This is a genomic window from Corallococcus macrosporus (genome assembly GCF_017302985.1).
GTDB lineage: Bacteria > Myxococcota > Myxococcia > Myxococcales > Myxococcaceae > Corallococcus > Corallococcus macrosporus_A.
The window spans coordinates 457,447-572,337 of record NZ_JAFIMU010000017.1 but is presented as its reverse complement, the minus strand read 5'-3'; the positions used below and the strand labels follow the sequence as shown (position 1 = coordinate 572,337).

The 114,891-nt window shown below is 70.8% G+C and carries 90 protein-coding genes (2 of these 90 cut by a window edge); 41 read left to right on the top strand and 49 right to left on the bottom strand.

Annotation, left to right across the window (positions count from 1 at the left end; genetic code table 11):
- Both ileS and JYK02_RS38625 read left to right on the top strand, forming a co-directional pair.
- On the top strand, nt 1-512 hold the 3' end of the coding sequence (ileS, locus tag JYK02_RS38630) for an isoleucine--tRNA ligase (protein ID WP_207057974.1). The gene continues 3,232 nt to the left of window position 1, outside the view; the window shows 512 of its 3,744 coding nt (coding positions 3,233-3,744); the start codon falls outside the window, past its left edge; it ends in the stop codon at nt 510-512.
- A gap of 129 nt (nt 513-641) precedes the next feature.
- Nucleotides 642-2,828 (top strand): TonB-dependent siderophore receptor, encoded by a 2,187-nt coding sequence (locus tag JYK02_RS38625; protein WP_207057973.1) that lies wholly within the window; start codon nt 642-644, stop codon nt 2,826-2,828.
- Nucleotides 2,829-3,132: 304 nt separating this feature from the next.
- Here the strand turns inward: JYK02_RS38625 and JYK02_RS38620 are convergent, their stop codons facing one another.
- From JYK02_RS38620 to JYK02_RS38610, 3 genes are read right to left on the bottom strand one after another with little or no spacing between them, the layout of a single operon-like run.
- The gene (locus tag JYK02_RS38620) at nt 3,133-4,689 is read right to left on the bottom strand and encodes a PepSY-associated TM helix domain-containing protein (protein ID WP_207057972.1); all 1,557 of its coding nucleotides are present in this window, start codon (nt 4,687-4,689) and stop codon (nt 3,133-3,135) included.
- Complete coding sequence (locus tag JYK02_RS38615) at nt 4,686-4,973, bottom strand: hypothetical protein (RefSeq protein ID WP_207057971.1); 288 nt, start codon at nt 4,971-4,973, stop codon at nt 4,686-4,688. Before JYK02_RS38615 ends, JYK02_RS38620 begins: the two co-directional genes overlap by 4 nt.
- Entirely contained in the window at nt 4,970-5,257 is a 288-nt protein-coding gene (locus tag JYK02_RS38610; RefSeq protein WP_207058353.1) for a hypothetical protein, read from the bottom strand. The genes JYK02_RS38615 and JYK02_RS38610 overlap by 4 nt, the downstream gene beginning before the upstream one ends.
- Nucleotides 5,258-5,415: 158 nt before the next feature.
- Between JYK02_RS38610 and JYK02_RS38605 the strand changes: the two genes are divergently transcribed.
- Nucleotides 5,416-5,790 (top strand): GFA family protein, encoded by a 375-nt coding sequence (locus JYK02_RS38605; protein WP_207057970.1) that lies wholly within the window; start codon nt 5,416-5,418, stop codon nt 5,788-5,790.
- 3 nt (nt 5,791-5,793) lie between these two features.
- On the opposite strand, the gene JYK02_RS38600 is transcribed toward JYK02_RS38605, so the two are convergent.
- Nucleotides 5,794-6,666, bottom strand: coding sequence for an oxidoreductase (locus tag JYK02_RS38600; RefSeq protein ID WP_207057969.1), 873 nt, complete (start codon nt 6,664-6,666; stop codon nt 5,794-5,796).
- 97 nt (nt 6,667-6,763) lie between these two features.
- On the opposite strand from JYK02_RS38600, the gene JYK02_RS38595 reads away from it, so the two are divergent.
- Both JYK02_RS38595 and JYK02_RS38590 read left to right on the top strand, forming a co-directional pair.
- On the top strand, nt 6,764-7,351 hold the full coding sequence (locus JYK02_RS38595) for a TetR family transcriptional regulator (protein ID WP_207057968.1): 588 nt from the start codon (nt 6,764-6,766) through the stop codon (nt 7,349-7,351).
- A gap of 25 nt (nt 7,352-7,376) precedes the next feature.
- Nucleotides 7,377-7,841, top strand: coding sequence for a hypothetical protein (locus JYK02_RS38590; RefSeq protein WP_207057967.1), 465 nt, complete (start codon nt 7,377-7,379; stop codon nt 7,839-7,841).
- Between the two features lie 13 nt (nt 7,842-7,854).
- Here the strand turns inward: JYK02_RS38590 and JYK02_RS38585 are convergent, their stop codons facing one another.
- Together JYK02_RS38585 and JYK02_RS38580 are read right to left on the bottom strand one after the other, a co-directional pair.
- Entirely contained in the window at nt 7,855-9,222 is a 1,368-nt protein-coding gene (locus tag JYK02_RS38585; RefSeq protein WP_207057966.1) for a glycoside hydrolase family 26 protein, read from the bottom strand.
- Between the two features lie 56 nt (nt 9,223-9,278).
- Complete coding sequence (locus JYK02_RS38580; protein ID WP_207057965.1) at nt 9,279-10,244, bottom strand: AraC family transcriptional regulator; 966 nt, start codon at nt 10,242-10,244, stop codon at nt 9,279-9,281.
- Between the two features lie 95 nt (nt 10,245-10,339).
- On the opposite strand from JYK02_RS38580, the gene JYK02_RS38575 reads away from it, so the two are divergent.
- Together JYK02_RS38575 and JYK02_RS38570 are read left to right on the top strand one after the other, a co-directional pair.
- Nucleotides 10,340-10,771, top strand: a complete 432-nt coding sequence (locus JYK02_RS38575) for a nuclear transport factor 2 family protein (protein ID WP_207057964.1) — start codon at nt 10,340-10,342, stop codon at nt 10,769-10,771.
- Nucleotides 10,768-11,619 (top strand): NmrA family NAD(P)-binding protein, encoded by an 852-nt coding sequence (locus tag JYK02_RS38570; protein ID WP_207057963.1) that lies wholly within the window; start codon nt 10,768-10,770, stop codon nt 11,617-11,619. Before JYK02_RS38575 ends, JYK02_RS38570 begins: the two co-directional genes overlap by 4 nt.
- A gap of 65 nt (nt 11,620-11,684) precedes the next feature.
- Here the strand turns inward: JYK02_RS38570 and JYK02_RS38565 are convergent, their stop codons facing one another.
- Entirely contained in the window at nt 11,685-12,038 is a 354-nt protein-coding gene (locus tag JYK02_RS38565; RefSeq protein ID WP_207057962.1) for a hypothetical protein, read from the bottom strand.
- Nucleotides 12,039-12,732: 694 nt separating this feature from the next.
- Here JYK02_RS38565 and JYK02_RS38560 point away from each other — a divergent pair.
- The 4 genes from JYK02_RS38560 (at nt 12,733) to JYK02_RS38545 (ending at nt 21,325) form a co-directional block, all read left to right on the top strand.
- Complete coding sequence (locus tag JYK02_RS38560) at nt 12,733-14,616, top strand: methylmalonyl-CoA mutase family protein (RefSeq protein WP_207057961.1); 1,884 nt, start codon at nt 12,733-12,735, stop codon at nt 14,614-14,616.
- Entirely contained in the window at nt 14,616-16,802 is a 2,187-nt protein-coding gene (gene scpA, locus JYK02_RS38555; RefSeq protein WP_207057960.1) for a methylmalonyl-CoA mutase, read from the top strand. Before JYK02_RS38560 ends, scpA begins: the two co-directional genes overlap by 1 nt.
- On the top strand, nt 16,799-17,782 hold the full coding sequence (gene meaB / locus JYK02_RS38550; RefSeq protein WP_207057959.1) for a methylmalonyl Co-A mutase-associated GTPase MeaB: 984 nt from the start codon (nt 16,799-16,801) through the stop codon (nt 17,780-17,782). Before scpA ends, meaB begins: the two co-directional genes overlap by 4 nt.
- 75 nt (nt 17,783-17,857) lie before the next feature.
- Nucleotides 17,858-21,325 (top strand): methylmalonyl-CoA mutase family protein, encoded by a 3,468-nt coding sequence (locus tag JYK02_RS38545; RefSeq protein ID WP_207057958.1) that lies wholly within the window; start codon nt 17,858-17,860, stop codon nt 21,323-21,325.
- Between the two features lie 51 nt (nt 21,326-21,376).
- On the opposite strand, the gene JYK02_RS38540 is transcribed toward JYK02_RS38545, so the two are convergent.
- Together JYK02_RS38540 and JYK02_RS38535 are read right to left on the bottom strand one after the other, a co-directional pair.
- Nucleotides 21,377-22,930 carry a hypothetical protein gene (locus tag JYK02_RS38540; RefSeq protein ID WP_207057957.1) on the bottom strand — a complete coding sequence of 518 codons (1,554 nt, stop codon included), beginning with the start codon at nt 22,928-22,930 and terminating at the stop codon, nt 21,377-21,379.
- Between the two features lie 65 nt (nt 22,931-22,995).
- On the bottom strand, nt 22,996-23,736 hold the full coding sequence (locus tag JYK02_RS38535; protein WP_207057956.1) for an SDR family oxidoreductase: 741 nt from the start codon (nt 23,734-23,736) through the stop codon (nt 22,996-22,998).
- 156 nt (nt 23,737-23,892) lie between these two features.
- Here JYK02_RS38535 and JYK02_RS38530 point away from each other — a divergent pair, with 156 nt between their 5' ends.
- Together JYK02_RS38530 and JYK02_RS38525 are read left to right on the top strand one after the other, a co-directional pair.
- The gene (locus JYK02_RS38530) at nt 23,893-24,831 is read left to right on the top strand and encodes an AraC family transcriptional regulator (RefSeq protein WP_207057955.1); all 939 of its coding nucleotides are present in this window, start codon (nt 23,893-23,895) and stop codon (nt 24,829-24,831) included.
- Nucleotides 24,832-24,924: 93 nt separating this feature from the next.
- Nucleotides 24,925-25,680 carry a ferritin-like domain-containing protein gene (locus JYK02_RS38525; RefSeq protein ID WP_207057954.1) on the top strand — a complete coding sequence of 252 codons (756 nt, stop codon included), beginning with the start codon at nt 24,925-24,927 and terminating at the stop codon, nt 25,678-25,680.
- 15 nt (nt 25,681-25,695) lie between these two features.
- Here JYK02_RS38525 and JYK02_RS38520 read toward each other — a convergent pair whose 3' ends face one another.
- From JYK02_RS38520 to JYK02_RS38500, 5 genes are all read right to left on the bottom strand, one after another.
- Nucleotides 25,696-25,986 (bottom strand): hypothetical protein, encoded by a 291-nt coding sequence (locus JYK02_RS38520; protein WP_207057953.1) that lies wholly within the window; start codon nt 25,984-25,986, stop codon nt 25,696-25,698.
- Nucleotides 25,987-26,043: 57 nt separating this feature from the next.
- The gene (locus JYK02_RS38515; protein ID WP_207057952.1) at nt 26,044-26,454 is read right to left on the bottom strand and encodes a hypothetical protein; all 411 of its coding nucleotides are present in this window, start codon (nt 26,452-26,454) and stop codon (nt 26,044-26,046) included.
- A 116-nt stretch (nt 26,455-26,570) separates the two neighbouring features.
- On the bottom strand, nt 26,571-27,149 hold the full coding sequence (locus JYK02_RS38510) for a hypothetical protein (RefSeq protein ID WP_207057951.1): 579 nt from the start codon (nt 27,147-27,149) through the stop codon (nt 26,571-26,573).
- A 32-nt stretch (nt 27,150-27,181) separates the two neighbouring features.
- Nucleotides 27,182-27,778: a hypothetical protein gene (locus JYK02_RS38505; protein ID WP_207057950.1), complete on the bottom strand. Its 597-nt coding sequence runs from the start codon at nt 27,776-27,778 to the stop codon at nt 27,182-27,184.
- 48 nt (nt 27,779-27,826) lie between these two features.
- Nucleotides 27,827-28,360 carry a hypothetical protein gene (locus tag JYK02_RS38500; RefSeq protein ID WP_207057949.1) on the bottom strand — a complete coding sequence of 178 codons (534 nt, stop codon included), beginning with the start codon at nt 28,358-28,360 and terminating at the stop codon, nt 27,827-27,829.
- A gap of 275 nt (nt 28,361-28,635) precedes the next feature.
- Between JYK02_RS38500 and JYK02_RS38495 the strand changes: the two genes are divergently transcribed.
- On the top strand, nt 28,636-31,389 hold the full coding sequence (locus JYK02_RS38495) for a M16 family metallopeptidase (RefSeq protein WP_207057948.1): 2,754 nt from the start codon (nt 28,636-28,638) through the stop codon (nt 31,387-31,389).
- Between the two features lie 150 nt (nt 31,390-31,539).
- Nucleotides 31,540-33,096: a hypothetical protein gene (locus JYK02_RS38490; RefSeq protein WP_207057947.1), complete on the top strand. Its 1,557-nt coding sequence runs from the start codon at nt 31,540-31,542 to the stop codon at nt 33,094-33,096.
- A gap of 150 nt (nt 33,097-33,246) precedes the next feature.
- Here JYK02_RS38490 and JYK02_RS38485 read toward each other — a convergent pair whose 3' ends face one another.
- Together JYK02_RS38485 and JYK02_RS38480 are read right to left on the bottom strand one after the other, a co-directional pair.
- Complete coding sequence (locus JYK02_RS38485; protein ID WP_207057946.1) at nt 33,247-33,816, bottom strand: hypothetical protein; 570 nt, start codon at nt 33,814-33,816, stop codon at nt 33,247-33,249.
- Nucleotides 33,817-33,955: 139 nt separating this feature from the next.
- Nucleotides 33,956-35,665 (bottom strand): RCC1 domain-containing protein, encoded by a 1,710-nt coding sequence (locus JYK02_RS38480; protein ID WP_207057945.1) that lies wholly within the window; start codon nt 35,663-35,665, stop codon nt 33,956-33,958.
- A 182-nt stretch (nt 35,666-35,847) separates the two neighbouring features.
- Here JYK02_RS38480 and JYK02_RS38475 point away from each other — a divergent pair, with 182 nt between their 5' ends.
- Entirely contained in the window at nt 35,848-36,606 is a 759-nt protein-coding gene (locus JYK02_RS38475) for a DUF1338 domain-containing protein (RefSeq protein WP_207057944.1), read from the top strand.
- Nucleotides 36,607-36,674: 68 nt separating this feature from the next.
- Here the strand turns inward: JYK02_RS38475 and JYK02_RS38470 are convergent, their stop codons facing one another.
- Nucleotides 36,675-37,697 (bottom strand): hypothetical protein, encoded by a 1,023-nt coding sequence (locus JYK02_RS38470; RefSeq protein ID WP_207057943.1) that lies wholly within the window; start codon nt 37,695-37,697, stop codon nt 36,675-36,677.
- A 143-nt stretch (nt 37,698-37,840) separates the two neighbouring features.
- On the opposite strand from JYK02_RS38470, the gene JYK02_RS38465 reads away from it, so the two are divergent.
- From JYK02_RS38465 to JYK02_RS38445, 5 genes are all read left to right on the top strand, one after another.
- Nucleotides 37,841-38,476, top strand: coding sequence for a sigma-70 family RNA polymerase sigma factor (locus JYK02_RS38465; protein WP_207057942.1), 636 nt, complete (start codon nt 37,841-37,843; stop codon nt 38,474-38,476).
- Nucleotides 38,473-39,072 (top strand): hypothetical protein, encoded by a 600-nt coding sequence (locus JYK02_RS38460; RefSeq protein ID WP_207057941.1) that lies wholly within the window; start codon nt 38,473-38,475, stop codon nt 39,070-39,072. Before JYK02_RS38465 ends, JYK02_RS38460 begins: the two co-directional genes overlap by 4 nt.
- Complete coding sequence (locus JYK02_RS38455) at nt 39,069-39,515, top strand: hypothetical protein (RefSeq protein ID WP_207057940.1); 447 nt, start codon at nt 39,069-39,071, stop codon at nt 39,513-39,515. Before JYK02_RS38460 ends, JYK02_RS38455 begins: the two co-directional genes overlap by 4 nt.
- A gap of 1,107 nt (nt 39,516-40,622) precedes the next feature.
- Entirely contained in the window at nt 40,623-42,410 is a 1,788-nt protein-coding gene (locus JYK02_RS38450) for a tetratricopeptide repeat protein (protein ID WP_207057939.1), read from the top strand.
- 132 nt (nt 42,411-42,542) lie between these two features.
- Complete coding sequence (locus JYK02_RS38445; RefSeq protein WP_207057938.1) at nt 42,543-43,121, top strand: hypothetical protein; 579 nt, start codon at nt 42,543-42,545, stop codon at nt 43,119-43,121.
- Nucleotides 43,122-43,170: 49 nt separating this feature from the next.
- Here JYK02_RS38445 and JYK02_RS38440 read toward each other — a convergent pair whose 3' ends face one another.
- Nucleotides 43,171-43,761, bottom strand: coding sequence for a DUF938 domain-containing protein (locus JYK02_RS38440; protein ID WP_207057937.1), 591 nt, complete (start codon nt 43,759-43,761; stop codon nt 43,171-43,173).
- A 162-nt stretch (nt 43,762-43,923) separates the two neighbouring features.
- On the opposite strand from JYK02_RS38440, the gene JYK02_RS38435 reads away from it, so the two are divergent.
- The gene (locus JYK02_RS38435) at nt 43,924-45,555 is read left to right on the top strand and encodes a cell wall anchor protein (RefSeq protein ID WP_207057936.1); all 1,632 of its coding nucleotides are present in this window, start codon (nt 43,924-43,926) and stop codon (nt 45,553-45,555) included.
- 141 nt (nt 45,556-45,696) lie between these two features.
- A complete protein-coding gene (locus JYK02_RS38430) occupies nt 45,697-47,637 on the top strand; it encodes an endonuclease/exonuclease/phosphatase family protein (RefSeq protein ID WP_207057935.1) in 1,941 nt (646 codons plus the stop codon).
- 38 nt (nt 47,638-47,675) lie between these two features.
- Here JYK02_RS38430 and JYK02_RS38425 read toward each other — a convergent pair whose 3' ends face one another.
- Nucleotides 47,676-48,992: a hypothetical protein gene (locus JYK02_RS38425; RefSeq protein ID WP_207057934.1), complete on the bottom strand. Its 1,317-nt coding sequence runs from the start codon at nt 48,990-48,992 to the stop codon at nt 47,676-47,678.
- Nucleotides 48,993-49,148: 156 nt separating this feature from the next.
- Between JYK02_RS38425 and JYK02_RS38420 the strand changes: the two genes are divergently transcribed.
- A complete protein-coding gene (locus tag JYK02_RS38420) occupies nt 49,149-50,429 on the top strand; it encodes a metal-dependent hydrolase family protein (RefSeq protein ID WP_207057933.1) in 1,281 nt (426 codons plus the stop codon).
- Between the two features lie 3 nt (nt 50,430-50,432).
- Here the strand turns inward: JYK02_RS38420 and JYK02_RS38415 are convergent, their stop codons facing one another.
- Together JYK02_RS38415 and JYK02_RS38410 are read right to left on the bottom strand one after the other, a co-directional pair.
- A complete protein-coding gene (locus tag JYK02_RS38415) occupies nt 50,433-50,678 on the bottom strand; it encodes a hypothetical protein (protein WP_207057932.1) in 246 nt (81 codons plus the stop codon).
- Nucleotides 50,675-51,820: a hypothetical protein gene (locus tag JYK02_RS38410; RefSeq protein ID WP_207057931.1), complete on the bottom strand. Its 1,146-nt coding sequence runs from the start codon at nt 51,818-51,820 to the stop codon at nt 50,675-50,677. Before JYK02_RS38410 ends, JYK02_RS38415 begins: the two co-directional genes overlap by 4 nt.
- Nucleotides 51,821-52,006: 186 nt before the next feature.
- On the opposite strand from JYK02_RS38410, the gene JYK02_RS38405 reads away from it, so the two are divergent.
- Genes JYK02_RS38405 through JYK02_RS38395 form a run of 3 tightly spaced genes read left to right on the top strand, consistent with a single transcriptional unit; the run spans nt 52,007 to nt 54,978 of the window.
- Nucleotides 52,007-52,990: a hypothetical protein gene (locus JYK02_RS38405; RefSeq protein ID WP_207057930.1), complete on the top strand. Its 984-nt coding sequence runs from the start codon at nt 52,007-52,009 to the stop codon at nt 52,988-52,990.
- Nucleotides 52,987-53,955: a hypothetical protein gene (locus JYK02_RS38400; protein ID WP_207057929.1), complete on the top strand. Its 969-nt coding sequence runs from the start codon at nt 52,987-52,989 to the stop codon at nt 53,953-53,955. The genes JYK02_RS38405 and JYK02_RS38400 overlap by 4 nt, the downstream gene beginning before the upstream one ends.
- Nucleotides 53,956-53,997: 42 nt before the next feature.
- Nucleotides 53,998-54,978 (top strand): hypothetical protein, encoded by a 981-nt coding sequence (locus tag JYK02_RS38395; RefSeq protein ID WP_207057928.1) that lies wholly within the window; start codon nt 53,998-54,000, stop codon nt 54,976-54,978.
- A gap of 25 nt (nt 54,979-55,003) precedes the next feature.
- Here JYK02_RS38395 and JYK02_RS38390 read toward each other — a convergent pair whose 3' ends face one another.
- The 7 genes from JYK02_RS38390 to JYK02_RS38360 form a co-directional block, all read right to left on the bottom strand.
- Nucleotides 55,004-55,342 (bottom strand): putative quinol monooxygenase, encoded by a 339-nt coding sequence (locus JYK02_RS38390; protein WP_207057927.1) that lies wholly within the window; start codon nt 55,340-55,342, stop codon nt 55,004-55,006.
- A 25-nt stretch (nt 55,343-55,367) separates the two neighbouring features.
- Nucleotides 55,368-56,675 (bottom strand): cytochrome P450, encoded by a 1,308-nt coding sequence (locus tag JYK02_RS38385; protein WP_207057926.1) that lies wholly within the window; start codon nt 56,673-56,675, stop codon nt 55,368-55,370.
- Nucleotides 56,676-56,702: 27 nt separating this feature from the next.
- On the bottom strand, nt 56,703-57,401 hold the full coding sequence (locus JYK02_RS38380) for a carbonic anhydrase (protein WP_207057925.1): 699 nt from the start codon (nt 57,399-57,401) through the stop codon (nt 56,703-56,705).
- The gene (locus tag JYK02_RS38375; RefSeq protein WP_207057924.1) at nt 57,398-58,972 is read right to left on the bottom strand and encodes a SulP family inorganic anion transporter; all 1,575 of its coding nucleotides are present in this window, start codon (nt 58,970-58,972) and stop codon (nt 57,398-57,400) included. Before JYK02_RS38375 ends, JYK02_RS38380 begins: the two co-directional genes overlap by 4 nt.
- A gap of 181 nt (nt 58,973-59,153) precedes the next feature.
- A complete protein-coding gene (locus tag JYK02_RS38370) occupies nt 59,154-60,506 on the bottom strand; it encodes a sigma-54-dependent transcriptional regulator (protein ID WP_207057923.1) in 1,353 nt (450 codons plus the stop codon).
- Nucleotides 60,503-62,170 carry a sensor histidine kinase gene (locus tag JYK02_RS38365; protein ID WP_207057922.1) on the bottom strand — a complete coding sequence of 556 codons (1,668 nt, stop codon included), beginning with the start codon at nt 62,168-62,170 and terminating at the stop codon, nt 60,503-60,505. Before JYK02_RS38365 ends, JYK02_RS38370 begins: the two co-directional genes overlap by 4 nt.
- A 7-nt stretch (nt 62,171-62,177) precedes the next feature.
- Nucleotides 62,178-62,639, bottom strand: coding sequence for an LIC_13387 family protein (locus tag JYK02_RS38360; RefSeq protein WP_207057921.1), 462 nt, complete (start codon nt 62,637-62,639; stop codon nt 62,178-62,180).
- A 201-nt stretch (nt 62,640-62,840) separates the two neighbouring features.
- On the opposite strand from JYK02_RS38360, the gene JYK02_RS38355 reads away from it, so the two are divergent.
- Entirely contained in the window at nt 62,841-64,151 is a 1,311-nt protein-coding gene (locus JYK02_RS38355) for a hypothetical protein (RefSeq protein WP_207057920.1), read from the top strand.
- A gap of 15 nt (nt 64,152-64,166) precedes the next feature.
- On the opposite strand, the gene JYK02_RS38350 is transcribed toward JYK02_RS38355, so the two are convergent.
- Both JYK02_RS38350 and JYK02_RS38345 read right to left on the bottom strand, forming a co-directional pair.
- Entirely contained in the window at nt 64,167-65,423 is a 1,257-nt protein-coding gene (locus JYK02_RS38350; protein WP_207057919.1) for a hypothetical protein, read from the bottom strand.
- Between the two features lie 37 nt (nt 65,424-65,460).
- Entirely contained in the window at nt 65,461-66,201 is a 741-nt protein-coding gene (locus tag JYK02_RS38345; protein ID WP_242589630.1) for an SGNH/GDSL hydrolase family protein, read from the bottom strand.
- 343 nt (nt 66,202-66,544) lie between these two features.
- Between JYK02_RS38345 and JYK02_RS38340 the strand changes: the two genes are divergently transcribed.
- Nucleotides 66,545-66,835 carry a hypothetical protein gene (locus JYK02_RS38340; RefSeq protein WP_207057918.1) on the top strand — a complete coding sequence of 97 codons (291 nt, stop codon included), beginning with the start codon at nt 66,545-66,547 and terminating at the stop codon, nt 66,833-66,835.
- A gap of 30 nt (nt 66,836-66,865) precedes the next feature.
- Nucleotides 66,866-70,480: a serine/threonine-protein kinase gene (locus tag JYK02_RS38335; protein WP_207057917.1), complete on the top strand. Its 3,615-nt coding sequence runs from the start codon at nt 66,866-66,868 to the stop codon at nt 70,478-70,480.
- On the opposite strand, the gene JYK02_RS38330 is transcribed toward JYK02_RS38335, so the two are convergent.
- Both JYK02_RS38330 and JYK02_RS38325 read right to left on the bottom strand, forming a co-directional pair.
- Nucleotides 70,446-70,847 carry a hypothetical protein gene (locus JYK02_RS38330; RefSeq protein WP_207057916.1) on the bottom strand — a complete coding sequence of 134 codons (402 nt, stop codon included), beginning with the start codon at nt 70,845-70,847 and terminating at the stop codon, nt 70,446-70,448. The two genes, JYK02_RS38335 and JYK02_RS38330, sit on opposite strands and share 35 nt — an antisense overlap.
- Before the next feature lie 132 nt (nt 70,848-70,979).
- Complete coding sequence (locus JYK02_RS38325) at nt 70,980-72,614, bottom strand: sigma 54-interacting transcriptional regulator (RefSeq protein ID WP_207057915.1); 1,635 nt, start codon at nt 72,612-72,614, stop codon at nt 70,980-70,982.
- 94 nt (nt 72,615-72,708) lie between these two features.
- On the opposite strand from JYK02_RS38325, the gene JYK02_RS38320 reads away from it, so the two are divergent.
- The gene (locus JYK02_RS38320) at nt 72,709-74,061 is read left to right on the top strand and encodes a hypothetical protein (RefSeq protein WP_207057914.1); all 1,353 of its coding nucleotides are present in this window, start codon (nt 72,709-72,711) and stop codon (nt 74,059-74,061) included.
- A gap of 59 nt (nt 74,062-74,120) precedes the next feature.
- Here the strand turns inward: JYK02_RS38320 and JYK02_RS40685 are convergent, their stop codons facing one another.
- On the bottom strand, nt 74,121-75,599 hold the full coding sequence (locus JYK02_RS40685; RefSeq protein WP_207057913.1) for a collagen-like protein: 1,479 nt from the start codon (nt 75,597-75,599) through the stop codon (nt 74,121-74,123).
- Between the two features lie 340 nt (nt 75,600-75,939).
- Here JYK02_RS40685 and JYK02_RS40865 point away from each other — a divergent pair, with 340 nt between their 5' ends.
- The 7 genes from JYK02_RS40865 (at nt 75,940) to JYK02_RS38280 (ending at nt 87,813) form a co-directional block, all read left to right on the top strand.
- Complete coding sequence (locus JYK02_RS40865; protein ID WP_207057912.1) at nt 75,940-78,783, top strand: kelch repeat-containing protein; 2,844 nt, start codon at nt 75,940-75,942, stop codon at nt 78,781-78,783.
- Between the two features lie 99 nt (nt 78,784-78,882).
- Nucleotides 78,883-80,253 (top strand): oxygen-independent coproporphyrinogen III oxidase, encoded by a 1,371-nt coding sequence (gene hemN, locus JYK02_RS38305; protein WP_207057911.1) that lies wholly within the window; start codon nt 78,883-78,885, stop codon nt 80,251-80,253.
- 150 nt (nt 80,254-80,403) lie between these two features.
- Nucleotides 80,404-81,855, top strand: coding sequence for a cytochrome ubiquinol oxidase subunit I (locus tag JYK02_RS38300; RefSeq protein ID WP_207057910.1), 1,452 nt, complete (start codon nt 80,404-80,406; stop codon nt 81,853-81,855).
- Between the two features lie 36 nt (nt 81,856-81,891).
- Nucleotides 81,892-82,899 (top strand): cytochrome d ubiquinol oxidase subunit II, encoded by a 1,008-nt coding sequence (gene cydB / locus JYK02_RS38295; protein ID WP_207057909.1) that lies wholly within the window; start codon nt 81,892-81,894, stop codon nt 82,897-82,899.
- A gap of 7 nt (nt 82,900-82,906) precedes the next feature.
- A complete protein-coding gene (gene cydD / locus JYK02_RS38290; protein WP_207057908.1) occupies nt 82,907-84,589 on the top strand; it encodes a thiol reductant ABC exporter subunit CydD in 1,683 nt (560 codons plus the stop codon).
- Nucleotides 84,586-86,232 (top strand): thiol reductant ABC exporter subunit CydC, encoded by a 1,647-nt coding sequence (cydC, locus tag JYK02_RS38285; RefSeq protein WP_207057907.1) that lies wholly within the window; start codon nt 84,586-84,588, stop codon nt 86,230-86,232. The genes cydD and cydC overlap by 4 nt, the downstream gene beginning before the upstream one ends.
- Nucleotides 86,233-86,313: 81 nt before the next feature.
- Complete coding sequence (locus tag JYK02_RS38280) at nt 86,314-87,813, top strand: ArnT family glycosyltransferase (RefSeq protein ID WP_207057906.1); 1,500 nt, start codon at nt 86,314-86,316, stop codon at nt 87,811-87,813.
- An 11-nt stretch (nt 87,814-87,824) separates the two neighbouring features.
- On the opposite strand, the gene JYK02_RS38275 is transcribed toward JYK02_RS38280, so the two are convergent.
- The 11 genes from JYK02_RS38275 to JYK02_RS38225 all read right to left on the bottom strand — a co-directional run bounded on the left by JYK02_RS38275 (nt 87,825) and on the right by JYK02_RS38225 (nt 98,856).
- On the bottom strand, nt 87,825-88,640 hold the full coding sequence (locus JYK02_RS38275) for an FkbM family methyltransferase (protein WP_207057905.1): 816 nt from the start codon (nt 88,638-88,640) through the stop codon (nt 87,825-87,827).
- Nucleotides 88,637-89,848 (bottom strand): cupin domain-containing protein, encoded by a 1,212-nt coding sequence (locus JYK02_RS38270; protein ID WP_207057904.1) that lies wholly within the window; start codon nt 89,846-89,848, stop codon nt 88,637-88,639. The genes JYK02_RS38275 and JYK02_RS38270 overlap by 4 nt, the downstream gene beginning before the upstream one ends.
- A gap of 28 nt (nt 89,849-89,876) precedes the next feature.
- Complete coding sequence (locus JYK02_RS38265) at nt 89,877-91,070, bottom strand: cupin domain-containing protein (protein WP_207057903.1); 1,194 nt, start codon at nt 91,068-91,070, stop codon at nt 89,877-89,879.
- A 102-nt stretch (nt 91,071-91,172) separates the two neighbouring features.
- The gene (locus tag JYK02_RS38260; RefSeq protein ID WP_207057902.1) at nt 91,173-91,388 is read right to left on the bottom strand and encodes a hypothetical protein; all 216 of its coding nucleotides are present in this window, start codon (nt 91,386-91,388) and stop codon (nt 91,173-91,175) included.
- 98 nt (nt 91,389-91,486) lie between these two features.
- Nucleotides 91,487-92,383, bottom strand: coding sequence for a phytanoyl-CoA dioxygenase family protein (locus JYK02_RS38255; RefSeq protein WP_207057901.1), 897 nt, complete (start codon nt 92,381-92,383; stop codon nt 91,487-91,489).
- Between the two features lie 149 nt (nt 92,384-92,532).
- Complete coding sequence (locus tag JYK02_RS38250; protein WP_207057900.1) at nt 92,533-94,773, bottom strand: peptidase domain-containing ABC transporter; 2,241 nt, start codon at nt 94,771-94,773, stop codon at nt 92,533-92,535.
- Nucleotides 94,763-95,707 carry an HlyD family efflux transporter periplasmic adaptor subunit gene (locus tag JYK02_RS38245; RefSeq protein WP_207057899.1) on the bottom strand — a complete coding sequence of 315 codons (945 nt, stop codon included), beginning with the start codon at nt 95,705-95,707 and terminating at the stop codon, nt 94,763-94,765. Before JYK02_RS38245 ends, JYK02_RS38250 begins: the two co-directional genes overlap by 11 nt.
- Nucleotides 95,708-95,768: 61 nt before the next feature.
- Nucleotides 95,769-96,728, bottom strand: coding sequence for an efflux RND transporter periplasmic adaptor subunit (locus tag JYK02_RS38240; protein ID WP_207057898.1), 960 nt, complete (start codon nt 96,726-96,728; stop codon nt 95,769-95,771).
- Nucleotides 96,729-96,956: 228 nt separating this feature from the next.
- Nucleotides 96,957-97,136: a hypothetical protein gene (locus JYK02_RS38235; RefSeq protein ID WP_207057897.1), complete on the bottom strand. Its 180-nt coding sequence runs from the start codon at nt 97,134-97,136 to the stop codon at nt 96,957-96,959.
- A 185-nt stretch (nt 97,137-97,321) separates the two neighbouring features.
- Nucleotides 97,322-97,567 (bottom strand): hypothetical protein, encoded by a 246-nt coding sequence (locus JYK02_RS38230; RefSeq protein WP_207057896.1) that lies wholly within the window; start codon nt 97,565-97,567, stop codon nt 97,322-97,324.
- Entirely contained in the window at nt 97,564-98,856 is a 1,293-nt protein-coding gene (locus JYK02_RS38225) for an APC family permease (RefSeq protein WP_207057895.1), read from the bottom strand. The genes JYK02_RS38230 and JYK02_RS38225 overlap by 4 nt, the downstream gene beginning before the upstream one ends.
- Before the next feature lie 120 nt (nt 98,857-98,976).
- Here JYK02_RS38225 and JYK02_RS38220 point away from each other — a divergent pair, with 120 nt between their 5' ends.
- Nucleotides 98,977-99,210, top strand: coding sequence for a hypothetical protein (locus JYK02_RS38220; RefSeq protein ID WP_207057894.1), 234 nt, complete (start codon nt 98,977-98,979; stop codon nt 99,208-99,210).
- Here JYK02_RS38220 and JYK02_RS38215 read toward each other — a convergent pair whose 3' ends face one another.
- From JYK02_RS38215 to JYK02_RS38205, 3 genes are all read right to left on the bottom strand, one after another.
- A complete protein-coding gene (locus JYK02_RS38215; protein WP_207057893.1) occupies nt 99,211-99,828 on the bottom strand; it encodes a DUF6714 family protein in 618 nt (205 codons plus the stop codon).
- The gene (locus JYK02_RS38210; RefSeq protein WP_207057892.1) at nt 99,825-103,001 is read right to left on the bottom strand and encodes a transglutaminase domain-containing protein; all 3,177 of its coding nucleotides are present in this window, start codon (nt 102,999-103,001) and stop codon (nt 99,825-99,827) included. The genes JYK02_RS38215 and JYK02_RS38210 overlap by 4 nt, the downstream gene beginning before the upstream one ends.
- 102 nt (nt 103,002-103,103) lie before the next feature.
- Nucleotides 103,104-110,390: a carboxypeptidase regulatory-like domain-containing protein gene (locus tag JYK02_RS38205; RefSeq protein ID WP_207057891.1), complete on the bottom strand. Its 7,287-nt coding sequence runs from the start codon at nt 110,388-110,390 to the stop codon at nt 103,104-103,106.
- A 141-nt stretch (nt 110,391-110,531) separates the two neighbouring features.
- Here JYK02_RS38205 and JYK02_RS38200 point away from each other — a divergent pair, with 141 nt between their 5' ends.
- Together JYK02_RS38200 and JYK02_RS38195 are read left to right on the top strand one after the other, a co-directional pair.
- The gene (locus JYK02_RS38200; protein WP_207057890.1) at nt 110,532-111,401 is read left to right on the top strand and encodes an EamA family transporter; all 870 of its coding nucleotides are present in this window, start codon (nt 110,532-110,534) and stop codon (nt 111,399-111,401) included.
- Nucleotides 111,402-111,549: 148 nt separating this feature from the next.
- Nucleotides 111,550-111,813, top strand: coding sequence for a hypothetical protein (locus JYK02_RS38195; RefSeq protein WP_207057889.1), 264 nt, complete (start codon nt 111,550-111,552; stop codon nt 111,811-111,813).
- A gap of 55 nt (nt 111,814-111,868) precedes the next feature.
- On the opposite strand, the gene JYK02_RS38190 is transcribed toward JYK02_RS38195, so the two are convergent.
- Together JYK02_RS38190 and JYK02_RS38185 are read right to left on the bottom strand one after the other, a co-directional pair.
- Nucleotides 111,869-113,806 carry a glycoside hydrolase family 15 protein gene (locus tag JYK02_RS38190; RefSeq protein ID WP_207057888.1) on the bottom strand — a complete coding sequence of 646 codons (1,938 nt, stop codon included), beginning with the start codon at nt 113,804-113,806 and terminating at the stop codon, nt 111,869-111,871.
- A 132-nt stretch (nt 113,807-113,938) separates the two neighbouring features.
- On the bottom strand, nt 113,939-114,891 hold the 3' portion of the coding sequence (locus JYK02_RS38185; protein WP_207057887.1) for a S8 family peptidase. The gene runs 328 nt beyond the window's last position; 953 of the gene's 1,281 nt are visible here — the last part of the coding sequence; its start codon lies beyond the right edge, outside the window; its stop codon occupies nt 113,939-113,941.

Genomic DNA, 114,891 nt, shown 5'->3' with positions numbered 1-114,891 from the left:
ACCTGCGCGCCATGGGCAGCCGGCTGGGCCCCAAGCTCGCGCCGGTGCGCAAGGCGTTCGATTCAGGCGACGGCCGCGCGCTGCACCACGAGCTGCTCACCACGGGCAAGGTGGCCCTGAACGTGGGCGGCGAGGACATGGTCTTCCCCGCCGAGGAGCTGGAGACGCTGGTGGAGGCGCAGCCGGGCTACGCCGCCGCGGGCGGAGCCGTGGGCGTGGTGGTGATGCACACGCAGCTCACCGAGGCCCTGGTGGACGAAGGCCTGGTGCGCGAACTGCTGGCGCGCGTGCAGGGCAGCCGCAAGGACATGAACCTGGGCTACACCGACCGCATCCGCCTGTGGGTGGACGGCGATGACCGGGTGAAGCGCGTCGTCGACGCGGCCCGCGAGGAGATTGCCCGCGAGACGCTGGCCTCGGAGATCCACGTGGGCCCCCAGGGCCTCACCGGCTCCGAGGAAGAGGCCAGCCTCAACGGCCTGCCCGCGAAGCTCCGCGTCGAGCGCGCCTGAGCCGCTGAAGTCCGGAGCCGGGAGGACCGGGAGGGTGTGGGCACCTCCCGGCTGACTCCCGGCTTGCCGCGTCAGGGGGCGCGTGTTACGCGATGCGCGTTCCCTCTGATTTCGCAAATCATTCTCAACATGCCCATCCAGAACCGAAGCCGTCCGCGCCGCCTCGTCCCGGGGGTGCTGCTTGGCGCCTCGCTCACCCTCCTCGCCACCTCTGCCCTGGCGCAGGAGCCCGCGGCTCCGGAGTCCGCGGCACCCACGGAAGAGCCTGGAAGCGACGGCGCCTACGTCCTGCCCACGGTGACGGTGGACAGTGAACGCGCCAACGGCCCGGTGCAGGGCTACACGGCGCGCCGCAGCGGCAGCGGCACGAAGACGGACACGGCGCTGGGAGAGACGCCGCAGTCGGTGTCGGTGGTGGGCCGGGCACAGATGGACGCGCAGCAGGCGCAGTCGGTGACGGAGGCCACGCGCTACACGCCGGGCGTGCGCTCGGACACGTTCGGCGCGGATCCTCGCAACGACTGGTTCCTGATTCGCGGCTTCACGTCACAGGAGGGCGGCTACTTCCTGGACGGGCTGCAGCTCTACTCCAGCAGCTTCGCCACCTGGCGCATCGAGCCCTTCGGCCTGGAGCGCGTGGAGGCCGTGCGCGGCCCCGCCTCCGTGCTGTACGGCGGCACGTCTCCGGGCGGCCTGCTCAACATGGCGGGAAAGCGCCCGCCGGTGGAGGGCCCGGTGCGGCACGTGGAGGTGGGCGCCAACGCGTTCGGCAACGGTTACGCGGGCGTGGACTTCGGCGGCGCCATCGACGCGGGCAACCACTGGCGCTACCGGGTGACGGCGCTGGCGCGCGGCGGCGGCACGCAGGTGGAGGACACGGACAACAACCGCCTCTTCATCGCACCGGCGCTCACGTGGGCGCCGTCGGAGCGCACGTCGCTGACGCTGCACGGCAGCTTCCTGGCGGACCGCACGCAGGGGCAGAACTTCCTGCCCTACGTGGGCACGGTGGTGGACGCGCCCTATGGCCGCATCCCCACGGACCTCTTCACCAGCGACAAGAGCCTGGACCACTTCCAGCGCAACCAGTCCTGGGCGGGCTACGAGCTCTCCCACCGCTTCAACGACACCTTCACGCTGCGGCAGAACCTGCGCTTCGCGCACCTGGACCTGGACTTCCAGACGCTCTACGGCGTGGGCTACGCGGGAGAGCCAGCGGACGCGCAGTTGTCGCGAGGCAACTTCGTCACCCGCCCGCGCGCGAACCTCTTCACGGTGGACACGCAGGGCGAGGCGCGCTTCAGCACCGGCCCCGTGCGCCACACGGTGCTGGCGGGCGTGGACTTCAAGAACTACCGCCTGGACGACGAGCAGGGCTACGAGGCGGGAGCACCGCTGGACCTGCTCAACCCGGTGCGCGGCGACTACACGCCCACGGAGTCGCGCTACACGCTGAACCGGTCCACGCAGGACCAGCTGGGCGTCTACCTCCAGGACCAGCTGCGCTTCGCGGACCGGCTGAGCCTGACGCTGAGCGGGCGTCATGACTGGGTGGGCATGGACGTGGACAACGAGCTGGCGCCCACGTCCAGCTACGACGGCAGCGAGAGCGCCTTCAGCGGCCGTGCGGGCCTGCTCTACCGGTTCGACTTCGGCCTCGCGCCGTACGTCAGCTATTCGAAGTCGTTCAACCCGGTGGCGGGGACGAAGTCGGACGGCTCGGTGTTCGAGCCGGAGAAGGGCCAGCAGGTGGAGGCGGGCGTGAAGTACCAGCCGGAAGCGTTCCCGGTGCTGGTGGGCCTGTCGCTGTTCGAGCTGAAGCGCCAGAACTTCGTGACGACGGACGGAGCCTTCAACCAGCTCCAGATTGGCGAGGTCCGCTCGCGAGGCTTCGAGGTGGAGGCCAACGCCACGCTGATTCACGGGCTGAGCCTGATTGGCTCCGCGTCGTTGTACTCACTGGAGATCACGGAAGGCGCGGACCTGGAGCTGGGCAAGCGTCCGGTGGGAGTGCCGGAGGTGTTGGCGTCGCTGTGGCTGGACTACACGTTCCAGGACGGAGCGCTGCGAGGCTTCGGAGCGGCGGCGGGAGTGCGCGGCGTGGGCAGCTCCTACGCGGACCGCGAGAACACGCTGGAAGTCCCAGGCTTCACGCTGGTGGACGCAAGCGTGCACTACGAGCGAGGCCCCTGGCGCGCGGCCATCAACGCCTCCAACCTGGCGGACAAGACCTACGTGTCCTCCTGCAGCTCCGCATCCGCCTGCTTCTACGGAGAGCGCCGCCGAGCATCCGCCACCGTCGGCTACACCTGGTAGCCGTCACGAGAGGTTGAAGGGCCCTTGTCTGGCAGGCCACCGCCAGCAAGGGCCCAAGTCGTTCCCGGCTACCGAGAGGACCCACGGCCAAGCGCCGAAGTCGGCTCTTTCGGGTGCATCTCCCCTGCCATGAAGCCTCCTCCACGGATGAGAAGCCAAGAATCCTCCTGGGCCCCACAGCCCGCGGCGCACCGTAAAAACCTGTCCGACAGTCGGACAGGTTTGGAGGACCGCGACGGCTGGGAGGCGGACAGCATGGACGGCAGGGGCTCAGCGCATCTCGCGCGCATGTCAGCCCCCAGGATTACACTTTGATGAGGGGCCCTTCGGGCGCATCACCAGTACGTGCGGGCGCTGTTGTTTTGCGCCTGCGCAGTCCCCATGCGAGCCCGCCGCAGCCCAGTGCCATCGCCAGCAGGAACGCTTCCGCCACGAACACCGGGGGCAGCCCGCGCGACAGCGCTGTGAACAGGTTCGCGTCCTGAGTTACCACGTCGCCCACCACCACCGCGCCGAACAGCACCGCGGCTGCCGCGCACAGCATGCTGCCCACTCGCCGCGACGAACCTCTGGGCACGAGCGCGATGACGACCGCGAGCGCCCATGCCCCCAGGAACAGGCCGAACTCCCAATCGCCTCGCCGCGCGAGCGTCCACGGCAGCAGGCGGTTCGCGGCGCAGTACACCGCCGAGCCAAACGCGAGCCCGGCGGATACGCCCACCGTCAGCCGCTCCAGCACTCGATTGCCCCTGCGCGTACGCAGCGGGTCGCGACGCTCCAACCAGATGAGGTTGCCCGTGATGATCACCGCGCACATCGCCAACCCCAGCAACGCGTAAAGCGGCTTCATCAGCGCCTCCGCGAACCGGCCGGCGTGCAGGTCGAAGAGGAGCCGCTCGAAGCTGAAGTTCGGCGTGCGGGACTCCACGCTCGTCCCGAAGGTTTCCCCCTTCACGGTGTCCACATGCGCGAAGTGGTCCGGTCCCAGCGGTGACAACTGGAAGTACACGCCGGCCCAGCCGTTCGCATCGCCGTAGTCGTGAAGCTCCACGTAGCGGGGCGTTCCCTCCGCTCCCGGCACCGACCCACGCGCTCGCCCCACCACCGCATCCAGTGACAGCATGGGCGCGTCCTTCCCCGACGCCTCCCGCACCGGCACGCTGTAGCCACGCAGCTGCGTCACCCGGTCCGCCTGCCCCCGGTACACCGTGCTCCCGAAGCCCTGTGCCGCCAGCCCAGCAAGGCACAGCACCGCCCCCGTCCACGCCAGCATCGCGGTGAATGGCAGCCCGAAGACTCCCAGCACCTTGTGCGCGTCCGATGCGGAGAAGCGCGGCTTCGCCGTGAGCCGGAAGCGCCACCACTGCGCCCTCAAGTCCTTCAGGTGGATCCACAGGCCGCTGACCAGCGCCACCAGCAGCGCCACCGACACCAGGCCCGCGAACTCCATCCCCCACGGCACCCGGTAGAAGAAGTGCATCCAGTACAGCTCGCTGGCCAGCCGGCTGCGCTCCGGCAGCGCGGTGCCCGTGAGCGGATCCAGCCACACCACGCGCAGCCCCGTGGGCTCGAAGAGATACGCGGTGATGAAGCGCGTCTCCTCGTGCGTGAGCAATCCCACGTGCGCGCCTCGCGGCAGCGGCCCCTGCTCCTTCACCCTCGCGAGCATCGCGTCGAACGACGGCGCTGACTCCGAGGGCGGCGCGACGTGGAGCGCGGGCTCCTGCCACACCTCCAGCTCCTCGCGGAACATCGAGAAGACACCGAAGAAGAAGATGACGAACAGGAACAGGCTGGCGACGACGCCCGCCCACGCATGCAGGTCGAACTGGATGCGGAACGTCCGGGGCGACAGCTTCATCGCGGGCCTCGCAGGACCAGCGCGACCGCCACCGGCACCACCACCGCCAGGCACACGCCCCACGCCACCCGGCCATTGCGCGCCAGCGGCAACGTGCACGCGAGCCCCACCCACACCGGCAGCACCACGTGGAAGCCCAGCGCGAAGGCCCACGGCCCCGACACCGGCAGGAACGCCATCACCGCCGCGCCCACCGCGAACGCAACGAGCGGCGCGCCCACCACCACCGCCAGCGTCCTCGCCACGGAGTGGTTCGCTGCCTTGTCTCCTTGTCCCGCGCTCATCGCCCCATGCCCATCAGCACCACCGGCACCAGCCCCGCCACGCCACTCACCCACGCGAAGGCCCGCGCCCGCCCAGGCCGGGGAGCGAGCACCAGCACCAGCACCGAGGCCGCCGTCATCGCCAGCACCAGCAGCACCAGCAGCCCCGCCACCAGCCCGAAGCCGGCCACACAGCATCCCAGGCACGCGAGCCCCGGCACCCCGGCGAGCCACCGCGCCCGGCCACCACCGCCCAGCCACGACACCGCCGACACGCAGAAACACAGCGCGGCCAGGCTCAGCATCGCGGCCACCGCCGGGCCCCGTCTCTTGGCTCAAAGTTGATAATGATTTGCACTTTCACGAATGACCCCGGACCTGTCAAGGCAGCCGGAGCGTCCGCGCACGAACACCGTCCGCGCGCCGCGCTTCCAGGAGCGGCCGTGCTCCGGATGATGGCGGCATGAGCGAAGCCACGCCCCTGAAGGGAAGCTGTCACTGCGGCGCGACGCGGTTCGAGGTCACCGCGCCGCCCAAGGACGTCACCCGCTGCAACTGCACCTTCTGCTCCAAGCGCGGCGTGCTCTGGGCCTACTACCCGCCGGAGCAGGTGAAGTTCACGAGCCGCGAACAGGTGGCCACCTACGACCGCAACGCGCCCGTCGAGCACCACCATTGCCAGAAGTGCGGCTGCGGTACGTGGACGGACACGCCCGTCTGGGAGAACAACGCGCCCGTGCCCGGCCAGTTCAAGGTCGGCCTCAACGCGCGCCTGTTCGACGACTTCAACCTGGACGCGGTGCACGTGAAGTTCGTGGACGGCCGCAACCTCTGGTAGCCGCTACAAGCGCGGGGCCGGCCCCCGGGCCTCCGGGAAGTCGGTGGACAGCGACAGGTCCTTCCACTTCTGGTCCTGCGCCTTGAGCGCGTCCAGCTTCTCCTGCGACAGCTCGAACGCGTCGCTGCCCAGCACCAGGTGCAGCGGCGGCGACGCCATCGCGGCCACCTGGAGCAGCACCCGAGCCGCGCGGTCCGGGTCCCCCGGCTCCTTGCCCGTGCGCGCACGCATGTGCTGAGCGACCACGCCCACCGTGGGCGCGTACTCCGGCAGGAAGTCCGGGATGGTCATGGACGCCCCCGCCCAGTCCGTGCGGAAGCCACCCGGCTCCAGCACCGTCACCTTCACGCCGAAGGGCGCCGTCTCCTTGGCCAGCACCTCGGAGAAGCCCCCCACCGCCCACTTCGCGGCCTGGTACGCGCCCAGCCCCGGCGTCGACAGCCGGCCTCCAATGGAGGACACCTGGATGACGTGCCCGGAGCGCTGCTCGCGCAAGACAGGCAGCGCCGCGCGCGTCACGTTCATCACCCCGAAGAGGTTCGTGTCCAACTGCGAGCGGAAGTCCTCGTCCGTCACCTGCTCGATGGGCGCCAGGCTGCCGTAGCCCGCGTTGTTCACCACCACGTCCAGCCGGCCGAACGCCTCCACCGCCACGCGCACCGCCGCCCTCGCCTGCTCGGGGTTCGTCACGTCCAGGGCCACCGCGCGGACCCGGTCCCCGTAGCGCTCCACCAGCGAGGCCAGCTGCTCCGGCTTGCGCGCCGTGGCCACCAGCCGGTGCCCGGCCGCCAGCACGGCCTCCGCGAAGCCGCGCCCCAGCCCTCGCGAGGAGCCGGTGATGAGCCAGACACGGGACGTCTCAGGGGATGCACTCATGGCGGGGAATCCTTTCAACTAACCAGTTGGTTACATGGATATAAAGGGGGACCTCCCAGGGTGCAACCCGGAATGGGCTGGGGCATGGTGGGACGGCATGGCTGGAGACGCGCAGAAGACCCGGCAGCGCCTGCTGGAGGCGGCCGCGGCGGAGTTCTCGGAGAAGGGCATCGCGGGCGCGCGTGTGGACCGCATCGCGGCGGCGGCCGGCTGCAACAAGGCGCTCATCTATTCGTACTTCGGCAGCAAGGAGCAGCTCTTCGACGCCGTCTTCGACGTGCACGTGGCGGAGGTGGCGCGTGAGACGCCCATCGACGCGGCGGACCTCCCCGCCTACGCGGGGCGGCTGTTCGACGGCTTCCAGGTCCGGCCGCAGGTGCTGCGCCTGGCCACCTGGTACGAGCTGGAGCACGGCCCCGCCGTGGAGATTCCGGAGGCGGTCGCTCGCAGCAACCAGCACAAGGCGGCCGCCATCGCGAAGGCCCAGAAGGAGGGGCTGGTGTCCCGGCACTTCGCGGCGGACGAGCTGCTGGCGCTGGTGCTGGCGCTGTCCAAGACGTGGGCGTTCCCGCTGTCCTACTGCGCCTCGGACAGCCCGCCCTCGCCCGCGGAGATCCGACGGCGGCGCCGTTCCGTAGTGGAGGCGGTCCGGCTCCTGGTGACGCCTGTCGGTTCTCCTGCTTGAGGCGCGTCAGGGCGCGGGCCCACCCATGACCTTCCGCCTTCCTTCGAACGCTGGCTACAACACGCTGGAAGGGGACGTCCGCAAGGCCATGTCCCTGGACGGCGAGCCCTGTCTCCTGATGCGGCTGCGAAGCACCGGGACCCACTTCCGCAGGGACACCCATGACTTCAACGAGGTCGTGGAGGACTTCGACCTCCGGCTGCCGCAGGTCGTGGTGCTGCGCACCCACTTCGACGCCCTGCTGCGGGCGCTCCGGCAATGGCAGGTCACCCAGGAGGCGTTCAGCCTGGACCTGGACACCGGGCTGGACGTCACCTGCACCGTGGAGGTCCGCGCCCGCTCCGACGCGGCCAGCGACCGGTGGAAGCCGGACTTCACCCTCGTCTACGCCGGCGCGAAGGCGCGCATTGAAGTCACCTTCGGGGTGGATGCGTCGTGCCTGCTGGAGTGGACGGAGGGACTGGAGCAGTCGGTCGCGGTCCCCCACTGAGGGCCCGCCCGCTTCAGTTCGCGGTGAAGGCCGTGTCGTTGCGGTACAGCAGCGTCTGGGACCAGTCCGCCGTGTAGACCAGCGTGTCCACGCGGTAGGTGCCCGCGCCCAGCGACGTGGGGAGGGTGAACGCGGACGTGTAGCCGCGCGTCTGGCCCGCCGTGAAGGCCTGCGCCGTGTACGAGCGCTCCGCCACCAGCGCCGAGTTGCCCGCGTTGCGGATCTCATACTTCACCACCAGCGTCCGCGCCGTGGATGACGTCACGGTGCCCGTCACGTTGAAGGACTGGCCGCGCGTCACCGTCGCCGGGCTCACCGTGGCCTTCGTGGTGGACAGCTGCGCGGGCTGCGGGTTCCGGCCCGCGTAGAAGTTCTTGAACACCGCCGCGGCGTTGGGGAACTCGGTGACGAAGGTGTTGCCGCCATTGGCATCCGCGCTGGACAGCTGGTGGTGGCCGTCCGGCGCCTGGATGTCGAAGTACGAGTGGTAGCCCACGTTGTTCGCCGGGTCGAAGATGAACGCCAGCATCTGCTGCACGTAGTACGTGTCATCCCCGCCACCCTGGGTGGCCGCGTCGTTGACGCCCCACTCGGGCACGGACAGCCGCTTGTTGTGGGACTGCGCGAAGCTCTTGAACTTCGTCAGCGCCGGACCGAACTGCGCGTTCCACACCGACTGCCACCGCGTGAGCGCGCAGGAGCCCGTGCAGCCCGACGGAATGGGATAGGCGCCGTTCCAGCCCTGGTCGTACATGTCCAGGCCGATGTAGTCGACGTACGCGTCGCCCGGGTACGTGGCGCTCAGGTCCGCGGCGGAGATGTCGTAGTTCGGGTTCCAGTCGAACTCGAAGCCCGCGTTCGGCTGCTGCGTGCGCATGGCCGTCACGATGCGGCGGAAGCACGCGGCGAAGTTCGCCTGCTGGCCGTTGCCGGAGTACCAGGGCATCCAGTTGCCGCTGAACTCCCAGCCCAGCCGGATGATGGTGCCCTGAAGCTCGTAGGCCACCAGGTTGGTCGCCAGGTTCTTGAAGCGCGCGTCGTACGCCCCCGCCGCGCACGACGCGAGCGAGCCCTGCCCGGAGGGGAACATCGCCACCGAGTAGTTGAAGCGCCGCCCCGGCTTCGCCTTCACCCAGGTGCGCCACGCGCCCAGCTGCCAGCCCGGGTTCTCGATGTTGCCCCAGGAGTCCTTCGCCTGGTGCCCCTGGCCCATCTTCACGTCGAAGCCCAGCCAGGTGGAGTACGCGTTCACCGCGTTCGGCTGCGAGTACACCTCACCCCGGTACACCCCCGTCAGCGGATCCGCTGACGCGCTCAGCCCGGCACACAGCGTGGACACCACGGAGACAGAGACGAACCAGCGCTTGAGGCGCGAATGCATGGGGAGGGCTCCTGGAGGGGGAAAGAAGCTATTTCTGAATCTCCAGGACTTACCGCTTACGTGTCAACGAGGGCCGGGCGGACTTCACTGCCGGTGGGAGCCCGCCGGTACGCGCCGGGCCCCACGCCCCAGCGGCGCTTGAAGGCCTTGCTGAAGGCGGGCGCGCTCTCGTAGCCGGCGCGCTCGGCGATGGTGTCCAGGCTGTCGGTGGACTCCCGCAGCCAGCGCGCGGCGCGGATCATCCGCCAGTTGGCCAGGTAGTGCAGGGGCGTCTCGCCCACCAGCGCGTGGAAGCGCGCGGCGAACCCGGAGCGGGACACGCCCACGGCCTGCGCCAGCCGCTCCACCGTCCAGGGCGTGCCGGGCTGTTCGTGCATCAGCGAGAGCGCGTTCCCGATGGCCGGATCCGCCAGCGCCTTCCATCCCGCCTGCCGAGCCTCCGCCAGCGCCGTCTGGGCCCGCAGCGCGTGGACGAGCAGCACGTCCGCCAGCCGGCCCAGCACCAGCGCGCTCCCCGGCCCCGGCATGGCGGTCTCCGCGGTGATGAGTTGCACGGTGGCGGCGAGCGACGGCGTTCCCTGCCCCTCCTGCGTGGAAAGGCGGATGAGGGAGGGAAAGGTCCGCAGCAGCGGATGCGTGGGGTCCACGCCCAACTGGAAGCAGCCGGTGATCAGCGTGGTGAGCGGCCCCGCTCCGCCCAGCCGCGTGTTGGGCGGACGGAGCAACCGAGACGGGACGAAGTCGCTCGCGGCGGGGGCGCGGCGGCTTCCGTCATCCAGCACGTGCGCGGGCGCTCGGGGCAGCAGCACCACGTCTCCGGCGGACAGGAACACCGGCTTCGCCGTGCCCTCCACCTGGAGGCGCAGGCTCCCGCGCGCCACCACGTAGAAGGACGCGTTGGCCTTGCGGGGCAGGCGCAGCGCCCAGGGCGCGCCCAGCTCGAAGCGGCCGAAGAGCAGCGTCTTGAACCGCAGCGTCTCCAGCACGTCGGAGACCACGTCGGTCTTTTCGTCCGGAGGCATTGGACTCGGAGACAGTTCTTTTGGACGCAGTGACATGGAGCGTCCATAACGGACGGCCTATTTAGGGTCCATCACCTCTTCGCTGGAGGCAGCACGTGGACCACACTTCCGCAGACCTGACCCGGCTGATGGACGCGCACCTCGCGCTCATCGCCACGTACGTCGAGCGCTGGCTCGCCCTGTTCGCGGACGACGCCGTCGTCGAGTTCCCCTACGCCCCCTCGCTCGGCACGCCGTCCCGGCTGGAGGGCATTGGCGCCATCCGCGCGTACTTCGCGCCCATCACCCAGCACTTCCAGGGCCTCACCTTCACGAACGTCCGGCGCTACCCGGGCGCGGATGGCCAGACGGGCTGGCTGGAGGTGCACGGCACCGCGACGCTTCAGCCCGGGAACATCCCCTACGCACAGGACTACGTGATGCGGATGCAGGTGCGCGACGGCCGCATCGCTCACTACCGCGAGTACTGGAACCCGCTGGCCGCGCCCCGGGGCACGTTCGAGAGCTTCGACAAGGAGCGCGCATGACTCGCATCCTCGTCATCGGAGCGGCTGGCAACACGGGACGTCCCATCGCGGAAGGGCTCACGGCGGAGGGCTTCACGGTGCGCACCGCCACGCGCGACACGCGGCCGCCCGTCGCCGCCGCCGCTGAACACGTTCGCTTCGACTGGGCGGACCCTTCCACGCATGCGGCGGCGCTGGAGGGCGTGGACCGGATGTACGTCCTGGCGCCCGGGCTGGTGGAGGACCCGTCCACCCTCATGATTCCCGTCCTGGAGCGCGCGCTGGCCGGCGGCGTGCGGCGGGTCGTCCTGCTCTCTGCGTCCGCCGTTGCGGAGGGAGGCCCGGGGCTGGGACAGGTGCACCACTTCCTGCGCACGCACGCGCCGGAGTGGAGCGTGCTCCAGCCCTCGTGGTTCATGCAGAACTTCATCAGCCCCGTGCACCACCACCACGCCGGACTCCAGCGAGACGGCGTGCTGGTGACGGCCACCGGCCACGGACGGGTGGGCTTCGTGGACGCGGGGGACATCGCGGCGGTGGGTGTCCGGGCGCTCGCGGATGCCGCGTCCCATGACACCGCGCACGTCATCACCGGTCCCCAGGCGCTGGGCTACGACGACGTCGCGGCCATCCTGTCCCGGGTGACGGGCCGCCCCGTCCGGCACGTGCACGCGACGCCGGAGGAGGCACAGCGGCACCTTCAAGCCACCGGCATGCCTGAGGCCTATGCGCGCTTCCTCACGCTGCTCGACACGTCCATCCGCGACGGGGCCGAGGACCGCGTGACGGACACCGTGCTGCGCGTCACCGGCCGCGCGCCGCGCGACTTCGAGTCATTCGCCCGGGCACAGGGGAACCTCTGGCATTGAAGCCGCGAGGTCCGCGGGAAGAAGCGCCACCGCCCGGGAGAGGGACGGACGGCGGCGCGGACGGCTCAGGTGCAGGTCTTCGGGTAGCTGCTGTTCGGCAGGCAGACCTTCACCTGCCCACCGTTGCAGCCGCACCAGTTGGACGTGCACTGCGAATCGCTGGTGCACGCCGTCCAGTTGCCACACTGCTTCGGGTACGTGGAGTTCGGCAGACACACGCGGGTCGTGCCGCCGTTGCAGCCACAGCGGTTGGAGGTGCAGTCCGCGTCACCGCTGCACGACGCCCAGTTGGGCTGCAGCTGCGACTCCACACTGCCCATCTCCACTTCCTGCGCCACGTCCTCCGACGCGACGTCCACGCCACCGCACGCCAGCAACGGCAACACCAACAAGGCCAGGAACAGGCTCTGACGCTTCATCACATCGCCTCCATGCAAGGGTGATGTCCCGGGCCGCTGGGAGTGCGACTCGCGGGACGCCCAATCCCTACCAGCAGCAGAAATACCGGTCAAAGCCGCCTAATTCGATTTAATTGCCTTAAACGCATTAACCGCAGAATCCACCTGCTCGGCCTGAGCGCGAGATGCTTGCGCCCGGCGAGCAGTTCACGCCGTGAGGACCGGGCCGGAACATGACGAGCCGGCTGCTCTGGATGCTCTCCGCCCAGGCTCCAAGCAACCGCTACGCACTCCAGCAGCCCCTGGAGGCCCGCGTGGAGGCGATGGCGGATTGCGAACCTGGGCTACGACGTCGTGCGCATCCCCATGCCCACCCCCTACCGCCAGGACGACGGCGACACCTGCGTGGGGACGCCCGAGCGCATCCGTGAGTGCGACGGCACGAACACGCGCGTCTGGGCCACGTGCGCCAACCCCATCCGCCTGGCGGCACCACGGCCAGGAGCAGGAGACCCTGGCCACCTACCAGTGGGCGCTGGACCGCGAGTTCGGCGCGGGCTCGGACACCCTCATCCCCTGCCAGGGCTCCCTGCACTGCATCACCAGGACGTTTCCCAAGTCGCTCCGGTAACGCATGGAGACTGCCGGGCACTCGGGGTGAAGGGGCGTCACCAGCCCATTGCCCCGGGGAGGGCATTGCGCCTATGGGAGGGGCATGGCTGACGTGCCTCTTACCGCAGCGGACTTCCCGCCCCCTTCCGTCGAGGAGTGGCGCCGGTTGGTGGACAAGGACCTCAAGGGCAAGCCCTTCACGGTGCTCCAGTCGCCCCTGGAGGGCGGCCTGTCCCTCCAGCCCCTCTACACGCCCCAGGACGCCCCACCCCCGGCCGAACCGCCCGGCGTCGCGCCCTACGTACGCGGCACCCAGCCCCTGGGACACACCGAGGGTGGCTGGCTCCTGTGCCAGGAGTACGCGGGCCCTGACGTGGCCGCGACCTCCGACGCGCTGCGCGACGACCTGGAGCGCGGCACGCAGGGCGTCTGGCTGCTGCTGGACGCGCCGCTGGGCCTGGACGTGAGGGATGAGGCCACGCTGGAGCGCCTGCTTCAGCACGTGCCCCTGGACCGCACGCCGGTGCACCTGGAGCCGACGGCGGACGTGCTCCGTCCCGCCTCGCTGCTGCTGGAGCTGCTGGCGAAGAAGGCCGGCGCCGCGAAGGCGGCCCTGCGCGGAAGCCTGGGCATCGACCCCATCGCGGCCCTCGCGCGCCACGGCGCCGCGAAGGTGGACGTGGCCCGGACGCTGACGGAGGCCGCGCCCCTCATCACGTCGCTGCTCAAGGACGCCCCGGGCCTGCGCGCGCTGCTGGTGTCGTCGCGCCCCTGGGCGGACGCGGGCGCCACGTCCGTGCACGAGCTGGCGTGGAGCATCGCCACCGGCGTGGAGTACCTGCGCGAGCTGGAGCGCGCGGGCGTGGCTCCGGGTGACGCCGCGCGGTCCATGCAGTTCGCCCTGTCCGTGGGCGGGCAGTTCTTCCCTGAGATCGCCAGGCTGCGTGCGGCGCGGCTGCTCTGGGCCAAGGTCGTCGCCGCTTCGGGCGGCGCGCCGGAGTCGCAGGCCATGTCGCTGCACGCGCGCACGGCGAGCGCCACCAAGACGCGGCGCGACCCGTGGGTGAACATCCTGCGCGGCACCGCGGAGTCCTTCGCCGCCGTCGTCGCGGGCGCGGACAGCGTGAGCACGTCCCCCTTCGACGAGCCCCTGGGCACGCCGGATGAATTGGGCCGGCGCCTCGCGCGCAACACGCAGCTCATCCTGCGGGACGAGTCCAGCCTCAACCGCGTCGCGGACCCCGCGGGCGGCAGCTACTACCTGGAGCAGCTCACCGGCGAGTTCGCCCGCGCGGCCTGGACGGAGCTCCAGCGCATCGAGGCGCTGGGCGGCATCTCCCGCGCCATCGCGCAGGGCGACGTGGCCCGCGTCCTCGCGGAGACGCGCACCGCGCGCGACAAGGCCGTGCGCACGCGCAAGCTCCCCATCGTGGGCGTCAGCGAGTTCCCCCACCTCCACGAGGCCCCCGTGCAGCGCGAGGCCCGCGCCGCCGCGCCCGCGAAGGCCGAGGGCGCCGTCACGCCGCCCCAGCCCGTCCGCGTGGCGGAGGCCTTCGAGTCCCTGCGCGACGCGAGCGACCGCTACCACGCGGCGCACGGCGCGCGTCCCCGCGCCTTCATGGCGAACCTGGGCACCGTCGCGGAGCACACCGCGCGCTCCACGTGGATCGCCAACGTGCTCGCGGTGGGCGGCATCGAGCCCGACGAGCACCACGGCTTCGCGGACGCGAACGCCGCCGCGGAGCTGTTCGCCAAGGCGGGCACCACGCTGGCCGTCATCTCCGGCCCGGATGCCCTCTACCCGGAGGCCGTGCCCGCCTACGTCGCCGCCCTCAAGGCGAAGGGCGCCCGCACGGTCGCCGTCGCGGGCCGCCCCGGTGAACACGAGGCCGCCTTCCGCGCGGCCGGCGTGGACCTCTTCCTCTACGCGGGAGCGGACCTGTTCCAGCTCCTGAAGACGCTGCACACGCAGCTCGGAGTGGCCTGATGCGCCCCACCGTTCCGGACTTCTCCCGCGTCGCCTTCGACGCCCCCGAAACCCAGACGCCCGCGCCGGCCGTCGAGAAGCAGCGCGCGCACGCGAGCCAGGCCACGCGCGCCGCGGAGGTCTGGGACACGCCCGAGGGCATCCCGGTCAAGCCGCTCTACACCCGCGAGGACCTGGAGGGCGTGGCGCACCTGGGCTCGCTGCCGGGCCTGCCTCCGTTCGTGCGCGGCCCCTACTCCACCATGTACGTGCAGCAGCCGTGGACGGTGCGCCAGTACGCGGGCTTCTCCACGGCGGAGGCGTCCAACGCCTTCTACCGCCGCAACCTCGCGGCCGGTCAGAAGGGCCTGTCCATCGCGTTCGACCTGGCCACGCACCGCGGCTACGACAGCGACCACCCGCGCGTCGCCGGTGACGTGGGCATGGCGGGCGTCGCCATCGACTCCATCAAGGACATGCGCATCCTGTTCGACCGCATCCCGCTCGACCAGATGAGCGTGTCGATGACGATGAACGGCGCCGTCCTCCCCGTGCTCGCGCTCTACGTGGTCGCGGCCGAGGAACAGGGCGTGAAGCCCGAGCAGCTCAGCGGGACCATCCAGAACGACATCCTCAAGGAGTTCATGGTCCGCAACACGTACATCTATCCGCCCGGTCCCTCCATGCGGATCATCGGGGACATCTTCAAGTTCACGGCGGAGCGGATGCCGCGCTTCAACAGCATCAGCATCAGCGGCTACCACATGCAGGAGGCCGGCGCGACGCAGGACCTGGAGCTGGGCTACACGCTCGCGGACGGCGTGGAGTACGTGCGCGCGGGCCTCGCCGCCGGCCTGGGCGTGGACGCGTTCGCCCCGCGCCTGTCGTTCTTCTGGGCCATCGGGATGAACTTCTTCATGGAGGTGGCCAAGATGCGCGCGGCCCGCCTCCTGTGGGCCCGCCTCATCAAGGGCTTCAACCCCAAGAGCGACAAGAGCCTGGCGCTGCGCACCCACTGCCAGACGTCCGGCTGGAGCCTCACCGCGCAGGACGTCTACAACAACGTCGTGCGCACCTGCGTGGAGGCCATGGCCGCGACGCAGGGCCACACGCAGAGCCTGCACACCAACTCGCTGGACGAAGCCATCGCGCTGCCCACGGACTTCAGCGCGCGCATCGCCCGCAACACCCAGCTCTACCTCCAGTTGGAGAGCGGCACCACGCGCGTCATCGACCCGTGGGGCGGCAGCTACTACGTGGAGCGCCTCACCCACGAGCTGGCCCAGAAGGCCTGGGGCCACATCCAGGAAGTCGAAGCGCTGGGTGGCATGACCAAGGCCATTGAAGCCGGCCTGCCCAAGCTGCGCATCGAGGAGGCCGCCGCGCGCACCCAGGCGCGCATCGACTCCGGACGCCAGGCCATCATCGGCGTGAACAAGTACCCGCCGGAGCGCGCGGACAACATCGAGATCCTCAAGGTGGACAACTCCGCCGTGCGCGAGGCGCAGATTGCCCGCCTGCGCGAGCTGCGCGCGGAGCGCAACGGCGAGGAGGTCCGCCGCCGCCTGGACGCGCTGACGGAGGCGGGCCGGCGCAACGAGGGGAATCTCCTGGCGCTGGCCATCGACGCGGCGCGGGCGAAGGCCACCGTGGGCGAAATCAGCGACGCGCTGGAGAAGGTCTACGGCCGCTACGAGGCCACGGTGCGCGGGGTGACGGGCGTGTACTCAGCGGAAGCGGGACAGGCGCAGGGCATCGCGGAGGCGCGGGCGAAGGCGGATGACTTCCTGGCGCGCTTCGGCCGCCGGCCGCGCATCCTCATCGCGAAGATGGGCCAGGACGGCCACGACCGCGGACAGAAGGTCATCGCCACCGCGTTCGCGGACCTGGGCTTCGACGTGGACATCGGGCCGCTGTTCCAGACGCCCGAGGAGTCCGCGCGCCAGGCGGTGGAAAACGACGTGCACGTGGTGGGCGCGTCGTCCCTGGCCGCGGGCCACCTCACGCTGGTGCCGCAGCTCAAGCACGCCCTCAAGGCCCTGGGCCGCGAGGACATCATGGTCGTGGTGGGCGGCGTCATCCCGCCCCAGGACTACGACGCGCTGCGCGCCGCGGGCGCCGCCGCCATCTTCGGCCCGGGCACCGTCATCGCGAAGGCCGCCATCGAGCTGCTCGACAAGCTGGCCGCCGAGCAGGAGGCGGCGTGAAGCTGCTGTCCGCGGACACCTACGTCGAAGGCGTGCGCGCGGGCGACAGGGCGGTGCTCGCGCGCGCCATCACCCTGGTGGAGAGCGAGCACCCGAAGCACGCCGGGCTCGCGCAAGAGGTGCTGACGAAGCTCCTGCCCCACACCGGCAGGAGCCGCCGCGTGGGCATCAGCGGCGTGCCTGGCGTGGGCAAGAGCACCTTCATCGACGCGCTGGGCATGCACCTGGTGGGCAGCGGCCACAAGGTGGCGGTGCTCGCCATCGACCCGTCCAGCAGCATCACGGGCGGCAGCATCCTGGGCGACAAGACGCGCATGTACCGGCTGGCGCGGGAAACCTCCGCGTACATCCGCCCCAGCCCCTCCAGCGGCACGCTGGGCGGCGTCGCGCGCAAGACGCGGGAGACGCTGCTGCTGTGCGAGGCCGCGGGCTTCGACGTGGTGCTGGTGGAGACGGTGGGCGTGGGCCAGTCCGAGACGGTGGTCGCGGACCTGGTGGACTTCTACCTGGTGCTGATGCTCGCGGGCGCCGGGGACGAATTGCAGGGCATCAAGCGCGGCATCCTCGAAGTGGCGGACATGGTGGCCATCAACAAGGCGGACGGCGACAACCTGCCCCGCGCCACCCGGGCCCGCGCCGAGTACCGCGCCGCCCTGCACCTCATGCGCCCCGGCGCGGAGCCGGTCGTCACGACGTGCAGCGCCATGGAGGGCACCGGCATCGACACGCTGTGGGCCTCCGTGGTGGACGTCGTCAGCAAGCGCGAGGCCTCTGGAGAACTGCAGCACCGGCGCACCCAGCAGCAGGTGGGCTGGATGTGGGCCATGGTGCACGACGGCCTCCGAGCAGCCCTGCGGGCGCACCCCGAGGTGGCCGCCCTGGTGCCCGTCCTGGAGCAGGCCGTACGCGAAGGGCGCGCGACGCCCACCTCCGCCGCACTGCGTGTGTTGGGCGCGTTCCTGCCGCAATCCCAGGCCTGACAAGCCGCGTCGTCCAACGGGCAACGCCTGTCTCAATCGCTTGCCGGGCCTGCACCGCACTCCTAGTGTACGCCCGTGCGACACCCCCAACCGACCACCGCTCCCCAGCCGTACCGGCCCCGCCACCACGTCCGCATCGTCACGGCCGCCAGCCTCTTTGACGGACACGACGCGGCCATCAACGTGATGCGCCGCCTGATGCAGTCCTCCGGCGCGGAGATCATCCACCTGGGCCACAACCGGTCCGTGGCGGAGATCGTCGACTGCGCCATCCAGGAGGACGCCCAGGGCATCGCCCTCACGTCCTACCAGGGCGGCCACGTCGAGTACTTCAAGTACATGATTGATTTGCTGCGCGAGCGCGGCGCGAACATCAAGGTGTTCGGCGGCGGCGGCGGCACCATCCTCCCCACGGAGATTGAAGAGCTGCACAAGTACGGCGTCGCGCGCATCTATTCCCCGGACGACGGCCGCGCCATGGGCCTCCAGGGGATGATTGACGACCTCATCTCCCAGTGTGACTTCGAGAAGCGCCCGGCGGACTACAAGGGCCTCTTGAAGACGCCGCTGCCGCGCGAGCCCGAGCGCATCGCGTCGCTCATCACCATCGCGGAGAACTTCGCGGACGCGGGCGAGGAGCTGCGCACCGCGCTGCAGGCCGCCAGCGTGGAGGCCCCGCGAGTGCCCGTGCTGGGCATCACCGGCACGGGTGGCGCCGGCAAGTCCAGTCTCGTGGACGAGCTGGTGCGCCGCTTCCTGGCGGACTTCCCGGACAAGACGCTGGCGGTGCTCTCCGTGGACCCGTCCAAGCGCAAGTCCGGCGGCGCGCTGCTGGGCGACCGCATCCGCATGAACGCCATCGACAACCCGCGCGTCTACATGCGCTCGATGGCCACCCGCCAGAGCAACCTGGCCCTGTCCCGGCACGTCGCCCACTCCATCGAGGTCTGCAAGGCGGCGGGCTTCGACCTCATCGTGGTGGAGACTTCCGGCATCGGCCAGTCGGACACGGAAATCACCGAGCACTCGGACGTGGCGCTCTACGTGATGACGGCCGAGTACGGCGCGGCGACGCAGCTCGAGAAGATCGACATGCTCGACTTCGCGGACGTCATCGCCATCAACAAGTTCGACAAGCGCGGGTCGCTGGACGCGCTGCGCGACGTGAAGAAGCAGTGGAAGCGCAACCACAACGCCTTCACCCTGGCCGATGACGCGGTGCCCGTGTACGGCACCATCGCTTCGCAGTTCAACGACCCGGGCATGAACACGCTGTACCGGGCCATCGTCGACGCGCTGGTGAAGAAGACGGGCGCGACGCTGGACAGCCGGTTCTCCCTCACGCCCGGCATGAGCGAGAAGAAGTGGATCATCCCCCCGGAGCGCACGCGCTACCTGGCGGAGATTGTCGAAGCCTGCGAGGGCTACGACGGCTTCGTGCGCGCCCAGGCCGCCATCGCCCGGCGCATGTACCAACTGCACGGCACCATCCAGGCCCTGCGCCAGAACGTGGGGAAGAAGAAGCTGGAAATCGTCGAGCCGAAGAGCGCGGACGACGTGGTGCAGGTGACGGAGCGCGTGGAGGGCGAGCCCGCGTACCTGGGCGACCTGGTGGCGCTGTACCAGGACCTGGAAAGCCGCCTGCACGCGGACTGCCGGCGCCTGCTGGCCGAGTGGCCCGCGACGAAGAAGCGCTACGCCGCGTCCAAGTACCAGTTCCAGGTGCGCGACAAGGTCATCGAGCTGGACCTCATCAGCGAGACGCTGTCGCACCTGCGCGTGCCCAAGATTGCCCTGCCGAAGTATGAGGACTGGGGCGACATCCTGACGTGGCTGCTGCGGGAGAACGCGCCGGGCGCCTTCCCGTTCACCGCGGGCGTCTTCCCGCTCAAGCGCGAGGGCGAGGACCCCGCGCGCATGTTCGCGGGCGAGGGCGGCCCGGAGCGCACCAACAAGCGCTTCCACTACGTGTCGCGCGGCCTGCCGGCGAAGCGCCTGTCCACGGCGTTCGACTCGGTGACGCTGTACGGCGAGGACCCGGACCACCGGCCGGACATCTACGGCAAGGTGGGCAACTCGGGCGTGTCCATCGCGAACGTGGACGACGCGAAGAAGCTCTACTCCGGCTTCGACCTGGCGGACCCGTCCACCTCCGTGTCCATGACCATCAACGGCCCGGCCCCCATGCTGCTGGGCTTCTTCCTCAACGCCGCGGTGGATCAGCAGTGCGAGAAGTGGATCCGCGCCAACGGCAAGGTGGACGAGGTCGAGAAGCGCATCGACGCGCTCTACAAGGAGCGCGGCCTGCCGCGTCCGCGCTACCAGGGCGAGCTGCCCCAGGGCAACGACGGCCTGGGCCTGCTGCTCTTGGGCGTGTCAGGTGATGAGGTCCTGCCGGCGGACGTCTACGCGAAGATTCGCGCGTCCACGCTCCAGGCGGTGCGCGGCACGGTGCAGGCGGACATCCTCAAGGAGGACCAGGCGCAGAACACCTGCATCTTCTCCACGGAGTTCGCCCTGCGCGTGATGGGCGACATCCAGCAGTACTTCATCGACCAGAAGGTGCGGAACTTCTACTCGGTGTCCATCAGCGGCTACCACATCGCTGAGGCCGGGGCGAACCCCATCTCCCAGCTGGCCTTCACGCTGGCGAACGGCTTCACCTTCGTCGAGTACTACCTGTCGCGCGGGATGCACATCGACGACTTCGCGCCCAACCTGTCGTTCTTCTTCTCCAACGGCATGGACCCGGAATACGCGGTGCTGGGGCGCGTGGCCCGCCGCATCTGGGCCAAGGCCATCCGGGACAAGTACGGCGGCAACGACCGGTCGCAGAAGCTGAAGTACCACATCCAGACGTCCGGCCGGTCCCTGCACGCGCAGGAGATTGCCTTCAACGACATCCGCACCACGCTGCAGGCGTTGCTGGCGCTCAACGACAACTGCAACTCGTTGCACACGAACGCCTACGACGAGGCCATCACCACGCCCACGGAGGAGAGCGTGCGGCGCGCGCTGGCCATCCAGCTGGTCATCAACAAGGAGTTCGGCCTGTCCAAGAACGAGAACCCCAACCAGGGCTCGTTCATCATCGAGGAGCTGACGGACCTGGTGGAGGCGGCGGTGCTCAACGAGTTCCGCGCCATCTCCGAGCGCGGCGGCGTGCTGGGCGCCATGGAGCGCATGTACCAGCGCTCCAAGATTCAGGAGGAGTCGCTCTACTACGAGATGCAGAAGCACGACGGGACGCTGCCCATCATCGGCGTGAACACCTTCCTGGACCCGAAGGGCTCGCCCACGGTGACGCCGCCGGAAGTGATTCGCGCGACGAAGGAGGAGAAGGACTACGCCATCACCGCGCGTGACGCCTTCTGGAAGCGCAACGCGAAGACGGCGCCCGCGGCCCTGGAGGCGGTGCGCCGCGCGGCCCTGGACAACGGCAACGTGTTCGGCGCGCTGATGGACGCCTGCAAGGTGTGCACGCTGGGCCAGCTGTCCCGCGCGCTGTACGAGGTGGGCGGCCAGTACCGGCGCAACATGTGACGCGAGCGCCGAGGTCCCGGGCGGATGTCCCGGGACCCCGGCGCGAGTGCATCAGGGGGCCAGCACGTCGAACTGGCAGGTGGAGTCACCCAGGACGGTGAACGTGGGGTCCGTCCACAGGTCGATGCCGTAGGTGCCGGAGCCCTGCGCCTCGAAGGTCTGCACCCAGCGCGCGCCCACGTGCTCGCGCGAGTACGACACCCAGTTGCCCTGCGCGTCGCGGAAGTCCGCGTGGAACTGCACCTGGCCCGGGCTGTCCTTCCAATCACAGGCGAACTGGTAGCGCTGACCGGCGGTGGCCTGGAAGGAGAAGAAGTCGTGGTCGACCGGGTCCAGGATGCGGGCGGACACCGCCTGCGTCGGGCCCGTCAGCGGCGTCGCCGTTGCCAGCGTGTCCCCGTGGTCGTCCGCGCCCAGGTCCTCGAATTGGAGGGTGTAGCGGCCCTCCACCCAACGTGTCGGCACGACCGGGGAGGTGTTCACGCTCACGAAGTGCGTGGACTGCGACGCCTTGAAAGTGGCCCTCGTGCGGTCACCCTGCGGACTGACGAACTCCCCGCCCGGTGCGGCGGTCCGGACCCCGCATTGCTTGTTGCCGTCGATGGTGCACGACACCCGGTAGTGGTGACCGGACACGACGCCCAGGGAGAAGACATCCGTGTCCGTGAAGGTTTCAAACTTCGCCTGCACGGACGCAGTGCCCGCCGCGAGCACGGTGGCGGTCTGCACGGAGTCCCCATGGTCCTCCTTCCCCATGTCCTTCAAGACGCAGGTGTACGGCTGGGTGGAGGTGTTGTCCTTCTGGTCCTTGATGGAGGCATAGAACACGCCCCCTGGAGACTTGAAGGCCGTGGCCGCCTGGGTCTCCTCGAAGGTGGTGTTGTCGGTGACGCCGTAGCGCTGTCCGCGAAAGTTGAGGATGGAGAGGTCCCAGTACGGCGTGGGGAAGGTGCACTCGAGTGCGTAGACATTGTCCGCCACGCTCTGGAAGGAGAGCAGGTCCCGCTCTCCCCAGTGCTCACCGCTCCCCGTCAGGACCTGCTCCGAAGGAGTCCAGGGCGTCGCCGTGGCATAGAGGTCTCCGTGGTCGTCCGGGCCCATGTCCACGAAGCGGAAGGAGAAGGGCGCTACGGGAGCCTCGGAGTACTCGGAGAACCAGGTGACCTCCACCGTATGGACGGCGCCCGCCGTGAACCCGGACCAATGCCACGCATAGGGGGTGGAGCTGACGCGCCGGCTCGGGATGCCGTAGTCGAGCGACTTCCCGGCTCCGTCCCGCATCTCCAGGCTGTAGCCATCGCTGCCGGCCTCGACGATGAGGTCATAGTGGTGCCCGGCCTGGGCCACGAAGGCGAACCGGAGCGGGGCCCCCGCGTCCTCCCACGAAACGGTGTGGAGCTCCGTCGCGGACGGCGTCAGCAGCGTGTGGCCCTCCGGGATGACAGGCGGCGGTTGTTCCGTCCCGGCGTCGGTCCCCGCATCCGAACCGGCGTCCACGCCGGATCCCGCGTCAGGCGTGGGGTTGGAGTCGGAATCACAGGCGCTCAGCGCGAACAGACAGGCGCCGAGCATGAAGGCAGACAGCGGGCGTTTCAACACGGGCATTGGATGGGCTCCCCCTCAGCAAGACGCCCACCCCATACCACGTCTGACACCCGGCCAATGCACCATCAGTAGGCGCTGGACGTGGGGCGGATGATGATCTCACTCACGTCCACGTCCGCGGGCTGGCTGATGGCGTAGCGGATGGCCCGGGCGATGGCGTCCGCGGGAATGGCGTCCTTGCGGAACTCGCGCATGTACTCGCGCGACGCCGGGTCGCTGATGCTCTCCGCCAGCTCCGACTGGGTGACTCCCGGAGAAATCACCGTCACGCGGATGTCCGCGCCCACCTCCTGGCGAAGCCCTTCCGAAATGGCGATCACCGCGTACTTCGTGGCGCAGTAGACCGCCGCCGTCGGGACCACCGAGTGCCCGCCAATGGAAGACAGGTTGATGAACTGCCCCGACTTCTGGCGCTTCATCACCGGCAGCCCCGCCGCGATGCCGTGCAGCACACCCCGGATGTTCACGTCGATCATCCGGTTCCACTCGTCCACTTTCAGCTCCTCCAGCTTGGACAGCGGCATCACGCCCGCGTTGTTGATGAGCACGTCCAGCCGTCCGTACTCCTTCAGCGTGAAGGCCACGAAGGCGTCCACGTCCTCGCGCTTCGTCACGTCCAGCGCCTTGTAGCGGGCCTCTCCGCCCTTCGACCGCAGCTCGCCCGTCAGCGCCTCCAGCCGGTCCGCCCGGCGCGCGCCCAGCACCACCTTCGCCCCCTGACTGGCGAGCAGGCGTGCAGTCGCCTCGCCAATGCCGCTGCTCGCTCCCGTGATGGCCACGACCTTGCCCTGGATGTCCGTCGTCATCGCTTTCGTCCCCTGTTGAAGGCCCGGCGCGAAGAGGGCGCCGGGGATGAACGCACCCTCTCAAGGACGGGGGCGAGGGCGGTATCCGGATGCTCGCGGACTCTTGCCCATTCCTGCACGGGCACCGTGCCCCCATTGGAGTTATGACGGGCGCGCATGCCGACCGCCCGTCCCGACTCCGCTCCGAACCCGCACCTGTCCGAGCTGGCGACCCTCCTGGCGCGCCACACCCCCACGGACGGCATCCACGTCACGGCCATTCCCCGCGTGGTGCTCATCCGCGCATCCCAGCCCTCCACGCCGCTGCACGCGTTGCAGGAACCGGCGCTGTGCATCGTCGCGCAGGGCCGCAAGCAGGTGCTCCTGGGAGAAGAGCTGTATGTCTATGGCACGGACCAATGCCTCGTCGCGTCCGTGGACCTGCCCGTCACGGGACAGGTGGTGGAGGCGTCGCCCGCCGCGCCCTACCTGTGCTTCCGGCTGGACCTGGAGCCGGGGCAACTGGGCAGCCTGATGATGGAGGCGGAGCTGGACGCGCCCGGCCCCACGGACATGGTGCGCGGCCTGGCCCTGGGCCCCGTGGGCACGCCGCTCCTGGACGCCACGGCGCGGCTGGTGCGGCTGCTGGACACGCCGCGAGACATCCCCGTGCTCGCGCCGCTCATCATCCGCGAGATCCTCTACCGCCTGCTGTCCGGCGAGAACTCCGAGCGGCTGCGGCGCATCGCCGTGGCGGACAGCCGCCGGGAGTCCGTCACCCGCGCCATCCACTGGCTCAAGGAGCACTACGCCGCGCCGCTGCGCATCGAGCGGCTGGCGCGCGCCGTCCACATGAGCCCGTCCGCGCTGCACCACCACTTCAAGTCCGTCACCGCCATGAGCCCGCTGCAGTACCAGAAGCAGCTGCGGCTCCAGGAGGCCCGCCGCCTGATGCTGGCGCAGGCCATGGACGCGGCGATGGCCGGCCACTCCGTGGGCTACGAGAGTCCGTCCCAGTTCAGCCGCGAGTACAGCCGGATGTTCGGTGCACCACCTTCCCGTGACATCGCGAGGCTGCGGGAGTCCCTCGCTTCCGCCCCGGCGGCGGCGCGCTAGTCCCTGGGGCCGATGGCGGGGGCGGCCCCCCGTTTCCACGTTGTGCCCCCCTTCCGGAGCCATCGCCCGGAAGACCTACCCAGGGGGAGGGGCATGATGTCTTCGGGTGAAGGTGGTGACTGGGGACTGAAGCACACGGCGACGCAACTCAGCGCCGGGGAGCTGGAGCAGCTGGCCCACGAGGAGCCGTTCCGGGACTCCGTCCTGCCCCGCTCGGGCAGCGCCGTGCGGTTCCTGCGCGTGCACCTCATGCGCATCGCCGGGCACCTGGGCGAGCTGCACCTGCCGGACTTCAAGGAGGTGGTGGGCGGCGCCATCCAGGCCGCGGAGCAGCCCACGCCGCTGCTCTTCGTCGCCCAGCTGCGGGAGCGGCTCGGCTTCGAGCGGACCAGCTCGCGGCTCTACGCGGGCCTGCTGGTGAAGACCCATGCCCTGGGCAGCTACCCGGGTGGCCCCACGCCGGAGCGGCTGGTGGAGCTGCACAACCAGGAGCTGGACCACCTGAACCTCATCCGCGAGTGCATCTACCGGCTCGGGATGGACGCGCCCCAGATGATGGCGTCCGGGAACACCGCCGATCCCCGGACGCACGGCCTCCTGCGGGCCGTGGACGACCCGTGCGCCACGCTCCAGGACGCGCTGCGCGCGGTCCTCATCGCGGAGATCCTCAACAACGCCGGCTGGGCGCTGCTCGTGGACCTGGCCCAGGAGCTGGGCCCGCCCGACCTGGTGGACGCCTTCCGCGAAGTGCTGCGCGAGGAGACGCTGCACCTGGAAGAGGTCACGGACTGGGTGGCCAACCTCCCCGAAGACATCCGCGCCGCCGCCCCGCGGGCTTCCGCGGGCTGATGGCGCCTCCCGCGCTCAGGCGTGCCGCCGCTGCCGCAGGGGTTCGACCTCGCGGCGCAGCCGCGCCACGGAGAGGCTGAGGAACACCAGCATCCCCACCAGCAGCCCGCCACCAAAGGCGAGCCCCAGCAGCCACGGCTGGAACGAGCGCACCAGCCCACCGGCGACGCCCTGGCTGAACGCCCCGCCCAGCCGCGTCAGCGCCGCGTCCCGGCACGCCACGGCCTCGGCGCCCTGGCGCCCCTCGCATTCAGGGAAGACGGCGCCCAGCTCCTGGCGCGACTGCTCCACCATGGTGCTCGCCATCCGGCCCGCGGTGGCGGACAGGCTCTGGCCCAGCGGGCCCTTGCCGTCCGGCCCCAGTTACCGCTCCAGCTCCGTGCTCAGCCCCTTCGCGACCTGGGAGGCCAGCGCCGAGGAGAACGACGCCCCGGAACCGCCCGTCCCCGGAGCCAGCGAGGCCAGGGGCGCCGGCAAGGGGGCGTTGGGGCCTGGGCCGCTCGGCGGCACGCCCTCCGGCCCTGCGGCAGTCGCGGCGGGGCGCTCCGGTTGGGTGACGGCGTCCATCATCCCGCGCGCCACCTGCTCGGCGTTGCGGCGGGCCACGGCGTCGTCCGTGGCCTGATCCTCGGCGCTCTTCTGGTTCTTCTGCTCCTGGATGGACTCCAGCGCCCCCTCGGTGCCCTGCTTCGCCATGTCCCGGGCGATGGCTCCACAGCCACTGCCGCCCAGGAGCACCAGCATCCACACGCCCAGCACCTTCACGTGGCGCATCCGTCCTCCCTGGCACGGCCCGTCCGTGCCTCATGGGAGTCAACCTAGTGTCCCCGGACACGCTGGGAGCGCGACGGAACCCGCCCCCTGCCTGGCTGGTGACCCTTGGCGGGCCTTCAGCGGGACACGGGCCGCCTTCGCGCGACCCGCTCCCGCACCGTGGCGATGAAGGCGGGCTTGTCCGCGCTCCCCTTCACGCCGTCGAAGTCCAGGTCCAGGTTCTCCGCGACGGCCCGGAGGTATTCCAGACAGGGCTCGTCCGCGGGCGGCTTGCCTTCGGCGAACAGCGGATGGCAGTTGGAGCAGTAGTTGACCACCCAGACGCGCTCGTCCTCTGGAATCTCCAGCGAGACGGGATTGCCGTCGCTTGCGTCCTCGTCGAACGGCTCGATGCGCCAGACGCCCGTGGCGTCGTCGTCATCCATGAGCAGCTCGCGGTAGTTGAGGCTGGGAACGAACTCCCATTCTCCCCAGTCGTAGCCGAAGGGCTGCGTCCGCGTGCGCCGCGCGCGGCCCCGGGCCTTCTCGAAGTCGTCGGCGTCCTCCGGCGCTTCGTCCGCGGCGAAGAAGAACAGGTCCAGGATGGCCTGGTCGTCGCCAAACCCCTCCTCCTCGCACTCCTCGCCGGTCTTCTCACCGCACACGTACGACGACGGAGGACCGCAGACGCTGCATCGGTAGTCGTGGACGCCCATGGCCGGAACGCTAGCAGACCGCGCCGCGCGGCTCAGTCGTCGTCATCGTCACCACCGCCACCACCGCCACTGTCCCAATCGCTGTCATCGAAGTAGAGCCGGTCCGTGATGTTGAAGGTGCACGTCAGCTCGCCTCCGGTTTCGTAGCGGTAGACGAACCGGCCCTGGGCCTGGCCATCCCCCTGGATGAGCCGGTCCAGCGTCAGCGTCCCCTCCACCGGGACGCCGGTGACGGAGGAGAAGCCATCCCGGCCCAGGTCGGTGAACGCGCCCCACTCGCTGACCCGGGACGTGTCCTGGGACACCAGCGCGTCCCCCTGCCGCAGGAGCTCCACGGTCCAGGGCGCACCTGCCACCGTGGGCTCCCCCGGAATGTGGATGTCCACCCCGAAGGACGCCAGCTCCGGGGCGCCGTCCGCGACGTAGGCCAGGTGCAGCTGCGTGCCCTGGGTGCCGTCGAAGGGGAGGAACCCGGACATCACGGAGTTTTCGTCGATGGGCCACACCACGCTCTGGGCGCCATACGCGCCCCGGCATTCGCCCTCGGGCTTGGGAACGGAGTCACAACCGGTGATGGACAGGGCGCACGCCAGCAGCGGCAGCGCGGTGCGGGACAGGAGTCGGAACATCCGTCCATCCTAACCAGGGCCCCCACCCGTCCCGTCAGTCCCACCGCGTCATTCGCTGGGGGCGACGATCACCTCGAACGTACACGTCAGCGCGCCGCCGTCGGCGTAGCGGTAGACGAAGCGCCCCTCCGCGGCCGACGCCGACACCTCGTCCAGCGTCACCGAGCCCTCCACCGGGACCCCGGCCGAGGAGAGATAGCCAGACGCCCCGCCGATGTTCCCCACCCACCGCGTCACCAGCGACGGCTCCACGGGCACCAGCTGGCCCTGCCGGGGCTGGAGGCCCACGGTGCGGTCCTCCTTCACCCGGGCGCCCTCCACCAGGTGGATGTCCACGCCGAAGCCCTCCAGCACCGGCTCGCCGTCCGGCGTGTAGTCCAGGTCGATGAAGGTGTCCGGAAGCTCGCCCTGCACGGAGCGGTGCACCAGCGAGGAGCGCTCCTGGAGCGGCCAGTGCACGCGCCGTCCCTCATGCGTGCCCACGCACTCGCCCGTGGCCCGGGGCAGGTTGTCGAGCCAGTAGCAGGAAGAGACACAGAGGGCGCAGACCAGCAGCAGCAGGGTGCGCGGCGGACGGGACATGGCCCGCATCCTAGCGGGAGGACCGTGGACGCGGCGGAGCCCGGGCTCCCTGCAATTCCTGTCATCCCTTCCCTGGAGGGGGGTGGGGATGACGGGGAACAGAAGGAGATGCTATGAACGCGCCGCCGTCTGCCTTTGCCGCTCCGGCCTGACTCCCGTCGGGCGTTGTCTCCCCGGCCGTTCCACCACCTGCATCCAATCATTTCCCGCCCGGGGGGAGGCGTGGGGCCATGCCGCCCTGCGTGGGCTGCCTCCGGGTTCGTACCTGGAGTCGTATGTCCTTCCCGTCGGGTCCCCTTCGCGCCTCGCGTCTGGCCATGGCCGCGCTGGCCTCCCTGTCCTTGACGCTGGGCGGCTGCGCCACGCTTCCGCCGCGCGGACAGGTCGTCATGCGCGACGTGTCCTTCCCCTTGCGCGACTTCCGCATGCCGTCCGGCCTGCGCGTGGTGGTGGAGCGCGACGCGCGCGCGCCCGTGGTGGCGGTGGTCGCGGTGGTGGGCGCGGGCGGCTCCAGCGACCCCGGCGGCAAGGAGGGGCTGGCGCACCTGGTGGAGCACCTGGCCTTCCGCGCGCGTCCTGGCAACGGGCCTTCCGTGCAGGCGCGGCTCAACGCCACGGGCGCGGGCCACTCCAATGCCTCCACCAGCCTGGACTACACGGCCTATGAGGAGCTGGCCCCGAAGGAGTCGCTGGCCACGCTGGTGAAGCTGGAGGGCGAGCGGCTGTCGTCGCCGCTCTCCAACGTCAGCCCGGAGGTCTTCGCGGTGGAGCGCGAGGTGGTGCGCAACGAGCTGCGCCAGCGCAACGAGACGGGCTACGTGGGCCAGGTGTACAGTTGGGTGCACGCGGCGTCGTTCCCGGCGGGGGACCCGTACTCGCGGCCCGTGGTGGGTTCGCACGAGTCGCTGTCCGCCCTCACGCTGGCGGACGCGCACCGCTTCGCGCGCGCCCACTACCGTCCGGACAACGTCACCCTGGTCATCTCCGGGGACGTGGACCTGGCGCAGGTGGAGGCCACGCTCCAGCAGAACCTGCCGCCCGCGTGGGTGGGCACCGGCGCCCCGCTGGCCCAGGATGCGCGCATGCCCGCGCAGCGCTCGGAGCCTCCGGTCGCGCCGGTCAGCAAGACGCTGCCGGTGTACGCGGCGGCGGTGCCGTCGCCGGAGCTGTACCTGTCGTGGGTGCTGCCGCGCGCCTTCGACGAGGCCAGCGCCCTGCACGACTTCGTGGAGGTCAGCCTGGACAGCAAGCTCTGGGAGGCGGTGCGCAACGACGGCGACATCGCGGGCATCTCCACCAGCCTGGTGTCCGGCACCCGCGCGTCGCTGCTCATCGTGCGCGTGAACCTGTCGCGCGGGGACCACCCGGAGCGCTCGGCGGAGAAGGTCCTGGACCAGGTGTACAAGACGTGGTCCGCGGAGGCCGCGGCCGGCAACGTGCTGGGCCAGGAGTTCAACTTCCAGTCCCTGCGCCGCCAGGTGGTGACCAGCATGGTGCTGGAGTCGGAGCGGCTGCTGGCGCGCACGAAGAGCCGCGCGCTGCTCACCCACTTCACGACGGACGTGCGCTCGTACACGCGCTCGCAGATGGCGCTGATGGGGCTGGACGGCGGCAAGGTGACGGACTTCGCGTACCGGTGGCTCCAGCGCGACCGGGCGCACGCCATCCTGGTGCGGCCCGGGGAGAGCGGCGGTCCGACGGCGGCGCCCGTGCTGGCGAAGCTGCCCGGGGGCGAGCCCGCGGTGGAGGGCGGCGAGCGCGTCACGCCGTCCATGCTGTCGGCGACCTCGGCCGCCGTGCGGACGCTGAAGCTGGAGAACGGCATGGAGGTGCTGCTGGTGCCCCGGCCGGGCCTGCCCGTGGTGCGCGTGGGCGCGGCGCTGGGCGGAGGGACGGCGCACGGGGAGAAGCCGGGCGTGGCGGACCTGGCGAAGTGGGGCGCCTTCCGCGAGTCCTTCTTCGAGGGCCGCCCGAGCGACTGGGGCCTGCACGAGGTCACGCGCACGGAGCTGGACCACGTGCAGGTGCACCTGGCCGGCACGGCGGGCAACGTGGGGAACATGCTGGCGATGCTCGCCGAGGACCTGTCCACCACGCGCACGTCGGAGGACGTGGTGCGCTACTGGCGCGAGCAGGTGCAGCCGTGGCGTGAGGCGGTGGACACGCGGCCGGAGGTGCTGGCGCACCGGAACCTGATGCACGCGCTGTACGGCACGCACCCCTATGCCCACGAGGCGACGGGGGCGCAGATGGGCAAGGTGTCCTGGTCGGAGGCGCAGGCGTGGCTGGAGGACGTCTACCGGCCTGGCAACACGGTGGTGGTGGTGGCCGGTGAGTTCGACGAGAAGGAGGTCGAGCCGATGGTGCGCAAGTACCTGGGCGACTGGAGCCGGGGCAAGCCGCAGCCGGTGGTGGTGCCGCCGGCGCCGGTGCTGCCCGCCGCGTCCGCGAACGTGAGCACGCTCTTCACCGCGCGCCCCGGGGCCAGCCAGGGTCAGGTGCAGCTGGCCTGCCGGCTGCCCACGGCCACGCCGGAGCTGGAGGCGCGCTACGCGCTGATGGCGGAGCTGCTGGAGGTGGACGTCTACGAGCGGACGCGCTCCGGGACGGGGGCGTCGTATGGCTTCTGGGCGCGGCCCTGGATTGGGCGTGGCGGCGCGGCGCACCTGGTGCTGGAGGGCAGCCTGGACGCGCAGCGGCTGCGCGAGGGCGTGGGGTCGCTGCGGGAGACGCTGGCGGCGTTCTCCAAGGACGTGTCCGCGAAGGACCTGGAGCACGCCCGGGCGCGGCTGCTGGCGCGGCAGGCGGTGTCGTTCATCTCCACGGATGCCTGGGTGGCGGCGCTGCTCGAGGCGCGCGTGCGAGGCTTCCCGGTGGAGGCGGTGGCCCAGCGCCCCACGCACCTCCAGGCGGTGACGGCGGAAGCGGTGAAGCAGGAGTTCGCGGGCTGCCTCCAGCGCCTCGTGGTGAACGTCACGGGGGATGAAGCCCCCAGCCGCGCCGCCCTCCAGGCGGTGTCGGTGCCGTAACGGGTGGCCCCCGGCCGGGAGCCCTTGGCTCAAAACCTGTCCGACTGTCGGACAGGTTTGCTCCACCTGCCCCCGGGGTGGTGCCCTCCAGCCATGCGGTAGGACCGGCGGGCACGACCCGCCGGGCGACGTGGGTCCGTATGAGGTGGCATGCGAGCCTTGAACCTCCGTCGGACGCGGTACCTGCTGGGCGCCCTGTTGTCGTGGGGCGCCTCCGCCTGCCACGGGACGGATGGGCCCACGTCGCCTTGCGAGGGCACGGACTGCGCGGTCCCCGGGCTCGTCCGGGCGTTCGAGAGTGGCACGCCGTCCTCGGCGGTGCAGCCGCGCACGGGCTTCGGTGGACTCAAGGTGCGGCGGGCTTCCGGGCGCACCTTCGTGCTGGAGACGACGCGCGACGCGGCAGGCCGGGACACCCGCCGGCTCACCGCGTCCGCCCAGGACGGCACCCTGCTGTGGCGGTTCGACGCCGCGGCCGGAGAGCACCTCAGCGACTTCACCGTGCACCCGTCCGGAGAGCTCACCCTGGGCGTCGAGCGCACCGGCGCGACGGCGGAGGCCTACGACCTGGTGCGCCTGTCCGCGGAAGGACAGGTGCTGTCGAGGCAGCCGCTCCCCGCGCCCGCGACGATGCCCGACTCCGACCTGGGCGGCACCCTGCCCTCCCCTGCGTTCCGCATGAAGTCCCCCTGGGTCCATGCCCTCACCGACGGCTGGCTGCGCACGCAGGCGCGAGGCGAGGACCTGGCGGTGGCCTTCCTGTCGCTCGCGGCCCCCTCGGAGGAGGCGCCCAACACGCAGGACCTGGCGTCAGGGCTGATGACGCTCCAGTGGAAGGACGGGCGCTACGCCGAGCAGTGGACCCGCGTCGTCGACGGGCGTCACTCCACGCAGCCGGCCGCCTGGGCCTACGACGAGTTCCGCTGGCGCGAGGCCCCGCTCCGGCCCCTGCTCGCCGTGGACGCCGAGGGCCAGCTGGTGGTGGGCCGCACCTGGAACAGCTCCCGCTGCATGGCCTCCAGCCGCACGTTCAACGACTTCACCGCCGTGCACTGCCGCTCCGGCGAAGACGTCACCAGCACGGTGGACACCGAACGCCAGCCCTTCGCCCTGACGGCCTTCACGCCCGTGGGGACGCGCATCGGGACGCACGTCTTCGTGCCTGCCCGGGCAGCGGAGTTCGTCGTCTTCGACATGGCGGTGCGCGGCGGCGAAGTGGCGCTCGCGGGCACGGTGGTGACGGAGGGCGTGGATGGCACCGTTTCCTACTACCCGTCCGCGCCGGGCATGCAGGACCGGATGACGCCCTACGACGGCTACCTGGGCGTGCTGTCGCTCGACTCGGGCGCCCTGCGCTTCGAGCACCGCGTGGACACGGGCCGCGCGGACCACTTCTCCGCGCTGCGCTGGACGGACGCGGGGCTGGTCGCCGTGGGCGCCTCCGGGTGGGACCGGTGGGACGGCGGCATGAGCATCTCGCGCGGCGCCGGGGCGCTGCTCGCGCTCGCGTCCACCGATGGCCAGACGGTGCGCACGCAGCAGCCCGGCCCCAGGGGACAGGACCGCCACTTCCACCTGCTGGGCGTGGACGCGGACGGGGACTCGCTGGTGGCGGTGGGGCTCGCGGAGGCGCCAATGACGCACTCCGGAGACGGCGGCCACGTGGAGGCCATGACCTTCGGTGGGCTCGGCGTGGAGCTGCGCTGAACCCAGCCAGGCGCCCGGAAGGGGCCTTCCGTTGACGGGCGAGGGGCGGTCCTTGAAGACAGGGGCCCGTCCCCCCTTCCGGGAACAGGCCCCTGAACGGTTCGCCAGTGCTTGCGGTCACGGAAGCGCGCCGCGCGCCGTCACGCCAGCTCAGAACTCCGGCGTGACGTAGCAGAAGTCCGAAGTGAAGGGGCAGTCCTGCGGGCAGCTGTCCGCCGTCTCACCGTCGCAGCAGCGGTGATCACCACACGTGAAGCCGCCACAGTCCTGCGGGCAGTTGAAGCGGTTCTCCGTGTTCGGGTCGCAGACACTGTCGCCGCAGTAGCTGGGGGCGCCGCAGTCCTGCGGGCAGTTGGTGCTGTTCTCGGAGCTGGCATCACAGATGCTGTCGCCACAGACGGCACACAGCCGGGCGGACACAGGAGCCGAGAACCAGTCCGGCGTGACGTAGCAGAAGTCCGACGCGAAGGGGCAGTCCTGGGCGCAGCTGTCCGGCGTCTCGCCGTCACAGCACCGGCGGTCTCCGCAGGTGAAGCCCGCGCAGTCCTGCGGACAGTTGAAGCGGTTCTCCGTGCTGGGGTCACAGACGCTGTCACCGCAACTGCCACACAGCGCCGCCGCCTGCTGTGAAGGCTCCGGCGACTCCGCCTCCACCGTCCCTCCGCACGCCAGCAGCAGGCCCGACACCAGGGCCAGGAGCCCCATCTTCATACCACTCATGTGCATGTCCTTGCCTTCCGGTCTTCCACCCTAAGCGGGCCTACGCTTGTTAATACGGAAGGCGGTCGGCGCTCAAAGACAGAGGGCCCGTCCCTCCCGGAACGGGCCCTCCTGGACACATGGGCTCGCGGTGCCGCGGCTACGGGAAGCTGGCCGGTGCACCGGGCCAGGTGCCGTCCCGGTCCCAGCAGCTCACCGCGCCCGAGGGGCGCAGCACGCATGCCTCATCCATGCCGGTGACGATCTGGCTGAAGGGGCCATCCGTGCGCACCAGCGGGCTGAGGGAGTAGCCCGCCCAGCACTGCGAGGTGCCGTCCGCCTTCAGCGCGCAGCTCAGGTTGCAGCCCAGGTCCACCTGGGTGAAGACACCCGCGGGCGCGTTGTTCTGGCCCATGCCGTTGAAGCCCCAGCACACCACGCTGCCATCCGGACGGATGCCGCAACTGCTGTTGCAGCTCGCGGCCACGGAGGTGAAGGCCCCCGCCGGCGTGGCGCTGCTCTGCCCGCCGAAGTCATCCCCCCAGCACACCGCGGTGCCATCCGCCTTCACGCCGCAGGTGTGGCTGCCGCCCGCGTCAATCTGCGTGAAGGTGGCGAGCGGCACGGCGAGCTGGCCGTAGTAGCCATTGCCCCAGCACTTCACGGTACCGTCGGTCCGGCGGCCGCAGACGTGGTACTGGCCCGTGGCCAGTTGCACGAAGCGGTCGGTGTTGGTGTTGGGCACGTAGAGGGAGAGCCCCCAGCACACCGGCGAGCCGTCCGTGCGCAGCGCGCACACGCCGCCGTCGGACACGCTCACCTGCGCGAACGTGCCCACCGGGGCGTACTCCGGCACGTAGTGCTTCGACCAGCACGACAGGCTGCCCGCCGAGGTCACCCCGCAGAACATGCCCCGGTAGCCCGCGCTGATGTGGCGCGTGGGCGTCAGGTTCAGCCCCGGGTTGTTGCCGAACACGGGCGTCGTCGGCAGGTTGGTGCCCTGGCCGTACTCCGTGCTGCCCCAGCACACCACGCTGCCGTCGGACTTCAGCGCGCAGGTGTTGTCATAGCCCGCCGCCACCTGGACGAAGGTCCCCGTGGGAGGCGTGGCCTCGCCCTTCGCGTTGGAGCCCCAGCACGACAAGGTCCCCGTCGTGTTCACGCCGCAGGTGTGGTGGTCGCCCGCGTTGATCTGCACGAACGTGCCCGCCGGCACCGAGGCCCGCCCCTGACTGGTGTCTCCCCAGCAGACCCCCGTGCCGTCGCTCTTGAGGCCGCAGCTGTGCAGCTCGCCCGAGGTCACCTGCGTGAAGGCGCCGGTGGGCGCCAGCGCCTGGCCCGCCCAGTTCCCGCCCCAGCACGCCGCAGTGCCGTCCGTCTTCACACCGCACGCGTGCCACACGCCCGCGCTCAGCTGGCGGAACGTGCCGGAGGGCGCCGTGGCCTGGCCGTTGTCGTTGGCGCCCCAGCACGCCACCGTGTCGTCCGTGCGCAGCCCGCAGGAGAAGTGCCCACCGCTGGTGACCTGCTTGAACGTCCCCGAGGGCGCGGCCGTCTGCCCGCCGTCGTTGGCGCCCCAGCACGCCACCGAGCCGTCCGACTTCACACCGCAGGTGTGGAAGTAGCCGCCGCTCACCTGCGTGAAGGTGCCGGACGGGGCCACGTTCTGGCCATGCCAGCCATTGCCCCAACAACCCAGCGTGCCGTCCAGCTTCAGGCCACAGCCGTGGTACGCGCCCGCGCTGATGACGGGGTCGTCCCCGCGGACGTTGGCGACCTGGGCCGCGGCGGTGGAGGCGAGCGTCGCGGTCGCCCCCAGGGCAATGACGCGGAGCCAGCGCCCCAGGCGCTGGATGGAATCATGGGTCATGAGAAGGTCCCCCTGTGGTGGGACGAAGGGCGTCCCGCGTGGAGTCACTTCCCGATACGCACCGACGCATGAAGATGGGTCGTCGCGGATGTTTCAGCGAGACATCCACAGGCTGACGGCGTCACGCGCTGACACGCTGCGTGGCCCTTGAGGCGAAGGACCCGCGGCATAGGATGCCGCGCATGACGACCTCCGCCTCCGACGCCTCGCGGCTGCTGGACCTGCTGTGGGAGCGCTACGCCTCCGAAGTCCCCTTCGCGCGCACCTTCGTGGCGCTGTCCGGAGGACGCTTCCGCAACGACCACGTCGCGTTCCGCACGCTCGCGCGGCCGGAGGGAGGCATCGCCCTCTTCTCCCGCGTGTTCGAGCGGTTCGGCTGGAAGCCCGCCGGCGCGTACACGTTCCCGGACGCGCACCTGTCCGCCATCTACCTGTCGCACCCGGAGGGGCTGCCGCGCGTCTTCCTGTCCGAGCTGAAGTCGGAGGAACTGTCGCCGCGAGCCCGTGAGCTGCTCGCCGCGCTGCCGGTGGATCCGCCGCCGCCGGAGGACGTGGAGTCGCTCGCGGCGTGGTTCACGGCACCGGCGCCGCCGGAGGAAGCCGCGCTGCTGGAGCTGGAGAAGGAGACCCAGTACGGCGCGTGGCTGCTGGCCTTCGGCCGCAAGGTGAATCACTTCACCGGCGCGGTGGACGACGTGGAGGCGTGGCAGCGGCGCATGCGCGAGGCGGGCGTGCCCATGAAGGCGGACATCGAGGGCGCGCCCGGCACGGCACTGAGACAGACAGCCACGCACGCGGCCCCGCTGCCCCTGACGCTCCGGGGCGGAGGCACGCGCGCGTGGCCGTATGCGTACTTCGAGATCGCCCAGCGCTCGGGAGGGTTCGACGGGTTCCTGGGGCCGCAGGCCCGCGCGCTGTTCGACATGACGAAGCGGGGCTGAGGCTCGCGGCCCGGGGACGTTCGGGGGAGGGGTCTGGGGATGCCCCCGGACCGCGACGCCTCGTGAAGCTAGTGGCGGCCGCCGCCGCGCTCGCAGCGGTCGGGCAGGCTCAGCACCGCGCCGTCGAGCGTGCCGTCGCCGCACTCCGGACCGAAGGTGAGCACGTGGCTCTCCCCATCCGCGGTGGTGCGCGTGAGCGTGCCGCCCGTGGGCCAGGGGCACACGTCGCGCGACGGCCGGACGATGCCCGCCAGCGTGATGGTGCCCTGCGTGCCGTCGAGCGCCGTCTCCGTGTACGCGCCGTCGATGGTTCGCACCGGAGGCGTGTCGGTGGAGAACGCGACGGACAGCGCACCCTCCAGCCGCACGGACTTCACCACCGTGCCGTCCGCATCCGTGCGCGTGCGAGTCACGTCCGCCTGCGTGCTCTTCTGAAGGGGCGGAGCGCCGTCCACCAGCTCCGACGTGGAGGCGGTGGTGCCCTTCACGGTGGAGACCTCACCGTCGGCGTTGGTGCTGGAGACCTCGAAGGTGACGGTCTGGCTCTGGGTCACCGCGCCCGTGCAGTCCGCGGAGGCTTCGTACGCGTTCACGATGTCCACCGTGCCGCTGGAGGGACCACGCGGCCCCGGTCCGCCCGGCCGGCCGCCGCCGCCACCGCCCCCATCGAAGGACTGACCACCCACCTGCGAATCCGTGCCCTCCTGAGGAGGAGGAGGCGCGCCGCCGCCACCGGGACGCTGGCCGCCGCCACCGCGGCCTTCGGGGCGCTCGGGGGCCGCGCAGTCGGTCCACTCCAGGTGCACGGTGGCGGGCAGCGTCTTGCCGCACACGTCCACGGTGGTGACGTCGGGGCTCGCGTCACAGTGGAAGCCTTCGATGGCCTGGGGGCGCAGCTTGTCCAGGCCGCGCAGGAGGCTGGACACCTCCACCGCGTCGCTCGAGTCCGACGTGGCCTCCACCGCCTGGGACACATCCGATGTGGCGTCCGTGGTCGACGTCTGCGAAGCGCTGCCACAGCCGACCGTCATGGTGCCCACCACCAGCGCGACTGCTCCCAGCCACTGACTGCCCCTGCTCGAGTGCCTCATGAGTGCGTGCTCCCTTGTCATCCGGTGCCCGGCCGCTGTCCGTCTGCCCCCGTGAGACGAAACGGATTTCCGCCGTGTTCCCGGCGGGAATTTCCCGTGGCTTTTTGAGCGAGCACCGGGGCCGGATAGAGTGCCGGCCGACCGTGAACGACGAGCTGCGCGCACTCATCCTCGAAGCCCAGGACGGCAGCGTGCGTGCCTTTGAACTGCTCGTGTCCTCGCACCTGCCGCGCGTGCGCCGCTTCGCGCGAGCCTTCGCCGCGTCGGACTCGGACGTGGACGACCTGGCGCAGGAAGCGCTGGTGAAGGTCTACAAGAATCTGCGCTCGTTCCGCTTCCAGTCCGAGTTCCAGACGTGGCTCTATTCGGTGGTGCGCAACGCGTTCTACGACGCCACCCGCAGCCGCGCCGGCCGCGAGCGCTCGCGCGAGGAGCCGCTGGAGCAGGAGCACGCGAAGGCGGCGTCGGACGCCGAGTCCGCGGACGAAGGGCTCATGCGGGCCCAGGAGCGGGACCGGCTGTGGCGGGCGCTCCGGCGGCTGCCGCCGGAGTTCCGTACGGCGGTGGTGCTCTTCGACGTGGAAGGGCACAGCTATGAAGAGGTGGCGGCCATTGAAGGGGTGCCGGTGGGCACCGTGAAGTCGCGCCTGTCGCGGGGCCGGGCGCACCTGAAGGCCCTGCTGGCGGGGGGCCAGGGCCCTGACGGCCCGCAGGAAGCGGGCCTGGATGGAACATCCGGGCCGGACATTACGTCGCATGCGGCAAGGAGCAGGAAATGAGTGAGCCCGAGGACAGGGAGGACCGCGCGCTGCGCGAGCGTCTGGCGGCGCTGCGGGACGACGCGCCCGGGCCCGACTTCCAGGCCCTGCTCCACCGTCGGCTGGTGGAGGCCGGTCCTCCCACACCGGCGTCGGGGTGGGATGCGGTGCGGGACTTCTGGAGGCGGCGCGCGCCGGTGCTCTGGCCGGCGGTGGGCGTCGCCATGGGCGTGGCCACCTTCCTGGTGCTGGGCGCGGTGCGCGGGACGCCTGGAGCCACCGGGACGGAAGCGCCGGGAATGGCGGAGCTCGAGCGGCCCGGTACGCAGGTGCCGGTGAGCAAGGTGGCGGTCATCAAGCTGGACTTCACGGCGGACGTGGCCGTGGAGCAGGCGGACTTCCAGGTGAGTCTGCCGGAGGGGCTGTCCTTCTGGGCGGACGGAGAGGAGCTGCCGCTGCGTTCCTATCAATGGACGCAGCCGTTGAGCGCGGGCAGCAACGTGATCCCCATCGCGGTGCGTGGGCAGCGGCCGGGGCGCTATCTGGTCACGGCGCTGGCGCGCGCGGGCGACCAGCGCATCGAGCACGACGTGGTGCTGGAGGTCACGGGCGGATGAAGACCTGGCTCTCGACACCGGCCGTCGCCGTGCTCCTGTGGTGGGGAGGCGGACCCGCGCAAGCGCAGCAGGCCCCGGCACCTCCGCCAACGGAGGCCGCGAGGCCACCTGAAGCGCCCGTGCCTCCGCCCTCCGGCGCGCAGCAGACGCCGCACGTGCGCAGCTCGCACACGGTGGACGTCATCGCGCCAGGGGAGCAGGTGGACACCATCCTGGGGCGCAGGAACGCGGAGCGCCCTGCCCCGCCGCCCCGAGGTGACACGGTCCGCCCGCCCCCGGGACCTGACGCCAGGGGACCGTCCGGGGGGCCTGGACACGAGGGCCGCCCCAACGGGTCGCGTCCGCCAGGGGATGAAGGCCGCATGCGCTCGCCGTCCCCCAGGACCGACGGCGCGCCACCGCCGCCCAACCAGCAACCGCCCCCGCAGCAGCCCCGGCGCTGAAGCCCGCCATGAAAGGCACGGAGCGGCACACCACCGAAGCCGCATCCGGTGCCCCTTGCCAGACACCGGGTCAGGTCTCCGCGAACTGCTCCTGCGCATCCACGTTCAGCCTCTCGGATGAAGAACCTGTCCGACTGTCGGGCAGGTTCAAGCTGCATGGTTGAAACGGAAACCTCCCAGCCACCAAGCGTGACGGGGCTGGCCCGGTGGAGAACCTCGGCGGAGTTCGTCAGCACAGGGTCGGCCCGCGCCGGGTCCAAACCTGTCCGACTGTCGGACCAGTTCCCGCTGCTGGGATGAACCGGAAGCCTCCCGGCAGCAGTGGATGACGAAGCAGATCCACGGGGACCGCCAGCGGAAGCGCGTCGGCGCAAGGGACCTACCGCAGTGGTCCAAACCGGTCCGACTGTCGGACCGGCTTCCGAGGCCTGGAGGGAACGGAAGCGGTCCGGCCATCGAGCGTGACGAGGCGGGCTCGATTGAGGAGGCCAGCGGAAGTTCGCCAACTCAGGGCCTGGCGAGCGGTGGCCCCAACCTGTCCGACTGTCGGACCAGTTCCCGCTGCCTGGACGAAACCGGAGCCTCCCGGCCACGGTGGGTGACGAGGCAGGCCCGGGAACGCCAGCGGGGATACGTCAGCACCGGCCTTGGCGAGCGGTGGCCCCAAACCTGTCCGACTGTCGGACAGGTTTCCGCTGCCTGGCTGGAGAAGCCTCCGGCCACGGTGGGCGACGAGGCATGCGCGGGAAAAGCCAGCGCGGGTACGTCAGCACAGGGGGCTCGGTGCGGTGGTCCCAAACCTGTCCGACTGTCGGACAGGTTCATCCTCCCTGGCTGGAGAAGCCCGGCCACGGTGGGTGACGAGGCAGGCCCGGGGAACGCCAGCCGGAGCGTGTCAGCGCAGGGGCGCCCGGTGCGGTAGCCCAAAACCTGTCCGACTGTCGGACAGGTTCGCGCGGTGCGCCGCGGACCGGGGCCACTCACGGACAGGCTCTGTGGAGGCGGGCCGGGTCGGTGCGCACCGGGGGGCTCCCTCGTTCAACCCGTGGCCGTTGGCGCGGTGCGCGGTCCTCGCTCACTTGAGGGGAATGGGGTACGTCAGGGTGCGTGTGGACGGGCCTGCTGCTCCTGGTGGCACTCGCGGCCGGGGAGCCGTTGACGGACGCGCGCGAGTCCTTCGCGGCGGGCCGGTACTCGGAGGCCGAACAACTGGCGCTCCAGGCCCCGCCGTCCGGCGCCTCGCTGTACCTCGTGGGTCTGGCGCGATTCCGCACCGGCCGCCCCGCTGAGGCGCTCGAGGCCCTGGATGCGGCGGGACTCGCGCCGGATGCTCCGGAGCCCGATGCCTGGAACTTCAACCGGGGCGCTTGTCTCTATGCACTGGGGCGCTTCGTGGAAGCGGAGGAGGCCTTCGCTCGCGTCCGTGAAGGGGCCCCGCTTGCCCGTGCGGCGTGGATCAACGCGGGCTTCGCCGCGTTCGATGCGGGTGCCCTGGACCGCGCGTCGCAATGGGCGGATCGCGCTGCTCCGGGCGCATCCAAGGAAGAAGCCCTCCAGGTGGAGGAACTGCGTGCGCTGATCAGGCCCGCCACGAACGACGGGGATGAGGCCTACCGCCAGGGACTCGCTTCCTTCGACGCCGGCCGCTTCGACGAGGCCCGTGCGCACTTCCTACGCGCGGCGACGCAGCAGCCCGACTCCGGCAGGGCCCGGCTCATGGCGGGCGCGTCCGCCTGGCGCCTGGGCTCGCGCACGGCGGCCCGTGAAGACCTCACGGCGGCGCTCGCGCTGACGCTGAGCCCGCTCGACCGCAAGACGGCGCACCAGTACCTGGACCTGCTCTCCTACGGCCTGCGCTCCAGCGGCCCGGGCGTCTGGGCTTCCGCCAGCGTGGGGCCGGGCTTCGACAGCAACGTGCTCCAGGTGGGCGTCGCGGCCCGCGACGTGTCCGGCGCGAACGCGGACGTGGTGACCTCGAGCGCCTTCGCCGAGGCCAGCGTGGGCGTCATCGCGCGCCTCCGCCTGTCCGACAGGCTCTTCGCGGCCCTGTCCTACGGCGGCAGCCAGCGCGCCTACTCCGAGTCCTCCGTGCGGGACTACTCGCTCCAGTTGCACCGCGCGACGGCGGCCGTGGAGTGGGAGGCCGCGCGACGGGTGCGCGTGGGACTGCTCGCGGGGGGAGACATCTTCTTCACCGGCCTGGCGGACTTCCGGGGGCTCCAGGCCTCCGTGAACGCCAACGCCTGGCTCGCCTGGGATGAAACCGAACACACCACCACGCGGCTGGACCTGGGCGCCGCCGGCAAGGACGGGCTCGGCGAGGAGTTCGCCTACCTCACCGGCCCGCGCCTGGACGCGACGCTGTCGCAGGAATGGCGCCTGGGCATCGCGAACGTCACGGCGTGGTACCGCTACCGGCAGGACCGCATCGGCACGCTGGAGCAGTCCTTCACCAGCGAGGACCCCACCCTCGCATCACAGACGTATGTCATTCCATTCGGCTTCGCGAGCCACGCCGTGGGCGCCTCCGGCCGGTGGCGACCCCTGCCCTGGCTCACCGCCACCCTGGACGCGGACGTGGAGTGGCGCCGCTACCTGGAGGAGCACTCGCTGCGCGTCGTGACGGCCGGTGGCGACACCGAGACGTGGAACGCCCGCCGCCGCCACGACACACGCTTCGTGCTGAGCCCTACCGTGAGCACCCGGCTGTCGACCCGCCTGCGGCTCACCGCGCGCTACGAATTGCTGGTGAACCGCTCCAACATCGACACGCGCCTGGCGGACGACGACGCCGCGGCCTGCGAGGGCTCGGCGCACCTCTGCCACGCGTACGACGCCACGAACGGCAACTACGAGAAGCACGGCGTGATGCTCCAGCTCGAAGCCGTGTGGTGAGCCGCGCACCGGCGTGTCGGCTCCACGATGAAGGCCTCCATCCAGGGGGTGGGGCCTTCAGGCATCGCGGCGGAGAGGGCGCGTTGCGAAGCGGGAATCACCTCCGCACCTTGCCGCACGAGGAGGCACACCATGCCCATGTTTCGACTGCCATTGACGCTCGCCGCGGCCGCGGCGCTTTGTTTCTCCGCCGGTTGCTCCAAGAAGGGAATGCACAAGGAGGAGTCGAAGCACCCACTGCCCGGCTCCGCCCAGTCCGCCGCGATGCCGGCCTCGACGGATCAACGCTGCCCCATGTCGGTGCCGGGCACGCAGGTCCAGACGCAGGACACGTCGGACGGCGTGGCGCTCATGTTCACCACGTCCGACCCCGCCCAGGTGGCCGACCTCCAGACGCGCGCGCGGCGGATGCTGGACGAGCAGGGCCGGCGCACCAGCTCCGAGACCGCCATGGACCTGGCACAGGAGGAGGACCTGGGCGACACCTCCATGGAGGTCCAGGACGGCAGTGACGAGAGCGGCACCGGTGGCGGCGGCGGCCAGGGCTCGGCCGGAGCGCCCACCGTCCCCTCCAAGGCCATCGCGACCGACACGCCGCAGGGCATCACCATCACCTACTCCGCCCAGGACCAGATGCAGAAGCGCCAGCTCATCGACGAGGTCCATGAGACGGCCCGTCAGATGAAGGGCGGCCACTGCCCCGGCATGTAGCCACGTGCCAGACGCCGGGACGGCGGCGGGCACCGTCCCGGCGGAAGCCCTAGCGGCTGAACACCACCGTGAGGTTGTTGCTGGGCATCTCCACCACGCGCTCGCGCTGGAGCCCGTGGCGCGCGGCCTCGGCGGTCACCGCGCCCAGCTCGCGCACGCCCCACGCCGGGTCGCGCGCCCGGAGCGATTCGTCGAACGCGAGGTTGCCTGGCGCGGTCTCCTTCCCCTCCACGAAGTAGGGCCCGTACAGCACCAGCCGTCCGCCCGGCCGCAGCACCCGCGCCGCGCCCCGCATCAAGCCCTGGCAGGCCGACCACGGCGCGATGTGGATCATGTTCACGCAGAGCATGGCGTCCGCGTGCGCCACCGGCCACGTGTCCGAGCTCGCATCCAGCAGGCGGGCAGGCAGCACGTTGGGCAGCCCCTCCTCCGCACGCCACGCGTCGATGCTCTCCAGCGCCGCCGCGTCCCCGTCCGTCGGCTGCCAGGTCAGCCCCGGGAAGGCCCGCGCGAAGAAGGCCGCGTGCTGGCCCGTACCGCTCGCCACCTCCAGCAGCGTGCCCGACGGGGGCAGCACCTCCCGGAGGACGGCGAGCAATGGTTCACGATTGCGTTCGGTGGCGGGCGCGTGGCGCTTCATGCCCACCCTCTTCCACACCCGCGCACGCAAGGAAAGGCCGCTCGCGGAAGTTTGCAATCACAACCAACGCATGGACCGTCCGCGCGCGGGGTCCGCAACACTTTCCGCGTCCCGCCGACAACCTCCTGCCGTACTCGCTTCATCCCCCTCGCAGGAGCAACCTTGACGTTCTTCAACCGGAATGTTTCACGCATGCTGTGCTCGGTGTCGCTGTTCGCGCTCGCGGGATGCGGGCCGCTGGACGCGGACGCCCCGTCCCTCCCCGAGCAGGAGGTCGCTTCCGCCCGGCAGGCGGTGTCCACCATCGCGTACCGGAGCAGCGCCACGGCGGGCGGCAGCACGCGCACGTCGCTGAGCATCGCGAAGCCCACGGGCACGGCGGCGGGTGACGTGCTGCTCGCGCGCATCATCAACCGCAACAACGTGGCCGCGGTGGCGACGCCGCCCGCGGGCTGGACGCTGCTGCGCTCGGACCAGAGCGCGTCGCAGATCAAGGCGTGGGTCTTCTACAAGGTGGCCACCGCCTCCGAGCCGGCCTCGTACGCGTTCAACATCGACATCGCCAGCTACATGGCCGGCAGCATCTCCGCGTTCTCCGGCGTGGACACGGCCAACCCCATCGATGCGCAGACGGGTCAGAAGAACGGCCTCACCGCCAGCTTCAACACGCCCGCGCTCACCACCAACACCGCCAACGGCGTCGCGGTGTGGTTCGGCTCGCAGCTGTGGACCGGCGCCGCGTGCCCGGCGAGCCCCATCGTCCCGCCCACCGGCTTCACCGAGCCCGTGGACACCTGTCTCGTGTCCTCGTCCACCGGCGTCATCTACGACGTGGCCCACAAGGATCTGGGCGCCGCGGGCGCGCAGGGCTCGTTCAACGGCTCGTCCCCCTACGCGGAGACGAACATCGCGCAGGTCGTCGCGCTGCGCGCGGCCAACGCCCCCGTGTCCTGCACCGTGGGGGACACGTTCTCCACCGCGTACACCACGCAGGGCACCGTGACGGCCACCGCGCTGGTGGAGCCGTCCGGCCTGGCCGCCAGCCGCCTCACCCCGGGCGTCATCTACGCGCACAACGAGGACACCACCGCCATCGTCGCCATCAGCACCGCGGACGCGAGCACGAAGGGCACCTTCAACGTGTCCAACGTGACGCCCGCGGACTGGGAGGACGTCGCCAGCGGCCCGTGCCCCGCCGGCCAGTGCATCTACATGGGCGACATCGGCCGCGCGAGCGCCAACTTCCCCACGCCGCCGTCCACCTTCGCCGTCTACCGCATCCCGGAGCCCAACATCGGCGCGGGCCAGACGAGCGGCAACCTCACCGCCGAGGCCTTCCCGTTCCAGTACCCGGACACGCCCAAGGACGCGGAGACCCTCATGGTCCACCCCACCACGGGCGACATCTACATCGTCACCAAGTCCTACGCGGGCGCGAGCAAGGTCTACAAGTTCCCCCAGCCGCTGCCCGCGCCGGGCACCATGAGCACGCTCGTGTTCGTGGCCAACCTGCAGCTGCCCACCACCACGGACACCAACTACGGCGCGGCCACGTCCGGCGCCATCCACCCGTGCGCCAACCGCTTCATCCTGCGCACCTACCGCAAGGTGTATGAGTTCCGCGCCGCCACCGGCGCTGGCTTCGAGACCGCCTTCGCCGCCACGCCCGTCTCCCTGACGGACACCGTGGAGGGCCAGGGCGAGGCCATCGAGTACGACCCGACCGGCACGGCCTATTACACGATGAGCGAGTCTCCCTCGCCCTTCAAGCTCAAGCGCGTCGTGCGCCAGTAGCACGCAATCGCAGTCAGTCCCCAGGCCGCGTCCGGCATCCACGCCGGGCGCGGTCCTGCGTCCGCCGTGAGACATTCCGGCGAACTCTCACACGGATAAGGATTTGATGTTATTTCTCGTTTTACGTGTATAATCGCAATCATGCGAAGCTTTCGTCTGCGTCTCGCGCTGTCCTCGGTGTCCACCGCGCTGCTGCTGGCCTGCGGGCCGGAGGGAGGGGAGCCGCCCTCCAGTGAGGTGTTGCTCGGACAGTCGCGGGCGCTGGCGGCGACGGGCCACAAGGCGTTCCGGGTGATGACGTACAACGTGCGGGGTCCGCTGGACACGGGCGTGCGCGCGTGGCCCAACCGCAAGGCGGCGGTCCTCCAGCGCATCCTCGCGAACAACGCGGACATCGTCGGCGTGCAGGAGGCCCAGGCGCCCTCGGGTGGGCCCAGCATCCCCGCGGACCTCATCGCGGGGCTGACGGGCACGGACAAGCCCTACGGCGTCCACAACCCGGGCGGTGGCAGCCCGAAGCTCATCTTCTTCAAGAAGAGCCGCTTCGAGATCGCCTCCGAGGTGGGCCAGGGCAACGAGGCGCTCGTGAATCCCTACGCCTCCACCGCCACGTGCTTCAGCCACGCGGAAGGAAAGAAGATCTCCTGGGTGGGCCTGCGCGACCTGACGTCGGGCCAGGTGTACTTCGTGGCCAACACGCACTTCGCCTACGCGGCCGAGTGCTCGCTGGGGCGGCTCAAGGAAGCGGAGCAGATGGCGTCGTTCCTCGCCTCGAAGCCCGGCGGGCTGCCGGTCATCGCCATGGGGGACTTCAACGCCGACGCGCAGGGCCAGTCCACGCCGGGAGAGGCCACCATCGCGAACCTGGAGGCCGGGGCCCGGCTGTTCCGCACCGCGCGCTTCGACGGCGTGACGGGGCTGGACGACGCCACGTTCAACAACGCGTGGAATGGCTCCACGTCCACGAAGTACAACCGGCTGGACTACATCTTCCACAACGGCGGCGCGCTCACTTCGTCCGCGCCCGCCATCGACCGGACGGAAGTCGACGGCCTCTCCCCGTCGGACCACTACCCGGTGCTCGCCACCATCCGCCCCACCCTCTTCTCCGCGGGCTCCACCCTCTCCCCCACGCCCAGCGGCACGTCCACGGGCACGCAGCTGTTCTTCGCGGACGTCACGGGGGATGGCTGCGCGGACCGCATCAGTTGGAACTCCGCGGTGGGCGAGGGCGAGACGTGGGTGGCGAAGTCGAAGTGCGACGGCGGCTTCGAGGCGGCGGTGAAGAACACGGGCGCGACGAGCGGTGTCGCCACCACGCGCTTCTTCTTCTCCGACGTCACCGGCGACGGCTGCGCGGACAAGGTCCTCTGGCGGCCCACCCTGGGTGACGGCGAGGTGCGCATCTACCCCGCGAAGTGCGACGGCACCTTCAACAGCCGCGTGGACGTCACGCAGGCGGCCAGCACGAGCGACGCCACGCGCTTCTTCTTCGCGGACGTCACCGGGGATGGTTGCGCGGACATGGTGCGCTGGAACCCGACGCAGAAGTCCGGCGCCTTCGACACCTTCGTATCGAAGTGCAACGGCACGGTGTCCTTCGGCGCCGCGGTGACGAGCACCACGGGAGCGAACACCAGCGGCAATACGCGCGTGTACTTCGCGGACGTGGACGGCGACGGCAAGGCGGACCGCGTGCTGTGGAACCCCGACCAGGAAGGGGGCCGCACGCGCGTGTACCGCTCCACCGGCGCGGGGGCCTTCGCGCTGTTCTTCCTGCACGAGGCGGGCACCAGCGGCGTGGACACGTCCCGCTTCTACTTCGCGGACGTGGACGGCGACGGCAAGGCGGACAAGGTCTTCTGGCGGCCGGGCTTCCGCGAGGGCCGCATGCAGGTGTACCCCAGCACCGGCACAAACTTCGCGGGCAGCCCGGTGATGGACAACACCGGCTTCAGCAACTCGGAGAACACCGGCTTCTTCTTCGCGGACATCGACGGCCGGGACGGCGCGGACAAGGTGTACTGGAACCCGGGCAACTACGACGGCGACACCAAGGTGTTCCGCGCGCTGGCGCCGTAGCGCGAAGCGGCACCAGCACGCGGAAGGCGAAGGGTGCCTCAGTCCTGGAGGATGACGCTGCCGTAGGTGCTCGTGAACCAGGCGTCCGGGCCTGTCGGCGGAGGCGCCGGGGCGAGGAACTCCGGGTAGCCGTGCCCCGTTCCCAGGAAGTGCGAGCTCCACTCAAGGCGGTAGTGGCCCGCGCTCAGCTCCCGCAGCTCGGAAACCTCCGCTGGCAGGGTGAAGGGGGCGAAGCCGCTGACCGTCGCGGGCGCGGTGAGGTACCAGTGCAGCCTCGGCTCGCCCTCCAGCGGCAGGGGCGTCAGACGCACCGTCACGACATGGGCGGCGGGGTCCGTGCTCCAGCCCAGGGTCAGCCCGGAGCGAGGCGCCGAGCCGGGCGCGGCAAATGTGCCCGGCGTGGGCGAGGTGAGCGACATGGGCGCCGGCAGGGCCAGGGTGGTGAGGCCTCCGTCCACCATCGGCGTGGTCGCGGCCACAAAGCCGGAAGAGACCCGCTCGTAGGCGCCCGCCGACACGGACAGCACGAGCTCCACGGTGTCGAATGGCGGCGTCCGGGCCAGGGTCGGGACCTCGAAGGGCGGGGTCGCGGTGCCGACCGCGCTCCACAAGTGCGTCGAGCCGAGCCTGTGGAAGGCGACGACGCTCTTCACGGCTTCATAGGGCTGCACGTTCGTCACCTCCACGGGCAGCCGCTGGTCCATCACGCGGTCCATGGGGATGACCAGGTCGCTGACGGTCCGCGCCCCTCCCACGGCGATGTCCCGCAGCAGCCCGTAGGTCCGGACCCCGCCGGTGCTGCCAAGGACGAACAGCGCCACCTTGCCGGGGTTGGCGCCCAGGACGTCGAGGCGGAAGGTTCCATCCACCGTCGTGTAGGTCGTCAGGTTGTGGAAGCCCTCGCCCACCACGCGCAGCTCCGCGGGACTCCCGCGAAGGTTCGTCACGCGGCCGGTGAGCGTGGCCTGCAGGCTGGACGGGACGCTCGTCAGGAGGCCAACGCCGGCGCGGATCCACACCTCCTTGCCCTCCATGGCCAGCGTCGTGCTGGCCACCACCTTGTTCTCCCCCGCGATGACGACGGTGATGTCCTGCGGGCCGGTGATGGCCGGGTCCTCGAAGCGCGCGATGCCGTCACGGCCCAGGGGCTGGCGGAAGCGGCTGCCGTCCCCCAGGAGGACGGTGATGCCCTTCACGACGCCGAAGGTGGATTCGAGGTTCCACCAGTCCGAGTGGACGATGAGGGTCGCCTCGCGGACTTCCGTGCCCGCGTCCGGGGTGGGCTCGGGAGGCGGTTCGGTCTTGTCGCCACAGGCGACACACAGCAGCACGGCGAGTGCAATCAGTCGATGCAAGTCAGGTCCCCAGGGAAGCAACGCGGCGTTCAGGACCGGCCCCCGACGCACGGATGCACGCAGGCTGACATCCCGTGCGAAGAAAAGCACTCCATGGGACCTGTCCTACAAACCGATGGTCCCGGGCGGCGGGGCGCGAGCAGACTGTGCGCCCACATGCGCGCCCTGCTCCTTGCCACCGCCCTGTCCATGGTCCTCGGCTCCGCGTCCGCGCGGGCCCAGGCCCCTGCCCGTTCCTACGTGCTGCGCCCGGCACGCGTCTTCGACGGCACCACCGCGAAGCCCCATGCGGGCTGGGTGGTGGTCGTCACCGGTGAGCGCATCGTCTCCGCGGGGCCCGCGCAGGGTGTGAAGGCCCCGGAGGGCGCGGAGGTCATCGACCTGCCCGGCGCGACGCTGCTGCCCGGGCTCATCGAGGGCCACTCGCACCTGTTCCTGCATCCGTACAACGAGGCGAAGTGGGACGACCAGGTGCTCAAGGAGTCCCTGGCGCTGCGCGTGGCGAGGGCCACGAACCACGCGAAGGCGGCGCTGCTGGCGGGCTTCACCACCACGCGCGACCTGGGCACGGAGGGCGCGGGGGACGCGGACGTGGGCCTCAAGCAGGCCATCGACCAGGGCATCATCCCGGGCCCCCGCATGGTCGTCACCACGCGCGCCATCGTCGCCACCGGCAGCTATGGCCCCAAGGGCTTCGCGTCGGAATGGACGGTGCCGCAGGGCGCGGAGGAGGCGGACGGCGTGGACGGACTCACGCGCGTGGTGCGCGGGCAGATGGGGCGCGGCGCGGACTGGATCAAGGTCTACGGCGACTACCGCTGGGGCCCGCGGGGTGAGGCGCTGCCCACGTTCTCCCAGGAGGAGATGCGGCTCATCGTGGAGACGGCTCGCAGCGGCGGGCGTCCGGTGGCCGTGCACGCCAGCACGCCGGAGGGCATGAAGCGCGCGGTGCTGGCCGGTGCGGAGAGCATCGAGCATGGCGACGCGGGCACTCCGGAGGTGTGGAAGCTGATGGCGCAGCGGGGCGTGTTCCTGTGCCCCACGCTGGCGGCGGGCGACGCCATGCTCCAGTACCGGGGCTGGAAGCGCGGCGTGGATCCGGAGCCCGAGTCCGCGAAGAAGAAGCGCGAGGGCCTCAAGGCCGCGCTGGCGGCGGGAGTGCCGCTGTGCGTGGGTGGGGACTCGGGGGTCTTCACGCACGGGGAGAACGCGCGCGAGCTGGAGCTGCTGGTGGCCAGCGGCGTGACGCCCGCGCAGGCGCTCCAGGCGGCCACCTCCGGCAACGCGCGCATGTTGCACTGGGAGGACCGCATCGGGCAGGTGAAGGCCGGGCTCTACGCGGACCTCGTCGCCGTGGAGGGCGACCCCACGCAGGACATCGCCGCCGTGCGGCAGGTGCGGCTGGTGATGAAGGGCGGCACGCTGTACCGGCGCTGAGGCTCAGGTCTTCTCACGGCGGAAGCGGCCGAGCGCGGTGTCCGCGAGCCCTGCCAACAGGAGCACCGGCGCCACCAGCACCGTGCCGAACCAGGCCAGCGCGTAGACGATGCCCAGGCCCATCTGCCAGGGACCGCCCACGACGGTCCCGGACAGCAGGCCCACGGACTCGCGGCCTCCGCCCAGGTGCAGCACGAGGAAGAGCGCGGCGATGCCCAACGCCGCGATGACGAACGGGTGACGCATCATCGGTGTGCCTCCAGCCGCGGCGCCTGCGCGAGGCGCCAGAGGGGTCCTTCGACGAGCGCGTACAGCAGCACCGCGTCCGCGAGCGGGTTGCCCGCCGCGAAGCGCAGGCCTTTGTCGTCATGCACGGGGAAGGCCGCGAAGTGGAGGCTGGTGAGCAGCCCGTCCAGCGCCTCCTCGTCATCGAACGCCGCCGCGCCCACGAGCGCGAGCCCGCTGGAACCCGCGTTCGCGTTCACCCACGGAATCGTGGGCCCGGAGTCGATGTCCTGCACCGCCACTGCCTGCGCCTCGGGCCACTCCCCCGCCCACGTGAAGCCCAGCGCCTGTCCCAGGAGCGCGGCGCGTGCACGCTGGTACTGGTCGCGCGCGAAGTCCGCGTCCACCACCTGGAGCATGTGCGCCGCGAGCCACAGCGTCGAGCCCTCGGGTCCGTCCTTCGTCACGCCGTCGTAGGTGAAGCTCGACACGAGCAAACCTGTCCGACTGTCGGACAGGTTCTCCCGCGCCGAGGCCACCCACCGGCGCAGCAGTGCCCCGTGGTCCCGCCCATCCACCCTGTCCGACAGGCGCAGCGCGGCGAGCGCCACCGTGTTGCAGAAGGTCCAGCCCTCGTCGGGATAGCTCTCCGCCGCGAGCACCGGCGCCCGCTCCAGTTGTCCGGTGATGAGGTCCACGCGCTCGCGCAGGAGCGGCGCGTAGTCCGAGCGCGGCTCCACCAGTTGGCGCGCGGCGAGCATCAACGCCAGCTCACCGTCCACGAAGAGGCTGCGCCCGGCGGGGTCCTTGAAAGCCCCCGCGCTCACGTAGGGCAGGAAGAAGGCATCGTGTGCCCGTCGTTCGTCGCGCCGCGTCCGGGCGATGAGCGCGTCCACCACGGCCAGGTGCTCCGCCCTTCGCGCGGGCTCCGACAGCGCGAGGTTCGCGAACGACAACGCGGAGAAGGTGCGCACCATCAGGTCCCACTCCGGGTTCGTGCGCTGGAGCACGTCTCGGTCCGCGCTCTGCTCCTGAAGCGAGAACGTGCGCTGGCGGAAGGCCAGTGCCGCGGCCAGGGCCTCTGGATTCCGGGGCCGGAACAGGAACTGGAGTGATGGCAGCCACACCGCCACGGCCAGCACCAGCAGCACGAGTTTGCGTCGCATGCCCGGCAGTATCGGCTCGCCGCGAGGCTGCCTCCCGGGTCCATGCGCCGGACGGTCGCTCCCGTGCGCTGAACGGTCGCGCATGCGCCATGTCCCAGCGTCAAGGGCCCGCGTGTCTCAAGGGCCATGAAGACATGCGGATGGACGGCCCTGACAATTGGAGTGTTCCTGGGAGGCTTTGGCCTGGTGAGGCCTCTCTCGGCGGAGGCGTGTGGGCGCCCCCTGTGCAGCGTGGAGGGCAGCCGCGTTCCCCTGCCCCCGAACGCGATCGTCCCGGCCAACGTGCCCGCCCTGGTGGTGGTGCCGCCTGCCTATGAATGGGTGGAGGAGCAGAGCCTGCGCCTGCGCACGGAGGACGGCACCGGCGTGGAGGCCCGCGTCCTCAAGGGTCCAGACAACAGTGGCATCCTCGTCCCGGCCGCGCCGCTCGTTCCCGGAACGCGCTACCGCCTGGAGGGCAGCGTCCCCTGCTCCGAAGGCCGCACGGGACAGCCCTTCGTCGCGATGGCGGACTTCACCGCGGGCCCGGCTGTCGGGCTGCCCACGGCGACCGGCGTGCTGAAAATGGGAGACCGTGAGGCAGGAATCCTCAGGGTCTGGGACGGCGGCGCATCCTGCGCGGCGAACTACACGGGCGGGTGGGCGAAGCTGGAGTTCACTCCCGCCCCCGGGCTGGTGCCTTTCCTTCCGTGGGTGCACTGGACGCTGGAGGTGGATGGACAGACATGGGCCACGGCTCCGCACGGCGCGGTGGACGCCAGCGGCGGTGCCAGGCCCGCGGATGGGTTCAGGACGATGCGGGACCTGCTGACCGTCTATACGCTCTGTGACAACGAGCCCCCCGGCATGCCCGCCTCGGCCAGGGGCGTCTCCGAGGGCCCGCACACGGCCACGCTGCGCCCGGTGCTCGAACAAGCAGGGACCGCGCTGCCCGCGCTGGAGGTCGCCTTCGAAGTGTACTGCCCTCACACCGGCGGCGACGGCGGCTACGGCCCGGGCCCCGGCACAGGCTCCGGTCCGGATGACGAGGTTCCAGTGAAGGCCAAGGGATGCACGCAGGCCGGAGGCGGCCTGTCGGTGCTGGGCCTGCTGGCGGCCCTCCGCCTCTGGCGCCGCCGGACCCCATGCCCCTGTCCCAACGTGCGGGGCTCGCGTGTCTCAAGGTCATGACGACTCGTGAATGGAAGGCCCTGGTGGCGGTGGGAACGTTCATGGTGGGAGGGGGACTGGCCCTGCCCCCTTCCGCGGAGGCGTGCGGCGGTCCCGTGTGCGACCCCACGAAGTTCAGCGCCCCGCTGCCCTCGGACGCGGTCGTGCCCGCGAACGTGCCGGCCCTGGTGGTGCTGCCGTCGCCCCTGTACGGCATGGAATCCGAGAACCTGAGCCTGCGCACGGAGGACGGCGCCGACGTGGAGGCAACCTTCCTGACAGGTCCCCACCGGAGCGGGCTCGTCGTTCCGGCCGCGCCACTCGTTCCTGGGACCCGCTATCGCCTGGAGGCCCGCGACCTCTGCGCAGGTTATCCGCAGGAGCCCGGCACGGCGGAGGTGTCGTTCACGGCGGGTCCGGCGGTCACGTTGCCTGCGACGTCCGGCACCCTGCGAGCGGCTCCGGAGCAGCAGGCGACCTTCCAGGTCTGGGGTGGCTCGACCTGCTCCGTGGGCGTGGAAGGCCGCCAGGTGACGCTGGGCTTCACGCCCTCGCCGGAGCTGGTGCCGTTCCTCCCGTGGGTGCACTGGACGTTGGAGGTGGATGGGCAGACCTGGGCCACGGCGCCGCACGGTGCGGTGGACGCCGCGGGCAACGTCATGCCCCCGAACCGGTTCGCGTACGCGCATGACCTGCTCATCGTCTACTCGGTCTGCCAGGTGCTGCCCAATGAGCAGTCGCCTTCGGACCAGGGCCTTCCCTCGGGAAGGCATGTGGCCACGCTGCGCCCGGTGCTCGAGCAGTCCGGCACGCCGCTTCCGCCCATGGAGGTCTCCTTCGAGCTGGCGTGCCCCCAGGAGGAGCCCGCCCCCGCGCCAGACATCGGGCCCGAAGACCCGCGTGATGACGGATGCTCGCAAGCGGGCGGAGGCCTCACGGCGTTCGGGCTCCTCGCCACGCTCCGGCTCTGGCGGCGCCGTTCCTGAGCGATGTCCCACTGCGCCGGGCCCCGGTGTCTGATGAAGCAAATGCACGGACACGCTTGGACATGGGGCGCGGTGGGGATGTTCCTCCTGGGGGCGGGGATGCTCGCGCCCCCGTCGGCGGAGGCCTGCGTCGCGCCCAACTGCCTCATCGACGTTCGCTTCCCGCTCCCCGAGGACGGGGGAACGGTTCCCGCGAACGTCCCCGGGTTGGTGGTGAGGCCGCCGCTGCTGGAGAACACGGATGTCTCCACCCTCCGGCTGCTCCAGTCGGACGGCACGCCGGTGCCCTTCACGTTGGCGAACGGCGCTCGCGCGACGCATGTCGTGGTGCCCAAGGCGCCGCTCGTGCCGGGCACGCAGTACCGCATCGAAGCGAAGGGCAATTGCCAGCACCAGGAGACGCAGACGCAGTCCGCGACCTTCACCGCGGGCCCGGAGCGGCCCCTGCCCACGACCCTGGGCACGCTGAGCGCGGACACGCCGAGCCGGGGGACGTTCGCGGTGTACGGAGACGCGAACTGCGGGAGCCCCCAGGAGGGCGACTCCACCACGCTGCGCTTCACGCCGTCAGCGGAGCTGGTGCCCTTCCTGCCGTGGGTGCACTGGACGGTGGAGGTGGACGGCCAGCCCTGGTCCTTCAGCAATCACCACGGGCTGACGTCGACGGGCGCGGACAACTACGAGAGCCACCAGTACGAGTACAACCGGCAGCTGCTGTTCCTCTACACGGTCTGCACGCCGGGCAACCCGTCGCCGCCCGGCCTGGGCCTCACGCCGGGGCGCCACCAGGCGACGCTCAAGGGGACGCTGGAGCACGCAAGCATCGAGCTGCCGCCGCTGAGCGTGGACTTCGAGCTGAGCTGCGCCACGCAGTCCGTGGACGCGGGGACGCCAGACGCGGGCACTCAGGATGTGGAGCCCATCAGCAATCCATCCAAAGGCGGCTGCACGCAGGCGGGAGGAGGCCTGACGATGCTGGGACTCCTCGCCACGCTGCGGCTCTGGCGCCGCCGGCGGGAGTAGCCGTCTCACCCTTCGAAGGCTGGATTCACAACGGGACATGGACGGAGACTCCGTCCCGTCCGGTGGCCCAGTCGCGCAGGTACTTATTGAGCGCTCCGTAGAACGATATCGACACCAGCTCGGCCACGGAGAAGAGTTCGACGAGCAGCGCTCCCACGTTCGCGTTGTGGGTTTCGGCCGCGGCGGCGTCGACGTACTCCTCGAGGATGGAGTAGTGCCCCGGGCGCTGCGCGACGAACCACTGGTAACGCAGCGTTCCCGGTTCGGTCGCGGCGGCGGAAGCCAACGCCCGGGCGAGCCGGATGAACTCCGGCTCATGGTCAGACTGCTTCACCCGAAACTCACACTGCACCAGGAGCGCCATCCGCTGAGGATAGGGCAGCCCGGTCTCACGCAGGGAGCAGTTCCACCGGGAGCGTCCGGGGCCCGTGGATGGTGAGCCCCGGGAGCCATTCCACGTCCGGCGTGCGGAGCCGCAGGGCGCTGATGCGTGGCACGAGCGCCTCCAGCGCCAGCCGTGCCTCCATCCTCGCGAGCTGCGCGCCCAGGCAGAAGTGGATGCCGTGGCCGAACGCGAGGTGCTGGCTTGCCTTGTCCCGGCCGGGCAGGAACGCGTCCGGCTGTTCGAAGATGCGCTCGTCGCGGTTGGCGCTCGCCACCAGCCCCATGACCAGGCTGCCCGCCGGAATGGGCGTCCCGGCCAGCTCCACGTCCGACGTCGCGACGCGGAAGGCGAACTGCGCGGGGGGCTCGCAGCGGAGCACCTCCTCGATGAAACGCGGGATGTGCGCGCGGTCCGCCCGCGCCTGCTCCAGTTGCTCGGGATGGCGCGCGAGCAGGATGGCCGCGTTGCCGATGAGCTGCGCCGTCGTCTCCATGCCCGCGGGCAGCAAGAGGAACAGGAAGGACAGGACCTCCGCGTCGGTGAGCCGCTGCCCCTCCACCTCCGCGCGCAGCAGGTCGCTCACCATGTCCTCCCCCGGCTGCCGGCGACGCGCGGCGATGACGCCCCCGAGGTAGTCCTCCATCTCCTTCACCGTGTCGCGGATGCCCGCGTGCTGCGCCGGCACCGCCGAGGTGATGAGGCCCATGTTCACCGACCAGCGCTTGAACTCGGTGAAGGTGGACGGCTCCAGGCCCAGCATCTGCCCGATGATGTTGCGCGGCAGCACGAAGGAGAACGCGTCCACCAGGTCCACCTCGCGCTGATGGACGGCGGCCTCGGCCAGCGTCTGGGCCTCGTGGCGCACCTGGGCCTCCAGCCGCGCCATGCCGCTGGCACCGAAGGCCCGGTTGACCATGGCGCGAAGCTGCGTGTGGCGCGGCGGATCCCGGGTGACGAGCGATTGCGACACCGGGTTGGGTCCCAGCCAGGGCGGCTCCGCCGTCGTCGCGAGCGCTTCAGAGGAGAACCGCTGCGCGTCCTTCTGGACGGTGCGCACGTCCTCGTACCGGGCGGCGGCGTAGGCGCCGAAGGGCGCGATGCGGCAGAGCCCGGACTCCGCGCGCATGCGCGCATACAGGGCGTGGCGCTCGGCCTCGGTGGTGGGGGCGAACAGGTCGTACGTCTGCAACGGCGTCTCCGTGGCGATGCCCGCTGGCCCGGAGGGGCGGGGCTCCACGAACGGATACGGACGCTGCCCCCGGGGCTGGTTGCTCACCGGCCCCGGGGCTGAAGCAGCGCCCCGGCGATCCACGCGGGAGCGCCGGGGTGCCAGGCCGCCTTACTGCACGGCGCGCAGCGCGGGCTGCTCGTCCGACATCCCCGCCAGCAGGCGCTCACCCTCGGTCTCATCGATGGGCACGAAGCGGCCGAGGTCCGCGCGGTAGGCGTGGACCTGCGCCGCGCCGATGTCGAACCACCAGCCGTGCAGCCGCAGCGTCCCCGCCGCCAGCCGCTCGCGCACGATGGGGTAGGTCTTCAGGTGCTCCAGCTGCTCGAGCACGTTCAGCTGGGCGAGGCGATCCGCGTCCGGCAGCCCCACGCCCACCTGGGAGTTGCTCTCCTTCAGCGTCTTGAGCGAGGGCGCGCCGTGCGCGAGCCACTTCTCCAGGTTCGGCGCGCCGTCCACGTTGCCGCCGGCCAGGATGGCCTTCATCGCGCCGCAGCTCGAGTGGCCGCAGACCACGACGTCCTCGATGGGCAGGAAGCCCAGGGAGAACTCGATGGCCGCCGCCTCGCCGCGGTCCCCCGCGGAGTGACCGTCGTTCGCCGCGGGCGGGACGAGGTTGCCCACGTTGCGCACGGTGAAGAGGTCACCGGGGTCCGTGGACACGAGCAGGTTCGGCACCACGCGGCTGTCCGAGCAGCTGATGAAGAGGCAGTCAGGGGACTGGCCCTTCGCGAGCCGCGCGAAGGTCGCGCGGTACGAGGGCAGGGTGTGACGGCGGAAATCCAGCAGACCGCGGATGAGCTTCTTCACTGCACACCTCCGGAAGCGAGAGACGAAACGTGATGAACGGGGGAGGAAGGGGAAAGCGCGGCATCGGTCCCCGGAACGGGGCGCGCACGCGCGCTGCGGCGACTCCAGACGTCTTCGAGCGGCTCCATGGTCACGGTGCCACCCGTCTTGCGATACGTGTCGGCCCAGCTCTCGAGTGCCTCGAAGCCGGAGTGGTCCAGCGTGTTCACCGCCACGTCCACGTCAACCCGCGAGCCCGAGGGAATCTTCGCGAGCGCCGTCGACAGCTTCGGCACACCGACGAACGTCAGCGCGCCGCTGATGCAGACCTGGTGGATGCCATTGGACTGCTGGATCTCCACGCGCACCTGCCCCAGCTGCCACAGCAGCCGGAGGATGGCCGCGCCAAGGCCCAGCCCGATGCCCGCGAGCAGGTTGATGCCCACGACACCGAAGACGGTGATGAGGTACACGGGCAGCTCGCCCCGGTGCCGCAGCTCGCGGATGTGCGCGAGGTTCACGAGCTTCATGCCCACGTGCACGAGCAGACCGGCGAGCACCGTCAGCGGCACGTAGGAGGCCAGACCTCCCAGCAGCGTCACGAAGGCCAGCATCCACACCGCGTGCATCACCGCCGACCAGCGCGTCTTCGCGCCCGCGTTGATGTTCGCCGCGCTGCGCACGATGACGCCCGTGATGGGCAGACCACCGACCAGACCGGAGACGGTGTTCGCCACGCCCTGCGCGAGCAGCTCGCGGTCCAGGTTCGCGCGCGGGCCCGTGTGCAGCTTGTCCGTCGCCACCGCGCTCAGGAGCGACTCAGCGCTCGCCACGAGCGCGAGGGAGAAGACCGCCACGAAGAAGGCGCCCCACATGGACCCTTCCGGAAGCGAAGGCAGGTTGATGGCCGACAGCGCGTCCGCGGCCAGCTTCACCCGCGCCACGTCCGCGTTCATCACCGCCGCGACCACCGTGCCGCCCACGACCGCGACCAGCGGCCCGGGGACCTTCTTCAGCTTCCCGTTGGGCAGGAACTGCCACGCGATGAGGATGCCCAGCGTGAGCAGCCCCAGCAGCGTGGCCGGGCCATGCAGGTCCAGGATCTGCCCGGGCAGCTCCCGCAGGTTGTTCCAGGCGTTGCTCTGCGGAGAGCCGCCCAGGACGATGTGCACCTGCCCCAGCACGATGAGGATGCCGATGCCCGCGAGCATGCCGTGGATCACCGCGGGCGAGATGGCCAGCGCGGAGCGCGCCACCTTGAGCGCACCGAGCGCCACCTGCACGAGGCCCGCCGCGGCCACCGCCGCGCACGTCACGGCGAAGCCCAGCTGCTGGATGAAGCCAAACACCATCACCGCGAGGCCCGCGGCGGGCCCGCTCACGAGCAGCGGCACGCCCCCCAGCAAGCCCACCACCATGCCGCCCACGACGCCGGCGATGAGTCCCGCCATGATGGGCGCACCCGAGGCGAGCGCGATGCCCATACAGAGGGGCAGCGCCACCAGGAACACCACCAGCGAAGCCGGCAAATCCGAGGCGAGGATCGTCTTCAACGACGGTCTCGTCTCCGCAGCCTTTACATCCGAAGTCATTGCTTGAGCTCCCCTGACATCTGCCGGGCCACACACCGGGCTCGACGTGACAGCCAGGGCTACGCAAGCGCCGTGCCGACCTGATCCAGGCCCTTTCCGACGGGGGCGCGGACGGTCCTCACGAGGGAATGAAAGAAACTTGAAGCCCGCGCCTCAAGCGATGAAAGAACTTTTAAGTCCGTCACTCCGAGGAGGAATTCTCCTCCAGGCGGCGGAGGAAGGTCGGGTAGGAGAGGCCCAGCGCGCGGGCCGCCTCCATGCGCCTGCCGCCCAACTGCTCGAGCACGTGCCGGACATAGAGCCGCTCCACTTCATCGAGCGGCCGGGGCGGACCCGACACGGAGAAGGCGTTCGGGTCGACCGCCGCTGGCGTTCCGCCCCCCTTGGCGAGCGACTGGAGCTCGAGCGCGGGCCCGCCTTCGAGCACGAGCGCCCGCTCGAGCACGTTGCGCAGCTCGCGGACGTTGCCGGGGAAGGGATAGCTCAGCAGGCGCTCCTCCGCGGCGGGCGAGAAGGGAACCGGGCGGCGGCCGAGCTCCGAGCAGAGCTCCAGCACGAGCGTCCTTGCGAGCGGCAGCACGTCCTCGCGACGCTCGCGCAAGGGGGGCACGTCCACGCGGAACACGCTGAGCCGGAAGAAGAGGTCCTCGCGGAAGCGCCCGGCGGCGACCTCCGCTTCCAGGTCCTTGTTGGTGGCCGCCACGATGCGCGCGGTGCTCGTGAGCTCCGACGTGCCACCGAGCCGCCGGAACGCGCCCTTGTCCAGGAACGTGAGCAGCTTCGCCTGGAGCGCGAGCGGCAGCTCCCCCACTTCATCGAGGAAGAGGAGCCCCTCGTTCGCGAGCTCCACGAGCCCGCGCCGCGCCGTCTTCGCGTCCGTGAAGGCGCCGCGCTCGTGCCCGAAGAGCTCGCTCTCCATCATCGTGTCCGGGAGCGCGGCGCAGTTGATCTGCACGAAGGCCCCCTGCTTCTGGCGCAGGGCGTGGAGATGGCGGGCGAGCACCGCCTTGCCCGTTCCCGTCTCTCCCAGCAGCAGCACGGGGCTTCGCGGCGTGGTGGCGATGCGCTCCAGCATCTCGAGCGTCTTGCGCATCGCCAGCGAGCGGGGCTCCGCCATCCGATGCTGTCCTTCGAGGACGCTCTCGGCCTGGCGCAGCCGCTCCTGGAGCTGGAGGTCGCTGGCCGCGCGGCGGGCGCGCATCACCAGGTCGTCGATCTCGACGGGCTTGCTGAGGTAGTCGCGAGCCCCCGCCCGGATGGCCTCGACCGCGCTCTCGATGTCGCCGTGCGCGGTCACCATCAAGACGACGGTCGCCGGAAGCTGGGCCCGCAGCTCGGGCAGGAAGACGAGCCCATCCCCGTCCGGCAGCCTCCGGTCCAGCACGACGAGGTCCGGGGCCTCGGCGGCGAGCGCGGCGCGGGTCTCGTGCAGCGAGCGCGCGACCCGGACGCGGAATCCCTCCTGGCTCAGCATGGAGGCCGCGAGCGAGGCGAAGGTCCTGTCGTCATCGACGAGCAGCAGGGAGGTGCTCATGAAGCCATTTTCTCGAGCGGAAGGCGGACCGTGAAGCGGCTGCCTCCGGGCACGCGGGTATAGGAAACGCTTCCTCCATCATGCGCACGGATGGCCGTGCGTACCATCGGAAGCCCGAGCCCGATGCCCCTCGAGCGGCCCACCGCGAAGGGCTCCCAGAGCCTCGGCTCGAAGGCCGGGGGCACTCCGCCCGCGTTGTCCTCCACGACGAGCACCACCTCCGCGCCCTGCCGGAGCAGCCGGACCTCCACGCGGGGCGTGGGCTGCTGGCCCGTGTCGTGCGCCACGGCGCCGGCCTCGACGGCGTTGCGCATGAGGTTGTCCACGGCGGACACCAGCAGCGTGGGGTCTCCCTTCACGAAGAGTCCCTCCTGCAGCGTGGTCTCGATGACGACGTCCGCGGCCTCCGGCAGCAGCCGCACCGCCTGGAGCGCGTCCTGGACCAGCAGGTGCATCTCACAGCTGCGCCGCTGCGTGCTCTGGGGAGAAGCGAAGCTCAAGAGGGACCGCGCGAGGTGGCCCAGCCGGTCCGCCTGGGAGCGCAGCGCCTGCACGGGCAGGGTCGTCTCCCCTCCCTTCGCGCGGATCATGCTGAGCGCGGCCTGCATGCTGTTGAGCGCGTTCTTCACCTCGTGGGCGATGAGCGAGGAGGCCGTGCCGAGCGCCGCCATCGTCTCCTGGCGCCGCAGCTGTTCCTCGGCGGCCATCAGCGAACGGTAGGAGCGGCGCAGCAGCACCGTGAAGAGCAGCAGCACGCCGCCGAGCAGCGCGGTGTGGAAGCCGAGCTGGCCGAGGTAGCGGCTCTTGAGCAGCGCGCGGTCCTGCGCCTCGTCCTCGAGCACGGCGAGCAGCATCCCGGTCCCGGGAACGAGCGCCCCCGCGCCGAGCAGCCGCGTGCTCCCGAGCGTGACGGCCCCGGGCGCGTCCACCAGCGGGCGGAGATGTGAGGCCAGCTCCCGCTGGCGCAGCAGGGGCGGAGGCGTCGCCGGGAGGAGGAGCCGGCCGCGCTCGCCGAGCAGGGCGACCATGGACTCGCTCTTCCCGCGAGGGTTCGGCAGCAGCTCGTTCGCCGTCGCGAGCTCGCCCACGAGCAGGCCCACGACCCGCTCGTCACGCACGATGGGGACGGCGACCGCGACGAGTCCCCCACCCTCCTCGTCCAGCAATCCGACCGAAGCGCTCCGCTCCTCCACCATCCGACGGAACCACGAGCGCAACGCGAGCGGTGTGCGCCCGAGCGGCATGTTCACCGGGTCGCTCCACATGCGGCTGCCGTCCGCGGACACCAGCGCGACGCCCCCGGAGAAGAGCGAGGTGTGGCCAAAGGCGTTCTCGAGGAGCGCGACCTCGGCGCCGGATGCGCCGTCCTCGGGTCTGAGCGACGGGTGATCCGCCATCCGCTGGAGCTCCGAGCGCAGCAGTCCCAGATGCGCGCCGAGCGCCTGGGCCTGGAGGCTCGCGCGATCCGACAGGTGGATGAGCAGCTCGCCCTCCGCCGCCTTCACGTCCTCCCGGTAGGCCAGGAAGGGGCTCACGAAGGCGGCGCCCCAGAGGAGCATCAGACCGACCACGGCGGACCGGCCCGCCTTCCTCTGCGTGCGCAGAAGCTCGCCCGGTGGAGGGACGAGAGAGGTCAGGGAGGGATGGGCCGGGGGCGACGACATGCGCCCATCATCCACGCAATTCGGCCGGTGCGGCAGTCGCTCGCACACCCTTTCGCCAGGTGCCAACACCCATCAGCAGCGTGATGGCGATGCCGAAGACGGTCGGTCCGATGAAGAAGTACCTCCCGCTGAGGAGCGTCGTCACCGCGTGCGCGGCCGCGAGGGCCCAGCCCATGCCGGAGACCGCGCGCCACGAAGTCAGGGGCACGGAGTCGAGCTGCCATGCCAGGACGGCGGACAGCAGCAGGAAGACCGACACCATCATCCCGAAGCCGAACCAGAAGCCGTACCAACTGCTGGTCGCCCCGTTGAAGTCGAACGACACCGACTTCATCTGGGCGAACACGGCGTCGGCCTCCGGGCCCAGGCTCGCCTGTCCCAGCATGCCGCCCGCGGTGTGCGCGAGGCAGTACAGGACCAGGAGGTAGGCGGCGCAGCGAAAGGGCGTGAAGAATTGCTTGAGGGTCATGGGCTCTTCGCAGCGTACCGCTGAAGCCCTCCAGGCACGTGCGAGACCTCACCGGCGGGCGCCAGGCATGCGCTGCCCAGACGGCGTCCGCGCCGTGCCGGGCTCCGTGTGCACGGGAAGCCGCGAGGACTGCCTTGGGAAGGAGTAGCGTGGGCGGGCAGCCGGGCCCCTGACGGACCCCGGCACGAGAGGGGCCTTGGCATGTCGCTGGGATTCGAATTGGAGTTGAACGGGGTCAAGGTGAGCACCCAGTCCGGTGCCTCCTTCGGGGATACGTACAAGGGCGTGACCCTGTTCAAGACCCAGCTCCGGCCGGGAGTGAACGCGGTCATCGAGACAGGCACGCTGGGAGCCACGATAGGAGGCACGTCGACCCTGGAGCTTGTCTCCGGCGTCGACATCAATCCCTACGTTCCCTCTCCCACCTGGAGGGTCCAGGTCGACCAGCTCGTGGCGCTCACCGCGGCCCTCGCGCAATGCACGCGAGCGGAGTCCATCGACTCCTTCGTGAAGGGGACCCAGACCACACCGGTCGAGTTCTCCGCCAGGCGGACCTCGAAGGACATTCAGCTCCGCATGGGGGCCCAGGAAGTCTCCTTCCTGCGGAGCCTCTGGTGCTGCTGGCCTCCCGAAGACACACGGGTGACGGAGGTCCGGTCCGCCACGCTCGTCTGCGGCGGCACGCCCTTCACGGGTGACTGCATCCAGGTGAACTTCTCCACGAACCTGGACCACCTGGGCGCCTGCCTGCTCAACAACCAGCATCCCTTCGAGGAGCTGCTGGATGACATGCATCTGCAGCACGAGCGCGCTGTCGTCAAAGCCATCTACCAACTGGGGCTGACCCTCAATCTCCGCCACCACCGCCGGCTGCTGGGGTACCTGTACCTGGTCCTGCACCGCCTCACGTTCGAAGGAAGCAAGGTGGTAGGCAAGAACCGCTTCCTCTTCCTGCCGCGCTTCAACCTCCTGACCCTCCGTGAGAAACGCCTGAACTCCGAGGACCGGAGGCGCCTGGGAGAACTGGATCTCGAGGGTTTCGCCAAGCTCCGGCCGGAGAAGGGGCACCTTCGCCTGACCGACGTCTTCAGCGTGGCGTACCAGAACTCCCTCCGCATCGGGAGCTCTCCCGTGAAGAACACGGTCGAGGAGTTCCTGCGCGCCGCGCTCCACGGGGACCTGGGAGGGCTCGACCCGCAGGTCGTCACCAAGAACATCATGCGGGTCCCCGATTCGACCCCGCCCAAGTGGGTGAAAGGAGCGGACAACATCATCTTCGAGGGCCGGCTTGCCAAATGGACCCCGTTCGCCGGTAAGGACACCGACCTGGAGGACATGACGCCTCATGAGAAACTGAAGGCACTCAAGCGGGGCCTGACGCGCCTGGGCGAAATCGTGACGGCGTATGACAACGAGCCTCAGCCGGACGAGGACGAGGTGGTGCTGAACATCCCGAACGCCAGCGAAAATGAAGGCGACGGCATGTTGATTCCTCTCAAGGAGAGGTTCTGAGGCGGGCCCACGGCGTCAGGGCGCCGACACGGTCCAGCCGTCGGGACGCGGCAGCTCGCGCGGGTCCGGGTCTCCGCGGGGCTTGAGGTCTCGCGCGGCGAAGCGCAGCGTGGCCTGCACCTGCTCGGCGACCTGCGGGGGCTTCCACCTCCCCGGCAAGGAAACCTCCACGCGCAGCACGCCGTCCGCGTCCAGCGCGGCCTTCGAGAAGTGCCGCGCACGCTCGGCATTGCCCGGGTGCATCACGCGCTGGACCTCTCCGTCGCGGAAGGTCACCACCATCGCGTACCCCCACGACTTGCAGCCGCCAGGCTTGCTCCCGCTCTTGCGCGGCTGACGCTGCTTGCACACGCGCTGCATCTCCACCGACTTCAGCCCGGCGGCCCGCGCCAGCGCGGCGGTGTGCGGGTGCAGCAGGCGCTCGACCTCGGAGAGCGCATCCGGACGCAGTGTGGAGAGCGGCGGCTGCCGGGCGAGGCGCGCCGCCTCTGCCTCGAAGGCGGCGAAGCGCTCGTCGCGGTAGGCGAGGGCCGCGCTCAGCCGGTCCTGCGCCTTCTTCACCTCCGCGAGCCGGTAGCGCTCCACCTCGGCGGCATGCTCCGCGGCGCTCCGCTGCTCGTCGGGCGTCGGGATGACCGACTCCAGGTCCTGCGGCGCGAAGCAGTCCGGCCGCTCCAGCTCCACCCAGCGGTGGTGCATGCGGGCGGGCACGGCGATGACGCCGCTGCCAGTGCCCTCCCAGCGGGTCTCATGCACCCGCACGGCGCGCGCGCGGCACTTCTTCACCAGCCGCACCTCCACCCGGGCCGGCCGTCCATCCAGCTCCGACGTCAGGCGCATGAGGGGCAGGCCGCTCAAGGCAAGGAAGTCGAACCGCGAGCCCTCCAGGGTGCGCGTCGTCCCCTCTTCCCAGGTGGCCAGCGCGCCGGTCTCCAGGGACGTTGGAAAGGGGGTCCCCAGCAGCAGGGCGCCACGTGCCTCGGCCAGCCGGCCGCAACTGAAGCGGCTTCCGCTGCACTCGAAGTCTCCCTCCGCGAAGAAGCGCGGCGCTCCGCGCTTCCGGGCAGGCGTGAGGTCCACCGCGGCCACGCGCGTCGGGCCCATCCGGTCGTGCTCCAGCGGCACGCCCGAGCGCGGCACCACCTCCAGCACCGCGTAGAGGCTGTCGTCCGAGGTGAGCACCTCCCGGTCCTGGGCGCCTGGCATGCCGCACGCCGTGACCGCCGCCGCGAGGGCCACGAGCCAGAAGCAGGGCCGGGAGGTGCGTGTCATCACTGAAGTGTGAAACACGCGGGACGCACGCGGCAAGTCAGAGGTGATCGCGGATGGCCTGATACCAGCGCTCCGCCATCTTCTCCTCCCCGAGGCTGTTCGGATGGACCCCGTCATACGTGTCCGTCGAGGGGACGAAGCCGGTCCACTGGTCCACGACGTAGACCGGTGACTCCTCCGTGCTCTTGGCCTCGGCCAGCAGGGGAATGCGCTGGTTGAGGGACTGGAGCTTCAGCGACGCGATGGCGCTCGAGGTCGGAGTGAGCTGGGCCAGGAACACCTTCACCCGTGGGTTCACCACGCGCAGCCGGTCGATGATCTGCTCCAGCTCCAGCACGGTGCTGTCCTCGGGTTGGTCATGGTACGTGTCGTTGGTGCCCAGATGGATGAGCACCAGGTCGGGCTGTGTGCTCGCGGCCCAGTTGGAGATGTTCGCGAGCACCTGTTCCGCCCGGTAACTCCAGTGCCCCTCATGGTCGCGGTCGAACCAGCGCGCGGAGCAGGTGTTCTCCCCCAGGTAGCCCGTCGACAGGGTGCCCACGAAGTCCGCCCTGTAGCCATTGGAGATCAGCTTGCGCCAGAGCTGACACCGGTAGCTGGCGTGCCCCGCCGCCCCCTGGGTGATGGAGTCGCCCAGCGGCATCACCTTCTTTACCCCCCACCGGGCGCTCCCCGCCGGCCGCGTGCCCCACGGCTCCAGCGACGCCCCTTCCACTGAACCGCTGAAGCCAAGCATCCCCAGCAGCGCCAGCCCCAGCGTTCTCCACATGCGATGCATCAGAAGCCCCCCCTTCATGAATTCCTTCCAATCCAGGATCGCAAGCAGGCCGGTTTCAATGGCAGACCCGCACTCCCGACGCGGCAGGGGGTGTAGAATTGAAGCCACTTCGAATGCCTATGACTTTTCGCGGCGTTGATCATGGGCATTGCCCTCGCATCGCGGTGCACGCCTTCACGCACGGAGCGTGAACCCCCCAAGACTCACGCCCACGCCGAAGGCGGCACGCGTCGTGGCGGAGATGCACCTGTGCGTCATGAAGCCCGCGAGGAATGGGCAAGGCGCTGCTGCCGCGCTGGCGCTGCTGGTCTAGAGTGGAGCCGCCCACGGGAGAGGCCTTGGCATGTCGCTGGGATTCGAAGTGGAGTTGAACGCGGTCGAGGTGAGAACCCGGTCCGGCGCCACCTTCGCGGGCCGGCTCGACACCTGGACCCCTTTCGCCGGCAAGGACGCCGAGCTGGGGGGAACGTTCCGGGAGGACTTGAAGGTCCTCAAGCGGGGCCTGCTGGGACTGGGTGAAATCGTGACGTCCCATGACGTCGAACCCGTGACGGAAGGGGTGTCGCTGGACATCCAGGAATCCGATGAGAGCGACAACGACGGCCTGTATGTCCCTCTCGATGAGAGGCTCTGAAGCCGCCCCGCGCGTCCGAGAACCCCGCGGATGAATCGCGACTACGAGACGGAGATCTGGCTCGCCATCGATGAGGGCCTGCTGCGTGGCGAGGACTCGCCGGCCCTGCTCGAGGAGGCCCGCCGCCTGGGCCGGAGTCCCCTGGAGCTGCTGCGGGAGCGGGGGCTGATGTCCGAGGAGACCTTCGCCTCGCTGTTGAAGGAGGCCCCCGCGCCACGGGAGCCGCCGCCCGCCGACGACGCCACCGTCACCGCCCATCCCGCGCGGGTCGGAGCGGCGTCCGCCGGGGCCCCGGCCTTCCCTCTTCCCGGATGGGACCGGTACCAGCCCGTGCGGTTCCTGGGACAGGGCGGGATGGGGCGCGTGTTCCTGGCGTGGGATCCACGGCTGCGCCGCCAGGTGGCCCTCAAGTTCGTGCGCGACGACGACGAAGCGCACACCCGCCGCTTCGTCTCCGAAGCCCGGGCCCAGGCCAAGGTGCGGCACGAGCGCGTGTGCCAGGTGTACGAGGTCGGCCACGTCGAGGGGCGGGTCTTCATCGCGATGCAGTACATCGACGGTCAGCCGCTGAGCGCCCTGGTGCGCTCGCTCACCCTCGAGCAGAAGGCGCTGGTGATGCGCGAGGCCGCCCTGGGCGTCCATGAGGCCCATCGCGTGGGGCTCATCCACCGGGACATCAAGCCCTCCAACATCATGGTCGAGCGCGCCGAGGACGGAACGCCGCGGCCCTACGTGATGGACTTCGGGCTGGCGCGGGAGTGGAACGAATCCGTCACGGCCACCGGCGCGGTGCTGGGCACGCCGCACTACATGGCCCCGGAGCAGGCTCGCGGCGAGGTGAGCGGGCTCGACCGCCGCGCGGACGTCTACAGCCTGGGCGCCAGCCTCTACTACCTGCTCACCGGACAGGTCCCCATCCCGGGCAGCAACGGCCTGGAGGTGCTCAGCCACATCCCCACCCAGGAGCCGCGAGCGCCGCACCTGCTGGTCCCCGGGCTGCCCGCGGACCTGGAGGCCATCACCCTCAAGTGTCTGGAGAAGGAGCGCGGCGCCCGCTACGACTCGGCGCGCGCGCTGGCGGAGGACCTGGAGCGCTTCCTCTCCGGAGAGCCGGTGAAGGCTCGCACCGGCTTCGGGTATCCGCTGCTCAAGCGCCTGCGCAAACACAGACTCCTGGCCTCCGTGAGCGCCGCCGCGCTGGTCGCGGTGACGGTGGCCCTGGGCTGGGGCGCGCTGGAGCGTCGTGAAGCCTCCGAGCGCGAGCGCATCGCCCGGCGGTTCACCGAGCTGGTGGAACACATCGAGTCCAGGGTGCGCTACTCCGCGCTGTCCCGCCTGCACGACACGCGCGAGGACCGCCGCGCCCTCCAGGCGCGGATGACGGAGCTGGAGGAGGAGATCCGCCAGGCAGGTCCCCGGGCGCTGGGTCCCGGCCACTACGCGCTGGGGCGCGGCCACCTCGCGCTGGGAGACGAGGCGAAGGCCCTGGAGCTGCTCGAGTCCGCCTGGCGCCATGGCTTTCATGCACCCCGGGCCGCGTACGCGCTCGCGCTGGTGACCGGACGGCGCTACCAGCAGCAGCGGCTGGAGGCCCAGCGGATCCGCGATCCGAAGCTGCGGGAGGCCGCGCTGCGCGACGCCGAGCGGCTCAGCCGGGATCCCGCGCTCGCGTGGTTCAAGCAGAGCGAGGGAGCCCAGGTGCCCTCGCAGGAGTACGTGTCGGCGCTCATCGCCTTCCACGAGGGCCGCCTCGACGAGGCACTGGCCCTGTCGGAAGGCGCCGCGGGCCGGCTGCCCTGGCTCCATGAGCTGCCCATGCTGCGCGGGGACATCCTGGAGGCCCGGGCCTTCCAGCGCTGGAACGGAGGCGATGTCGAAGGGGCCCGCGCGGACTTCGAGGCCGGACGGAAGGCCTACGCCACCGCCGCCGCCACGGCGGAGAGCGAGCCCGCGGTGTACCGGGCCCTGGCCCGCCTGGAAAACGACGCGATGGTGATGGAGCTGTATGGCAAGGGCGACGTGATGCCTGCCTATCAACGCGCGTTGGAGGCGCTCGGGAAATGTCTCACGGTCGCACCGGGGGACGCGGCCTGTCTCAACCGGACGGCGCGCGTGCATCACCGCCTGGCGGAGTACCGGCTCACGCAGGGCGGGGACGGGACGGAACTCCTGACGAAGGCCATCACCGCCGCGGAGAGCGCGCGGTCGGTGGAGCCCACCCGCTCGGAGGCCACGCTCAACCTGGCGCGGAGCACCTGGCTCCAGGCGCGCTATCGCATCGACAAGGGCGAGGATCCGCGCGAGCTGCTCGGCAGGGCCGCCGCGCTGTTCGCGAGCATCCGCGCGGAGGACCGGGACCGCGCCTACCACGGCGAGTCCGGCCTGGTCTTCAAGACGTGGGCGGACTTCGAGGACCAGGTGGGCGTGGACTCCCGGGGCAACCGGGACAAGGCCATCCAGGCGTACGAGGCGGCCATCGCGCTCGACCCTCGCATCCCGGAGGACTGGCTCAACCTGGGCAACGCGCTGCTGGCCCGGGCCTCCCTCCCGCGCAACGCGGAGGCGGAAGCGGACCTGCGGCGGGCCGCGGACGCGTTCGAGAAGGCCCGCGGCCTCAACCCCCAGCACGTGGTGCCGTACTTCTACGCGGGGCAGGTCCAGGAGCAGCTGGCCCGCCGGCGGAGGAACGGCGGTGGCGACCCACGGCCCCAGTTGGAGGCGGCCCTGGAGCAGTACCGGCGGGGCCTGGCCATCAACCCGCGCATCCCGAACCTCCACAACGGCACCGGGGTGGTGCACCTGCTGCAAGCAGAAGAGGCCTGGCAGCGTGGCGGCGACCCGCTCCCGGTGCTCGCGCAGGCCCGCGCCGCCTTCGAGCAGGCCATCACCGTCGCGCCGGGACAGGGCTTCGCCTACGCCAATCTGGGCTCGCTGCTCGTCAGGCGTTGTGGCTATCAGGTCGCGCGGGGCGAGGACCCGCGTCCGAGCGGACGTGAGGCATTGGAGGTGCTGGGACGGGCCGCCGAGCGGATGCCGGGCGCCACATGGCTCCGGGGGCTCACGGGCACGGTGCACGTCCTCCAGGCCCGCTTCGAGCTGGAGCACGGACGCACGCCGGAGCTGGAGCTCGCGCGGGCCCTGGAGGACCTCCACGCCGCGCGGGAGAAGAACCCCCAGGACGCGGAGCCGTGGCTTCAGCTGGGCAAGGCCCAGGTGCTCCAGGCCCGCTGGAAGGAGCGGAGCGGGCCGCCGCCGTCCGGGGACCTGGAGGCGGCGGCGAAGTCCTTCGAGCAGGCCCTCACGCTGTCACCCGACGAACCGGAGTACCGCCTGGAGGCGGGCCTCTTCTACCGCCTGGGCGCTGCCGCCCAGAAGCGCGCGGGCCAGGACGCCGGCCCCTGGCTCCAGCGGGGCACGGCGCTGGCCGGGCAGGTCCTGAAGGCCCGGCCCGACTGGCCCGTGGCCCAGGCCCTGCGTGCCGGGCTGCGTCTGGAGCGGGCGGAGACCGCGTCCCCCGAAGCGCGGCGCGGAGCTCGCCAGCAGGCCCTGGAGGAGCTGACGCAGGCGCTGCTGCGCAATCCCAACCTCGCGTTCGAATGGGGCGACACGCTCACCCAGACACGGCGTCTCGCCGCTGCACCCTGAGCGGCAGGGGCTGAGGGTCCCCGGGCCCACCCGACACGTCGATGGTGCCCGAGGCCGTCTTGGTCTCGGCAATCCCAATCGTCTTGCTCGAAGTCGTGAAGTCAAACCTGGAGGGCCCCGGCTCGGCGGTCTCCGGGATGTAGAGCATGAAGAGGTAGGAGGCCTCGCCTCCGTAGGCCGACCCGGTCTGGGAGACGACGCCGATCGAATCCCGCAGGGTCGGGACCGGCGCATTGAAGCCGGCAGGGGGCCTCACCAGGGCCACGACGATGCTGCCTCGCTCGGCCTTGCAGTTCCGTCTATCGCGTTGGATGCCGGGTTCAGCGGGTTGGTCGAAGTCGATGACGAGGTCTGGACGGAATGACATGCGACGCTCCAGGTCTGTCCCCGGCGTGTTCCAGGGACGCGGCGGGCTATTCAAACGCAATACCAGCCATGGCGCCGGGGAGGACCTGAAGCGCGGCGACACGCGACATGCCGCCGACATGCCGCCGACCGCTCAGGTCCCCTTCGGCACCAGCCCCAGCTCCTTGACGCGCCGGTTCAAGGCCCGCCTGGAGACCTCCAGGCGCTTCACCATCTCGTCCAGGTTGCCCTCGCAGGCGTGGAAGCAGCGGGTGAGCTCCTCCACGCTCAGGTCGCCCGCCAGACGGAGGCTGGGGCTGCGCTCGATGAGGTCGTAGATGGAGGAGCGGGCAATCCCCAGGTGGAGGGCGGCCCGCTTGACGTCCCAGTCGTGCGCGCGCAGGGCGGCGAGCAGCTCCGGCTCCCCCACCTCCGTGGACTTGCGGCGGGCCGCGGCCTCGGGCTCGGGTGTGGCCTCTGGAGCCGGCGCCGGAGCCGGCTTCGGAGCCGGCGCCAGGGGGAGCCGCAGCTCCTGGGCAAGGCGCGCATCCAGCTCCAGGAAGGGCTGGCCCCGGCTGCTGATGACGAGCTGCCGGGCCACGTTCCGGAGCTGGCGGATGTTGCCCGGCCAGGGGTGCAGCACCAGGCGCACCGCCAGCGCGGCGGGCAGCCATGGTGGCGCGTAGGGGTCGCTGGGGGTGAGGTGGTGGGCCTCTCCGAGCGCCTCCAGCTCCTGGCGCGCGAAGTGGAGGAACAGCGGACCAATGTCCTCGCGGCGCTCGCGCAGGGGCGGCAGCCGCAGCTCATAGCCGGCCAGCCGGTGGAGGAGCGGGGCCCGGAAGCGCCCCTCTTCAATCTGCGCCTCCAGGTCCGCGTCCGTGGCCGCGACGAGGCGGACGTCCGTGGCCACGGGCCGGCTGGCCCCCACCGGGTACAGCTCCCCCGTCTCCAGCACCCGCAGGAGCATGACCTGCACCTCCGGCGAGGCCTCTCCCACCTCGTCCAGGAACAGGGTGCCCCCCTGCGCGGCCCGGAAGAAGCCCTCGCGGTCGCGCTGGGAGCCGGTGAAGGCGCCCCGGACGCTGCCGAAGAGCTCCGCGGCCGCCAGCTCCTTGGGGATGGCGCCCAGGTTGACGCTGACGAAGGGGCCCCCGCGCCGGCTCCGGGAATGGAGGGCCTGGGCCACCAGCTCCTTTCCCGTGCCGGTCTCCCCCCGGATGAGGACCGGCACGTCCAGGTCGGCCACGCGCTCGATGTGCCGTCGCAGGGCCTGGAGGGGGGCGCTCTCCCCCACCATGCCCAGGGAGGCCGGCGCGCCGGGCCCGGGCGCGGGGGCCAGGTGCAGCAGCACCACCGTCCGCCCGGAGAACTCGAGCAGGACGCCCCGCGCCAGCGCCTCGGGGCCGAACTCGCGGCCGCTGGCAGGAAGCGGCTCGCCCGCGCAGGTGCAGCGCCCCTCTTCCGGAGGAAGGACGCGGACGCCCTCCCCCGCCGGAGTGAAGCGCAAGGGCTTGCGGCTCATGAAGGGGTCGCCCAGGGGCAGGCCCAGCGGTTCCCCCGGACGCGTGAAGTCCGGCGCGTTGCGCGAGAGCGTCACCTCCCGGCCGGCGAGCAGCCCGTGGAGCAGCAGCCGCTCCCCGATGCGGGTGGCGGTGGGGTGCGCGACGAGCGTCAGCGCCGGGATGGGGCGCGTGGAGGCGGGAGCGCCGCGCGGCATCGACTCGGCGGCGGTGGACACGTCCGCCGTGGGCACGGGGGCAGGGGGGACGTCGGCACCAGGACGGGGCATTGGCGTGACTCTATCTCACACATCGAAAGAGGGATGGCCTGCCCGTTGCAATGACTTGCATCCGTCACATCCAACCCCAGCCAGTGAGCCAGACATGTCCCTGCCGCGCAGCGCTCCGAACGCCTCCCGCCACGTCCTCCCCCGTGCCACGGGAGGCCTCAAGGCTCCGAACAGCTCCACCAATGTGCTCTCCCAACTGACGGACCCGGGGACGCAGCCCTCCGGCTGGGACCTGCTGTACGGCGCGATGGTGACGGGGCTGGGGGTCAACCCGCAGACCTTCCAGCTCATCTATCCCTTCATGCAGTGGACCTGGCCCACGCCCAACAATGGCTACACGACGTCGGCCCAGTACGACTTCCTGGCCACCATCCCGCAGTGGAGCGCCATCGGGCAGTACAGCTCGTCGGGGCAGACCTTCGACGGGGCGTACCAGCAGTTCCTCAACGACGTCGCGACGTACACCCCCGACCCCAACCTGCAGGCGAAGATCACGGCGGCCTACAACGACCTCACCCAGGCGTCGAACCAGTACTCGACCGACTACAGCCAGGCGCAGCAGGCCTACAGCACGGACTCGAGCGTGGTGAACAACGTCCCGAACTTCACCACCTGGCTGACGGGCGGAGCCGGCTTCCCCTTCGGCATCAAGCTCCAGGCGGACAGCGGGAACGTGATCCAGGCGCAGGCCAACTACAACAACCTGGTCGCGCAGGCGAAGAACCCCAACCTCACCAACGCGCTGGCCGCGGTCGTGAACCCCGCGTACTACACGAAGCTGCAGGACCCCGGCCTGTCGGGCAATCCCCCCGTCGCGCTCTGGAGCATCAACACCACCATGCAGAACTGGGTGAACAACGTGCAGGGGCAGGGAGGGACGCCGGGCTCCATCAGCTTTTCCAACAGCCAGTCGCAGTTCGACCTGAACAAGACCTGGGCGCAGGGCTCCATGTCGGTGGGGAGCTGGTTCTGGCAGGTCAACGTCGGCGGCCAGTGGAGCCGGCTGACGGAGTTCGAGACCGACAGCAGCCTGCAGTGCACCGTCTCGTTCAAGGCCTGGGACACCATCCCCATCACCCCGGGGCCCTGGTACTCGGGCGTCACCCAGTTCAAGAACGGTCCGTTCCTGCCGGGCTTCAGCGCGTTCCCCTCGACGGGCCAGACGAACATGTTTGGCGAGGGCGGCGTGGTGCCCGTGCTCAAGACGGGCATGCTGGTGGGCTACCAGCCCACGGTCAGCGTCACCATGAGCCAATCCACCTTCAACAGCTTCCAGCAGCAGTGGCAGGTGGCGGCGGGCTTCTCCGTGGGGCCGTTCGATTTCGGCGGCACGTCGGGCGGCTCGCAGAACTCGTGGACGCGGTCCTCGTCCGGACTCACCATCACCGCGACCTCCACCTCCACGGTGCCCGTCATCTTCGGCGTCAACGTGAACACGCTGCCGTAGCCTGAAGCGAAGCACCGGAGGCCCACGCCCAACGCGTGGGCCTCCTGTGCGGGCCGCGGTCAGTAGAAGAGCAGCTCCGGCTGGGCAGCCTTGACGGTGATGAGGTCTCCCGGATCGCCGGCCTTGGAGGCGTCAGCGCCCAGGATGGACTTCGTGCCCTCTCCGCCATTGCCCGCGCAGGCGCCGCCGCCACCGCCGGTCTGGACCAGCGTCGTGGCCGTTCCAGAGACCGCCGACGCGCCCGCGGTGCCGCCGTTCACCTGGACGTTGGCGGGGTTCACGATGACGGGCGTGTTCGCGCCGAGGAACTGGATGATGCCTCCTCCGCCACCCCCGCCGCCGCCATACATCTGCCCCGCGACCGGAGTGGCGCCATTCCAGCCCACGGCGCCATTGCCTCCATTGGCCAGGACCTTGCCGGTGCTCTCCACGGTGATGGTGCCGCGGGAGATGAGGCTGATGACACCGCCACCTCCACCGCCGCCACCCGCCACGGGGGTCGGCGAACCGCCGGGGCGGTTGATGGTGGAAATGCTGTTGTTGATGCCCTGGTAGGCGTTCGCCTCGACGGTGCCGCGGATGATGATGTTGCCCCTGGCGGCGAGGATGAGCCGCCCACCCCCGTCGCCGCCGAGGATGTCGGGGTTCGTCGTGGAGCGGAACCCGCTGCCGCCCCCCAACACGTCGGCGCGGGTGACCAGGGACGTGCGCCCCCGGTCCAGCCCCCTGCCCCCCAGGTGGTTGAAGGAGGCGGACATGGCGATGCCCTTCTGGGACGGGTTCAGGGTCTGGATCTGGAAGTCGGGGCTGACGATGATGCTGCCGCCCTGACCGATGACGATGTCACCCGTGGCGCGAATCATCGTCCCGCTCGACACGATGAGCATGCCGTCGATGGTCACGTCGTGGAACATCAGGTTGGCGCCAGCGGCCGGGAAGTTCCCGGCCGTGAAGAACCGCGTATTCGAGAAGGCGGGGAGGTTGAAGTCCCCCGCGGAGCCGTCGCCGTAGGCGAGCGCGAGCGCTCCGGACTCCCCCTGGGCCCCTTGCGAGCCCGTGTCGCCCTTGGGCCCCTGCGGACCCGTCGGGCCCGTGGCGCCGGTATCGCCCTGGGGCCCCTGGGGCCCCGTCTCCCCCACCGCGCCCACCGCGCCGGTGTCGCCCTTGGGGCCCTGGGCGCCGTTGCAGAGGTACTTCGTGGCGGACGCGTTCACCTCGCCGTCATCCAGCAGGTCGCCGTCGCCGTTGCGGTCGATGCCGGACTCCAGCTTGACGCCACCGAAGCCGCAGTTGGCGCCCGCGGGCTCGGGCGTGGTGAGCAGCAGGGCACTCAGCCCCTGTGGACCCGGCGGGCCGCCCTCGGGACCCGCGGGCCCCTGAGGCCCCTGGGCACCCGGCGGCCCCTGAGGTCCCGCGGGGCCCTGCGAGCCCTCCGAACCCGCCGAGCCCTTGCACGCGGCGACGCCGAGCAGCCCCGCCGAGAGCGTGGCCCGAAGCACGTGTGAACGAAGAACACCTGTCGCGAAATGGATGCGCATGATTCCTCCCCCAGGGCGCGCATTCTGCCCGCAGTAGCCCGCTGTTCGCCAGTGGACTCGCCGGGGCGGGACATCCCTCTCCCAGCGCGCAAGTCCCGGGTGACCCCACGCAGTGCATTCCCTACCCAAAGACAGTCCATCAACAAACACAGACAATCATTGTCAGACCCCTCCCGCAGGATGCACGCGCAACCTTGCAACGGAGCCGTGCATGTCATCCCAAGCTTCCGCAGCCACGCCCCAGCAGGAAGAAAAGTCAGACATTGCAGAGGACACCGAATCCCTTCGTCCCGTTCCCAACCCGGGCCCCGAGCGCGCCGACGACGCGCTGAAGGTCCGGGTGGATGCCGCCACCTTCCAGCGCGGCGTCCCCCTCCCCGAGCACCCCGACAACGGCGATGAGGTGCGCTACACCAGCCGCTTCGCCAACTACTCCAAGGGACTGCCGCACGACGCCTACGGGGACGTCATCCCGGCCGACTACAGCCGCCTGGCGAGCAGCATCGTCAGCGGAGTCCCCGACTTCTTCGAGGCCGTTCCGTTGGGCGGCAGCCGCAAGTTCGTCAACCCGCAGGCCGCGCAGGCCTACCAGTTGGAGGGCGCGGACTCGCATGCGCTCGCCATCGCTCCCGCCCCCGCGTTCGCGGGACTGGAGGTCTCCGGGGAGATGGAGGAGCTGTACTGGATGGCGCTGGCCCGCGACGTGTCCTTCCAGGACTACTCCAGCGCCTCGGCCCCCGCCGTCATCACCGAAGCCCTGCAGCGCCTCAACCTGCTCGGCGTCCACCGGGGGCCGCGGGTGAACGGGCAGGTGACGGCGGACACGCTCTTCCGGGACTCGCTGCCCGGGAGCACGGTGGGGCCCTTCGTCTCGCAGTTCCTGCTGCAGGACGTGCCCTACGGCGCGCAGAGCGTGTCCCAGCGCATCCGCACCCGGGTGCCCGGGGACGACCGCGTCTCCACCTTCGCTGAATGGCTGCGCATCCAGAACGGCGAGCCTCCCGCCCAACCGGAGACGACGGACCCGACGCCGCGCTACTTACGCAACGGGCGGGACCTGGCCGAGTTCGTCCACCACGACTTCCCGCTGCAATCCAGCCTCAATGCCCTGCTCCTCCTGGCGGGACGCAACGACACGGACACCGATGGCAAATCCTCGCCGCCGGTGCACGACGAGAACAATCCCTACCGCCAGTACCTCAAGCAGGACGCGTTCGCGACCTTCGGCAACGCGGACGGGCAGGACCTCATCGGCCGCGTGATGAAGCTGGCCCTGCTGGGCATCTGGTTCCAGAAGTGGCAGGTGCACCGCCGCCTGCGGCCGGAGGAGTTCGCCGGCCGCGTCCACAACACGAAGTCCAACACGCGCACCTACCCCGTTCATCCGGAGCTGCTCGGCTCGCCGGTGCTGTCCCGGGTGCTGGACCGCAACCGCACGCTCAACGGTGGAGCTGGCGGTAGCGGCACGTACCTGCTGCCCCTTGCCTTCCCCGAGGGCTCGCCCCTCCACCCGGCCTACGGCTCCGGTCACTCCACCTACGTGGGGGCGGGCGTGACGATGCTCAAGGCCTTCTTCAAGACGGACCTGCCGGTGCAGGAGCCGGTGGTGCCGAGCGCGGATGGGCTGTCCCTGGTGCGCTACACCGGGCCGGCCCTGACCATCGAGAACGAGCTGGACAAGCTGGCCATGAACATCGGCGTCGGACGGCTGTTCGCGGGCGTCCACTGGCGCTCCGACCACGAGCACGCGGTGCGGCTGGGCGAGCTCATCGCGCTGCGGGTGCTGCAGGACCACTCGCGCACGTACAACGAGACCTTCCCGGGCTTCCAGGTGCGGACCTTCGGCGGCAACACGCTGACCATCAACACCGTGACGGCGCTTCCCAACCACGTCAGCGCCGTCACGGGCTTCTCCATCGTCGACGCCAATGGCCAGCTCGTGCCCGGCCACGAATCCCTGCGCAATGACATGACGCTGGAGACGGGCGCCCTGCCTCCAGGCTGGAAGCTCCAGGTGAACACGTTCCCGGCCAACGTGGGCAGCGTGCGCATCGTCTGCGACGGCGTCACCACGCACGCCGATGCCGCGCCCTACACCGTGGAGGCAGCGGCGCTGGCGGGGCAAGGCGTCCACACGCTCATGGCCACGCCCTACAGCGGCACGGGCGGGAGCGGCCTGGGCGGCGTGGCCCTGGGACTCCGGCTTCAGACGGGCCTCCATTGGACGGAAACGGGCCTGCTGAACGAGGGCCGCATGAACCACGACATGGTCGTGCTGAAGGACGGGAAGGTGCTGGTAGGGCCCATGTGGAGCGCCAGGACCACGGAGCTGTACGACCCGGCCACGGGCCAGTGGAGCTACACCGGCCCCACGATGCAGTCCCGCGCCCGCTACACGATGACGCTGCTCGCGGATGGCAAGGTCCTGCTGGTGGGCGGAGCCAAGGGCTCCGTCTTCTTCCCTGAGACGGAGCTGTATGACCCGGCCACGGGCACCTGGACGGGGGCCGGCTCCCTGGCCCAGCCCCGCTTCGACCACACGGCGACGCTGCTCGCGGATGGCCGGGTGCTCGTGGTCGGCAGTGATTCCGACCCCAACACCAGCTCCGGCAAGCTGGTGGAGGTGTATGATCCGGTGAGCAACGCATGGACCTCCGTGTCGCCACTGCCCTGGAGGCTGTCGCAGCACACGGCCACGCGGCTCCACAATGGCAAGGTGCTGGTGGTGGGCGGCGACTCGAATACCCCTCGTGCCCTGCTCTTCGACCCCGTGATGAACACCTGGACCGAGATTCCCCCGCCTGGCGATCCGTTCGTGAAACACACGGCGACGCGGCTCGCGGATGACCGGGTGTTGATCGCGGGCCTGTCGCGCGCGTGGGTCTACGCCCCCATCACCGGCAGCTGGACCCGCGTCGGCGACCCTTCCATGTACCGCAACGGGCCCACGGCGACACTCCTGCCGGATGGCCGGGTGCTCCTCACCGGGGGCGAAGGATCGAACAGGCTCATCCGTGAAGCGGAGCTGTTCGACCCGACGACGGGAACCTGGACCCCGACGACGCCGATGACTCGCGGGCGCAGGGGGCATACGGCGGCGCTGCTGTCCAATGGCAAGGTGCTGGTCGCCGGGAGCGACGACTACAACACCCCCGTCCGGAAGTGCGAGCTGTACACGCCCTAGCACCGTGGCATGAGGAGGGGGCGCAGGCGTTGCGCGCCTGCTCCCGGGGCCTTCCTCGGACGGTGGCTGGCACGGGGTTTGGATTGGGGCAGGGATGCCATGCAACCCTGCCTCGACCTCCCCACGCCGTCCGCGGAGCTGCTGGCCCGGTACAACGTCGCCGGGCCCCGCTACACCAGCTACCCCACCGCCCCCGAGTGGCGCGGCGACTTCGGCCCCGACGCCCTCGCGGAGCGCCTGACCCTGGCCGGCGCGCGGGAGGCCTCCGAGCCGCTGTCCCTCTACGTCCACCTGCCCTTCTGCCGCAGCCTCTGCTGGTACTGCGGCTGCAACGTCGTCATCAGCCAGGACCCGAGCGCGGCGGACCGGTACATCGACCACCTGGTCATGGAGATGGACCTGGTCGCCCGGCGGCTGGGCGCGCGGCGGAGCCTGTCGCAGCTCCACTGGGGCGGCGGCACGCCCACCTTCCTCACCGAGGCGCAGCTGGAGCGGCTGTGGACGGAGCTCACCCGCCGCTTCACGCCGCTGCCGGACGCGGAGGTGGCCATCGAGGTCCACCCCGCGCTGACCACGCCGGGCCAGTTGTCACTGCTGCGCCAGCTGGGCTTCAACCGCGTGTCCATGGGGCTCCAGGACTTCGACCCCCAGGTGCAGCGGACCACGAACCGCCTCCAGACGCCGGAGCAGACGCGCGCGCTGCTGGAGCATGCGCGCGCGCTGGGCTTCAGCGGCGTGAACTTCGACCTCATCCACGGCCTGCCCCACCAGGACGCGGAGCGCTGGGCCCGCACCCTGGAGACGGTGCTGGAGATGCGGCCGGACCGGCTCGCCGTCTACGCGTTCGCCTTCATGCCGGACGTGCTCAAGCACCAGAAGCGCATGCCCGCGGAGGCCCTTCCGGATGCACGCACCCGGCTGGAGCTGTTCCGCGCCGCCCGCGAGGCCTTCGTGACGGCGGGCTACCGGCCCATCGGCATGGACCACTTCGCGCTCCCCGAGGACGAGCTGGCGCGCGCGCAGGCCGGGCGCCGCCTGGGCCGCAACTTCCAGGGCTATACAGTGAAAGCCGCGTCGGACGTGGTGGCGCTGGGCAGCACCGGCATCAGCGACGTGGGCGGGGCGTATGCCCAGAACGTGCGGCCGCTGCCGTCCTATTACGCCCGCGTGGCCGAGGGACGCCTGGCCACCGAGCGGGGCATCGTCCTCACCGGGGATGACCGGCGCCGCCGCGCCGTCATCACCCAGCTCATGTGCAACTTCTGGGCGGACCTCGGCGACGAGGGCGCGGCGTACTTCGCCCCGGAGCTGGAGCGGCTGCGCGCCTTCGAGGCCGACGGGCTCCTGGTGCGCGACGGCCCCCAACTGGAGCTGACGCCGCTCGGCCGCCTCTTCGTGCGCAACGTGGCCATGGTGTTCGACGCCCACCTCGCCCGGGCCGCGAATCCCCGCTTCTCCCGGACGGTGTGAGGCCCCCGGGGCCGGTGGGGCCTCCAACCGTCGCGAGGGAGCGCAGAAACTGCGCGGGCCCCCGTGACGCGGCGCAGGGGTTGCGTGGGCACGAGCGAGCCCCCGAGGCAGCGTGAACGGCGGGGGGATTGCAATGACGCCTGCTCCGTCATGACCAGCCTAGAGCTCGCGCGGTGGCAGTTCGGAATCACCACGGTCTATCACTTCATCTTCGTCCCCCTCACCATCGGGCTCGCGCCGCTCGTCGCGCTGCTGCAGACGCTCTGGGTGGTGACGGGAAAGCCGGGGTGGCTGCGGCTGACGCGGCTCTTCGGCAAGCTGTTCCTCATCAACTTCGCGCTCGGCGTGGTGACGGGCATCGTCCAGGAGTTCCAGTTCGGGATGAACTGGAGCGAGTACGCGCGCTTCGTGGGGGACGTGTTCGGCGCCCCGCTCGCGATGGAGGCGCTGGCGGCCTTCTTCATCGAGTCCACGTTCCTGGGGCTCTGGATCTTCGGCTGGAAGCAACTGCCGCGCGCGCTGCACCTCGCCTCCATCTGGCTGGTGGCGTTCGCCGTGAACCTGTCGGCCTACTTCATCCTCGCGGCCAACTCCTTCATGCAGCACCCCGTCGGGGCGCGCTTCAACCCCGCCACCGGGCGCGCGGAGATGACGGACATCCTGGCGGTGCTGACCAACAACACGGCGCTCGTGGCCTTCCCCCACACGGTGACCTCGGCCTTCCTGGTCGCGGGCACCTTCGTGGCGGGCGTCTGCGGCTGGCTGATGGTGCGCTCCAGCCAGTCGGGTGAAGCGGCGGCGGCCCAGACCTTTCGCGGCGGGCTGCGGCTCGGGCTCGTCACCGTCGTCGTCTCCGGCATCGGCGTGGCGGTGAGCGGAGATGCCCAGGCGAAGCTGATGTTCGAGCAGCAGCCCATGAAGATGGCCGCGGCCGAAGCGCTCTGCGACGGCCGCGCCGGGGCGCCCTTCTCGCTGCTCGCGGTGGGAGACCTGAACAACGACTGCCAGGGCGTGCGCCACCTGCTGGAGGTTCCCGGCTTCACGTCCTACCTGGCGCGCGGTGACTTCCAGGCATCGCTCGAGGGCGTCAATGACGTCCAGAAGCGCTACGAGCAGCGCTACGGGACGGGGCCGGACTACGCGCCGAACCTCGCCGTCACCTACTGGTCCTTCCGTCTGATGATTGGGCTGGGCGTGGGGAGCGCGGCGCTGGCGCTGTTCGGGTTCTGGCTCACGCGCGGAGGCGCGGCGAGCAACTCGGAGCGGTTCGCGCGGCTCAGCCTCGCGGCGCTGCCCACCCCGTTCCTCGCGTGTTCCTTCGGGTGGATCTTCACCGAGATGGGGCGGCAGCCCTGGCTGGTGGCGCCCAACCCCACCGGGGTGGACACGCTCCGCCTGTTGACGGCCAGCGGCGTCTCCACCGCCGTTTCACCCGCCATGGTCTGGACGACGCTGATTGGCTTCACCTGCGTCTACGGCGTGCTGGCGGCGGTCTGGTTCTACCTGATGCGGCACTTCGTCCGTGCCAGCCTGAAACATCCGGCGGCCGTCCCGAGCGAGGACCGCCACCCTGAAACCGCGCCGCTGTCGTTTGGCTACTGAGCCCCTGCCCTCTTTGACTGGCTTCGACAAACCATCATGGAACTGAACACACTCTGGTTCTGTCTCATCGCGGTCCTCTGGACGGGCTACCTCGTGCTGGAGGGTTTCGACTTCGGCGTGGGGATGTGGCTCTCCGTGCTGGGAAGGACTCCCGCGGAGCGCCGCGCGGTGCTGCGCACGATTGGCCCGGTCTGGGATGGCAACGAGGTGTGGCTGCTCACCGCCGGGGGCGCGACGTTCGCGGCCTTCCCGGAGTGGTACGCGACGCTCTTCTCCGGCTTCTACCTGCCGCTCTTCCTCATCCTCGTCGCGTTGATTGTCCGAGGCATCGGGCTCGAGTTCCGCTCCAAGCTGGAGGACCCCACGTGGCAGCGCCGCTGGGAGCAGGCCATCCAGGTGGGGTCGTGGATTCCCGCGCTGCTCTGGGGCGTCGCCTTCGCGAACATCGTGCGCGGAGTGCCCCTGGACGCGGACCATCAGTTCACCGGGACGTTCCTCGGCCTGCTCTCCCCGTTCGCGCTGCTCGGCGGCCTGGCCACCACCCTGCTCTTCCTCAGCCACGGCGCGGTCTTCGTCGCGCTGAAGACCCAGGGCACGCTGCGGACGCGGGCGCTCGGCTGGGCGAAGCGGATGGCGCTGCCCACGCTGGGCGTCAGCGGTGCCTTCGGCCTGTGGACGCAGGTGCGGTACTCGGTGGCCTGGACGTGGCCGGTGCTGGGGTTCGTGGCCCTGGCGCTGGGAGCGGCGGCGCTGAGTGTCTGGCGGGAGCGGGAGGGCTGGTCCTTCACCTTCAGCTGTCTGGCCATCGCGGGCGTGGTCGTGCTGCTCTTCGGCTCGCTCTTCCCGGACGTGATGCCAGCGCTGGAGCCGGCGCACTCGCTCACCGTCCAGAACGCGTCGAGCACCCCCTACACGCTGCGGATCATGACCTACGTCGCCGTCGCGCTGGTGCCGTTCGTGCTGGCCTACCAGGGCTGGACCTACTGGGTCTTCCGCCAGCGCGTCACCGTGGACGAGCTCACGCCGGCGATGGGAGAGGGCTGAGCGTCCGATGAAGCCGCTCGACCCGAAGCTCCTGCGGCACGCGAGCGCCGCGCGGCGCTACGTGCTGCTCACCGCGGGCCTGGGACTCGGGATGGTCGCGCTCACGGTCCTGCAGGCGCGGGGACTGGCGCGGCTGCTGGGCCATGCACGCGAGGCGGCCGGATCCTCCGGGACAGCCCTCCTCTGGCTGGGCGGCGTGTGGCTCCTGCGCGCGGCGCTGGCGGGGCTCCAGGAATGGGCGGGGAAGCGGAGCGCGCACCGGGTCATCGCGCAGCTGCGAGCGGGCCTGCTGGCGCGGCTGGCGTCCGGCCCGGAGCGGGAGCGCGCCTCGGCGGGGGTGGCGCAGGTGGAGCTCGCGACCCGGGGACTGGACGCGCTGCAGCCGTACCTGGAGGGCTACGTGCCGCAGCTGCTGCTCACGGCGCTCGCGACACCGGCCCTGCTCGTCTGCGTGTGGCGCGCGGATCCGGTCTCCGCGGCCCTGATGGCGGGCTCGCTGCCGCTCATCCCGCTCTTCATGGTCCTGGTGGGCCGCTTCACGCGCGAGGCCACGATGCGGCAGCTCGCGAGCATGCAGCAACTGAGCGCGCGGGTGCTGGACCTCATCACCGGGCTCGCCACGCTCCGGGCGCTCGGCCGGCACCGCGGCGTCGCGGCCCAGGTCCTGCGGCTGAGCGAGGCGCACGCGCGGACGACGCTCCAGGCGCTGCGGCGGGCCTTCCTCTCCAGCTTCGTGCTGGAGCTCATCACCACGCTCTCCATCGCGAGTGTCGCGGTGGGGATTGGCCTGCGGCTGCTCGACGGGGCCATGGCGCTGGAGACGGGCCTCTTCGTGCTGCTGCTCGCGCCGGAGGTCTACGCGCCGCTGCGCCAGGTAGGGGCGCTCTTCCATGCGTCCGCGGAGGGAGCCGAGGCGGCGGCGCAGGCCATCGCGCGGCTCGAAGCCCCCCAGCCCGCACGCGGCACGCTCAGCGCGCCCCCGCTCACCTCCGGGACGCTGGAGCTGCGGGACGTCTCGGTCGCCACGCGCGACGCCGGGTGCTGTGCACCGGACGGGCTGTCGTTCGTGCTGCCGTTGGGGCAGGGACGCATCCTCGGGCTGCGCGGGGAGAGCGGCGCGGGCAAGAGCACGGCCCTGGCGGTGATGCTCGGGCTCCTGCCGCCCACGCGCGGGGGCGTCTTCCTGCGCCCCGAAGGCGGGGCGGCGCTGGCGCTCGGGGCGCTCGACCTGACGACGTACTGGCCCCAGCTCGCGTGGCTGCCGCAACAGCTCCACCTGGAGCCGGGCACGGTGCGGGAGAGCGTCTGCCGGGGGCGCGTGATTCCGCCCTCGGCCCTGGCGGCCGCCGCGGAGGCCACCGGCTTCGACGCCGTCGTCGCGCGGCTTCCCGACGGCTGGGACACGAAGCTGGGGCGGGACGGTCAGGGCCTCTCGCTCGGGCAGCGGCAGCGGCTCGCGCTCACGCGGGTCCTCGTGGGAGACGAGCGGTTGCTGCTCCTCGACGAGCCCACGGCGCACCTGGATGAAGTCTCCGAGCAGCGCGTCCTCGAAGCGCTGAAGCGGCGGGCCCGCAAGGGAACGACCCTCCTCCTGGTCAGCCACCGCGCGCGGACGCTGGCCATCGCGGACGACGTCCTCACGCTCCATTCGCACGCGTCTTCGCCGGACACCCTCCCGGAGGCCGCATGAGCCGCCATCCCTTGCGTCAGGTGCTGTCGGGGCTCGGGCTGCGTCCCCGCGCGGTGGGGTTCGCGGTCGCGCTCGGGCCGGCCGCGCTCTTCGCGTCGACGGCGCTGGGCGCGTTGTCCGCGTGGCTCATCGCGCGCGCCGCCGAGATGCCACCCGTGCTCGACCTCACGCTCGCCATCGTCGGCGTGCGGGCCCTGGGGCTCTCTCGCGCGGGCCTGCGCTACGCCCACCGGCTCGTCGCGCACGAGCTGGCCTTCGGGGGCGTGGCACGGCTGCGGGCCCGGCTCGTGGACGCGCTCGCGCGCGGGCCGCTCACCCGGGTCCTGGGCCTCAAGCGCGGAGACCTCGTCGCGAGGCTCGGCGGTGACGTGGACGCGGTGGGCGAGGCGGTCATCCGCGCGCTCGTGCCCATGGCCATCGCGGCCGGTGTCGGCGCCGGCGGCGTCGCGCTGCTCGCCCTCTTCCTCCCGGCGGCGGCGGGGGCCCTGGCCGTGAGTCTGGCCGTCGCGGGGGGCGTGGCGCCCTGGATGAGCGCGCGCGCGCTGGCCCTCTCGGAGAAGGCGGCGTCGGCCACCCGGTCGCACCAGATGGCCACCGCGCTGGAGCTGCTCGAAGGCGCGGCGGAGTGGCGGGTGTCGGGACAAGCACCGGTCCTGCTGGGGGCCCTGCGCGAGGACGACCTTCGTCTGGAGCGCCTCTTGGCCAGGGCCGCGCGCTGGACCGCCGCCGCCACCTTCCTGATGCATGCCGCATGGAGCGCGAGCGTGGGGGCGGCGCTCGTCCTCGGCTTCGCGGCACTCGGACGCGGAGCGCTCTCCCAGGTGGAGCTCTGCGTCGTCGTGCTCGTGCCGCTGGGTGCGTTCGAGGCCCTCCAGTCCATGCCCGCGGCGCTGACCCAGTTGCTGCGCTCCACCGAGGCGGCCCGGCGGCTGCTTCCCTTCCTCGATGCGACCGAAGCCGAGACCCCGGCCACCGTGTCCCCTGCCCCCGCGCCGGCCATGCACCTGCGCGCGGAGGGGCTCGCGTGCGGCTGGCCGGAGCGAAGCGCCGCGGTCCCGGGCATCGACCTCACCCTGCGGCGAGGACGGTCACTCGCCCTCACCGGGCCCAGTGGGAGCGGGAAGACGACGCTGCTGCTCAGCCTCGCGGGGCACCTGCCTCCGAAGGCCGGGACGGTGAAGCTGGGCGACGTCTCGCTCGCGGACGTGAGCGAGCAACGCCGGGTCGAGCTGCTGCACTACTGCGCCGAGGATGCGCACCTCTTCGACACCACCCTGCGAGAGAACCTCCGGGTCGTGCGCGCGGCGCTCACCGACGACGAGGCCGTCGCGGCGCTGCACAAGGCCGGCCTGGGTGAATGGTACGCGCGGCAACCCCAGGGGCTCGACACGCCCCTCGGCCGCGGGGGTGAGGCCCTTTCGGGAGGCGAGCGGCGGCGCGTCCTCCTCGCGCGCGCCTGGCTTTCAGAGGCCCCCTGGCTCCTGCTCGACGAGCCCACCGAGCATCTCGACCCGCGCACCGCCGCACGCGTGATGCGAGACCTGGATGGGATGAAGGCGCACGGGCGCGGCCTGGTGGTCGTCACGCATGACGCGGACGTGGCACGCGTGCTGGACAGCGTCCACGCCCTCGCGCCGGCCTGACACCCGCGCGTCACCCTCCAGGAAGCCGGGAGCGCTTCTCCAGGCCAGCGGAGGGTCATGGAGGGTAGGGTCGCGCCCCGCATGCGTTCGCCATCCCCCATGCTCGACACCTCAGGGCTCCCCCAGGAGGCCGCGTCGCCTCCGCTCCGGCGCGGCCAGCGCACCTGGCCGGCCGTCTTCTCGGGGGCCCTGCTCCTCGCGCTCGCGTGGAAGGTGTGGACCCTGGCGCTGCCGCCCCACGGCGTGCATCCCTGGCGTGACGCGGACGGGCTCGGCGTGGCGCGCGCGTTCCTCCACGAGGGCTGGAACATCCTCTACCCGCGCGTGGCGGAGCGCGGCGGGCTGACCGGCATCGTCGGCATGGAGTTCCCGCTGGTGAACTGGCTGGGCGCGGCGGCCATGGCCCTCTTCGGCGAGCACGACACCTGGGCGCGCCTGCCCGTGTGGCTGTGTCTCATTCCCCTGGCGTTCGGCGGGCTCGCCCTGGGCCGGCGCATGCTGCGGGACGAGGACACGGCGCGGGTGGCCGCGGTGTGTCTCCTGCTCCAGCCGCTGGTGCTGGTGTTCTCACGCAAGCTGATGCCCGAGGTGCCCATGCTGACCCTGCTCTGCTGGGGCCTGTGCATGGCCTTCGACGGCATCCGTGCGAGCTGGGGACGGGCGCTGCTGGCGGGCGTGCTGCTGGCGCTCGCGGCCGTGCTCAAGCCCACCGGCGTGGCGGCGGCGGTCCCCGCCACGGCGTGGGTGCTGGCGGCGTGGAAGGGAGCGCCGGGTCCGGAGAGGAAGTGGGTGCTCGCCCGGTCCTCGCTCATCGGCCTGATTCCGGTCGTCGCGGTGCTCGTCTGGTTCCGCCATGCCCACGTGCTGGAAGAGACCTACGGTCTGCCGCTCTTCAAGCTGAAGCACGACTGGTGGGAGTGGACGCGGGAGCTCTTCACCTGGACGTTCATCTCCGTGGTGTTCGGCCGCTGCATCCACCTCTTCTTCCTGCTGCCCACCTTCCTCTGGATGCTCGTGTCCTGGCGGACGACGGGGCGCGTGCTGAAGGAACACCCGGTGGTGACCGCGTGGTTCGCGGCCTCGCTCGGCGTGGTGGTCCTCTTCGGCCGCCACAACTTCCAGCACCAGTACTACGCCATCCCGCTCACGCTCGCGACCAGCCTGCTCATTGGCGCCTTCGTCGTGGCGGCCACGCGCGAGCGCCGCGCCCCGGAGCGCTGGCGGCTGGCGTTCCTGGCGGTGTTCGCGGTCACCGCGCTGTTGCGCACGCTGTCCTATACGAAGCCCCCGGAGCTCGATGTCGCCCGGCTCGACGCGGCCGTGCCGAAGCTGGGCCCGCCAGGACTGACGGTGGCCACGGACCTGAGCACGCCCGTCGTCTCGCTGGTGACGCTGCGACGCCAGGGCTGGTCACTGCCCCCGGCGTCCCTCACCCCCGAGCGGCTGGAGGAGCTGCGCCGCGAAGGGGCCACGCTCCTGGTGGAGTCCTCGTTCGGAGGATGGCTCCCGGAAGCGACGCGGGCCCGGCTGCCGCCGCCCCTCTACGACGACGGACAGGTGCGCTCCTACTCGCTGAGGTGAGCCGCGCGGCGTTACCGCTTCCTCACGTAGGCCGTGTGGCCATTGCCAATGGTGGGATAGCGCATGCCCCATCCCGGCTCGAAGCCCAGCTCACCGAGGAACGTATCGATGTCCTCCGCCGTGGGAGCGCCGACGTAGCGCTCCTTGATGTTGACCTCCAGATGGATGAACTCGATGTGCTTGAGGGTCTGCCGTGCGCCCTGGAGCGCCTTCAGCTCCGCGCCCTGGATGTTCAGGTAGAGCGTGTTGTAGCGGGTGTCGCTCCCGCCCTCCGCCAACTCCCGCAGAAGGCTATCGAGCGTCCGCACGGGAACCGTCACGCGCTCGTTGACGGACATGGCCTCCCGCAGACGCTGCTGCCCGAACTCCGTCACGTTGGGTGCTTGCAGCGAGCTCAACATGCTGTGGGCCATGACGAAGAAGTCCGCCTCTCCGTCATGGTCGCTGATGGCACACTGGGCCACGTGGATCTGCGTTGGCTCCTCGCAGTCCAGCATCTGGTCACGCACCATCGCCATCGCGCTGGTGGCCTTGGCCACGGTGGCCAGCCGCTTGAAGACGTCTTCCTGCGGCTCGACCATCAGCACGTTCCGGTAGCCCAACAGCAGCCACACCCACAGCAGGTATCCGGAATGCGCGCCCAGGTAGAGTACGCCCTGGGGCTCGATGCGGAACTTCCTCAAGAGCGTGCCGAGGACCATCACCTCGCGCAGGGACTGGTCGTACCAGCCGGTCTCCCCGTCAGGGCTCCAGATTCGCGCGACAGACTTCTTCCAGAGCGTGTCCAGCTGGGGAGAATGCTCGTGGTAGATGCTCGGCTTGTTCATGCGCTCTCAGGCCGGACTTCGGACTTCGCGGCCGGTGAGGTCGCGAACGTCAGGATGCCCATTGAAATCAAGTGCTTCACAAGGCGGACGCGCTCCGGATCCGTGTACCAGCCCGGGATGTCCTTGACCGCGAACTGCGGGGTCGCGCTGATGAAGTCCAGGGCGAGGAGGAGCTTCTCCGGCCCGTGGTAGTAATAGCCCGGGAAGATGAGCTCGGTCTGGCCCTCGAAGAGGTGCGCCTGCACCTCGATTCCCGGCCTCCGCTTGACGACCGTCGTCGCGTCAACGCTCTCCACATGGCGCAGCAACTCGAAGTGCCCATCCGGAAGGAAGGGCAACCGTTTCCGGTGCTCGCGCTTGAGCGCCTGGAGCGCGCCCTCCCAGTCCGGGACCTCGAAGGTCTTCGCGGCCAGCTCGCGGAACCAGGGCTCCGATTTCGCCTTGCCGGACGGGCGCAGCGGGCCACCAAAGCCCATCGCCCGTCGCAGCTCGATGTCCTTGACGCTGGCCGCCGCGACGGCGCGGCCCAGCAGGTCCGCGTACGTCACCCGCTGCACGGTGAACACGAGGTGCAGGGAGTGCGAGTCCTGGGTCTCCACCATGGGGAGTGCGTCGCTCGACGAAGCGCCCCCCGGCAGGTTGGCGAAAGGCAGGTACAGGGTGTCACCCGCCTTCAGGGACAGCGACTCGCCGCCCCCCTCTTCCGGAGGCAGGGGCTTGAACCGGCCGGGCGGAAGGCGCCAGGTGGACGTCCCCTCCAACTGGAGCACGAAGAAGCTGCGGCTGTCGTTCCAGGCGCCGGCGTTGCACGAGCGGGGCGGCGCCGCGATCAAATCCGCGGTGATGACAAAGCCAGACTGCCGCGCGATGGCGCTGACCAGCCGGGTGATGGGCTTCCAGCGGACGTGCATCTCCCGGAGGGCCAGGCTCTTTCCGTCCGAGAACTCCTTGTAGAACTCGGAGAGCGTCGTCTTGCGCGGCCGGCGGGGCCAGGCCGCGGCGAACTGGGTCCCCTGGATGAGGTGGATGCTGTTGTTGGTGAAGGACGCGTTGATGAGCCCGTCAAGCTCCGCGGAGCAGAACAGGGAGCGGAAGTAGTCGGGCGCGTCGCGCCTGACGACGAGGGCGTTGCGCTCCCAGATGTCACTGGCGAACTGCTCCAGGGGCGTAGGCGAGAGGACGGCTTGGAGGTTTTCGCAATGGCTCATGGCTGTCTTCCGGAAGAGGGCGCTGCCGTCAGCGTTCGCCCTTCGGCTCCGCGACCTTCAAGAAACCCACCTGGATGAGGTCGCGAACCAGGGCCAACCGCTCGGGCTCGCCGCGGCCGGGAATGTCTCCCGCGAGGAACCGCTCCTCCATGGCCACGAAGCGCAGCGCCGCCTCGCTTTCGCGAGCCGCCAGGTAGTGGCCGCCCGGGAAGTGGAGCTTCACCTTGCCGCCCTGGGCGAGCACGACGCCTTCCATGCTCCTGCGCCTTTCCAGCGGGGTCCCCGCATGCACCTGCGTGCCGCTCCCCAGGCGGGAGAAGTGCCCGTCCGCCAGCGGGGCGATCCGGTCCAGGAACTTCGCCGCGAGCCGGTTGCGTGACGCCTCGAAGTGGGCCGCGCCCGACACCTCCTCCGCCAGTTCCTGGGCCCGCTCGAACAGCCGCGAGGCGTGAGCCTTCTCCACGGAATAGCCAAAGGGGAGGCTCTCCTGGAAGCGAGGATCCCGATCCGCGAGGTCCATCACGGACTCCGTGAGGATCTTCTCCCAGGTGTCCGGGAACAGGCCGAACGTCACATGCAGCGAGGAGCAGGTCCGGGTCCGGGGCTCGTGGATGACCCCCTTTGGGAAATAGAGCAGGTCCCCGGCCTTGAGGTTGATGACGTGGGAGGGCCCGTCCGCGGGCTTGCTCTGACGCTCGTATTCGCCGCGCTCCTTGCTGTAGCGGGGGAGTTCGGGGCCCGAGTCATACAGGCGCCATTCCTTCTCCCCTTCCAGTTGGAGGGCGAAGATGTCGTGATCATCCCAGTGGGTCTTGAACCCCTGCGCGTTCTCCGGGGTCGCGTAGGAGAACGTGCTGATGTAGCAGCCGAAGGCGCGCGCCAGCGCGTTCGCGATCTCCCCCACGGGCGGCCAGCACTGATGGATGTTCCGGATGACGATGGTGTGGCCGTCGCGGTAGCGCTCGTAGAACTGATAGAGGGTCGTCTTGTTGTCACCCTCCACGTTGGGATGGGTGACGCTCCCCGACCTGGCCATCCGGACCTCGTCATTCGTCATCGAATGACCCAGGAACGAATCCAGCTCCCCGAGGCTGAACAGGTGCGAGTAGTAGTCCGGCCGGTTCCTGGGGATGTGGAGGACCTTCTTCTCCCAGTACTCGGACAGGAACACCTCGACCGACATCGGATGGAGGATGAACTCGAGCGCGGACAGGTCTGGCATTCTCACATCGGATCCCGGGATCAGACAGGTGTCTCAGCTCAGGTTGAGCGACCCGACCCACGACGGGCCCCCCCGAAAGAGGGCCCGCCGCGGTCAGCCGTCTCAGCCCTCGATGACTTCGGTGCCGTCCGGCAGCTCGACGTTCTCGATGGCCTGCAGGCCGCCGACGACGCCGGACAGGTCGCTCTCGGTGAGCTCCACCTCGAGCTGCGAGGCGACGGCCGCCTCGAGGGACAGGCCCTTGGCGCTCGCGAACGCCTCAGCGCGGGCGCGGGTCTCACCAGACATGTTCTGGATGATGCTCTTGACGTTGCTCATGGGGGTACTCCCTCTCGTTGTGGGGTTGAATTGCCGGCCCATTGCCTTGAGATACACCTCGGGCGTAAGGACGACAGGTGCTGCGTGCTACACCTGGGCTACAGCTCGAATTTGAGCAATTGCGTGAGATGGCGCGTGGCGGCGGGCCCCAACTCACACATCCGCGAAATGCCCACCTGTTCGATCAGCCGGTTCTTCAAGGGCAGATCCTCGGGGCGGGGGTAGTACTTCGGGGACAGCCTTCCAAAGGGACGCTTGCGATCCAGTCCCAACAACTGCCTGCGCACCGGGTCCTGGACGCGCGCATCCAATGTATCGACGGACATCTCATCCACGGGGAACAGCCAGCGGAACGCCCACTGGACGAAGATGGCCTTCCGGGTGAACGCGGACAGGTTCGGGCTCCCCTGGCTGTGCAGGGTGCGCTGCTGGAACAGGACCGCGGAGCCTGCCTTCACGGTCAGGGGCCGGGCCTCTGACGGCGGAGGGGTGAAGGGCCTGAACTCCTCCCGCCAGTTGCGCTCCTCCATGAGCGACAGCGGGAAGATGAACGTCTGCCCCCGGCCGGGCTCCACCAGGTCGGTGAGGTAGAACCCCACCTTGATGGCGGTCATCGGCGCCTGGAATTGAAGGTCCTGGCTGAACATCCCGCCGTCCACATGCCAGTCATAGCGATACTTCTCGGCGGAGGTGTCCGGCGGCCGCACATTGTAATGGGTGTGATTGACCCAGATATTCCAGCCCAGCAGGCCACTGATCTTCCCCAGCACCGCCGGATTGTCGACCAACTCCAGGAACGCGTCGTCCTGTCCCAGGATGTCGAGCCGGTTGTAGAACGCCTCCGGAGGGCTCTCCTCCCGCTGGCGGCACCTCTCAATGGCTTCCGTCAGGCTGCTGACCTGCGCGGGTGAGAGGGCATCCGGAACGACGAGATAGCCTTCACGCTCGAAAAAGGCTCGCTCGTCACCGGTAGGCCAATGGTCGGACAGACTCATGTTCGAAAGCCTCACGTGCCGAGCGCTGAAGGGAAAGCAATGGTCTATCAGAGCATGAGAAATGTCAACAACCCGCAGAACCAGAAATGACGAACGATCGTTTGAGTTCAGCTCACCTCGACCCCAGTCAACACACACCTGGCAACAATTCAGGCGCCACGAGCCATGGCGGGTGTTTCTTCCATCTGGGAATGGACCAGCCGGGAATAGACACCTCCCAGCGCAAGCAGCGTCTCATGCGAGCCCGTTTCGACGACGCGGCCCTTGTCCATGACGACGATGACATCCGCGCTGCGGATGGTGCTGAGCCGGTGAGCGATGACGATGCGCGTGCACTTCAGCGACGTCAGCGCTCCCTGCACCTGGCTTTCCGTGGTGGCATCCAGCGCGCTGGTTGCTTCGTCCAGCAGGAGCACCGCGGGCTTGTGCATCAGCGCCCGGGCCAGTGCCAGCCGCTGCCGCTGGCCGCCTGACAGCGAAGAGCCCCGGTCCACCATCAGCGTGTCGTACTGCATGGGCATCGCCATGATGTCGTCGTGGATGTGCGCGAGTTTCGTCGCTTCAATCACGGCCTTCATGGGCAGCTCGCGCGACCCCAGCGAGATGTTCTCCCGAAGGGAGGCGGGGAAGAAGGCCGGGTCCTGGAGGACGACGCCCATCTGGCTGCGCAGCAGGCGCAGGTCCATGCGGGTCAGGTCCACGCCGTCGTAGATGACCCGTCCGGAGGTCGGCAGGTACAGCCCGAGCAACAGGTTGGCCATGGTGCTCTTGCCCGCGCCCGAGCGCCCGACGATGGCGACCATCTGCCCGGGTTCGATGCGCAGGGAGACATCCTCCACGACCAGGGGTGCCGCCGCGCTGTGCCGGAAGGAAACCCTGTCCAGCTCGATGCCGCCCAGCAGCTGCGGCGCACGGCCCACGCCCAGCGCGGGCTGCTCCGGCGGCGTGTCCAGCACGTCGTTGATGCGGTCCAGGTAGGTGCCCAGCAGCTGGAACTGGCCCGCGGAACCAATCAACTGGGACAGGGGGACGAGCAGCGCGGCGGTCAGCGCGTTGAGGCTCAGCATCTCTCCCAGCGTCAGGTGTTTCTCCAGCACCAGGAAGGCGCCCAGGCTGAGCAGCGCCAGCGGCGACGCCAGCCGCAGGGCTGCCATCACGGAGTCCACCCACAGGGTCAGCCGTCCACGCACCAGGGAGGCGTTCAGCACGTCCACCAGCAGGTGCGAGTAGCTCTCCACCGACCGCCGCTCCGCGCCAAAGGCCTTGAGGGTCTGGATGCCCGTCAACATGGAGATTTGATAGCTCTGGCTCTTCGCATCCAGCTCCAGCCCTTCCGACAGGAGGCTGCGGCGCTTGTTGCGCGTCAGCACGAAGAGCAGCACCTGGCTCAATCCCAGGATGAACACGGCGAGTCCCATCCAGGGGCTCGCGATGAACAGCATGGCGAAGTAGAGCAGCACCATCGTCCCGTCGAGCAGGGTGGAGATGGTCGTGGACGAGAGGATTTCCCGGATGTGCGCCTGGGAGTTCATGCGCATCATCAGGTCGCCCGCGGAGCGGACCTGGAAGAAGGAGTAGGCCAGGTCCACCAGGTGATCCAGGAACCCGAGCCCCATGGTCAGGTCCAGGCGGGTCCGCATCTCCAGCAGCAGGTGGCCCCGGATGAGCGAGGCCATGAAGTGGAAGAACACCAGGCTGGCCAGCGACACGCCCAGCACCAGCAGCAGGTGGTAGTCGCCGCGGGGGACGACCCGGTCCACGATGATTCCGGTGAGCGCGGGAACCCCGAGCGCGAAGAGCTGCAGCGCGGCGGACAGCAGGACGATGCGCCCCAGCGAGTCCGCCTGTCCCAGCAGGGGCAACAGGTAGCGCAGGCTGTTGCGCCGCTCGGGGGCCATGGGCTGGAAGTCCGCCGCGGGCTCGAAGACCAGGACCACGCCCGTGAAGCGCTGCCGGAAGTTCTCCATCGCCACCGTGCGGCGTCCCTGGGCGGGATCCACGATGGACACGAGGTCGCCGTCGATCTTCTCGAAGACGACGTAGTGGTTGAAGTCCCAGTGGAGGATGGCGCCCACGGGGAGGTGGGGCAGGCGATCCAGGTCGATGGAGATGGCGCGCCCCCTCAATCCGAGCCTTCGCGCCGTGTCCAGCAGCGTGCGGGCCCCCACGCCATCGCGGCCCGCGCCGGTCAGCTCGCGGACCGCGTCCAGGGTCATCTCCCGGCCGTGGTAGTGCAGCACGATGGTGAGGCACGCCGCGCCGCAGTCGGTCGCCGACAGCTGGCGCACCTCGATGAGCCGGCGCGAGCGCCGCTGCAACCGCTTCATCGCAGGGAAGCGCTCCGACAACCTCGGCTTGCGCGGACCCGGCGCGTCCTGTTCAACCGTCATGGGGGAAGAGCACCTTGAGTCCAGGGATGAGGGTCAGGAAGATGGGCTCGGAGCGGACCGCCACCTCCGCGTGGGCGGGCATGCCGTCGAAGTACCCGAACACCCTCCCCTCCCGGGAGAAGGTGCGCGAAGGCAGCCGGGCCCGCACCAGCACGAGCGGCCCCTCGGGTTTGACCGCGTCCGCCAGGTCGGGCCCCAGGTAGCGCTGCAGCTCCCCCGGGCCGATGATCTGATCACCCACCGACTCGATGGGCACTTCCCGGTAGTCGTAGCGGAAGCCGTCCAGCTCGACCCGCAGCGGCATGCCGGGACGCAGGAAGGGGCGGTAGTAGCCGGGCAGCAAGGCCAGCAGGTACACGGGAGCGTCGTCCTCCACCAGCGAGGCCACCTGCGCGCCCGGCGTCAGGTATTGCCCCGGCTGGATGCGCAGGTCCCCCACGACGCCCGTCACCGGGGCTCGCAGCGACCGCGCGTCCAGCTTGGAGCGGGCCAGCTCCAGCTCCGCTCGCAGGGCGGTCAATGACTGACGGGCCGACACATCCGACAGGTCGCGCATGTATCGCACCAGGTGCAGGTCTGACTCGTACTGGATGCGTGCCAGCGAGTTGCGCTCGTCGTCGGACATGAGCGTCACCAGCAGCTGGCCCTGGGACACGCGCTGGCCGGGTTGGACCGCGACGGACACCACGACGCCCCCCAGGGGGGCAGCCACGTCCGTGCGGCGCTCCACCCGCACGAGCGCGGTCCCGGAGGCGTACTCGGACACGGTGCCTACCGCGCAGAGCACCGCGGCCACCACCAGCAAGCCGACCAGCAGCACGTAGGCCGCCCGGGTCCATTCCGGAGCGATGCGCAGCACATCCCCGTCCTGCCGCCCATGCTGCTGGTAGTGCTCCAGCGCCTCCTTGCGGAAAATGGATGGATTGCCTCCCACGGTGTGGCTCCTGATCCCGCCGGCACGAAGGGCCGTGCCACAACGGCGGGCATGCTGTGTCTCAAGGATGGTTCGAGGCAGTCCCCGCTACGGTTGGCAGCCCGATGGGTGAGGACCCGGGCTCCACCCGCACATGCACCACCGTGCCCGCTGGCGGCGCGGCGTCAGGCCCGGCCTCCAGCTCCGCGACCGCGAAGACCTTCATCGCGGCGACATCGACTTCGGGCGCGACGCGAATGACGCGCCCCCTGACCATCGGTTGTTGATCGGTCGCCTCCAGCAACAACCGTTGCCCCACCGCGACGTGCCGTGCATCCGCGGGAGGAAGGGCGAAGCGCACCTGCACGGCCCCACTGCGCAACAGGTGGAGGATGGGCTGGCCCGCCTGGATCTGGGCCCCTGTCGCCACGAACCGGCTCGCGACCACGCCTTGAAAGGGCGCGCGGATGGAGGTCTCCGTCACGTTGCGGCGAAGCTGGGCCACCTTCGCTTCGCGCTCGAGGATCTGCGCCTGCGCGACCTCCAGCTTCGCGGAAGCCGTCTGTTCCTGATAGCGGGCCGTGGACACCTCTTCGTGGGAAACGGCCCCGGTCCGCAGCTGCTCCTGGGAGTCACGCCGCACCAGCCGCTCCCGCGCCTCGTCCAGGGCGAGCTGCGAGGTGCGCAGCTCGGCACGGCTCGACAGCAACTCGGCCTCGGCGACGGCCAGCTCCTGCTGGGCCGCCGTGACGTCCAGCGTCGCGACCACTTCACCTTGTTTCACCGCATCCCCCACCTGGACGCGAATGTTCGCCACGCGCCCTTCCCGGGATGCGGCCAGGTCGACGGATTCCTCGGCGATGACGACGCCCAGCCAGCTGCTCGTCGCGGCCAGGGGATCGGGCGTCAGGAGTTGGGGCTCCGGCTGGGAAGGCCGTGGGTCCATCGAGCCCTCGGGCGTGCGGGCCCGCAAGCCAACCATCGTGGCCACGACGACAAGGAGCAGGAGACCCAGTGCACTGGCGAGTCGTCGGAACACCATTAATACGGAACTATACGGACTTACTCAGACAATAGCGAATCCAGTTTGTGGTCAGACAATGTGCCGAAACGAGGCAGGGTCGCATTCTTTTCTCACACGTCTTCAAGCCTGAAGGGCCCGGAATGACTGCACGGTGCGTGATGTCAAAGCAGGCGTCGTCGCCTGCCTGTCGGCACAGCAACCGAGGTGTCTTGAGACGCGAAGTCATTCCAGACGGCAGCCCGGGCCTCATCCGGCGCGGCCTCCAGCCCAGGCTCGGCACCGGGTCGACGTCGCGGGGTCGGGCAGCGGCACCGACCGCAGGTCAGCGTGCTTCCCGTGGTTGCAGGTCGTCTCCACGTCGCGCGGCTCTTCGTCCGCGAGGGAGCGGATGGGCACCACCGCGAGCAGCAGACAGGCATTCTCCATGTCACATCCCCGCTGGGGTCGCGTGCACCGCGACCTGGGATGTGACGCTGGCGAAGCAAGGCGGGCGCCAGACCGCTGCTCATGGCGGCCCGGTGTGTTTCATCAGACCGGTGCCGCGCGCCGTGCGCGGGTCGCGTGCGCAGCACACGCGGCGCGCGTTGCAGCCGAACGCAGTCGCGCGCCCTTCAGTAGTACTTCGCGCACTCAGACCAGTTGGCCATGTAGCACTGCCCCTTGTAAACCCGCCCCGAGCACTTCCCTGTCGCGGACGGCTTCATCTTCACCCAGCACTTCGGGCGCGCGTCCAGGTCGGCGGCGAAGTTGTCGTCGTCCCCGGGTGCGCGGGCCTGACCGCGAAGCACGACCACGGCCACGGCCACGCCGGCAAGGAGGACCGCACCGACGATGGCGAGCATCCTCTTCCGACTCATGACGTCTCCCGGGAGGTCAGCGCGGCCTTGCCGTCCGGCTTGCGCTGGAACCTGTAGAGCACGAAGCCCACCGCGAGCGCGACGGCCCCGGCGATGAGGTTCTCCCGCTCCGCGCTCAGCGCGAAGACGACGCACAGAGCGGCGGCGGCGAAGGGAATCACCGGACCGCCCGGGATGCGGAACGCGTTCGCGGGCGCCTGGAGCTTGCGGCGCAGCACGGGCACCGCCATGGCCGTGCCGAAGTACGTGGCCAGCCGGGCCACCACGGAGAGCGTGGCGAGCACCTCGAACGAGCCGGAGAACGCGAGGGGCAGCGCGATGGCCGTCTGCGTGAGGATGGCGGCCGTCGGCGTGCGGAAGCGCGGATGCAGCGTGGCGAGCGCGGCGGGACCAAAGCCATCCTGTGCCAGCGCGTACAGGTAGCGCGGCCCGGCGAGCACGGTGTTGCTGTTGGTCCCCAGGATGGACAGCACCCCGCCCACCGTCATGAGGAGCCCACCCCAGCCGCCAAGGAACCGCGCGGCGGCGTTCGCGAGCGGCGTCTGCGCGTCCGCGACCCCGGGCAGCGTGCCCAGCGCCACCCACTGCACCGCCGTGTAGATGAGCGTGACCACGCCAATCTGCACGACGAGCGCGAAGGGCACGTCGCGGCGGGGGTTCTTGAACTCACCCGCCGGAGCCGCCGTGTTCTCGAAGCCGGCGTAGGCGAACAGCAGCAGCAGCACCGCGGCCCCCAGGTTGCCGCCCTCCCTGGGAGCCACCGACGTCGCCAGCGGCACGGACACGGAGAAGAGGCCCACGGCGATGAACACCAGCAGGGGCACCGTCTTGGTGACGGCGAGGAACACCGCGGTGCGAGCGCCGCCCTTCACGCCCACGACGTTGATGGCGGTGAGCGCGAGCAGGGGCACGGCGATGGCCAGGCCCTGGCCCAGACCCGAGTTCGCCGCGGGCCACAGGAAGCCCAGCGCGCGGGAGAAGCCCACGGACAGCGAGGCCACGGACGAGACGCGCGCCAGCCACGTCATCCAGCCGACCTGGAACCCCACCCGTTCGCCAAAGGCTTCACGCGTGTAGAGATAGGCGCTGCCGGGCTTGTCGAAGTAGCTGGCCGCCTCCGCGAAGCAGAGCACGAGCAGCAGCACCGCCAGCCCCGCGAGCACGACCGCGCCCGTGCTGGCCGAGCCCAGGTTCGCGGCGGCCGCCGCGGGCAGCAGGTAGACGCCGCTGCCGATGACGTCGTTGATGGAGAACCCGACGATTTCCCAGCGCGATACCGCGCGCCGCATGCCCGGCTCAGAAGGAGACGAATGGGTTCCGGTGGTCATGGACAAAAAGGGGAGAGGAAACTCCACTGGAGCACGGATACGGTGAATCCGCGAATTCATCTCCTCTCAAGGAACCCCGCCATGCGTTACACGCGCAAGAACATCTCCGAGTTGCTCGATGCCGTGGAGGGCAGCCCCGACGTCATGGGCTTCTGGACGTCGAACTTCGGCGGCTCCTCCTTCACCCTGGTCTCTTCCCCCGGAGGCATGATCTGGCAGGACATCTACGCGCCCAGCCACCAGGTCTGCGAGGACGGCATCCCGTACGGCACCGAGGACGGCATGAACAATCACTGCGGCGGCACCGGCTACTGATCAAACGCCAGACAGTGCCGGGAGCCAGGTGGCCCAGAACTCATCCAGCGCCACGCGTGCCGGATTGGGCGGCGGGGTGTTCCCGAACCGGGGGACCATGGCGTCCAGGAAGGCCGCGACCGCCGCGCGCTGGGGGCCGTCCAGCGCGGCGACGAAGTCCTGGAACGCGGTGATGCGCGCCTGGACCAGGGCCTTCCACTGCGCTTCGCCCTGCCCGCCCGGCACACTGCGCGGGGCCCGCGGATCCGGGGGCATCAGCACGTCCACCACCGTCTCCAGCGCGGAGAACGTGTCCACGTCGAGCACCTCGGTGAGCAGCGCGATGAGGTACGCGGGCAGGTAGTAGGCGCGGCCCTGGGACGACAGGTGCAGAAGCCCCGACTGCGTCGACTCCCACTGGAGGAGCGCCGCGTTGGCGAAGTCCGTCCACGGCCGGCCCGCGAAGTGGCCCGCCGCCTCTTCCGACTCCGGGTCGTCGTAGGTGTGGGGCGCGCCGTGCTCATCGAACCAGAGCCCGGGCCGCCCCACGGAAGCCGGGGGCGGCGGAGTGGCGGCGAAGGCCTGACGCACCCGGGCCAGGGCCGCCAGGTCCCGGGCGGAGTCCGACGGACTGCTCATGGGGGACACCCATTGGCGATGAGCTTGCACTCGCACGTCGCGACGGCCGCGAAGGCCTTGCTCAGCTCGTCGATGTGGGCCGCATCACCCCCGCGGAAGCAGGTGTCGTTGATGGCCTGCCGTGCCGCCGCGCAGGCGAGTCCCAGGTTGCGCCGATTCGCCAGCTCCAAGCAGTTCGCTCCGGTGTTCGGGAAGCTCGCGCAGGAGAATGGCACGGATTTGCAGGCGAGGCCGACCGCCCTCTTGAGCTCGCGGTGTTGGATGGACGTGCAGTCCCCGGGAGGGCTCATCCCGGCGCCGGGCGGCGGGGTGGCGGCCATGGCGGGCGCGGCCCCCAGGCCCAGGAAGACCATCAGGCTGGCGAACGCGGGCTCCAGCGCGCCACCGATGGCGATGAGGATCTCCGGCAGCATCAGCAGCAACAAGATGAGGGCGATGATGAGGATGGCCACCAGGACGATTTCAAGGACAGGCACGCGCTGGGGCTCCTTGGCCCGCTCCCGGTTGCAGGGATTGTCCGCGCCGCCATTGAGCCCGCCCTTGATGAGATAGGCCGCCGTGCCGTTGTCAGGGTCCTCGATGATGTAGCCCAGACCGGACCAGTTGCCGTGGGCCGGCGCGCGCTCGGACACCACGACGTGCTGGCCCGCCTGCACGGCATTGGCGATCTCCTGGGCCACGTCCGCGTCGATGTCCAGCCGGGGAGCGATCTGCGCGTAGTTGGCCGCCGTGATGCGGTAGATGGGAATGTTCTGGGTGTTGGCGTCGCGGAGCAGCTGCACCGCGGACACGCCCGAGCCCGGCTCGCGCTGGAAGAGCGCGTCGAACGTCCTGCCCTCCAGCAGGGAGGCGAACGTCCCGGTCAGGCGGTGGACCTCGGCCGTGGGTCCGCCGGCCCGGTCCACCACCGCGATGAGCGACCGGGCGACGTCCATCTGCCGGGAGCTGTAGGAGCCCAGGCGGGGAATGCCGAAGTAGTACTGGATGCTCAGCGGCACGGAGAACAGACCGATGGAGGGCAGGCGGACCACCCGCGCGTCGCGCGCGGCGGCGACGGCCTCGTTCAGGGCGTCGTACTGGGCCCAGTAGTACAGCGCGACCGTGTGCAGGTTCTCCGCCGCGGTGTCCGACGGCTGCTTCTGGAACCGCGCGTGGATCATCTCCTGGGTCACGCCCTGGCCATCGATGCCGAACACCATCTCCTCGCCCGCCGTCACGTCGAACGACACCGGCTCGCTGCCGGGGTCTCCCGGTGACAGGAACCGGGCCTCCCAGGTCTGGTCCTCGCCCATGCGGCCGCCGGGCCCCTGAGCCTGGTCCACGCCGTCGATCTGGATGACCGGCCGGACATTCAGCTGGTACAGCGGCAGGCTGTCACCCGGTGCCGCGCGGTAGGCCGCGAGCGCCGCCGCATCCGCGGCGGAGGCGGGCACATACGTCACGCCCAGCCGCCGGCCCGCGAGCGAGGGCAGGTCCACGGTCCAGGTGAGCGACGCATCCCCCGTCATCCGGTCGAACGCGGACGCGTACAGCGTCAACTGGACCTGGTGCCGCAGGGCGTCCGGCAGCCGCGCGAAGCTCTGGGAGCGGGCCACGACCGCATAGGGGAGCGTCCCCGCCAGCACCTGGGCCGTCTCCGGGAGGATGACGCGCCGGCCGGTGAAGTCCTCCAGCGAAGGCTGGCTGCCGAAGCGGTCGTTGGCGTCCTCCCGCATCGTCGTGAGCCAGGCGTCATAGGCCACCTGGTCCAGCCCCGTGACGGAGCCAGTCGCGGGGTCCTTCACCACGTTGGCGACAATCTTCTGCGTCTCCGCCTGCACGTCCTGGGGGAGCGCCGCCCTCACGTCCACCCGCGCCGGGAAGGAGTACTGCTTGAAGGACGCATCCACCGGCACCCAGGTGTCGGGCGTGTGGTGGACGGCGCCGCGCGACGGCTCGAAGTCCACCTGCGCCTCCACCCAGACGTGCTCCATGCGCACGGCGCGGATGGCGCCGTCCTGCACGAGCGCGGTGGCGGGGATGCCACCCTGGCTCAGCAACTGCTGCGCGGCCTCGACGCGCGTGACGTTGCCCACCCAGTTGAGCATCTGGGCGGTGGGCACATCGATGGAGCCGTAGACGTAGCGCGCCGGGATGCCGGAGGCGCGGTAGAGGGCAATCAGCAGGCTCGCGGTGTCAAAGGCATTGCCCCGGCGGTTGAGCAGGGTGAGGTCGCTGCCCTGGATGGAGCCATAGGTGGGCACCCACTCGATGTGGTTGCGCACCCAGTTGTAGAGCTCCACCGGGTGGTGATGGAGCTGGGCGGCGAGCGCCACGATGGCCGGGGTGAGCTGCACGTCCTCGGTGGCCGTCAGCGTGTCCGCCGGCGCGGCGCTGACGCCAGTCCTCGCGAGCGAGGAGGACTTCGCCGCCAGGCGCGTCAGTGCCGGGGGAAGTTCCTGGGAGGACGTGGCGGGCAGCCGCTTCGTCGGCTCGGGGCTGCGGAACGGCAAGGGCCCCGGCGGCGTGGGCCGGTGCTTCTCTCCCTGCGGATGCTGGTCGAAGAAGGCCACCACGGCCTCCACGGCCCGCGCGCGCTCCGCGTCCAGCCCCGCGTCGTCCGCCCGGTCCAACTGCCGGGCCAGGCGCAGGAGCTGCGCCTGCCGTGCGCGGGCCTCCTTCACCGCCGCGCGGTGCCGCTCCAGCAGGACGGAGGGAAGCTTCGCGTCCTTCAGGGTCTGCTCCGCGGACGCGAAGGACGCCTCCAGCGCCGCGCCCGAGCTCGCGGCTTCGTCGAGCTTCGCGCGCAGCGCCGCCACCGGGTGGGCGCGTCCCGTGCGGAGCGCTCCAGGGCGGGCCCGCTTCGCCAGCTCCGCCACCGCGTCCAGCCGCTGGCTGTGCTGCTCCTCCGCGGTCAGCACGGGCTTCTGGAGCGACGCCACCGAGCAGCGCTGTCCCGTCGTGCTCGCGCTCTGGAGGGAGGCCAGGAACGAGGGGGCGGGGTCCGCGCTGGAGGCCGAGGCCACCCGCGCCCGCCACGCCTCGTGGGCCTGGGCCTGCCGCGCCTCCGTCTCCGCCGCCGCGGCCATGGGCCGGAGCGACAGGAAGACCATGGCCACCGTCACCGCCATCGACAATGCCCGCATCCAGGGGGTGCCCGGCTGGCGGGATGCTTCACGAAGCTGCTGCTGCATGACGGACTCCCTGCTGCGCGTCCCTCGCGGGGAGGGACCTCGGTCCATGAATCGTGTGGATGAAAGAGATTGCCGACCCGGTTCGCGTGCGCCACGGCCCCCCTAGTGGGGGGCCTCCTTGCCCAGGGTCGCGTGACGCAGCCACGTGCCCAGCGCCACGCGCGGCGCCATTCCCTGCGCGTCCGTCACCGGGAGGAGCGCATCCGTCGCCAGCGTGACGTCCTCGATGACGAGGTCCGGGTACGTCTCCGCGATGGCCATGCCCACCAGCGCGCTGGCCTTCTTCAGCGCCGTGGAGGCCGGGTGGCCCGCCGCGACGAGCGCGTTGAGCTGCGCGCGGATGGAGGGGAGTGACGGCGGCGCCGTGACCGGCAGCGTGGTGCTCGCGGTCACCGTCACCGGCGGCCCGCCCAGCGTGCCCTCCACCACCGCCTGGAAGACGGCGGGGCCGGCCTCCGGGGGCAGGCGCACCCAGAGGCGCACCTGCTTCGTCTCCCCCGCGGCCAGCGCGAAGGCGTGGCGCACGGTGCCGCCCTGCACCTGGCCGCCTCCCGCGTCCACCACCTCCGCGCCCGGCGGCAGCGCGACCCCGGTGGTGACGGGCACGGCGATGCCCGGGTTGGTCACCTCCAGCCGCAGCGGGACGACGGCGCGGGCGCCGGTGGGCAGCGCGCCCGGGCGCACCCGCTCCAGCAGGGCCCGGAGCACATCCGCGGCCAGGCTCGCCTGCCCGTCGCGCGTGGCGATGGCCAGCAGGTCCATGCCCGCGAAGCCCGCGTCACCCTCGCCGTAGGAGTTGAGCGTCAGCGCCTCCAGGGGCGTGGGCGGCAGCGGCGTGCCCGCGGCCAGGACGTAGGTGCCCAGCCGCTGGGCGCCGACCCGCTCCACGCGCAGGGGCCGCTCGCTGGCCAGCACCGCCAGCTCGCCGCTGAGCAGCGGGAACTCCGCCGCGTCCAGCATCACGCGCTCCACCTTGCTGACGGTGGTGCTCGAGTACCGCACCCCCAGCGCGTCCTGCACCGCCTTGTTGCGCGCGTCATGGTCGCCCGCGATGAGCAGCCCCTCGCCCCGGAAGACGGCCTCGCGCAGCTCCTTCTGCACCTGGGCGTTGAGGGTGAAGAACTCCGTGAAGAGGGCGTAGGCGGTGTAGCCCCCCGTGCGCAGCTCGTTGCCGAAGCGCTTCTCACCCTGGTCCTGCTGGATGAGGGTGTACGCCCAGCCCGCCTGGGTGAGCAGGGTCTCCAGGAAGGCCTTCTGGGCGAGCAGTCCCGGCGCGCCCGTGGGGCCGTAGGTGTCGTTGTCGTGGCCACTGCCCTCGACGGGCGCGTCGAGCAGCACCAGCAACCGGCCCCGGTTCATCGGCGTGAGCGAGGCCTCCAGCCGGACGGCCGGCGCCTCGACGCGGAAGGGCGCGAAGCCCAGCGAGCGCGTTCCCCCCGGCCCTTCCGCCTGGAGCGCGCAGGCGTAGTCGCCCGTGGCGAGTCCGGCCGTCGCGACCATGCGCGGCTCGACGTGGGGCGCCGTGCCCACCAGGTCCACGGTCTGGCGCGTCTGCGCCACCACCGCGCCCGTGCCCAGCGCGAGCACCTGGCGCACCAGCGTCACCCCGGCCGCGCCGCTCGCGGACAGGCTGCGCACGGTGTCCGTGCAGGTGTTGGGCACGCCCGCGGACACCTGCGGCAGCGCCACCGTCACGCCGCCCGTGAGGCCGTCCAGGTCCCGCCGCTCCACCTGGAAGGTGGTGGCGCGGGTGCTCAGCACCTGCCGGGTGAGCGCGTCCTTCAGCGTGAGCGTCACCGGGTAGGTGCCGGACGCGGCGTCGTGCAGCGTCAGCGGGAAGGGCAGGTCCAGGCTCGTGCCGGGCATCAACTGGTGCACGTCCCGCGTCTCGGTGGCCAGCACCGCGCCACCGGGCGTGCGCACCGTCACCTCCACCTTGGAGGGGGCCAGCAGCGCGTTGGGCGCCACGTTGGCCACGCGGCCCGTGATGCGCACCGCGTCCCACGCGCCGTACACCGGCTTGTCCGTGGTGAGGGCGGTGGAGGCGACGGCCTCCGGGGCGGTGATGCGCAAGGGAGCCACGCCCTCGGCGACCACGCGGCCCTGCGCATCCAGCAGCCGGCCGTGCACTTCATAGGGGCCCGCGAGCGTGTCCCCGGTGTCCCAGGTCGTGGGCAGGACGCGCTGCGCGCCCGGGGCCAGCTCGCCCAGCATCAGGGGCGGCAGCGTGGCCGTGGGCTCCGTGCTTCCGGCGGCACGGATGACCAGCGCCACCTGGCCGGAGGCGGACGCCAGGCCGGTGTTCGTCACCGTGGCGCTCAGGGCCACGGGCGTGTGCGCAGGGGCCGTGCCGGGGGCCGCCGCGATGGCGAGCGTCAGGCCGCTGGCCGCGCGCACGGTGGGCACGTCCAGGGGCGACTTCACCGTCTCCTCCAGGAAGGAGTTCTTGAACTCCAGCTCCGCGCGCAGCGCCACGGGGCGCGCCTCGCCCAGCGCCAGCGCGTGCAGCGTGAGGTCGAAGTCCACGTCGCGTCCGGCGTGGGTAACGCCCAGCAGCTTCCAGGTGTACGCGGTGCTCCCGTCCGGTCCGGGCACCGCCGTGGTGGGCGCGACCGTGGGGTTGGAGAGCGCCACCGTCGCCGGCAGCTCGACGTGCAGGTCCACGTCCAGCCCGCCCAGCCGCTCCAGGGCCTTGGGCATGAAGACCATCACGAAGCTGGTGGAGGCCAGCCGCGTGCTCAGGCCGTTGTTCACGTTGTCCCAGGAGCCGTCCGCGCGCTGGGTGGCGAGCAGGTACTGGATGATGCGGCGGATCTGCGGGTCGGTGGGAGACGGCTCCGTGTACTCCAGCGCGATGCCCACCATCGCCGCCACCAGCGGGTCACTGCCCTGGCCGACATAGCGGCCCCAACCGCCGTCCGCGCGCTGGCGCGAGCGCAGCAGGTTCGCCTCGTAGGTGATGGCCGCCTCCACCTGCGCGAGCAGGGCGCTGTCGTCCAGCACCGGGCGCGCCTCCGCGAGCCCCATCATCCGCAGCGCGTGGGTGAGGTTGTCGGTCGAGTTGTCCTGGTGGCTGGCGAGCAGGTAGCGCACCGCCCGGGGCACCTCCGCGCGGAAGGCCGCGAGCGCGGACGTGTCCAGCGGCGCGCGCTGGAGCTCGCGGAGCGGAGCCCCGGAGGCGGCGGCGACGAGCAGCCGCTCTCCCACGAAGGCCAGGGCCCGGGGCGCGCTCAGCTCCGCGACGCGCTCTGCGCTGCCGTCCGGACGCACGCGCAGCACTCCCTCCGAGTACGGTTGGGACGCGAGCACGTACACGCTGCCGTCCGGCGCGAGCACCATCCGCTGGGGCGTGTACGCCAGGCCTTCCGCCTTCACGGACACGGTGCGGTCCGCCGCCACCTGGAGCAGGTTGTACGCGGAGGCGTTTGCCACCAGCAGGCGGCCCTCCGCGTCGAAGGCCACGCCCTGGGGGTAGCTGAAGAGCCCGCCCTGCGCATACGTCTCCACCTGGCCCGTGGGGGACACGCGCAGCACGCGCTGGCCGTAGTAGTCCGGCGCGTACAGCCAGCCATCCGGCCCGAGCGCGCCGTCGGTGAGGTAGCCGCCCGCGAAGAAGTTGTCGCGCGTGCCGTCCCCGCGCACCTTGATGACGGTGGGGTTGGACTGCCGGGTGACGAAGAAGGTGCCATCCGCCGCGAGGGACAGCGAGGACACCGGCGTGGGCAGGCCCGTCACCACCGTCGTGGCCGCGCCCGTCACCAGGTCCAGCCGGTCGATGACGCCCTGGCTCTTGAGCGCGTACAGCGTGCCGTCCGGTCCCGTGGCCAGGTCGACGACGCCGTTCGCGCCCGTCGACACGCTGCCCACCGGCACGAGCGCGTAGTCCGTGACGCCCGCGGCCATGTCCGGGCGCGTGGCGTCCTTCAGCAGGTTGGCGAAGCCCTTCACCGTCAGGGCCGTGTGGCCCACGTCCGAGCCGAACCAGTAGCCGCCGTAGTCCGGCGTGAACCACGTCCGGTCCCCGGACTGCTGGCGGCGGTCGAAGAGGAAGCGCGCCGCCCGGTACTTCGCGCGGAAGGTGCCCGGCACGTCCGGCCACGCGGACAGCGACCACAGGCCCAGCGTCGTCTGCGTGCGGGTGAACTCCGGGTGGGAGATGCGCAGCGCGCCGTCCGCGTACGGGCTGGTGGAGACGTTGTTGTAGAGCGACGTCGCGGCCCGCCGGTCCACCGGGGCCTTGTCGAAGGAGCTGGCGAGTCCCAGCAGGCTCTGGGTCTGGATGTGGCAGCCCAGGCAGCGGTTCGCCCGGTGCCAGGCCTCCGCCTGGGGCGCGGTGTATTCACCACCCCGGCGCACCGCCTCCTTCACGAACGCGAACAGCGGATCCGTGCTGCCGCCCTGCGCGGTGTCCACGCCCTGCAGACCGATGTGGCCGCGCACCGTCTGCGTGCCCTCCGGCACGACGGTGCGGCTGACGGTGAAGCTGCCCGTGGCCTTGTCGCCCACGTAGAGCCGGTCCGTCACCTCACCCGCGACGCCCGGCGTCTGGGGCCGCACGCGCACCTGGAGGTTGCCCGCCACGAGCGGCGTGAAGCTGCCCAGCGACACCGTGGCGAGCCCGCCCACCGGCAGCGCGGCCGCGGTGGCCTGCGCCGTGTAGAGCACCTCCGACGTGTCCGGGTGCACGACGGTGAGCGAGTACGCGCCCGCCGCGAGCGGCACGTTGCCCGCGTTGCGCAGCAGCGCCGTGAAGGCCACCGGCGTGGGGACGCCCGCCTGGGTGAGCGGGGGCGACAGGCTCATCGCGCCACTCAGCGCGGAGGTGGGGAGGATGCGCGAGGAGGCCGCGGCCTCCGCCAGCACCTCACCGGTGGGCAGGGCGCGCGTGACGGTGCCCGGCTCCACCACGCGCAGCACCAGGCGGTACACGCCCGGAGAGAACTGCACCGTCTTCCACGGGACGGTGAGCGTCTTCTCCTCGCCCGGCGCGAAGCTGAAGCTGGAGGCGGGCTGCTCGGTGCCCACCGCGTAGGGCGTCACCGACGCGACCTCCGTGCCGGCCGCGTCCTGGACGACGCCCAGCACCAGCACCGACTGGGGCGCGCCCAGCAGGCTGGCGATGCGCGCTGTGAAGACGACGGTGCCGTTGGCGCCCGCCTCCGGCTGCGTCGCCTCCAGGGACACCACCTGGAAGCCGTCCGTGGACACCGGCTCCAGCGCGGAGTCCAGCGTGTAGCCACCGTGCGCGACCAGTTGCACGGCCACCGTCCTGGGCGCATGACCCACCGCGGAGACCTCCACGGTGAACTCCAGCGCCGGGATGCCGCTCAGGCTGAAGGCGCCATCCGGGCCGGTGAGGGCGGACAGCGCGGTGCCCGCGATGGCGACGCGGGCCCCCTGGAGGGGCAGGCCCTGCGCCGCGTCCGTCACCAGGCCGGACAGGGTGCTGGTGGTGGCGCTGCTGCCGGGCGGCGACAGCTTCAGCTCCACCACCGCCTCGCCATAGGCCCCCACCTGGATGGCGTAGGTGGCGGGGGCGTACCCCGGCGCCGCCACCGCGAGGTTGAAGGCCTGCAACGTCAGGTCCGCCAGGACGAAGCGCCCGTCCGCGCCGGTGGTGACGGACTGCCCCGTCTCCGTCAGCGTCACGTGGGCCTGGGCCACGGGCGTGCCCTTCACGCCGTCCGTCACGCTGCCCCGCAGCGTCAGCCGCGTGGGCGCGGGCGTCACGTCCACCGGGAACAGCGTCATCACGCCCAGCGCACCGCTCGCGCCCGGGCTGAACATGAGGCTGAAGGTCAGGGACTGGTAGCCCGAAGCGCTCAGCGTGCCCGCGTAGCTGCCGCGCGGCACGGACGCGAGCGCGAAGGTGCCGTCCGGGCCCGTGAGGACCTGCTGGCTGGCGCTCAGCGCGAAGCGTGCGCCCGCGAGCGGCAGGCCCGTCTTGCCGTCCACCACCCGTCCGGACACCGCGCCAGGACCGTCCTCCACGGGCACGTCGTCCGGCGTCAGCGCGGGGTGGGCCTCCAGCCTCCCGCCCGCCACCACGACGGCCTCTCCCGACACCGCGCGGTAGCCCGCCTTCTGGAAGCCCAGCGCGTACGTCCCCGGCGTCACCGGGCCGAAGTCGAAGTCACCGCGCGCGTCCGTGAGCACCGCGCGCGACGTGGGCCCCTGCAGGACCACCTGCACGGAGGACAGCGGCTGCCGCGTCACCGAGTCCACCACCGAGCCCGCCACGAGGCCCGTCTGCGTGGCCACGTCCAGCGCCAGCCTGCCGGCGAGGGTGACCTGCCGGGGCTGCACCTCCACCACGACGCTGGCGGGGAGGAAGCCCGCGCGGGAGGCGGTCAGCGTGAAGGCGCCCGGAGGCAGGTGGGGCAGCAGGAAGTAGCCGTCCGCGTTGGTGGTGACGGAGAGCTCCTCGGCGCCGCCCACGGCCACGGTGACGCCCGGCAGGGGCTCGGTGCCGTGAGCGCGCACGACGTAGCCCGCCACGGAGCCCGTGGGCGCCGGGGTCTCCCCCGTCTGCCGGGCCGCATGGACCTTGAGGGCCTGGAGCACCAGCGCGGTGGTGTACGCGTCCTGGCCCCAGCTGCCGTCCGGCGCTTGATGCCCCTTCAGGGCCGCCACGGCCGGGTCCAGCACCGCCGCCTCCGAGACGGTGGGCACCAACGCGAGCAGCGCGTGCGCGCTCACGAAGTCCTCGCCCCACAGTCCGTCCGTCCCGCGCCGGGACCAAAGGAACCCCTGGGCCCGGGTCAGCGCCGCCGCGACGCCTCCATAGATGGCCCGGTACGGCCAGAGCGAGCGCAGCGCCACCGCGGAGAGGAAGGGGGACGCCTCGTTGACGCCCTCCGCCCAGCCGCCGTTGCCCAGCTGGCACGAGAGGAGGAAGGCCACGGCCCGGGACGCCTGGGGCGTGGCGCCCTGGTTGGCCGCCGCCAGGGCCTCCAGCGCCATCGCGGTGTCCCGCACGCTTGGAGCGAAACCCAGCTGGTGGGAGAAACCCCCGCCGCGGGTCTGGAGCGAGAGCAGCGCGTTCGCCGTGAGCACGGTCGGCCGGCCCGCGAGCGCGGTGACCGTGAGCCTTCGCGCGAGCAGCTCCGCGTGGACCTCGGTCCGGGAGTCGAGCCAGGTGAACGCCGACTCGAAGCCGGGCAGGAGCGCCTGGTCGAGCAGCAACTGCGCGCGCAGGACCTCGGAGGTCGTCTGCGAGGGCGTCGCGAGCGAAGCAGGCGTGTCGCCGTAGCTGCCGTCCACATTCTGCTGGGACGCCAGCCAGTCCAGCTCCGGGCCCGCGAAGGCCTCCACGGAGCACAGCAACACCAGCACCGCGGCCATGACCCCGCACTGACGCAGCGCGTGCCTCTCGACCCCTGCTCGCATGAAAAAGGCTCCCCCTCAACCGGTGTGCCCCACCGGCCGACACCCCTCAAACGTGGAGGGGTGAAATCCTTGTCGTCCTTTCAACGGACGGGGCGGGGACGCCGGGTGGGGCCCTCCCGAGGCCCGCTATGTCCCTGCGGCGTGAGCACGCCCCTCCTCACCCTGCTGGCCCTCCTGGGCTTCGCCGCGAACTCGCTGCTGTGCCGCGCGGCCCTCTCCGGAGGCGCGGCGCGCAGCATCGACGCGGGCGCGTTCACGCTGGTCCGGCTCGCGTCGGGAGCGCTGGTGCTCGCGCTGCTGCTGCGGCTCCGGCGGGGCGGACCCACGGCGGCGGGGCACGGGAGCTGGGCCTCGGCGCTCGCGCTCTTCGTGTACGCGGCGGGCTTCAGCTTCGCCTACGTGCGCATCGGGGCGGGCGTGGGCGCCCTGCTGCTCTTCGGCTGCGTGCAGCTCACCATGCTCGCGGCGGGACTCGCGCGCGGTGAGCGGCCCCGCGCGCTCGAATGGGCCGGGCTCGCGGTGGCGCTCGCGGGCCTCGCGGGGCTCACGCTTCCTGGAGCGAGCGCGCCGGATGCGCTGGGCGCGGGGCTCATGGCCGCGGCGGGCGCGGCGTGGGGCATCTACAGCCTGCGGGGACGCGGGAGCACGGATCCGCTCGCGGCGACGGCTGGCAACTTCCTGCGCGGCGTGCCGCTGGCCCTGGCGCTCGTGCTGCTCTCGCCCGCGCTGGACGCGGCCCCACACCTTTCGTCGAAGGGGCTGCTGCTCGCGGCCACCTCGGGCGCGCTCGCCTCCGGCGTGGGCTACAGCCTCTGGTACGCGGCGCTGCCCCACCTGAGCAGCGCGCGTGCGGCGGTGGTGCAGCTGTGCGTCCCGGTCATCGCGGCGATGGGCGCGGTGCTGCTGCTCGGCGAGCCCCTCACCCAGCGGCTGCTCCTGGGTGGCGCCGCGCTGCTCACGGGCGTCCTGCTGAGCCTCCATGCAAAGCAGCGGCCTCCCGCGAATCACTGACATGGGACACCGGAATTGTTCCGCAATTCCAAACATCGCGACCGCTCCGCGCGCAGCTTTCCAACGACATCATGATTTAAATACAAACCTTGACCCGCATTCGCGTATGCATTTGCATCGGCGTCTCACCATCGAAAAGGAGTACCGCATGATGCTTCGTGGGTTCGCGATGTTCGCCGTCGTCTCCATCTTCGGAATGGGCTGCGGTGGCGCTGAGGTGACGGACGGTGCCGAGAGCGGGATGCAGCAGACCGGTCAGGCCTCCTCCGAGCTGCTCAGCAGCTGCGAGACGCTCCAGACCCGCCGCTGCACTCCGGGCGCGGAGACGGGCTGCCAGTGGGCCAATGGCACCTTTGGCGAGTGCTTCTGTCAGGAGATCCCCGCCAACAAGTGGGTCTGCCTGAGCAACTGAGGTCCCCGCGGCGACCACCTCTGACAGGGCATTCCCTGTCAGAGGTGGAGCAGGGTCAGCCAATGGCTGGCGGCTCGGGCTCCAGGAGGTGCGGAGGCTCCGACTGCCCTTCGTCCCGGAGCCTGAGCGCGCGGTCGATGCGCGCGGCGGCGCTGATGAGGCCCAGGTGGCTGAAGGCCTGCGGGAAGTTTCCCAGCTGCTCGCGCGTCAGCGGGTGGATCTCCTCCGCCAGCAGCCCCAGGTGGTTCGACGCCTCCGCGTGCGCGACGAAGACGTCCTCGGCCTCCTGGATGCGATTGGCCAGCGTCAGCGCCTCCGCCAGCCAGAAACCGCAGAGGATGAAGCCTCCCTCCGGCCCCCCCACCCCGTCATCCATCCGGTATCGGCGCAGGAACGGCCCCGTGCCCAGCTCCGCGCGCAGCCAGTCGAGCGTCCTCACGATGAACGGATCCGTCCCCCGGAAGCAGCCCACGATGGGCAGCAAGAGCAGCGCGGCGTCCGGCTCGTTCCCTCCGTAGAAGCCGACGAAGTGCTTGCGCGCCGGATCCACGCCGTTGCGCAGGATGTCCGCCCGGATGACGTCCGCCAGGGCGGCGCTGGACTGCTCCAGCGCCGTCTCCCCGAAGAGCCGTGCCAGGTGCTGCCCCCGGCGCAGGGCCAGCCACCCCATGAGCTTCGAGTGGACGTTGTGCCGCATCTCCCGTCGCGGCTCCCAGATGCCGTGGTCGGGCTCGCTCCAGCGGCGGGCGGTGGTCTGGATGACCGAACGCAGCAGCCTCCAGGTGCGCAGCGGCAGCTTCCCGCCGGAGCGCTCGTAGAGGTACGCGGCGTCGAGCAGCGCGCCCGCGGTGTCGAACTGGAACTGGTCCTTCGCGTCGTTTCCCAGCCGCACCGGCCGCGAGCCCTGGAAGCCCGCCAGGTGCTCCAGCTCCCGCTCCGGCGGCACGGCGGCCCCGTCCAGCGAGTACATCACCTGGAGCGCGTCCCCGCGCTGCAACGTGTCGCGCACGAAGTAGAAGAACTCGCGCGACTCCCGCTCGAAGCCAAGGAGGTTGGTGGCGCGCACCGCCATCGCGGAGTCGCGGACCCAGCTGAAGCGGTAGTCCCAGTTGCGGGGCCCTCCAATCCACTCGGGGAGTGAGGTGGTGGGCGCGGCCACCATCGCGCCCGTGGGGCCGTACATCAGCAGCTTCAGCGCCAGCGCGGAGCGCAGCACGTGGTGCCGCCACGGCCCTTCGTAGTGGAGCTGTTGCGCCCACTCGCGCCAGGCCTGGCGCGTGTCCCGCAGGTGGTCGAAGGGCCGGTACGCGGCAAGCGGCTCCGGCCGGTCGGAATCCCACGAGAGGATCATCCAGCGCCGCTCGCCCGGCCCCATCCGGATGCGCGTCTGGAGGCCCGAGTCTCCCCGGCAGGCCTGGCCGTGCGGCGACTCGCAGGGCCGCCACTCCGCCTCCCCGCTGAGCACGGCGACCAGCCGCTCCCCTCCCGACCCGCGAGCGACCAGGCCGTGCTCCTCCCGCTCCACCCGCGTCCGCGACGCGCCGTAGCCGAAGCGCGGGTCGAAGACGATGTTCAGCTCCACCGGGCCCTCCAGGCACTCGATGCGCCGGTGCACCTCGTGGACGGTGGAGCGCGGGTCGTTGGTCCACGGCATGTAGTCGATGATGCGGATGGCTCCCTTGCGCTCGAAGCGGAACAGCGTCTCCAGGACGTTGGTGTCCGGGTCGTAGCGCTGCAGGCTCTCGAAGGGCCACACGACGGGCGTGATGCCGGTGATGCCTCCCTTCTCGTCATCGAGGATGCCCGCGAAGACGCTCGGGCTGTCGAAGCGGGGGAAGCAGAGCCAGTCGATGACGCCGTCCGGCCGGACGAGCGCGCAGGAGCACCCATCGCCAATCAGCCCGCGGCCCGCCAGGGGGACCTCCCGGTAGGACGCCGGGTTGGTGAAACGGAACGGGCGGGCCATCCGCCTGGCGGCGCTGTAGAGGTCCATGGGCAGGCGTGTCGCGCGTCAGGAGCGCGACCTCCCGCCTCAAGGTAGCGACCTCCGCGACGGCCGCACCCGGCACCCCATCCACGCGGGCGGCCCCCTCCCCGCCCCCTCCGTGGCCCGGGGGACGTGCCGCTACTCCCCGCCGTTGCGGACGGTGGGGGCCCGCAGGGGTGAGATGAAGCCCGAGTAGACCATCCGGTTCGGTGAGCAGCGCCCGGGGTTGCCCACCTTGTCCGGCGTGGCGTTGCCCGTCATGGCGGTGATGACCGCCTGCGGCGCGGAGGCGGGATGGGCCTCCAGGAAGAGCGCGACGATGCCGGTGACGTGCGGCGTGGCCATGGACGTGCCGCTCAGCGTCCGGGTCGCCATGTCATCGCTGGCCCAGGCCGAGAGGATGCCCTCGCCGGGCGCGAAGACGTCCACGCAGTCGCCATGGTTGGAGAAGGACGCCCGCCGGTCCGCGCTGGTGGTGGCCCCCACGGTGATGGCCTCGGCGGTGCGCGCGGGAGAGCGCCTGCACGCGTCCTGGTTCTCGTTGCCCGCCGCCAGCACATACATCACGCCCGCCGCGATGGAGTGGCGCACGGCATCGTCGAGCGCCGCGTCCTCCCCGCCCCCCAGGCTCATGTTGGCCACCGCCGGGGACTGGTGGTGCTCGGTCGCCCAGTCCACGCCCGCCACCGCGCCCGCCGTCGTCCCGGAGCCCTCGCAGTTCAGCACGCGCACCGCGTGCAGCGACGCGCTCTTGGCAATGCCATACACGCGGCCGCCCACCGTGGCGGCCACGTGGGTGCCATGGCCGTTGCAGTCCACGCCGTTGCGGCCGTCGTTGACGGCGTCGAAGGCGATGTCCGCCCGCCCGGCGAACTCCTGGTGCGTGGGGCGCAGGCCCGTGTCGATGACATACACGTGCACGCCCCGGCCCTGCGTCTGGTACTGGTAGAGCTGGTTGAGCGGCAGGTCGCGCTGGTCGATGCGGTCCAGTCCCCACGTCGCATCCGACTGGCTCTCCTCCAGCGTCACCACGCCATTCTGTTGCACGTACGCCACCTCGGGCGCGGAGGCCATGGCACGGGCCTGCTTGT

Excerpts from the sequence above, each read along its gene's own strand:
- JYK02_RS38335 (WP_207057917.1), top strand. The coding sequence starts at position 66,866 with ATGAATCGCGACTACGAGACGGAGATCTGGCTCGCCATCGATGAGGGC.
- JYK02_RS38580 (WP_207057965.1), bottom strand. The coding sequence starts at position 10,244 with ATGCCTCCGGACGAAAAGACCGACGTGGTCTCCGACGTGCTGGAGACG.
- JYK02_RS38275 (WP_207057905.1), bottom strand. The coding sequence starts at position 88,640 with ATGAACAAGCCGAGCATCTACCACGAGCATTCTCCCCAGCTGGACACG.
- JYK02_RS38460 (WP_207057941.1), top strand. The coding sequence starts at position 38,473 with ATGAGTGAGCCCGAGGACAGGGAGGACCGCGCGCTGCGCGAGCGTCTG.
- JYK02_RS38420 (WP_207057933.1), top strand. The coding sequence starts at position 49,149 with ATGCGCGCCCTGCTCCTTGCCACCGCCCTGTCCATGGTCCTCGGCTCC.
- JYK02_RS38525 (WP_207057954.1), top strand. The coding sequence starts at position 24,925 with ATGATGTCTTCGGGTGAAGGTGGTGACTGGGGACTGAAGCACACGGCG.
- JYK02_RS38225 (WP_207057895.1), bottom strand. The coding sequence starts at position 98,856 with ATGCGGCGCGCGGTATCGCGCTGGGAAATCGTCGGGTTCTCCATCAAC.
- JYK02_RS38595 (WP_207057968.1), top strand. The coding sequence starts at position 6,764 with ATGGCTGGAGACGCGCAGAAGACCCGGCAGCGCCTGCTGGAGGCGGCC.
- JYK02_RS38390 (WP_207057927.1), bottom strand. The coding sequence starts at position 55,342 with ATGGCGCTCCTGGTGCAGTGTGAGTTTCGGGTGAAGCAGTCTGACCAT.
- JYK02_RS38475 (WP_207057944.1), top strand. The coding sequence starts at position 35,848 with ATGACGACCTCCGCCTCCGACGCCTCGCGGCTGCTGGACCTGCTGTGG.
- JYK02_RS38560 (WP_207057961.1), top strand. The coding sequence starts at position 12,733 with ATGGCTGACGTGCCTCTTACCGCAGCGGACTTCCCGCCCCCTTCCGTC.
- JYK02_RS38620 (WP_207057972.1), bottom strand. The coding sequence starts at position 4,689 with ATGAAGCTGTCGCCCCGGACGTTCCGCATCCAGTTCGACCTGCATGCG.
- JYK02_RS38415 (WP_207057932.1), bottom strand. The coding sequence starts at position 50,678 with ATGATGCGTCACCCGTTCGTCATCGCGGCGTTGGGCATCGCCGCGCTC.
- JYK02_RS38360 (WP_207057921.1), bottom strand. The coding sequence starts at position 62,639 with ATGACCCTCAAGCAATTCTTCACGCCCTTTCGCTGCGCCGCCTACCTC.
- JYK02_RS38345 (WP_242589630.1), bottom strand. The coding sequence starts at position 66,201 with ATGCATCGCATGTGGAGAACGCTGGGGCTGGCGCTGCTGGGGATGCTT.
- JYK02_RS38485 (WP_207057946.1), bottom strand. The coding sequence starts at position 33,816 with ATGAGTGGTATGAAGATGGGGCTCCTGGCCCTGGTGTCGGGCCTGCTG.
- JYK02_RS38355 (WP_207057920.1), top strand. The coding sequence starts at position 62,841 with ATGTCGCTGGGATTCGAATTGGAGTTGAACGGGGTCAAGGTGAGCACC.
- cydD (WP_207057908.1), top strand. The coding sequence starts at position 82,907 with ATGAAGCCGCTCGACCCGAAGCTCCTGCGGCACGCGAGCGCCGCGCGG.
- JYK02_RS38610 (WP_207058353.1), bottom strand. The coding sequence starts at position 5,257 with ATGCTGAGCCTGGCCGCGCTGTGTTTCTGCGTGTCGGCGGTGTCGTGG.
- JYK02_RS38375 (WP_207057924.1), bottom strand. The coding sequence starts at position 58,972 with ATGACTTCGGATGTAAAGGCTGCGGAGACGAGACCGTCGTTGAAGACG.
- JYK02_RS38300 (WP_207057910.1), top strand. The coding sequence starts at position 80,404 with ATGACCAGCCTAGAGCTCGCGCGGTGGCAGTTCGGAATCACCACGGTC.
- JYK02_RS38540 (WP_207057957.1), bottom strand. The coding sequence starts at position 22,930 with ATGCCCGTGTTGAAACGCCCGCTGTCTGCCTTCATGCTCGGCGCCTGT.
- JYK02_RS38500 (WP_207057949.1), bottom strand. The coding sequence starts at position 28,360 with ATGTCCCGTCCGCCGCGCACCCTGCTGCTGCTGGTCTGCGCCCTCTGT.
- JYK02_RS38510 (WP_207057951.1), bottom strand. The coding sequence starts at position 27,149 with ATGGGCGTCCACGACTACCGATGCAGCGTCTGCGGTCCTCCGTCGTCG.
- cydC (WP_207057907.1), top strand. The coding sequence starts at position 84,586 with ATGAGCCGCCATCCCTTGCGTCAGGTGCTGTCGGGGCTCGGGCTGCGT.
- JYK02_RS38220 (WP_207057894.1), top strand. The coding sequence starts at position 98,977 with ATGCGTTACACGCGCAAGAACATCTCCGAGTTGCTCGATGCCGTGGAG.
- JYK02_RS38430 (WP_207057935.1), top strand. The coding sequence starts at position 45,697 with ATGCGAAGCTTTCGTCTGCGTCTCGCGCTGTCCTCGGTGTCCACCGCG.
- JYK02_RS38495 (WP_207057948.1), top strand. The coding sequence starts at position 28,636 with ATGTCCTTCCCGTCGGGTCCCCTTCGCGCCTCGCGTCTGGCCATGGCC.
- JYK02_RS38590 (WP_207057967.1), top strand. The coding sequence starts at position 7,377 with ATGACCTTCCGCCTTCCTTCGAACGCTGGCTACAACACGCTGGAAGGG.
- JYK02_RS38395 (WP_207057928.1), top strand. The coding sequence starts at position 53,998 with ATGCACGGACACGCTTGGACATGGGGCGCGGTGGGGATGTTCCTCCTG.
- JYK02_RS38565 (WP_207057962.1), bottom strand. The coding sequence starts at position 12,038 with ATGAAGCGTCAGAGCCTGTTCCTGGCCTTGTTGGTGTTGCCGTTGCTG.
- JYK02_RS38470 (WP_207057943.1), bottom strand. The coding sequence starts at position 37,697 with ATGAGGCACTCGAGCAGGGGCAGTCAGTGGCTGGGAGCAGTCGCGCTG.
- hemN (WP_207057911.1), top strand. The coding sequence starts at position 78,883 with ATGCAACCCTGCCTCGACCTCCCCACGCCGTCCGCGGAGCTGCTGGCC.
- JYK02_RS38330 (WP_207057916.1), bottom strand. The coding sequence starts at position 70,847 with ATGTCATTCCGTCCAGACCTCGTCATCGACTTCGACCAACCCGCTGAA.
- JYK02_RS38480 (WP_207057945.1), bottom strand. The coding sequence starts at position 35,665 with ATGACCCATGATTCCATCCAGCGCCTGGGGCGCTGGCTCCGCGTCATT.
- JYK02_RS38250 (WP_207057900.1), bottom strand. The coding sequence starts at position 94,773 with ATGACGGTTGAACAGGACGCGCCGGGTCCGCGCAAGCCGAGGTTGTCG.
- JYK02_RS38410 (WP_207057931.1), bottom strand. The coding sequence starts at position 51,820 with ATGCGACGCAAACTCGTGCTGCTGGTGCTGGCCGTGGCGGTGTGGCTG.
- JYK02_RS38320 (WP_207057914.1), top strand. The coding sequence starts at position 72,709 with ATGTCCCTGCCGCGCAGCGCTCCGAACGCCTCCCGCCACGTCCTCCCC.
- JYK02_RS38625 (WP_207057973.1), top strand. The coding sequence starts at position 642 with ATGCCCATCCAGAACCGAAGCCGTCCGCGCCGCCTCGTCCCGGGGGTG.
- JYK02_RS38255 (WP_207057901.1), bottom strand. The coding sequence starts at position 92,383 with ATGAGTCTGTCCGACCATTGGCCTACCGGTGACGAGCGAGCCTTTTTC.
- JYK02_RS38325 (WP_207057915.1), bottom strand. The coding sequence starts at position 72,614 with ATGCCCCGTCCTGGTGCCGACGTCCCCCCTGCCCCCGTGCCCACGGCG.
- JYK02_RS38535 (WP_207057956.1), bottom strand. The coding sequence starts at position 23,736 with ATGACGACGGACATCCAGGGCAAGGTCGTGGCCATCACGGGAGCGAGC.
- cydB (WP_207057909.1), top strand. The coding sequence starts at position 81,892 with ATGGAACTGAACACACTCTGGTTCTGTCTCATCGCGGTCCTCTGGACG.
- JYK02_RS38280 (WP_207057906.1), top strand. The coding sequence starts at position 86,314 with ATGCGTTCGCCATCCCCCATGCTCGACACCTCAGGGCTCCCCCAGGAG.
- JYK02_RS38230 (WP_207057896.1), bottom strand. The coding sequence starts at position 97,567 with ATGAGTCGGAAGAGGATGCTCGCCATCGTCGGTGCGGTCCTCCTTGCC.
- JYK02_RS38195 (WP_207057889.1), top strand. The coding sequence starts at position 111,550 with ATGATGCTTCGTGGGTTCGCGATGTTCGCCGTCGTCTCCATCTTCGGA.
- JYK02_RS38515 (WP_207057952.1), bottom strand. The coding sequence starts at position 26,454 with ATGCGCCACGTGAAGGTGCTGGGCGTGTGGATGCTGGTGCTCCTGGGC.
- JYK02_RS38505 (WP_207057950.1), bottom strand. The coding sequence starts at position 27,778 with ATGTTCCGACTCCTGTCCCGCACCGCGCTGCCGCTGCTGGCGTGCGCC.
- JYK02_RS38365 (WP_207057922.1), bottom strand. The coding sequence starts at position 62,170 with ATGTCGTCGCCCCCGGCCCATCCCTCCCTGACCTCTCTCGTCCCTCCA.
- JYK02_RS38370 (WP_207057923.1), bottom strand. The coding sequence starts at position 60,506 with ATGAGCACCTCCCTGCTGCTCGTCGATGACGACAGGACCTTCGCCTCG.
- JYK02_RS38440 (WP_207057937.1), bottom strand. The coding sequence starts at position 43,761 with ATGAAGCGCCACGCGCCCGCCACCGAACGCAATCGTGAACCATTGCTC.
- JYK02_RS38615 (WP_207057971.1), bottom strand. The coding sequence starts at position 4,973 with ATGAGCGCGGGACAAGGAGACAAGGCAGCGAACCACTCCGTGGCGAGG.
- scpA (WP_207057960.1), top strand. The coding sequence starts at position 14,616 with ATGCGCCCCACCGTTCCGGACTTCTCCCGCGTCGCCTTCGACGCCCCC.
- JYK02_RS38190 (WP_207057888.1), bottom strand. The coding sequence starts at position 113,806 with ATGGACCTCTACAGCGCCGCCAGGCGGATGGCCCGCCCGTTCCGTTTC.
- JYK02_RS38490 (WP_207057947.1), top strand. The coding sequence starts at position 31,540 with ATGCGAGCCTTGAACCTCCGTCGGACGCGGTACCTGCTGGGCGCCCTG.
- JYK02_RS38215 (WP_207057893.1), bottom strand. The coding sequence starts at position 99,828 with ATGAGCAGTCCGTCGGACTCCGCCCGGGACCTGGCGGCCCTGGCCCGG.
- JYK02_RS38455 (WP_207057940.1), top strand. The coding sequence starts at position 39,069 with ATGAAGACCTGGCTCTCGACACCGGCCGTCGCCGTGCTCCTGTGGTGG.
- JYK02_RS38240 (WP_207057898.1), bottom strand. The coding sequence starts at position 96,728 with ATGGTGTTCCGACGACTCGCCAGTGCACTGGGTCTCCTGCTCCTTGTC.
- JYK02_RS40685 (WP_207057913.1), bottom strand. The coding sequence starts at position 75,599 with ATGCGCATCCATTTCGCGACAGGTGTTCTTCGTTCACACGTGCTTCGG.
- JYK02_RS38340 (WP_207057918.1), top strand. The coding sequence starts at position 66,545 with ATGTCGCTGGGATTCGAAGTGGAGTTGAACGCGGTCGAGGTGAGAACC.
- JYK02_RS38400 (WP_207057929.1), top strand. The coding sequence starts at position 52,987 with ATGACGACTCGTGAATGGAAGGCCCTGGTGGCGGTGGGAACGTTCATG.
- JYK02_RS38205 (WP_207057891.1), bottom strand. The coding sequence starts at position 110,390 with ATGCGAGCAGGGGTCGAGAGGCACGCGCTGCGTCAGTGCGGGGTCATG.
- JYK02_RS38520 (WP_207057953.1), bottom strand. The coding sequence starts at position 25,986 with ATGGCGAGCACCATGGTGGAGCAGTCGCGCCAGGAGCTGGGCGCCGTC.
- JYK02_RS38570 (WP_207057963.1), top strand. The coding sequence starts at position 10,768 with ATGACTCGCATCCTCGTCATCGGAGCGGCTGGCAACACGGGACGTCCC.
- JYK02_RS38210 (WP_207057892.1), bottom strand. The coding sequence starts at position 103,001 with ATGCAGCAGCAGCTTCGTGAAGCATCCCGCCAGCCGGGCACCCCCTGG.
- JYK02_RS38530 (WP_207057955.1), top strand. The coding sequence starts at position 23,893 with ATGCCGACCGCCCGTCCCGACTCCGCTCCGAACCCGCACCTGTCCGAG.
- JYK02_RS38350 (WP_207057919.1), bottom strand. The coding sequence starts at position 65,423 with ATGACACGCACCTCCCGGCCCTGCTTCTGGCTCGTGGCCCTCGCGGCG.
- JYK02_RS38600 (WP_207057969.1), bottom strand. The coding sequence starts at position 6,666 with ATGAGTGCATCCCCTGAGACGTCCCGTGTCTGGCTCATCACCGGCTCC.
- JYK02_RS38270 (WP_207057904.1), bottom strand. The coding sequence starts at position 89,848 with ATGAGCCATTGCGAAAACCTCCAAGCCGTCCTCTCGCCTACGCCCCTG.
- JYK02_RS38235 (WP_207057897.1), bottom strand. The coding sequence starts at position 97,136 with ATGGAGAATGCCTGTCTGCTGCTCGCGGTGGTGCCCATCCGCTCCCTC.
- JYK02_RS38585 (WP_207057966.1), bottom strand. The coding sequence starts at position 9,222 with ATGCATTCGCGCCTCAAGCGCTGGTTCGTCTCTGTCTCCGTGGTGTCC.
- JYK02_RS38260 (WP_207057902.1), bottom strand. The coding sequence starts at position 91,388 with ATGAGCAACGTCAAGAGCATCATCCAGAACATGTCTGGTGAGACCCGC.
- JYK02_RS38445 (WP_207057938.1), top strand. The coding sequence starts at position 42,543 with ATGCCCATGTTTCGACTGCCATTGACGCTCGCCGCGGCCGCGGCGCTT.
- JYK02_RS38605 (WP_207057970.1), top strand. The coding sequence starts at position 5,416 with ATGAGCGAAGCCACGCCCCTGAAGGGAAGCTGTCACTGCGGCGCGACG.
- JYK02_RS38265 (WP_207057903.1), bottom strand. The coding sequence starts at position 91,070 with ATGCCAGACCTGTCCGCGCTCGAGTTCATCCTCCATCCGATGTCGGTC.